The organism is Mesorhizobium sp. WSM4817 (assembly GCF_055811135.1).
Genome location: NZ_JBVVQQ010000016.1, coordinates 6073 through 117199, shown reverse-complemented (window position 1 = coordinate 117199; position 111127 = coordinate 6073). Strand labels below are relative to the sequence as shown.

Here is a 111127-nt window from a genome sequence, read left to right as displayed (position 1 = left end):
ATGAACTCGCGTGCCCGCAACAGCTCGAACGGGCCTTCATCCATTTCTGCCGTCAAAATTTCGGCGCGCGGCGGTTCGGTGACGTAGATGCCCGAGCCGACGCGAATGCGTATCCGCCCCTCGACCTCGAGCGCGATCAGCGCTTCACGGACGGTCGGGCGGGAGATGCCAAGCTGATCAGCCAGCTCGCGCTCGGTCGGCAGCCGATCGCCGACTGCGAACTCACCCGCGTCGATCAGCTGCCTGAGCTGATCGGCGATCTGTCGGTAAAGTCGACGCGGTTCAACGGCCTGGATCGGCATTGTTACCCAGTTCTACTTCAACGGAATCATCTGGCTGATCCCGGATCGGTAAATTGGTCTGACCTATTGATCGAAACCTGCCGCGAAAAAGGCTGAGAGTCAAGTAGCAGAGAACGCCCATGGAACCCATTCTCCGTGTCTTTCTTGGAAACGACGGATGGCCATGGCTAGACGGCAACTCTTGAACTTCCAGCAGCTGGAAGGATCGTCGCGTGGTTTCCGCCGGCGGACAGCCGAATTATTTCACCATCAACGGCCGCGCCTATCCTTCGACGGACACGATCAGGATGAAAGTCGGCGAAACTCTGAAAGTGCGCTTCATCGGCACCAATGTGCCACTTGTGGCAGCGGATCATGCTGCGGCGACTTCCGGCACCGTAGCATATCTCACCTGCGCAATGAGTATAGACTGAGAGGGGGCGCCAGGGCAGCTAGGGGAGCCGTGTCATCGAGCCAGTGGATAGGCCTGCGGCGACCTCCGATATGCCTCTTCACAACGCGGCGAACAAAACCATGGCCCTTCTGGGGCGGCCCGTCGATAGGATGCATACGGAGCATGCATCTTGCACACTGGATCGATCCAGGCCGGGTCAGGCGAGTGGGCAAGTTCGATCTCGTAAAGAGGGATTTCATCAGCTACCGACCGCAGCGCCACCTCTCCAAGATCCCGCACCAAGATGCCTTTGGCGGCAGCGGCGTCGGCAATGGGTTGAGTCGCAAGCAATTGACCGGGGGACGCAAGCGCAGCAATACGTGCCGCTATGTTGACGGTCGATCCAAACAGATCACCTGCCCTGCGGATGACCGGTCCATGGTTCAGCGCCGACCGGGTGAGCGGAAGGCGCGGTTCTTCCCGGCATGCCTGCAACAGCGTTCCAAGCGCCTGGATCGCTAACTCTGGCTCCGGAAACGAGAGCATCGCTCTTCATCTCCGATCCACTTGATCGGAGGCTCGTAGCCAGCAAGCGCCTCGCGGACCATGCTCTCGAAAATCTCGAGCACATCGATTGCCGCTGCATCTCCATAAACGTCCGCGATGGCGCTAAAGCCCGCAAGATCGATGAATGCCACCGTAGCCGAACCGCCGGCGGAACTCTGCGTCTGGCTCATATCCCTGTCCATGCGAAGTTATTTAACGCCTGTAACACGGTTTCGCGAATCTCGGACGCGATCATCAGAGCTCCAGGGCGTCGGTTACGCCACACCGCAGACCTCCCTTCGAGTGAAATTGGAGAAGGCGTTAGCCGCATGTTTCCTCGGGAACACTTTGGTCTCGCAAAGTGTTTTGCCGCGTGGCAAAGGCGAAAGGGAGCGTGAACATGCGCGCAGTCATCATTGGTGCAGGCATCGCCGGACTTGCAGTTGCCAAGGGCCTGCGCCTCCTCGGATGGGAGACCGAGATTTACGAGCAGGCGAGCGAGCTGAAACCACTCGGTGCGGGTCTCAGTCTCAGCGCCAATGCGCTTCGTGCCCTTCGTACGCTCGGCCTATATGAAGCGGTTGTGACCGAGGCGCAGCCAATACACAGACTCGACCTTCTCGACGACAAGGGACAAGTTCTCCAATCCACGGATTTTCAGCGCTTCAGTCAGCAATATGGTCACCTCAGCATGGCCGTGCTGCACCGTGGCGATCTCCACAAGGCCCTTCTTTCGGACTACCGCGTTCTGTCATCCGCACCGACATGGAATGCGTGAATGCACGGCAGGTTGGTAAGAATATTGCCCTGCGCTTCGCAAATGGGGAGATTGTGCAAAGCGAGCTGGTGCTCGCTTGCGATGGCATTCACTCCGCGGTTCGTAGGGCGCTGTTTCCGCAGTCGCGCGAGCATTTCGCCCGCTACACCTGCTGGCGCGCAATCGCGCCCGGTTTCCCGCAAGGAATGGACCCGACGCGTCTTACCGAAAGCTGGGGGGCCGGAAAACGCATCGGCCTGGCCGCGATCCCCGGCGAAAGGGTCTACTGGTTTGCTTGCTGTGGCGCGAATCACCGGGACGACCCCAAGCTGGCTCAGGCCGATCTTGCAGAAGTGCAGGCGATGTTTTCCGGATTTCACGAGCCAGTCCCGGAGGTCCTTGATCGGACACCGGCGGACGCGCTGATCTGGACGGATATACTCGATCTCGATCCAATGCCGTCGTTTACGCACGGAAGGGCGGTTTTGCTTGGCGACGCCGCGCATGCGGTGACGCCCGATCTGGGACAAGGAGCCGGACTTGCGATCGAAGACGCGGCCGTTCTTGCAGCGTTGTTCGGGCGGCTTCCGACCGACCTGGCCATCCGCGAGTATGACAAACGCCGTCTCGACAGGGCACATAGGGTCGCGGCTGAATCACGCCTCTATGCCAAAGTTGCGCAATCGAAGAACGCGCTTGTCGTCCCGCTACGCAACTTGCTGGTAAAGAGCATACCGGAGCGTTTCATGGACCGGCAGCTCGAGGCGGTTCTCGATATAGATTTCGAGCCTGTCAGGGTCGCCGCCTAGCGCCGGCGATTCCAACGCTCAGCGGCGAGCGAAGAGACGTCTATCTCGAAACCTCAGTGTAAGCGAAAGCTGCAGCCCCCTGCGGCAAACCTCGGAGACGCGGGCCGTGGCAGCAGAAGGCGGAATAATTTCGCAGAAAACCACTTGACCTTCCAGTAACTGGAAACCGTAGTAGGTAGCGGAGTTGCCTGTTTAGGAGTGCTCCATGACCAACCATCACCATGATGCCGCCCACGCTGGCGCCTCCCATGGCTCGTGCTGTTCCTCACGCCCGCCGGCTGCTACGTCGGTCGCCGTCACCCGCGACCCTGTGTGCGGCATGACAGTCGATACGGCGGCGGGAAAGCCGTCGGCGACCTTCAACGGCCACAATTATCATTTCTGTTCGGAAGGCTGCCGGACGAAATTCTTGAAGGAGCCGGAAGCCTTTCTGACGGCGACCGATCCGGTTTGCGGCATGAAAGTCGAGCGGGCCACGGCAAAACACTTCGTGCGCCACGAAGCTAAGGGTTTCTACTTCTGCTCGCCTGGTTGCAAGGCCAAGTTCGACGCCGACCCCGGAAAATATCTGAGCGGCCAGCCGGCGCCGGAACCGATGCCGAAGGGCACGCAATATACCTGCCCGATGCATCCCGAGGTCGTCCGCGACAAGCCCGGCGCTTGCCCGATCTGCGGCATGGCGCTGGAGCCGATGGGTGTGCCGACCGGCGACGAAGGTCCCAATCCGGAGCTGGTCGATTTCACCCGCCGCTTTTGGGTAAGTGCCGTCCTGTCGATCCCGCTGCTTCTGATCACCATGGGACCGATGCTGGGCCTGCCGTTCCGCGACTGGCTGGGTGAGCGGCCGGCAGCCTGGATCGAGTTGGCGCTGGCGACGCCGGTGGTGCTCTGGGCGGCCACCCCCTTCTTCCATCGCGGCTGGGAGTCGATCGTCAACCGCAGTCCGAACATGTGGACGCTGATCTCGATCGGCGTCGGCACGGCGTATGTCTACAGCGTCGTGGCGACGTTGTTCCCGGATATCTTCCCGCACCAGTTCCGCGGCCATGGCGGCACGGTCCCGGTCTATTTCGAGGCAGCCGCGGTGATCGTTGCGCTGGTCTTTCTCGGCCAGGTGCTGGAGTTGAAGGCAAGGGAGCGCACTGGCTCCGCCATCCGCGCACTGCTCGACCTGGCGCCGAAGACGGCACGGCGGATCGGGGCGGACGGTTCTGAGACGGATGTGCCGCTCGAGGAAGTGCAGGCCGGCGAGCGGCTCCGCGTGCGGCCCGGCGACAGTGTGCCGGTCGACGGCACGGTGCTCGAAGGCCGCTCCTCGGTCGACGAATCGATGCTGAGCGGCGAACCTGTCCCCGTCGAGAAGACGCAAGGCGACTTTGTGACCGGCGGCACGCTCAACAAGAACGGAACGCTGGTCATGCGCGCCGAAAAGGTCGGCGCCGATACGATGCTGTCGCGCATCGTCGAAATGGTTGCCAAGGCGCAGCGCAGCAGAGCGCCCATCCAGGGACTTGCCGACCGCGTCTCCTATTACTTCGTGCCTACTGTCGTTCTGGTCGCCATCGTCGCCTTCATCGTCTGGGCCATCTATGGGCCTCAGCCGAGCATGGTCTTCGCCATCGTTTCGGCCGTCTCGGTGCTGATCATCGCCTGTCCCTGCGCGCTTGGGTTAGCGACGCCAATGTCGATTATGACCGCCACGGGACGCGGCGCGCAGGCTGGCGTGCTGATCAAGGAGGCCGAAGCGCTGGAGCGCTTCTCCAAGGTCGACACGCTGATCGTCGACAAGACCGGCACGCTGACCGAGGGCAAGCCCAAGTTGACCGACGTTGTCGGGTTCGATGGCTTTGACGAGGCCGAACTTCTCGGCCTTGCCGCCAGCCTAGAGAAGGGTTCGGAGCACCCGCTTGCCGAGGCGATCGTCGATGGCGCGCGGGAGCGCGGCGCGACCGTCGAAGACGCAGCGGATTTCGAGGCCGTCACGGGCAAGGGCGTCACGGGAACGGTCAAGGGCCGCGCCGTTTCGCTCGGCAATCAGGCGCTGATGGACGATCTGGGCATCGGCCTGGAGGTGGCGAAGGAGCGTGCCGACGCGCTGCGTTCCGACGGCAAGACGGTGATGTTCGTCGCGGCCGACGGCAGGCTTGCCGGTTTCGTCGCCGTGGCCGATCCGATCAAGGCGACGACGGTGGAAGCGATCCGCGCCCTGCATGACAGCGGACTCAGGATCATCATGGCGACGGGCGACAACGAGCGCACAGCGAAAGCGGTGGCGGCGAAGCTCGGCATCGACGAGGTGCGCGCCGACATGCTGCCGGAGAGCAAGAAGGCGCTGATCGACGAACTGCATGCGAAGGGCGCGGGCGTCGCGATGGCCGGCGACGGCGTCAACGACGCACCGGCGCTGGCGGCGGCCGATGTCGGCATCGCCATGGGAACCGGCGCCGATGTTGCGGTCGAGAGCGCCGGCATCACGCTGGTCAAGGGCGACCTCAACGGCATCGTCCGGGCGCGGCGGCTGTCGCAGGCGACGATCCGTAACATCAAGCAGAACCTGTTCTTCGCCTTCGTCTACAACGCACTCGGCGTGCCGGTAGCGGCGGGCATCCTCTACCCGATCTTCGGCACGCTGCTGTCACCGATGATCGCGGCAGCGGCAATGAGCCTTTCGTCGGTTTCCGTGATCGGAAACGCGCTGCGACTTCGTTCCTTGAAGCTTTGAGGTCAGACCATGAACATAGGAACTGCCGCAGAAAAGTCCGGCCTGCCGCCAAAGACCATCCGATACTACGAAGACATCGGTCTTCTTAGGCCTGATCGTGCCGAAAAGGGTACAGGGATTATTCGACGGCCGACGTGCATCGCCTGCGCTTCCTGCAGCGGTCCCGAAGCCTTGGCTTCTCTGTGGAGGAATGCCGACAACTCCTTTCGCTCTACCGCGACAAGGAGCGCGAGAGCGCGGATGTGAAGGCCATAGCGGAAGCCAAGCTCGCCGAAATCGACCGGAAACTTGCGGAACTCGCCGGGCTGCGGGACATGCTTCGGCATCTGGCCGACCATTGCAACGGCGATGACCGACCTGATTGCCCGATCATCGACGGGCTTGCTGGACACGGCACGGTTCAGTGAGGCGCGTCCCCATCATTGCAGCAGTCCTTGTCATCGCCGGGATCGCCGCCGGGACGGCGCTCCCGAAGACAGCCGTCGCCCCAGTCGTCGCCGAGCGCCAAGCGTCGATGAAGGCGATGGCGAGCGCCGCCAAGACCATCTCCGAAATTTTTGCCGGCAAGGTGGCCTACGATGCCGCAGCCTTCAAGGCGGCAACCGAAACCATTCGCCGCCGGTCCGGGAGTGCCATGGTGGACGCATTTCCAGCGGGCTCGCTTGGCGAACCCTCGGCCGCTAAGGCGGATATCGGTCAGTCCCAAGAAGAATTCGCCGCGCTCGCTCGCCATCTCGAAAGCCTGGCTGCGGCGCTGTCAGATGCGGCTGACGATGCGCCCGAAGGCATTACGGAAGCCATGAGGATGAAACCCGGAATGGCAATGGGCAGCAGCCTGCTCGGAAAACGGGCTGGCGGCGCGGCCGATTCCGATCCTTCGAAGATCCCAGCCGAACACGTATTCCATCTGATGCTGCAGAACTGCACGAACTGCCACGCCAAGTTCAGGGAGAAACGGCAGTAGGCAAGGCATCGACTTCACCCGATGCCGGACTAGGTGACATTGACGACAATCGACAGGAATCCTGCAATGTTCGTACAGCCCGTCGACTACTTCCTCGCAGTCTGGTTCGTTCTGGCGGGCCTGAGCACGGCCTATGTTGCGTGGGACCAGTTCCGCAACAACCCCGAACCCGTGGTGATGAAATGGGGTTTCATCCTGGTCACGCTTTATATGGGGCCGCTGGGGCTGCTGATCTACGTGCTGGCCGACAAGGAGCCTCGGCCAGGCGAACATGAGGCGTTCACCAAACCGCTCTGGAAGCAAGGCGTCGGCTCGACGATCCACTGCGTCGCCGGAGACGCCACCGGGATCATCCTTGCTGCGGCAATCACCGCCGCTCTCGGGCTGCCGATGTGGATCGATCTTGTTGTCGAGTACGTTGCCGGTTTCGCATTCGGCCTGTTCATCTTCCAGTCGCTGTTCATGAAATCGATGATGGGCGGCACCTACTGGGAGAATGTCCGCAAGAGCTTCATGCCGGAATTCATCAGCATGAATTTCATGATGGCGGGCATGGCGCCGATCATGAGCTTCCTGATGATGGGCAGCGACATGCGGGCCATGGAACCGACCGAGCTCCTGTTCTGGGGCGTGATGTCGTTCGGCGTGATCGTTGGATTCGTCACCGCATATCCCGCCAACATATGGATGGTGGCCCGTGGACTGAAGCACGGGCTGATGACCGAACGCGAACCGGAGCTCGACAAGGCAAGGGAAGGCAGGCGCGAGCACGCACATAGCGGCGCGAAAGCCGGGATGGTGGGGCAACACGCTTACGCGCGCCTCGATGAACATGCCAAGCCCAGACATGCCAACCCAGGCGGCAATCCCGGGCCTGGCCATCATGGATCCGGCCATGGCTCCTCCCACGGCGATGGGGGAGGAGGGTTGCGTGGTTCGCATGGCGGTCACAACGGTATGGAACCGGATGCAACTGTGCCGCAACTCGCGGCCTTCGGCGGCGTGTCCGTACTCGCGCTGGCGCTCGGCATGATCGCTCCGGCCAACTGGGTGAACCTCACCCTCAGCGCGCGAGACGTAGGCGGCGCCATCATGCCGCCCGGCATGATCATGGACCGCGACACGCCGGCTGCAGCGATGCTGGACATGGCCGCCGTGCATCCTCGCCTGATCACGGCCAGCCATGGCTTGGAGGTTCGCGGCGACCGGGAACTGGAAGCCAGGATGGAGAACGGGGTAAAGGTGTTCGACCTGGAAACCTCGGTCATCCGCTGGGCGATCTTGCCGGACGTGAAAGTCGACGCCTATGCGATCAACGGCCAGGTTCCCGGCCCACGGCTGCATATCCGGCAAGGCGACCGGGTGCGCATCAACGTCACGAATCGCCTGCCGGAGAGTACGACCATCCATTGGCACGGGTTGATCCTGCCGAACGAAATGGACGGCCCGGCCGAGATCACGCAGGAGCCGATCCCGCCCGGCGGCAGCTACCGATACGAATTTACGGCAGGCCAATCGGGAACCTACTTCTATCACTCGCATGACCACGTCGATCGCCAGCAGGCGCTCGGACTCTACGGTGCACTCATCATCGATCCCGCCAATCCCCAGGACGAGATTGCGGCAGACCACGACTATGTTATCCAGCTTCAGGAATGGCTGATGCGGGAGGGCCTGACTTTTCCGTCGATGCCGATGGACGGCGGGCAGCCGAATTATTTCACCATCAACGGCCGCGCCTATCCGTCGACGGACACGATCAGGATGAAGGTCGGCGAAACTCTGAAGGTCCGCTTCATCGGCACCAATAATGGGTTTATCCACCCTATGCACATCCACGGCGGTCCCTTCGAAGTTGTCGCCCGCGACGGCGAGACCATCCCGGCGTCGGCACGATTCCTTGCCGACACAGTCAACGTCGGACCAGGGCAACGCTACGATGTCGTCTGGCGGGCACGTCGGCCCGGAAAATGGCTGATCCATTGCCATATCGGGCACCATACGACCAACAACAATGTCGAAGAGAAGGGCGGTGGCGGACTGATGGTCGTAATCGATGTGCAACCCTGAAGCCCGCTCCGCAAGGCGAAACGTAGATGGATATCCTTGCCATCTACGGCGGCCTGTTTGCCCTTGCCTTCGCTGCGGCGACCATCCTCCCGGCGCAGTCGGAGGCCGCCCTTGCAGGGCTCCTCGCCATGGATTCGTTCTCGCCCGCAATGCTGGTTCTTGTCGCCAGCCTGGGCAACGTCCTGGGTTCTGTGGTGAACTGGGGTCTTGGTCGAGGGATCGAACGCTTCCGGGACAGGCCCTGGTTTCCGCTGCGTCCCGCGACGCTCAACCGCGCCACGAACTGGTATCGCCGTTATGGAAGGTGGTCGCTCCTGTTAAGCTGGATGCCGATCGTCGGCGATCCACTGACCATGGTCGCTGGGGTTTTGCGCGAGCCGCTATGGAGCTTTGTCTTAATCGTCGCCCTCGCGAAGGTTTCGCGTTATCTGGTTGTCGCCGGAGCGGTGCTGGGCCTGATGTAAAACCGAAATCGCGGACATCGCAGCAGGCGTTGCGTTCACTTTTTGGTTGCAATGCAACAAAGCGGCCGCGGCGACCTTGACAAATCAGACGAACAATTGTCGGAAGGGTGCGATGAGGACTCTTGGTCGAACTACGATCCTAGGAAGCATACCGCTCCGAGCAATGCTGGCGGTCGTGTTCCTGGTCGTGTCGGCTCTTCAGCCTGGTCTGTTCGCCGCAGCCAATGCCACGGGTTTTCATGCCGGGGCGGATATTCAGGCCGGGGTGGATCTCCAGGCCGAGACACCCGCACACGATATGGGCCATCACGGCGCAACGGCGGACGACGCGGACACGTCGGAGCATCATCACGGCGACAAGCAATCCTCTGACAAAACCTGCGAAGTCCATTGTGCACCGGCACATGCGGTGCCGGTCGAATGCCCTGACTTGGAGCATGTTGTCTCCCGCTGCTTTGCGTCGGTCGTTGCCGTGACTTTGCCGCTTGGCGAATACGCAGCGCTGATAAGGCCCCCCAAACACATCTGAACTGACGCGCCCTCTTCGGGCGTTCGCGCGCAGCGTCGGGAATCCGTTCCCGCGCGGCCAAACGCATACGTCATGCTTCAGGTCTACAATGAAAATCGCAAGCTCCGCGATGCTCGCATCGCTGTTAGTTACCGGATGTGCGGCGACCACGCCGCCGGACATCCTTCCCACCTTCAATCCGGCCGATCCGGCAATGGGCGTCCGTGATGCGCACTACCATCCGGTCGTCGTCTATAGCCACCGGGAGCCAGTCGACCCGCAGAATTGGCGGCGTCTCAATGAAGAACGCTCCTCTGCGAACCCGGGAGCCGGATCATGAAGCGCCGGCCCCTGACCATAGCTGCGATGGTAACCATCCCGCTGATCGCTGCCGGATGCACGACAAGCGGGGCCCTTGATGGCATCTCAGCCCCCATGGCTGGTTTCACGACAGTCGCGGCACGTGCCGAATCCGTGACCGGCAAGAAAACCGTCTGGGTGCAATCCAGCGAGGAAGCGCGGACGGTTTCAGAGCGCGTGAAAAGCCTCGTCCAGAAGAAAACAATCGGTCCGGACACCGCGGTGCAGGTCGCCTTGCTCAACAACAAGGGCCTGCAGGCCGCCTACACCGAGATCGGCCTGTCGGCGGCCGACATGTGGCAGGAATCGATGCTCGTCAATCCGACGATCTCGATCGGCATGATCGGCGTCGATCCTGTGCGGACGATTGAAGGAGCGGTGGTCAGCAACATCCTTGCGCTGGCGACTCACAAGCGGCGCATCGCAGTCGCGGATGCACGTTTTCGTCAGGCCCAGCTCCGCGCCGCCGAAGAAACGTTACGACTGGCCGCGGACACGCGGCGGGCCTGGATCAACGCCGTCTCGGCCTGGGAGAGCGTTTCCTATCTGAGCAAGGCGCAAGCCGCCGCCGATGCTGCCTCCGAACTCGCTCAAAAACTTGGAGAGACGGGCGCCTTCACAAAGACCGGCCAAGCCCGCGAACACGTCTTCTATGCCGAGATCACCGGTCAGGCGGCGGAGGCGCGGCTCGCCGCCCGCACCGCCAAGGAAGAGCTCACCCGGCTGATGGGTCTATGGGGACCGGATGTCGATTACTCAGTCCCCAACATGCTTCCAGCCTTGCCCAAAGGCGCCAAGGCCAAACGCGCAATCGAGGCGGAGGCGCTAAGAAATCGCGTCGACCTTGAGATCGCGAAACTAGAGCTGGACGCGCTGGCGAAATCCTATGGTCTGACCGAGGCGACGCGCTACGTCAGCGATCTGGAACTGCTTTCCGGCGTGGAGGTGGAACGTGAAGAGGCGGAGGAGGGCGGAACGGAGACCAGTGTCTCACCCACTCTCGAGCTTGAGTTCGTCATTCCGATTTTCGATACCGGCAAGGCCCGCATGCGCAAGGCCGAGCTTGCTTACATGCAAGCCGCAAACCGGTTCGCGGAAAAGGCGGTCAACATCCGGTCGGAGGCCAGATCCGCCTATGACGCCTATCGTTCGACCTACGACATTGCTCGGCACTATCGGAACAATGTCGTGCCGCTGCGAACAAAGATCGAGGCGGAGTCGCTCCTCACCTACAACGGCATGATCACCAACACGTTCGAGCTGCTGGCGGACACACGCGCGAAGATCAGCTCGATCATGCTTTCCCTCAACGCGAAGCGCAATTTCTGGCTGGCCGACGTCAATCTCGGAACCGCCATCCACGGTGGCGGCGCAAGCTCGTCCGGAGGTGGCGACGCACCGGCAGCAGCCGAAGCGGGCGCCGAAGGCCACTGAACAAAGGAGAAGAAAATGCTTTCAAGACGTCAGTTGCTAGGCGCGGGAGCCCTGCTCGCCGGCGCCACTGCATGGACCAAAACGTCGGCGATGGGGCTGCCCGACGCCCCAATCATGGAGTCCCCAGACATGCAGCCTCCGATCTTCCCGACGAGCGGACCCGACTACCAGCCGGTCGTGACGCTCAACGGCTGGACCCTTCCGCATCGCATGAATAACGGCGTGAAGGAGTTCCATCTGATCGCCGAGCCGGTCGAGCGCGAGATGTCGCCCGGCATGACTGCCTATCTCTGGGGCTACAACGGTCAATCTCCCGGCCCGACCATAGAGGCGGTCGAGGGCGATCGAGTCCGCATCTTCGTAACAAACAAGCTGCCGGAGCACACGACGATCCATTGGCACGGCATGATCCTGCCCAACGGCATGGACGGAGTGACCGGTCTTACCCAGCCCGGAATCCCGCAAGGCAAGACCTTCGTCTACGAGTTCGACCTCGTGAAGAGCGGCACATTCATGTATCACCCGCACGCCGACGAAATGGTCCAGATGGCCATGGGCATGATGGGCTTCTTCGTCATTCATCCCAAAGATCCGAAATTCATGCGCGTGGACCGCGATTTCGTGTTCCTGCTGAATGCCTTCGACATCGAACCGGGGTCGTACGTCCCGCGCATCATGGAGATGACGGATTTCAATCTCTGGGCATGGAACAGCCGCGTCTTTCCGGGGATCAGCCATCTTCCAGTGGCGAAAAACGACCGGGTCAGGGTCCGCGTGGGCAACCTGACCATGACCAATCATCCGATCCACATGCATGGCTACGACTTCGAGGTGACCTGTACTGATGGCGGCTGGGTCCGGCCGGAGGCGCGGTGGCCGGAGGTGTCGATCGACATCCCCGTCGGCGCCATGCGGGCATATGAGTTCGAAGCCAAATATGAGGGCGACTGGGCAATCCATTGCCATAAGTCGCACCACACAATGAACGCGATGGGCCACGACGTGCCCACGTACATCGGCGTCGACAACTCGAAGGTCACCGACAAGATCCGCCGGGTCCAGCCCGAATACATGGCAATGGGTGACCGCGGCATGGCCGACATGGGCGAGATGGAGATGCCGCTTCCCGACAACACGATCCCGATGATGACCGGCTGGGGCCAATTCGGCGCCATCGAGATGGGCGGCATGTTCTCGGTCGTGAAGGTTCGCGAGGGCCTTGCCTCGAACGATTACGCCGATCCGGGATGGTACCAGCATCCGGAGGGAACCGTGGCTTACGAATGGAAGGGGGATGTCCCCGCTCCGACGAAATCAGGCGACGCAAAAACGATGGCCCCGGCAGCGCACGGCGGTCACGGCAAACAGGGATGAGAACCGAAACCCCTCAACCTCAACCATGAGAGAAAGTGCAGCATGAAACATTTAATCGCAGCGGCCGTTTTGATGGCGGTCAGTTCGGGAACAGCTCTTGCCGGTGGAACGCATGCCGGAGGCCATGGCGACAAGGCCGCCACGATGCCGATCGGCAGCCCTGGCCAGGCTGGCAAGGCAAAGCGGACCATCAACATCTCGATGTCGGAGAAGGACGATGGAAAAATGTTGTTCCAGCCGGCCGTGCTCAAGGTGAAGAAGGGCGAGACCGTTCGCCTGGAGTTCGTCAACAAGGGCCAAGTCGACCACGAATTCGTCATGGACGTCCATGACGGGATCATGGAGCACAAGGCGCTGATGGAGAAATTCCCCGAGATGGAGCACGCCGATCCCAATTCGATCCGGCTGGCGCCCGGCGCCAGAGGCGAGATCATCTGGACGTTCGCCAACGCCGGCGAATTCGGCTTCGCCTGCCTGATCCCGGGTCACTACGATTCCGGCATGAAGGGCGATATCACCGTCGCCCACTAACCCCCAAAATCCCAAAGGAAGCAGTCATGAAGATATTGATAAGAGCATTCTCGACCCTCGCGCTCATGCTCGCCATCGGCGGGAGCGCGCTTGCGCAGGAATACGTGAAGGGCGAAGTCGTCAAGGTCGACGCCAAACAGAAGAAGCTGACGATCAAGCATGAGCCGCTGACCAATCTCGACATGCCCGCGATGACGATGGTGTTCATCGTCGCGGAGGACGGCATGATCGAGAAGGTCAAAGCGGGTCAAGCAATCGAGTTTGCAGCCGACCGCGTCAACGGGCGCATGACTGTGATAGCGATCAAGTAAATGCACGCCATCCGCCGCGGGCTGTGAGCAACGGCCTGCGGCTTGCTTGCCAGCATTCCACAGACTGCTCGAGAATGAACGTGCTGCCTTACATTCACACCGCCAACGTCAGGCAGCTGTTCATTAATTTGAACGAGATCGCCAGAAAGCTTCGCCGCGACCTGCGTATTCGCTTCATATCCCTTCGAATGGTGGCTGTATTTGCAGCAGTCGCAATCACCCTTATCGGTAGCGCTGGCCGCGACTCGATAATCTACGCAGCCATAGCGGCAATCTACTTAATCGTCGTCACGTTCTTGACGGGAATGTTTCTGGCTTCCCGCTTGACGCGGCCGCTCACCTGCTTCGCGGTGCTGGATGCGATCTTCGTAGCTTGTGTGTTGTACGAGCACATACTCGGTACCCCGATCACCAGCGATCATGGCTTGACCACTGCAGGCCTGGTTATCCCGTTTATCCTTCTGAGCCATATCGGGATGAACCTGAGCGGTCGCCTAATCATCATCTTCTCGGCGATAGTCCTGACGGCCTGGGTGACAATGCTTGGCTTGATGGCTTTCCGCCACGAGATTGGCGAGCCTGGGACGTTCCTCGACGCGTTCTTCAACCTTGATCTCGGTCTGGCATTGAGCTTCGGGTTTGCCGCGATCTCGACCTGCCTTCTGGCGGTGGATCACAGCCAAACCCGCAGAAGGGCACTGAAGATAGATCGGTGGCGGCATAATCTGGCGCGTTTTTTCTCTCCTCTCGTGGTCGCGCACCTGCAGGAGGCGGGTAACGCCCTTGATTTGAAGCGGCGTCCCGCCGCGATCATGTTTGTCGACCTGCGGGACTTTACCAGCTACGCCGAGACGACCCCCGCTTCGCAACTGGCTGGTGTGCTGGCGGAGTATCGGCGATTGGTCGCAGGTACAATATTTGCGTTTGGCGGATCGGTCGACAAGTTCATCGGCGATGGCGTCATGGCGGTGTTTGGCCAGCCGACCGCTGCAGAGGACGACGCCGAGCGAGCTCTGGCCTGCGCGGTGGAACTGATTGCGCTCTTGAACGAATGGAAGCCGCTTAGCGACCCCGATGGGGCGGTCTTTCAGGTAGGCATAGGCCTTCACTACGGGACCATCATCGGCGGGGTGCTCGAGAGCGGTTACCATGACGAATTCACTGTCATCGGCGACGCTGTCAACGTCGCGGAGCGACTGGAATCGCTGACCAAGGAGCTCGGCGCTTCGCTCGTCGTCTCTTCGGCGCTGTTGACCCAGACGCAAAAAGGCACCCTGACAGGGCCCTGGATATGGAAGAACGCGGTTGCGCTGAGCGGCCGCCGATTCCCGATAGACCTGGCCTATCTTCCTCGTGAAATGTATCTTGCCTCGACCGATGCTGGCGCCGTCCGGATATCCGGAAATCGGCAATGGCGCGGCGAGAAACCTTCGGGCACGGCAGCATCCGTCCGGCAACCCGAGTCACCAAGTTGACGGCGGGCCTGAACGGAACCGCGCCCCTGGCTGGCGCTGATTCATCGAAGGTTTCACGACGAAGGTACAGCGCAGAACGCTGTCCAGAGATCTTGCTTCCAATCCCTGCGTTGCGGGTCGCGCAGGGCAGCACCTACCGGGTACTTGCGCGTGCCAATGCTGATATAGGCCGGTGCCGCGCACCGTATCCGTGCATGGTGGCTTCCGCGATCCACATATTTGATCGCACCTTTCGCGTCGGTCTCGACCAGACCGATAGCCACCTCAAAGTCATACTCTTTCTCATGAAAGACAGTGTCGTTCACGACGCTAAGCTGGACCGACGTCGCATCAGGAAAATGAGCAGTGTAGAAGATCAGTTGCTCCGCCGCCGTCAAGGGCGTAGCCGCCAACACGCCGGCAACAAATGCAATGGCGCGCATTTCGTCCTCCCGAGGACTGAGGAGAAGACTATCATCTCTTGCATCGATATTCGAATCGAATTTATGTTCCTGGTCGCGGGCCATGCGACGCCGATTGCTTGCGCGTCATATGCTGTCAGGCCGTGCAGGCGACGCGTGTGCATGGTTTCACAAGAAGGTCACAAATCCCGGAAACACTATCGCGCGGTGGCTTCCTGTGCCAAAATGTGATCGATGACGAATTCGTTCGGTTTCGGAAGGGTGCTCTTGCTGCTGGCCGTATTCGGGCTGGCCTTTGCACCTTTGGGAGCTTCGTCTTCGAACGCTGCTGTCGCCGGGCCGACATTGTCCATCATGCAGGACGACATGCCTTGCTGCCCGGACGGCAAGCCAATGGTGCCGGAGTGCGCCAAGGATTGTCCGTTGGCCGTTTTGTGCGTGTCGGGGTTGGTCAGCGCCTCCATTGCCGGAACGCTCTCCTTCCTTCTCCTTGCGCCGGTCGGAGACGACTTCCTGAACCGCCGAGACCTGATCCTACCCTCGCTTATCGGGGAACCGCCCCCGAGACCACCCAAAGCCTGACTGGCAAATAGGCGCGTTTAGCGCCGGGACCCGTGCGAACAATGCCGCACGGACCGTTCGCATGGCGTTTGTCATGCTCACGCCGTGCGCAAGCGCGGGACACTGTCAGTCGGAAACATCGATCATGAAGTCGAAACTCGTATTTCGCACCGCGATGCTTGCGCTTGCATCCGTCATTGTCGCTTCCCAAGCGGCCAAAGCAGCGCAAGAGGACTACGAATTCCAGCTCGTTGAGAACGAGATCAAGGAAGGGGGCGGCGCCATCGTCGCCGTCAGGCTCCTCGACAAGAGGACAGGCGCCCCGGTGGCCAACGCCGTCGTGTTCGCCACCAGAATGGACATGGCTCCGGACGGAATGGAGGCGATGAGCACGCCCGTCGAGGCGCTGCCGCCCGAGGAGCCCGGCATCTATTGCTTCAAGACCAACCTCACGATGGCGGGCGGCTGGCGATTCTCGCTTGCCGCCAAGGTCCAGGGCGAGACCGAGACGGTCGAGCGCCGCCTGGAATTCAAGGCCGTCCAATGAAAAGGTTCGGCTCATTCCTGACCCTCGCCGTATTGACGGCAGGGGCGGGCGCCGGCGGATACTCGGCCGGACAACATGATCTATCCGTCTCGGACATCGTGCAAATGATCGAGACGACCATCGGGCGCCCGCTCAACGCGGAACCGAAGCCGGCGACTGCCGATCCGGCTCCCTCTGGTCACGTCATCTACTACCGCCATCCCGACGGAGATCCCGCCTATTCGTCGACACCAAAGCGCACCGAAGATGGCCGGGATTTCGTGGCGGTTCTGGCAAGCGAGGATGTGAGCTTCGAGTTTCGCCCCGAGATGAAGGTAGGCGGCGAAGCGGTGGCGCCGAGCAACCGGAAGATCCTCTACTACCGCAATCCCATGGGCCTGCCGGACACGTCTCCTGTGCCGAAGAAGGATTCCATGGGGATGTACTACATTCCCGTCTTCGAAGGTGAAGCGGATGACGGCTCCACCGTCAAAGTCTCGCCAGGAAAGCTGCAACGGACAGGCGTGAAGACAGCGCTGGCCACCAGAGGCGCGATCAAACGTCCGGTCCGGGTCCCCGGCACAGTCACGCTGGACGAGCGCCGCGTCAGCGTCGTCTCGACTCGCACCGAGGCTTTCCTTGAGGAAGTGGCTGACGTGACGACTGGAACGGCGATTGAAAAAGGCCAGCCGCTGGTGCGGTTCTACGCCAAGGAGATCGCCGCGGCAGGTGCGCTTTATGCCGCCGACCTGAAGGGCGACGTGCGTGGAGGCGCGGTCGCAGGCAGCCTACAGCGTCTGGAAAATCTCGGCGTCCCTGCGGAAGCGATTGCTGAGATCGAGAAGACGAAGAAGGTGCCGATCTCGGTTACGCTGATGGCGCCCCGCAGCGGCGTTGTCCTGGAGCGCTTGGCCGTCGACGGCATGATGGCGGAGGCAGGCCAGACCCTGTTCCGGATCGCCGATGTTTCGACCCTCTGGGTAATGGCCGATGTGCCGGAATACGAGTTGAGTTCGGTTCGTATCGGGGACAAGGCGACCGTCCGCATCCGCAGCCTTCCGGGCAAGGTGTTCGAAGGCAAGGTCGGTCTGATCTACCCTGAAATCCAGGGGCAGACCCGGACCGCGAGGATTCGCATAGAACTCCCCAATCCCGGGGGGCTGCTGCTTGCCAACATGTATGCCGAGGTGGAGATCGCGACGGGCGGCACTGATCCTGTCGTGGCCGTGCCCGACAGCGCCGTCATCGACACGGGGGACCGCCAGGTTGTGATCGTCGACAAGGGCGAAGGCAGCTTTGAGCCGCGCGACGTGAAGATCGGTATGCGAGGCGACGGTATGGCCGAGATCATGGAGGGCCTTGCCGAAGGCGAAAAGGTCGTTGTCTCGGCTAACTTCCTGATCGATGCCGAAAGCAACCTGAAGGCCGCGCTCAGCGCGCTGACGCCTGCGGAGGCGCAGCCATGACCGCAAAGCTCATTGCCTGGTCGGCCCGAAATCTGATCCTCGTATTCTTCGCGACCGCACTTGCCGCTGCCGCGGGGGTCTATGCGGTCAAGACCTTGCCGCTGGATGCCATACCGGACCTCTCCGACGTCCAGGTCATCGTGTTCACCGATTATCCGGGCCAGGGCCCGCAGGTCGTCGAGGACCAGGTCACCTATCCGCTGACGACCTCTATGCTGACCGTGCCACGGTCGAAGGTGGTGCGCGGTTTCTCCTTCTTCGGCGTATCCTTCGTCTACGTGATCTTCGAGGACGGCACCGATCCCTATTGGGCGCGGAGCCGGGTGCTCGAATATCTGAACGCGGCCGCCAGCCGTCTGCCCGACGGCGTTTCTCCAGCACTCGGACCGGACGCGACAGGCGTCGGCTGGGTTTACCAGTACGCCGTCGTTGCCAAGGAATTGTCCCTCGCGGAACTCCGTTCCCTGCAGGACTGGGTGGTCCGCTTCGCAGTCTCGAAGGCAGAAGGGGTGTCCGAGGTCGCAAGCGTCGGCGGTTTCGTGAAGCAGTACTCGATCGTGATCGATCCCTCGCGGATGCGCGCTCAGGGCGTGACGCTTTCGGAAATCGGCGAAGCGGTTCGTACCAGCAACATGGACACGGGCGGCCGCACGGTCGAGATCTCCGAGTTCGAATTCATGGTGCGTGGACGCGGCTACCTAAAGAGTGCGTCCGACATCGAAAGCATCGCGTTGAAGTCGGTCAGCGGCGTGCCGCTCAGGCTCGGCGACGTCGCCAAGGTCGAGATTGTGCCTGACGAGCGCCGCGGCATCGCCGAACTGAACGGCGAGGGCGAGGTCGCGAGCGGCATCGTGCTGCAGCGGGTCGGCGCGAACGCGCTCACCGTCATCGAGAACGCTAAGGAAAGTCTCGCTGAGATCGAAAGGAGCCTGCCTGAAGGTACCGAGATCGTGCCCGTCTACGATCGTTCAAAGCTCATCGAGGCTGCGATCGAGACTCTGAAGTCGACGCTGGTGGAGGAGAGCATCGTGGTAGCCCTCGTCACCATCGTGTTCCTGCTTCATGTGAGGAGCGCATTGGTCGCCATCATCATGCTGCCCGTCGGCATCCTGATGGCTTTTGCCGCTATGAAGCTGCTTGGCCTCGGCTCCAATATCATGAGCCTCGGTGGCATCGCTATCGCCATCGGGGCGATGATCGACGCGGCGATCGTCATGATCGAGAACGCGCACAAGCACCTGGAACGGGCGCCTCCGGGCAAGCCCCGCATCGAGGTTTTGATCAAGGCTGCAGCCGAGGTCGGGCCAGCGCTGTTCTTCAGCCTGCTCATCATCACCGTCTCGTTCCTGCCGATATTCACGCTTGAAAGCCAGGAAGGCCGTCTGTTCGGTCCGCTCGCCTTCACCAAAACCTTCGCCATGGCGGCCGCAGCGCTGCTCTCGGTGACACTGGTGCCCGCTCTGATGGTGATGCTGGTGCGCGGCCGCATCGTGCCGGAGCACAGAAATCCGCTCAACAGGCTGCTTATCGGGCTCTACCGGCCGATCATTGCCAGTGTGCTGAGGGCAAAGACGCTCACGATCCTGCTCGCCATTGTCGCCCTTGGAGTGACGGTTTGGCCCGCGCGCCAGCTCGGCAGCGAGTTCATGCCGAACCTCGACGAGGGAACGTTGATGTACATGCCGACGACCTTGCCGGGAATTTCGGTCACGAAGGCGGCCGAACTGATGCAGATGCAGGACCGGATTATAAAATCCTTCCCCGAGGTGGAATCCGTCTTCGGCAAGGCGGGCCGGGCGCAGACCGCGACCGACCCTGCGCCGACCGAGATGTTCGAGACCATCATCAATCTCAAGCCGAAATCGGAGTGGCGGCCAGGGGTCACGTCGGAAAGTCTGAAAACCGAGATGGACACCGCGCTGCAGTTTCCGGGTGTGTCGAATGCCTGGACGATGCCGATCCGCGCCCGCATCGACATGCTGTCGACGGGCATACGCACGCCCGTCGGGGTCAAGGTCTACGGCACCGACCTCGGCGAGATGGAAAATGTCGCGCGCCAGATCGAGGCGGTACTCAGGGCGGTGCCGGGCACGTCGAGCGCTTATGCCGAGCGGGTGATCGGCGGTTACTATCTCGACATCGTGCCCGACCGGGCAGCCCTCGGACGCTACGGCCTGTCGATCGGCGACGTGCAGGACGTGATCTCCATGGCGCTCGGCGCAAAGGTGATCACGTCCACGGTCGAAGGCCGCGAACGCTATGGCGTCGCCATGCGCTATCCACGCGCGCTGAGAAGCGATCCCGGTGCGATCGCCCGCGACGTGCAGATCGCACTGCCTGGCGGCGGCTTCGTACCTCTCGGAGAGGTGGCCAAGGTCGAACTCACGCGCGGCGCGACCTCGATCCGCACCGAGAACGGGCAGCTCGCAGTCTACATCTTCGTCGACATCGCTGGCCGTGATCTCGGCGGCTATGTCAACGAGGCGCAACAGGCCGTCGCCGCCGAGGTAAAACTGCCGCCCGGTTATTCGGTCGCCTGGAGCGGGCAGTTCGAATATCTCGAACGTGCCCAGGCGCGGCTTAAGATCGTCGTGCCGCTAACACTCGCGCTCATCTTTCTGCTCCTCTACCTCAACTTCCGGGCGCTAACCGAGACGCTGATCGTCATGCTGTCGCTGCCCTTCGCAATCGTCGGCGGCATCTGGATGATGTGGTGGCTGGGCTTCAACATGTCGGTCGCGGTCGCGGTGGGCTTCATCGCGCTCGCCGGCGTGGCCGCCGAAACTGGGGTCATCATGCTGATCTACCTCGACAACGCGTGGAGCGAAGCGAGGGCCAGATGTGCGGCCGAGAAGCGGAGTTTGACTAGGATCGATCTCAATGAGGCGATCATGGTCGGTGCAGTGGAACGGGTGCGCCCGAAGATGATGACCGTCGTCGCCATCATGGCGGGCCTCCTGCCGATCCTGTGGAGCACGGGAACCGGATCGGAGGTCATGCAGCGCATCGCCGTCCCCATGATCGGCGGCATGATTTCTTCGACGATCCTGACGCTCGTCGTGATTCCCGCCGTCTACGGCATCGTCAAGGGCTGGCGGTTGCAGATCCGGAGTGCGGTCGAGGAGCCAAGAGCAGACTTTCGGGTGAAGTTGGCCGCGGAATAAAGGCGAAAAATGATGGATCAGATGATGTCGGGCGGAATGTGGGGAATGGGCTTGGCAGGCTTCATCCTCCTCGTCCTTGTCGCGCTGGCAATCGCCGTCTTGGTCAAGTTCGTGTTCTTCAGATGACATTCGCAGTAGCGAGGGCGCGCGGTCTGAACCGGGCGCCCTCTGATGAGATCTACGCCGCCATTTTCCGGCAACTCTCTGCACAGCGACGGCAGGTCTCTACGCATTCCTGCATGTCACCGAGACGCTCGCAGTCATCCGCACATTCGTTGCAGATCTCCGCGCATTCGCCGCAGGTATGCTTGTGGTGCTCGGAACCGATGAGCATGAAATGCGCCGACGTCCGGCAGATCTCGGCGCACGCCATCATCAACGTGAAGTGTTGTTTTTCGGTGTGTTGACCGCCCAGTTCCAGGCAGTGGCCCATCGCGGTCGAAAGGCACACGGAATAGCAGCGCAGGCATTCGTCGATGCAGCTTTTCATTTCGGGGCTAAGGTGATGCATGGGGGTGTCCTTTCTTCGATTCGAGGAGCGCGCTACAGGCGCCTCCTAACGATCACTTTGCGTTGGTTCTCAAGCCACTGCTTGAACTCGGCGATTTGGGAAATTGATGGTCGTGGTCCAGCGCGTTGGCGCTCCAGACAGAAGCAAACCGACAGCGAAGCAGATGAAAAAAGCTGCCTTCGCCCGCCGAAGTATCCGCAAGAGTGCAATGCATGACATGCTGCGTAACGGAAGCGCGAAAACTTTGTTCCGATGCGGCGGGCGCGGGTGTCGACGGAGCGGCTGCTTCTAACGCTGCGGAGCCGTCGACCCATCATGCTGCTTCCGCCACCCGTACGGGGTGAGGCCCCGCGGCTTGTATAGCGACAGCGCCGCAGGCACGAGCAACACGAGCAGCCCTCCCGCGGCGTGGATCACAGGTGATATCCTCAGTTCCCGAAGATCAACGCTGGAAAACGTCGTCTCTGCTGCGATGTCTGACAGATAGCCAATCAGATTCAGCTGAAGCAGCAGGACGACGGTGACAAGAATATTCAGCAGAAGCTTCGCCACGACCCAGTAGTGCCGGAACAGGCCCCAATTGGTGCCCAGCGACACGACAAGCCCGGTGACCAATGAGGCGAGAACCAACGGGACGATGACATACCAGGCGGTCAACTCCATCGCGAGATAGGCTGCGCGCACCATCTGCGAATCCTTGGCTGCCAGGCCGGCGACGGCGAGAGCCAGGAAGCCTGCGACTGCGCCGAGCGTGCCGACAGAGGACGTGACATGCGCAGTGAGGGCTAACTTGCGAACGCCGGGTGCCATAATCATCGTTGTTGCACGCCGGTTTCTGTAACGCCGGAGGACGGCATGTGCCGGCCGGGACCGTGGGGCCCGCCGATACCGGTGAAGACCACAGCGACAACCAGCAGGACCAGAATGATCGCGACGATCCCCGACACTTTCACCCAGCGCGGTGCGCCGGGGTAGGGGGGCAGGTCGGCCATGTCCGTTCCTCTATCGTCTGTATCGACATATAATGGCGCTCGATTTTATCGAGACGCAATGTCTATATCAAGCCACGATGTCTCTTATCTCGACAAAGCTGCCACGTCAGGTATGTTGGGGTGATGCCGAAGCTATGGAATGAAACCATCGATGCGCACCGTCGGGCGGTGCGCGATGCGACCCTCGATGCCACCGCGGCGCTGGTGGCCAAGCATGGACTGCTGTCGGTGACGATGTCACAGATCGCCGAGGAGACGGGAATCGGTCGTGCGACGCTGTACAAGTACTACCCCGACGTTGAAGCGATCCTCGTCGCCTGGCATGAACGTCAGGTCGCCGGCCACCTCGAACATCTGATTGCCATCCGGGATGAGGCTGGCACCGCTGGCGAGAAGCTCAAAGCTGTGCTCGAGGCCTACGCGTTCATTTCTCACGAGCACCACAGCACCGAACTCGCGGCGCGCCTGCATCGAGGCGAGCACGTCGCCCAGGCGCAGCAGCAGCTCAGCAATTTCATCCGGGACCTGCTCGCTGAGGGTGCAAAGACCGGCGGCTTCCGGGATGATGTCGCGCCCGGCGAGCTTGCAATCTTTTGCCTCCACGCTCTCGCAGCGGCCAGCAGCCTGCCATCCAAAGCAGCGGTCCGCCGGCTCGTTGCGGTCACTCTGGCCGGGTTGCGGCCTCTATGCGCCAGCCACAGGTGAACGTGGAGCCGTCATCACATTGCCTCACGCCACGCGCTCCATGCTGACCATACGCACGAGGAATTGCGTAGGAGTTAGCTAATGCAGGATCTGGGCCAGAAATAGCTTGCTGCGCTCGTGGTGCGGGCTCGAGAAGAACTCGGCCGGTGTGTTGATCTCGACGATTTCACCCTGGTCCATGAAGACGACACGGTCGGCCACCTGTCGGGCGAAGCCCATCTCGTGGCTAACACACAACATGGTCATGCCCTCTTCGGCCAGCGAAACCATGGTGTCGAGCACTTCCTTGACCATTTCAGGGTCGAGCGCCGAGGTGGGCTCGTCGAACAGCATGATCTTCGGGCTCATGCAAAGCGAGCGCGCGATGGCCACCCGCTGCTGCTGGCCGCCTGAAAGCTGCCCGGGATATTTGTGCGCCTGATCCGGGATTTTTACGCGATCGAGATAGTGCATGGCGACCTGCTCGGCTTCCTTGCGGCGCAAATTGCGCACCCAGATCGGCGCCAGCGTCAGGTTTTCCAAAATGGTCAGGTGCGGGAACAGATTGAAGTGCTGGAACACCATGCCGACATCGCGGCGGATTTCATCGATCTTGTTCAGGTCGCCGGTCAGTTCAATACCGTCCACGACGATGCGGCCCTGCTGGTGCTCTTCCAGTCTGTTGATGCAGCGGATCATGGTGGATTTGCCTGAACCAGACGGTCCGCAGATCACCAGTTTTTCACCGCGCTGGATGGTGAGATTTATATTTTTCAAGACGTGGAAGGCCCCGTACCACTTGTTCACGCCGACCATCTCGACGGCGGTGGGATCGTTTGTCATGGGCAGGGATGGAACGTGCCGGATGGCAGATACGGAAGTCGACATTGCAGCATTCCTAGTGAGCGGCCGGGCCCCGCCGCTCCAGGAAATCGGCGAAGCGGGCGAAGGAGAAGGACAGCGCAAAGAAGATCGCGCCAATGAAGAGAAAGGTCTCGGCGGCCGGCGACGGCCATTCGGGGTCGGCCAGTGCAGCCTTGCCTGAACTGATCAGGTCGAACAGCCCGATGACCAGGACAAGGCTCGTATTCTTGATCATAACGATGATGGTGTTGGCGAGCGCAGGGATCACCACCCGGATGGCTTGGGGCAGGATGACGAGACGTTGTGTGCGCCAAAAGGGCAGGCCGAGCGACGCTGCTGCCTCATACTGCCCGTTCGGGATGGCCTGCAGGCCGCCGCGGATCACTTCGGCGAGATAGGCAGCCGCGAAGATGGTGAGCGCGACAAGCGCGCGCACGAATTTGTCGGGCAGCAGCGCCTCGGGCAGGAACAGCGGCATCATGATCGACGCCACGAACAGGATGGACAGCAATGGCAGTCCACGCACGGATTCGATCAGCACCACCGCGCCGACCCGGACGGCCGGCAGCGTCGAGCGCCTAGCCAGCGCGAGCAGGATGCCGACCGGAAAGGCGATGCCGATGGCGACGACGGTCAAAATCAGCGTCACCGGCAGGCCGCCCCAGGATGAAGTCGGCACTTCGGCCAGTCCGAAGCCTCCCCCCATCAGCCAGAAGATCAAAGCGAACGCCGCCACCCAGAGCGCCAGCAGTCGTGACGTCCAGCTCGCCGGACGCACCGACCAGCCGAGCAGCGCCAGAATGAGCAGGCAAACAATGGCTGGGCGCCAGCGTTCGTCGAACGGATAGATGCCGAACAGAAGTTGACCGGATTTGGCATAAATGAAGCTCCAGCAGGCGCCAGTGGCTGCTCGGCAGGCATTCGGGTCGGGGTCGAAGAGCACCGCATCGATCACCAGCCAGCGCAGCATGGGCGGCATGGTGACGAACAGCAGCGCGCCGAACAGCAGCGTGAGCGCGGCGTTGAGCGGTGTGCCGAACAACAGCTTGGCTAGGCGCCGCAGGCCGGCGAACCGGAAATGGTCCGGCGTTGCCTCGGAGGACATGGGAAGAGACATGGCCATGGTCACCGCTCCACGATGGCGATGCGGCGGTTGTACCAGTTGGCCGCGCTCGACAGGGTAAGATTGAGGGCGAGATAGGCGCCGAGGATGATGAAGACGCCTTCGATCGAGTGGCTGGATTTGCTGATGATGGTATTCATCACCGCGAGGAAGTCCGGGTAGCCGACGGCGATCGCCAGCGTCGAATTCTTGACGACATTGATGTACTGGCTGTTGAGCGGCGGGACGATCACCCGCAGCATCTGCGGGATGACAACCAGCCGCAGGATCTTGCCACGTGACAGGCCGAGAGAATGGCCGGCGTCCCACTGGCCACGACCGACCGACAAAACACCGCCGCGTACGATCTCGGCCACGAAACCGGTGGTGTAGATCGTGAGGCCGATGAGGATGGTGCTGAGCTCGGGCGTCAGTTCACCGCCGCCCTGGAAGTTCGAACCCGTGAAGACCGGGAAATCGACGGCGAAGCGAATATCGGCGAGCCGCAGTCCCACGACGCCGGCAGCCAGGATCGCCGGCACAACCAAGGGCGGCAAGCGACCACTCCGGGCGAGACCGTAGCTGAGCGCGGCGAGCGTCAGGGCGAACAGGATGATCAGCGCGCCTGTCATGCCGATGTCGATGCTGATGGCCGGCACGACGAAGCCGCGCATGGATGCGTAGACACCGGGCAGCGGATTCAGTGCTTCGCCGACCGGCGGCAGCACCTTCCACCACAACGAATAGAGGAAAATCAAAAGGACGATCGGCGGTGAGTTGCGGGCTATTTCAACCCAGACCCGGCAGGTACCCGCTGCCAGGGGATTGCTGCTCAGCCGGGTGATGCCGACGACGAGGCCAAGGGCGGAGGAGAAGAAGATGACAAGAGCGGAAATGAAGACCGTGTTGGCCAGCCCGACAACGATCGCCCAATAGTAGGGATCGCGCGATTTATAGGTGAGGATGGCCTCGGAAATGATGATCCTGGACGGCATCGTCAGGAAATCGAAGCCAATCGGGATACCGCGCGCCCTTAGATTGGCGAAGGTGGTCGAGACCAGCAGCGCAGCGAAAGCGATGACGGTCGTCACCAACACGCCTTGAATGATGATCGATCTGGTCTTGGCTTCGCTTAGCATACCGGCCTCGGTTCATCAGTTGAAGGGAGGGGCGCGCCCTCGGCACGCCCCGACCAAGGCTCAATCCCATGGGAAGGGATAGTTGAGACCGCCGTCTTTCCACAGCGCATTCATGCCGCGTTCGACCTTGAGCGTGCTGTCCTTGCCCAGGTTCCGGTCCCAGATTTCGGCATAATTGCCCATCTGCTTGATGACGTTGTAGGCCCATTTGTCGTCCAGCCCGAGCGGCGCGCCAAAGCCGGGCTCTTCGCCAAGCACCCGTTTGATCTCCGGATTGCCCGCAGCGAGCTTTTCATCGACGTTCTGCGCGGTGATGCCGTTCGCTTCGGCCCAGAACAGGGCGTTCATTGTCCAGCGCACCACGTCGAAGAGCTGGTCGTCGCCGCGCGCGACAGCCACGCCATTGGGTTCAGCGGCGTGGCCGACCTTGAGGATGTCGTAGTCGTCCGGATTCTTGGCCACCGAGGCACGCTGGCCTGCCGCGGCGGTGCCGTCGGTTACGTAGGAGTCGCAACGACCACCGAAGAAAGCGTCGCGCGCCTGAATGGTCGAGTCGTAGTAGACCTTCTTCATGGAAATCCCAAATTCGTCCTCGGTTTCCTCAATGGCCTTTTCGGTCAGGGAGCCGCCGCCCTGCAGGCAGACGGTCTTGCCGTCGAGCAGTTTCGGCTCAGTGATGTTGTCGGCCTTGCGCACCAGCACACCGTCCGTGTCGTAGAGGTTGATCCAGACGAAACGGACAACCGTATCCCGGGTAAATGTGATGGTGGATGTGCGCGACAGGATGTCGATCTCACCCGTCTGCAGTGCCGGGAAACGTTGGCCGGCATTGAGCGGAACGTAGCGGATTTTGTCCTTGTCGCCGAGGATGGCGACCGCGAAAGTGCGGCAGATGTCGGAATCGAAACCGCGATAATAACCTTTCTCATCCGGTCGGGAGAGGCCCGGAACGCCCTGGCTAGCGCCGCAGCTGACATAACCGCGTTCCTTGATCTTGTTGACAACGGCCTGTGCCGCCACGTCACTGATGCCGGAAACCACGCCGGCTAGCCCGATTGCCACACTGGCGAGCCACTTTAAACTTCTGCGTTTCATCTTCATTCCCCTTGTTGTTGAGGTTCTTGTTATTCGGCAGCCTTGGCACCGGCCAAGGCAGCTCCGTTCCGCCGGGCTTCGGCAAAAAGGTCGAAGGCTTGGGAAAGATCGGCCAGCAGGTCGTCCAATGCCTCGAGGCCGATCGACAGGCGCCAGACGGGACCTGGCTTCAGCCAGTCGAGGCTTGCCCGGTTTTTTCGCGGATCGCTAACGGCGATCAAAGAATGCACGCCACCCCAGCTCGCGCCGAGCCTGAACAGGCGCATGCGACCGAGAACCTTTGATTGGAGCGAGGCCAGTTCCGGCCGCAGTACGAAGGAAAACATACCTGCCGAACCGGCAAAGTCGCGTTTCCAGGCGGCGTGGCCGGGATGGTCCGGTAGGCTCGGGTGAAGGAGCTGGGCGATTTCGGTCCGCACCGACAGCCACTCCAAGATGCTGCGGGCTGTGGCGTCGGCGTGTCGCATGCGCACCGGCATGGTCATCAAGCCGCGCTCGCATAGCGCGCAGTCCTCTGGCGAAACGCCATAGCCGAGAAATCGCGCCGTATCCTTGAGGCGCCGGAAAAGAGCCTCATCACGCACGGCGAGCGAACCCATCAGCAGATCGCCATGGCCGCCGGCATGTTTGGAAAGCGCCTGCATAGAGATGTCGACGTTGTGGTCGAGCGGCTTGAACAGCAGGTGCGAGGCCCAGGTATTGTCCGCCGCCACCCATGCGCCTGCCTTGTGAGCTACTGCCACGATGGCCGGCACGTCCTGCACCTCCAAGGTGGACGAGCCCGGCGATTCCACCCACACCAGCCGTGTCGTGTCGTCAAGCAGCGCAGCTATTCCAGCGTCGAGCCGGGAATCGTAGGAAACGGCGTGGATGCCGAGCGGCCCCAGAAAACGGGCCATCATGTCGCGCGCCGGACCGTACAGTGTTTCAGGCATAAGCACCCGGTCGCCGCCACGGCAGGTGGCCATGGTCGCCAGCACGATGGCGGCCATGCCGGACGGGACGACAAGCGCGCGCGTCGCGTGCTCCAGCATGGCGATATGATCTTCCAACTGACGGCTGGTCGGCGTGCCGTAGAGCCCGTAGCTGAAGCCGTCATACAGACGCTCGACGCGACGTTCGAAGGATTCCAGATCGTCGAAGACGACGGTCGACGCACGCTCGACAGGCATCGCGAGCGACTGGAACGGCTCTTGCGAACGCTTGGGAGGATGGACATGGGAGGTGTCGTCGCGCTGGGTCATAGGCAACCATAGCCATCTCGCCCATTGCTATCTATGACCGCAACGATAAAGTTCATCCGTTTTTGATATGGCTTATCCATGAACCTGCACGACGTCGATGTCTTCAACGCAATCATGATCACGCGCGGCGCTGGCGCTGCCGCAACGCTGCTCGACACCTCGCAGCCAGCGATCAGCCGCTCGCTCGCGAAGTTGGAGGCCGAACTCGGCTTCAAGTTGTTCGACCGCATCCGCGGCAGGCTGGTAGCCACGCGCGAGGGCGAACTTTTCCATGCAGAAGTGAAGGCTAATCTGGTCGGTCTCGACCGGCTGAAGCTGCGCGCGGCCCAGATCAAGGAAGTGGGCACGGGCACAATCCGTGTCGCCAGCCTGTCTGCACTGGGGCATGGGCTGGTGCCGCGCGCCATCGTGGCCTTTTCGCGCAAGCATCCACAGGTGCGCATCAGCTATCAGGTGCGCACCTCGAATGTGGTGCGCGATCTGGTGGCATCAGGCAGTTTCGACATCGGGCTCGCCGCTGACGAGGTGGACACGAGCGGTGTACTCCACAGCGTTTTTAACACGCCGCGCGCGGTTTGCGTGATGCCGAAGAACCATCGACTGGCGGAGAAGGCGGTGATCACGCCAACCGATCTCGCCGACGAGGCGTTCCTGGCATTGTCACCGGAGGACACGGTGCGGGTTGCGATGGACCAAGTTTTCGCCGCGCAGGGCGTGCGCCCGCGCATCCTGATCGAGACCCCCTATGGCCTGACGATCGCCATTCTTGCTGCAAAAGGTATGGGAATCGGCCTGGTCAATCCGTCCGTTATCGCCGACCGCATGATCGCTGGCATTATCGCAATACCATTCGAGCCGGCGGTCCATTTCCGAGCGCTGATCCTGCGACCGCCAGACGGCATCAACTCGACTCTGATTGCCGATTTCACGGCGGAACTCTATGCCGCGCGCAATGTGCTGTCGGCCGAAGAGTAGGCAAGGGAGCACGTCCATAGTCGCGGCAGGCCCATACCTGTCCAGCATAAGATAAAACGAGTTCCTCGAGACCGTTAAAGTTGGCGGCTGGCCTGCGCGGTGCGCGACAGGGGGGACTTCCGCGCGGCCTGGAACCCCCGATCGCCGAAGTAGCCAATCATATATGCGTCAGCTGCGCTCCCATCCAATATTTGATCCACCAAGCCTAAGACGCTGAGAGCTTTCGTCGTAGTGCCCTTCTATCGACGGCCTTTGCGGCATTCCAGACAGGATCGACATCACCGCTCAGGGAGCGGGACCGAGGGGAGACTTGTCATCCGCCTTCTGACCTGTGAGAGGCTGTTTCGATCAATTCTTCCGGGCCTCGAACTGGAAGCGTGCGGGGACCGGTCGTTGGCCAAATCTCTAAACGGCTCGTTTCGGCGCAATGGCGCCGGGTGCATGTCTGTTCACGATGTTGCCGCCGACTCTACGATGAGAGCTTTGCAGGCCTAGGCGAGGGGAGGTGCTACGCTAGCTTACCACTGACTTCGATCGGAATCTCTGCTGTTTGCACCAATCCAGCTGAATGAATCGGATCGATGCATGGGGAAAATCGCACGTCGGCGCGCAGTATCGCGCCCTGGCGTAAAAAAGGAAGTGACTCCCGGGCCGGACAAGTTCGACAAATCGAACCGGGTGCAAAAAGGCCAGAAAAGCGATCATTTACAAGCGTTTGATGTGACAACTTCCTCAAAGCGTCGCCCGCCTTAGTGTATCGCAATGGGTAGCAGCGGTGTATCTTCGGTCAAGCGTCATGAACAGCGTTACGACGATGCTATGCCGTCTAGGGGTCTGCCGCGTCGAACTCAATGGCAAATCCCGCGTCAATGGCGCTTCTCGCAATGAGATCGCCGATTTGCCAATCGGTCAGTTCGCAAAGTGGGAACATCTTCCTCACGGCGCTGATCACTTCGAATATCGAAACGCTGGGGTTTCGAACATGATCGATCAGGTACTGGACAATCGCTTTCCGAACATCCACTGAATTTGGCTTCTGCTCCAGCGCGGACATTTCCGGCCTACGCATTGAGCCGCATTTCTGAGCCGTCGACCGCTGTTCCGTCGAAAGCGACGGGAACATCGTGAACGATGCATGTCGCCGCCAGCATCGCCTCCAATTCGGCGTCGGTAGCCTTGCAAGCCGGCATGAGTGTTCGAATGGCGCGGATTGCCTGTGCGATGGAGAGGAACCGGGCCTTGCCTCTGGAGAGGACATAGGCCTCGGCCGCGCTTTCAACCGTGACGGTGTGAAAAGTGTTGGTCATCGACAGTGCCTCCCTGCTCAACTAGTACGACATTCGGGCTATATGCGGCGGCGTTCAAGCATATGTCCGATACCGGACAATTAGGCGGAGGCCAGGCCGAAGTGACGTTGCTCCTCGTCGCCATAGGCGCCATGTGTGAGCTTTATCATTCCGGCACGGTCGACGATCGTGATCTCGCCGCGCCTGGCGTGAACCAGCCCCCGATATTCCAGCATTTGCAGGGCGGTGGTAACCCCGGGGCGCCGAGAGCCGAGCATGGTCGCCAGAAATTCATGTGTCAGGTAGACCTTATTGCCTTCAGCGCGGTCATGGACCATCAGCAACCAGCGCGCCAGCCGTTCCTCGATTTTCGAATGACCGTTGACCAGTGCCGTCCGGGACGACTGGACAAGGAACGCGTGGGCGTAGCGGAGCAGTGACTCGCGAAGGGTGGAGCTTTCTGCAACCGCAGAGCGAAGATTTTCAGCCGGCAGGATCCAGCCATTGCCGGCGATCTGGATATAGGTTTCATTGGAAGACCTGTCCTGGCCGAGAATGACTGCAACCCCGGTCATGCCGTCGTAGCCGATGATGCCGACTTCGCTTTGCCGCCCTCCGGTCATGGTGGCGACCACCGAAGCGATACCCGCCTCTGGAAAATACACTTGCTCAATCGGCTGATATGCAATCTCCAACTGGGCTTTGATACCAAGTTCGACACGATGCATTGACGGCCGTAACAGCGCGAAATCTTCTGGGGAGAGGGCATTCAACACGCGGTTGCGCAGGAGGACTTGGGACATAGCTCTCTCCCAGACGGGCAAGAGCAGGTACCCTCTCACTGTCGGCTGCATCCGAAGCATTGACGGCCGATGTCAGATCATAGGCTCAATTACGCGAATGGCAAATCCGGCGCTCGCCGTTCGCAGAGCTATGATCGGTTCTAACCCGGGCAGGGCACGAACTTGGGGCATAGACTGACCCCGCCCGGGGAAGTTTAGATGCCCAAGTCCAGCTGCATCTTTGCAGCGGCCCGAGCATGGTTGATCAGCGTCAGCCAGTTGCCCTCGACGGCTGCTCGCCTGAAAGCTGGTAGCTCGGCCTCGTCGATCTGTTCCATCCAGCGCTTCCTCTGGGAATTATCAATTGCAGCGCTTTTCCTTTTCGCCACAGACTGTAGCTGTGGTGCATGCTGCTTTCGATCGAAGACCTGCTGAAATCCTATTCCGGCCCGGAAGGCCCGGTGCCGGTCCTGCGGGGCGTGACACTCTCGCTCGACGCCGGCGAGACGCTGGCGCTGACCGGCGAATCCGGTTCGGGCAAGAGCACGCTGCTCCACCTCGTGGCAGGACTGGACGCTGCCGACGGCGGGCGCGTCGGGCTTGATGGGCAGGAGGTCACCGCGCTCGACGACAGTGGTCGCGCCCGGCTCAGGCGAAGCACGGTGGGCATCATCTTCCAGCAGTTCAATCTCATCCCCTCCCTGGACGTCGCCGCCAACATCGCCTTTCAGGCACGTCTGATCGGCACGCCGGAACCGCAGGAGCTTTCACGACTGGCCCACGCACTGGGCCTGGAGCCGCAACTGCGGAAATACCCCGAGCAGTTGTCCGGCGGCCAGCAGCAGCGCGTGGCGATCGCCCGCGCGCTCGCGGCGCGGCCGAAGCTGATCCTCGCGGATGAGCCGACCGGCAACCTCGACGAGGCGACGGCGGACGGGGTGATGGAGCAATTCCTCGCGCTCGTGGCGGAGACCGGCGCAGCGCTCCTGATGGTCACCCACTCCCCGCGTCTTGCAGCACGTCTCGGGCGCCGGGCGCATCTCAGCCAGGGCCGCCTCGCATGACCGGCGCTGTCCTCGAGGCACTGGCTTCGCACTGGCGACGCAACCGGCTTCAATTGCTGACGCTGGTGCTCGGCCTCGCGCTGGCGACGGCCCTCTGGTCAGGCGTGCAGGCGATCAACGCCGAGGCACGCGCGAGCTATGATGCAGCTGCCGCTACGCTGGCCGAAGGCCGGGTCCACCAGCTGATGCCGCGCGAGGGGGATTCCATGCCCCAGGCGCTTTTCGTCGCGTTGCGCCGTGCCGGCTGGCTGGTCAGTCCGGTGGTGGAGGGAAGGCTGCGCGTCGGCGGCACCGCCGTGAGGCTGGTCGGCGTTGATCCGCTGACCGCGCCGCGGAGTTCCGCTGCAAGCGAAGCACTGGCCCGCACCGACCTCAACCGCTTCTTGCGCGCGGAAACGCTGGTCGCCGGCCCGGAAATGGCCGCGCTCCTTGAGGCGAACATGCCCAACCCGGTTCTGGTCGATCAGGCGGTCGCGCCGGGCAGCGTGCTCGCCGATATCGGCGTCGTCCAGAAGTTGCTTGGCCGCGCCGGGCGCATCAGCCGCCTGATCGTCCTGCCGGAGCAGCCCTTGCGGCAACAGCCGCTGGCGGATATCGCACCGGACCTCGTACTGCAGCGTGGGGACGGTGCGACCGATGTCGGCCGGCTCACCGACAGCTTCCATCTCAACCTCACGGCGTTTGGCTTCCTCAGCTTCGCGGTAGGCATCTTCATCGTCCACGGTGCGATCGGCCTTGCTTTCGAGCAGCGGCGTGGCGTGATCCGCACCCTGCGCGCCCTCGGCGTGCCGCTCCGCCGCCTGGTCGTCCTGATGATCGCGGAGCTTGTCGTGCTGGCGACGCTTGCCGGTGCGCTCGGCATCGCGCTCGGCTATCTCATCGCAGCGCTCCTGCTGCCGGACGTGGCCGCGACGATACGGGGTCTCTATGGCGCCGACGTTGCAGGCACGCTGCAGATCCGCCCGGCATGGTGGCTTTCGGGAATCGCCATGGCGCTCGGCGGCGCATTGCTCGCCGCCGCGAGCGCGTTGTGGCGGCTCGCGCGGATGCCAGTCGTTGCGAGCGCCGGCGGCCGCGCTTGGGCGCTGGGCTCGGGACGGACGCGAACGCTCCAGGCTGCAGCCGCGGTCGTGCTGCTCGCGGCGGCGGGCGTGCTGGCCGTCACTGGAGGCGGGCTGGCCGCCGGCTTCGCGCTGCTTGCCTGTCTACTGCTCGGCGCAGCACTTGCACTGCCGCCTTGCCTGGCGGCAATCCTTCGTCTTGGCGAAGCACAAGCCGTTCGCGCCATGGCGCAATGGTTCTGGGCCGATACGCGTCAGCAACTGCCCGGCCTCGGGCTTGCACTGATGGCCCTGCTGCTAGCCATGGCTGCGAATGTCGGCGTTTCCACCATGGTCTCGAGCTTCCGCCTGACCTTTGTCGGCTTCCTCGACCAGCGCCTGTCAGCCGAACTGTACGTCGATGCGGACGCGGTCCCGGACCGGGCGGCTCTGGAGCGTTTTCTCGAAGCGCACGCTGACGCCGTGCTGCCGATCATGTCGGTCGAAGCGACGCTCGCCGGCTTGCCGGCGGAGATTTTCGGGGTGCGTGTCGGCTACACCTACCGCGAAAACTGGCGCTTCCTCGACGCAATCCCCGCCGTCTGGGGCGAGATCGAAGCGGGCAGGGCGGTCGTAATCAACGAGCAGCTCTCGCGCCGCGCCGCGCTGCACGTCGGCCACACGCTGGCGCTCGGCCCTGGGCTGTCGCTGCCGGTCGCGGGCGTCGTCGGCGATTACGGAAATCCCATCGGCCAGGCCATCGTCGGCGAGGCGCTGTTTCGCCAGACGTTCCCAGCCATCGAGCCGAGCCGCTATGGCGTTCGCACCGGCAATCCTCAGGGCCTGCGCCGGGCGCTCACGGAGGCGTTCGACGTTCCACCCGCGCGCATCATCGACCAGGCGGCGATCAAGGCGTTCTCGCTGTCGGTGTTCGAGCGCACCTTCTCCGTGACTGATGCGCTGAACGTGCTGACGCTGGCGGTTGCCGCCTTCGCGATCCTGATGAGCCTGCTCACGCTGGCGGCGATGCGACTGCCGCAGATGGCGCCCGTCTGGGCGATGGGGACAACCCAGCGCCGACTTGCGGGGCTCGAGATCCTGCGCACCGTGCTGCTCGCGGCGATCACTGCGGCGCTAGCCTTGCCGCTGGGTCTGGCGCTCGCCTGGGTGCTCCTCGCCATCGTCAACGTCGAGGCGTTCGGCTGGCGCCTGCCGATGTACCTGTTTCCGGCCGAATACGCGCGCCTGATGCTCTTGGCGCTCGGCGCTGCGCTGCTCGCCGCGCTCTGGCCGGCATGGCGGCTGGCGAGCATGGAACCCGCCGCGCTGCTGAGGATATTCGCCAATGAACGGTAGGGCGCTCATTCTCCTGCTGCTGGGCGTCGGCAATGCCTTTGCCCAGGGTTTTGCCGGGCTCGGCACGGACGCCGAAGGCTTCGCCGTTCCGGAACCGGGCAAGCGGTTCGAGTTCCCGCAGGATCATGGAGCCCATCCGGACTACCGGATCGAGTGGTGGTACGTGACCGCGAACCTCACCGGGCCCGACGGAGCGGACTACGGCCTGCAATGGACACTGTTCCGCTCGGCGCTCGCGCCGGCCGAGGCCGAGGGATGGGAGAGCCCACAGATGTGGTTCGGCCATGCTGCCGTGACACACGCCTCGACGCACCTCGCCACCGAGCGTTTCGCGCGCGGCGGAACAGGCCAGGCGGGCGTGACGGTGGAGCCCTTTGCGGCCTGGATCGACGACTGGCAGATGGCGGGCGACAGCTTCGACAGCCTGCGTCTTACGGCAACCGGCAAGGACTTCGCCTACGACATCGCTATGCGCGCCGAAGGCCCGCTCGTTTTCCACGGCGACCGAGGCTACTCGGTCAAGTCGGCGAAGGGGCAGGCAAGCTACTACTATTCCCAGCCCTTCTTTGCTGTGGAGGGAACGCTCACGCTGCCGGAGGGCGAGGTCCCGGTGCGAGGCACCGCATGGCTGGACCGCGAATGGTCGTCGCAGCCGCTAGCGGAGGACCAGGCCGGATGGGACTGGTTCTCGCTCTCCTTCGACACGGGGCAGAAGCTGATGGGTTTCCGCCTGCGTGACGCCGCGGGCGGCGGCTTCACCTCTGCCACCTGGATCGGGGCGGACGGTGCCGCGACACCCTACGGCGACGACAAGTTTGAGGCGACACCGCTCGAGACCAGCCGGGTGGAGGGGCGCGACGTTCCCACGCGCTGGCACCTCACCTTATCCGACCGCGGCCTAGACATCACCGTCTCCGCGCTCAACACTCATGCGTGGATGGGGCTCAGCATTCCCTACTGGGAAGGTCCGGTGCGGGTGAACGGCACCCATCACGGCAAGGGCTATCTCGAGATGACGGGCTACCAGCGGCGATGACCGTGGACCCCGGCTGTGCCTGCGCGCGTCATGGACAACTCCCGGGATACCAAGTCGCGGCACCGATAGTTAGCGATGCGGTATATCGGATCACCCAGCATTGGCTATTGTTGTCGCTTGGCAGTTAATTGTAACAATGCGGCGATTTGGTTGAGCCTTGGCATTTAATTGTGGGATCCAGGTGATCTGATTCTCAAATTAACTGCATTTGAGACGAGACTCTCGACCTGCGGGCTTGGGCTGTCATGTTCTCGGCAGCGTCGGTCAATTATTCGCGACCGCTTTGGACGTGACGCTATGGTCTACGCCGCCACAGCACTGGACGGTCCGCGCTCGGTCCCCGACGGGTTCCGCGAACTGGCCGAGAAGGAGTTGTAAAGTGCGGCGGCCTACCCATTGGGATAGCGCTCGAGGTAGTCCTGATGCTCCGGCTCGGCCTCCCAGAAATCGCTGACCGGCACCACCTCGGTCACGACCTTACCGGGCCAGAGCCCGGATGCTTCGACATCGGCGATGGCGTCTTCCGCAACGTGCAGCCTAGCCCCAATCCAAGCCGGATGGAATTCGCCCAGGCTCGTATGCGCCTGCAAACGGGTATCGCGTGCCTCAGGACTCTGACGAACTGACACACTCCGCTGGCCTGCCTCGTCGCTCCTCGACGCGATACGGGGGAGGCATTCAGCATCGTGCTCTGCTGGCTACTCTCACCGTCGTTGTCAACAAACCCCAGCGGCGCTAAGCTCCACGCTAGGATCAGGCAATGGAAGTACCGATGTCGGAGCAGATGCACGCCAGGTTTTCCTATCAGCTTGTCGCTCTGTTCTTCATCCTTCTTCTCGCCGCGCATCCCGCCAGCGCCCAGAACCGCCCCGCTCCGACCCCGCTGTTCGACACTCCTGGCCTTGCCGCCGAGGCGTTGAACGCCATCGCCGAGCGCATCGGGCATGAGCTGCGGGTCGCGCTGGTCGACATCCGGGGCTCCGAGATGACCGTGCATGTGCAGGGCGCGCGCCCCCACCATCTCGACCAGTGGACCTGGATACGCGGTCGCGGCTTGATCATGGGCGTGACGACGCAGATCCGCGGCCCAGAGGTCGCCCAGCCCCTCGTCTCCACGCTCGACCCGACGTCCGTCTTCTTTCCACTCGACGGCCTGCCGCTCGACGACCTGCCCGCACTGATCGAGCGGATCTCGCCCCGCGCCATGCTCGAAGAACCAGCACTTCCGCAGTCCATTCGGATCGAGCGGCAACTCCTGCTCGTGGGCGGCACCCGCGTGGGTGACGCGCGGATCATGGTCCTCTGGAACACTGGGCGCGAAAGCTCCTACGTGTACCTGAACATGGACGGCAGCATCCACGCGGCCGATGTCTCGGGCACCTTTCGCGCCCGCGGCCTCGACATAGCGCGGGACGACTGGCATCTGCCGATGGCGGCGCAGGATCTCGCGTTCCTTGGCTCCCTCCGCAGCATCGTTCGAGTCGAGATCGAGCCACGAGACATCGACGTGAGCTACATGGACCCGCAGAGCCCCAGCCGGGCCACGGGCATGCGCTGGACGCTGAACGGCCTAAGCGTCAACGCGCCGCTTATGGAGATGCCCGCCACGATGCGGCCGCCGACCGAGGATGTGTTCGCCTTCACTGATATCGACTTCGCCATGCTGCCCGCGCTCAAGGCGGCGGTGCTGGAGAAGGTGAACGAGCCCGGCACGCAGGTGCTCAAGATCGTGGCAAACCGTCCGATCACCGGCATCGGCGCGCCGCGGCTTGTCTGGACGCTTACCGTCGGCGACCCGGCGAAGCAGGGAAACTGGATCACCCGGACCGAAGGCGAGGCATGGCAGGTCGTAGCAAGTCCTGCCGGCGAGATTCTGCGGGTAATCCTTCCCCCCGGCCGCCGCCCGGCAGTCGACTGGTGGACGCCCGCCAACCTGCGCAACGTGATCGACCGGCTCGTTTCCACCTTTCCGGTCCGCCATCCCTTCCGCGAGATCGTGCTCGATCCCCAAGGCGGTAGGGCCCATGCCGTCGACGGGGGCGACCTGACGCTGTCGCGGGAATTCAGCATCACCGCGCACGAAATCTCCGTGTCCTCCATTGGAGGCGGGCGCCATGGCGGGGTGGACGGGACTTGGTTCACCCTGGATGCGCTCGATGGCTACAGCACGGAAGTGATTTTCGACCTCGTCTCTCGCACGTTTGAGGCGGTGGGCCTGCCCGATGGCTATATATCCAGGTTGACGTTTTCGCGCGGGAACCCGTGGGTTCGGCCGCCGGAGGGGCAGGTGATGCTGGAGATACGGGTGGAGCACGGAATGCGCGGCGGCCGGCTCACCTGGCTCGCCGACGGGACGGAATTGGACCGTGTGATGCCATGAGCTGCGGTCGGTGATCTCTCATCAGGCGATGACAAAAGTCACGCCTACCAAGCCGCGCATAGAGCGTTGAATCTTCAGGCTGAATCGTGCGGGGTTCTGTCATGTCAAAGTTGGGCCGAGCTTCATCGCGGTCGGGCGGGAGTGGAAGGGTAAGAAGGGTGCGTTGTCGATTTGGACGCTACTCCCATTAAGTAGGGAAGGTCATTGTCGCTTCTGACAGTAGAGGCGCTGGCTGATGTCGTGCGATCGCAGTGCGAACGTCTGCCTGAGAAGTGACTCCTTCCAACAACGGGCAGTGCTAAGAAATCGCATGAATCCGGAGTGTCCAACATGATACATAATTGGTTGCCGGGGACATGGCGTCGCCCCGTTGGAGAGCCGATGTACCCCGTTAGTATCCGTGCCGCTATCCTGGCGGTGGCCCTGTCGCTTGGCGCGATGCCAGCCGTCGGCGAGCAGCGCATTGCCGTACGTGAGGTGTTGCCCGCCAACCCGGCCTCCGAACTGGTTGCCAAACAGATTCAGCATCTGGTCGGCTCCGAACTCGTTATGCTGGTCGAGAAAGCGCAGGCCGAAGGAAGCTGCGAGGCCGTCATCGTCGATATCGGCAGCACGATAACCGAGGCTCGCGCCACCGAAAAGAAGCTCATGGATGAAGGTTATGCCCCAAAGAACCTCGTGATCGAGGAGCTGCGCGTCGGTACGTTCATCGACGGGGTGGTCGGCATCGGTGACGGCGACGTGACCTGGATCATGCAGGTCACCGATGGCGACGGGAAATTGATTGCCGACGACAAGGGATTTCTCGGCGAGGACAAGGTGGCGGAGGCGGCCGAGGCAATCGCCAGGAGTCTGTTCGACAAGCTCTGCAAGAAGAAGGCCTATCGAGCGAAGGGCGGATACAATGATCTGACCATCGATCACACAGTGTGCGACCTGACCAAACCATTCGAATTGCCAGGCACCGGGGCATCGGCGGGGATCCTCTTTTCGCTAGCTCCCCAAGGCGACGGCGGCAGTTTCACGGTTGGCGGCATGGCCGCCGGCGTGCCCTGGTCGGGTGCCGGCAACTACACGGTCTCGCTCGATAGTGGCGGAGGCGCGATGGCGCTCACCGGGGCGTGGAAGATCACCACGCCGGTTGGCGCGTTCGGCGATAGCGGCACGATCAAGCTGACGCTGACGAAGGCCGAGGGTTGCGGCACTGAAGAGAAGAAGGCAGCGCCGGCTGCCAAGACACCGCCAGAACAAAAGAAAAGGAAGGGGTGAAGTACCCCCCGGCCAGTGGACGACCTCGCGACCTTCCCACCAGGGCCGCAATATGAAACGGCCGCAGCCACGAGGTCACCGGGCCCCTCTTGGCTAAGCTCCACTGCGAGGCGCTCGCACGGGCAGGCGTCGACCCCAAGGAGTTGGACGAGGTGATCATGGCCAGGTGCTGACGGCGGGGAAGGGGCAGCGTCGATGGGCCAGATCCGCTTAGGGCCCATATGTCGTCGTCGGGCGACTCTAATGCGTGAACGGCAACTATGCTCCACCTCATTCCCGAAAGCCGCCCGCCAGCTGACGGCCCCGTCCGTCTGCTAGCAGCCGCAAGGCCGTCCTCGGAAAGGCGCCCCATTCCGCCAGCAGAGGCCAACATTCCCTTCATCCAAGAGCGGATGTTGGAGCATCCATCTTCCTGGCTCGTCGATCGGCCGCGAAATAGCGGCACCAGCCGCACCAGCCTACCCAGACGTGACCGGCCACGAGGTGGTCGCCGGCGCCTTGACGAAGATTGCAAATAGTTCGCGCTGAGAGGATATGCGCATCTTGGCATAGATATTCTTGCGGTGGATGCGGACCGTCCCGGCTGAGATGCCCAGCAGGTTGGCGATCGACTCGGAGGAGTGACCTTCAAGAACGAGGCCGACGACCTGCAGTTCTCGTGGGGTCAGCGGCGGCATGCCGCGTGCCTCCAATGCATCCTGCACGGTGCGCCGCATCACTGCCTTGTCGTCTTCGACCGGCGTCGCGGTCTTGAGCCTTTCGTCGGTGCGCCAGTGCATCTCAACGATGCGCCGGACCAAGGGCTCGACGATACGCAGCGTGCGCAGGTCGTGCGCGGTGAAATTCTGGCGGCTGGGCGCGCGCATCAGCGACGTCGCTACGATCCACCCGTCCTTGCCGGGGGAGAAAAAGGCGATCTCGTCGACCGGTCCGGTCTGCACATAATAGGACTTGTAGTATTCGCTCTTGTAGAACTGGTCGGGCGCAAGGTCGGACAGCCGGTAAACTCCCGACCGCGTGCCGTTCGCCGTCGCCTTATAGAACGGATCGAGTAGGTAAGGCCCGATCTCGTATTCCCGAACGTGTATGTCGAACTGCTTCGGGGCGAAGGTGTGGTGCACGCACAGCGGCTTGCCCGGGCCGCTATAGGCGAAACTCACCGTGTAGTCGAATGGTGCGAGACGATGGATGGTTTTGGCGAATGCATCGGGGAACTGGTGCGATCCCACCTGCGCGAGAAGTTCGCCAAGGGCGTCAAACCATTCGGGATGCGACAGCAGGCGCCTGCCTGACGCTGCTGCAGAGGCTTCGTCCCTCACCGTCGCTCCTATCCCCAAATGCATATGCGTTTTGGATTACACTGTAAGGGAAATATCCCATGATCGGCATGCTCTTATAGGCTTTGTCTAGTTTGTGGAATATGCCTTCTTCGTACCAAGAGCTACGCAGGCAGGCGTCGATAGCATATACTGACACCGTGAGGCCTTGCGGACCTGAGGCCTCGCGGACAAGTCGGGCGATTCCGCGCGCAGTGGTGGAGGACTTGAATGGCGGATCGCCGCCAACACGCCATAGATCTCACGGGCGGCCCGGGCACGGCCCGATCCCCCGGCGGACCAGCATTCAAGCCCAGCCAAGTTGGACAGCACCGCAACGACAATTAACCAAAGGGGAATCTCGATGTTTGGAGACAGTTCACGCCTACGCATGCTGATAACGGCACCGGCGCTCGCGGCATTCGCGACGCTCGGCATTGCCGGACAGGCCGGTGCCTGGACGCTGGAGGAAGCGGCGGCGCCGTACAAGGGAACCACGATCCGCACTATTGGCGAGGCGCTGCCGCCGCTCGAGGCGATGAAGAAGCTGGCGCCCGAGTTCGAGAAGCGCACCGGCATCACGGTCGAGATCGAGATGTATGAGGCGTCCGAGACCGCCAGCAAGGTGATGCTCGACCTCAACTCAAAGCGCGGCCGCTACGACTTCATCCTCCAGCAGCACCGCAATGTCGGCAAGTTTGTCACCAACGGCCATGTCGAGCCGATCGAGCAGTTTATGACCTCGGCGACCCTGCGCGACCCCGAGTTCAAGCCGGAGGAACAGCTGTACCAGGGTCTCTGGAAGGAAATCTCTTGGTACGGGGGCAAGGCCTATGGCTTCCCGTTCACCGCGCTCACAATGTACGCTTGGTATCGGTCCGATCTCCTGACCGACACCAAGGAGATGGACGGCTTTAAGGCCAAGTACGGCTACGACCTCGGCCCGGCGCAGGACTGGAAGCAGTATCGCGACATCGCCGAATGGTTCAACCGCCCTGACCAGGGTCTCTACGGCACCGCACTGCAGGGCAAGCGCCACGAAGCGCTGTGGTACGAGTGGCTGAACTTCCTCTACTCCTTCGGCGGGGACATGCTGGAGGTGAAGTCGGGCTCCGAATGCGGCCCGGTCATCGTCAACAGCCCCCAGGCCATTGCCGCGACCGAATACTACAAGAGCCTGATGGCCTTCTCGCCACCGGACACGCTCAACTACTTCTGGGACGACGTCATGGCGTTGATGCAGCAGGGCAAGGTCGCCGAGCTCATCATGTGGAACGACGCGACCTACGCCGTCGCCGTCGATGAGAATGTGTCGACGGTCGTCGGCAAGATGGGTTTCGACATCGTGCCGCAGGGTGAAGGCGGCAAGGTCGCTCAGGTGGAGGGCTGGTCATACCTCATTCCAACGGCGTCCAAGAACAAGGAGGCCGCATACCTGTTCATCCAGTGGATGCTGGAGTACGAACAACAGCTCAACCAGCATCTGAATGGCGGCGCTTCCGCAAGGCCAGATGTTTATGCATCCGCCGAGGTGCAGAAGCTGCCGTATGCCAAGGCATCGATGGCGTCCAATGAGGTGGCCAAGCCGAAGCCTACGATCCCGCAGGCGAGCGAGATCACCGACATCCTAGTGCGCGAATTGTCCTCCTATCTCGCCGGCGAGAAGGAAGCAAAGGCGGCGCTCGATGAGTCGGCCAAGGAGATCTCGGCGCTGCTCGGGGCCTGCGCACCGATGAAATATCCGGTGCAGTGAGGGCTGCTATCCTAATCCCGTGGGGACAACCCCCGGGAGAACGCCGGGCATATCATGACCAAAGGCACTCGACCTTCGCGCGGACAGTTCCTGCTCGACCGCGGCGCATCTATGCCCCTGATCCTGCCGGCGGCGCTGCTCGTCCTCGTCTTCCTCGTGGGGCCTTTTTATTACATGGTCTACACGGCGATGACCGACTTGAGTTTCGCCAATCCGGACCAGAAGGGCGTATTCATCGGCTTCGACAATTTTCGCAGGCTGGTGCGTGAGGATGCAATCTTCTGGGGCTCCTTCTGGCGTACTATCCGCTTCGTCCTGGTCGCGGTGTCGATCGAGTTCCTGCTCGGCTTCGCGCTGGCATGGCTGATCTGGCGCTACATCGAGCGGCAGCGCCTGCTGACGACGCTGCTGCTGGTGCCGATGATGCTAGCTCCTGTCGCTGTAGGGCTGATCTGGCGCCTGCTGCTGCAGGGCGACTTCGGCATGGCGACGCACTATCTGCGGGCCGTTGGCCTGCTGTCGCAATCCAGCGCCGTCTTCTCGTCACCCAGCCTCGTCATGCCCACCATCATCGCCATCGACGTCTGGCAGTGGACGCCTTTCGTGACGCTGATCATCCTGGCCGGGCTGATGAGCTTGCCGCGCTCGCCCTTCGAGGCAGCGACAATGGACGGTGCCGGGCCGTGGCGGCAGTTCACCGACATCCTGTTGCCGCTGATGCGCCCGATCATCGCGCTGGTGCTTCTGCTGCGCGGCATCGACGCCTTCAAAGAGTTCGACAAGGTCTTCATCATGACCGGCGGCGGCCCCGGTACCGTCTCGGAACTGCTCTCGATCTACGCCTACCGCGTCAACTTCAAGACCTGGAATCTCGGCTACGGCGCCGCGGTCTCGTTCATGGTCTACCTCGTCGTGCTGATCATGTGCTCGGTCTTTTACAAGGCCGTGTACTGGAAGTCGGCGGACCAAGGGGCTAAGCCATGAGCAAATCCTGGAAGATCCTCGCGATCGGAATCCTCGCCTGCGTCCTGGTGCTTGCGCTCACGCCGTACGTCTGGATCTTGCTGACGTCCTTCAAGGGCCGCCTCGATATCCTCTCGACGCAGCCGACCTGGTTCTTCATGCCGACCTTCGCCAATTATCCGGCGGTTTTCATCGATAAGGAATATCTCCCCCTCGTCTTCAATTCGCTGGTCATCTCGCTGGGATCGACTGCGCTGTCGATCCTGATCGGCGCGCCTGCCGCCTATGTGTTCGCGCGCACGGATTTCGCCGGCAAGGAAGACCTGTTTTTCTTCTTCCTGACGACGCGCATGGCGCCGCCGATCGCGATCGCGGTGCCGCTCTTCCTGTTCTTCACGACAATCGGCCTGACCGACACGATCTACGCCGTGGTGATTGCCCATACGAGCTTCAATCTGTCGCTGGTCGTCTGGATGATGCGCGGCTTCTTCGCCGAGATACCGAAGGAGATCGACGAGGCGGCGATGATGGACGGGCGCTCGAAGCTCGGAGCATTCGTGCGCGTCATCGTGCCGCTGGCCGCGCCCGGACTCGCGGCAACGGCGGTGCTCTGCTTCATCATGTCGTGGAACGAGTTCCTCTACGCCTTCATCCTCGTGGCGTTCGAGGGGCGGCCGCTGACGGTCGGCATTCCCGGCCTGATCACGCCACACGGCACCCTGTGGGGGCAAGTCGCCGCGGTGGCAGTGGTCGCCACCCTGCCGATCATCGTCTTCACATTTCTCGTCCAGAGGCACCTCGTGCGCGGCCTGACCTTCGGCGCGGTGAAGGGCTAAGGACCAGCGGAGCATCCAATGGCAGTCTCGTTCAAGGAAGTGACGAAGCGGTTTGCGGACGGCACCGTCGCGCTCGATCGGCTCGATCTCGACTTCGATCTCGGCGCATTCATCGTGCTGCTTGGGCCCTCGGGCTCTGGCAAAACAACTGCGTGCCGCCTGCTCGCCGGGCTGGAGCAGCCGTCGAGCGGCCGCATCGAGATCGAAGGTAGGGACGTGACCAACGTGCCGCCGCGCTTCCGCGGCATCGGCATGGTGTTCCAGAACTACGCACTCTACAGCCACAAGACCGTCTTCGAGAACATCGCCTATCCCCTGCGTATCCGCAAAGTGGCCGCCGCGGAAATCGAGCGTTCGGTGAAGGACATGGCCGAGCTTCTGCGCATCGCCCACTATCTGCAGCGCAAGCCGGCGCAGCTCTCCGGCGGCCAGGCGCAACGTGTCGCCGTAGCGCGCGCGCTGGTCTGGCAACCGGCGATCTGCCTCATGGACGAACCGCTTTCCAACTTGGACGCGCTGCTGCGCCTGCATATGCGCACCGAGCTCAACCGCCTGCATCGCAAGCTCGACAAAACCTTCGTCTTCGTCACGCACGACCAGGAGGAGGCGATGACACTGGCGACGCGCATCGCCGTGCTGAAGGAGGGCCGGCTGGTGCAGTTCGACGAGCCGAAGACGATCTACCGCCGGCCCGCCAACCGCTTCGTCGCCGAGTTCATGGGCCGCCCGGCGATGAACACGATCGACGGAGTGGTCAAAGGCGGCATATTCAAGGCTGGCGCGGTGGCTTGCTCGGTCGATCGCCCCGACGGGCCGGTCACGCTCGGCATCCGGCCGGAGCAGATCGAATTCATGGCGTCGAATGCACCGGCAGCCATGACGCTCACCGTGGACGTGAAAGAAGCGATCGAACCCGACACGCTGCTGATCTTCCAAAACGCGGGCGGGCAGGCAATCACGCTGCGGACGCAGACGAATTGCGATGCGATCGAGCCGGGACAGCCGGTGAGCGTCTCCTTCCCGAAGCAGGCGCTGCACTATTTCGACGCTGCCACGGGAAAGAGGGTCGAGTGACCGCCGCCAGCTTTGTCCCGCTCATCCTGGCAGCGATCGTCTGGCTCGGCTTCTGGCGCGTCAACCGCATGAAGCGCTGGTTCACGATCGGCGAGGTGATCTTTTGGGACGTGATCGTGCTAATCCTCATCCAGCTTGTGTGGCTGCGATGGTTCTGAGCGCTCGACATATGGGAGGGACGCAATGACTTCGCCCCCGCGCTGGCGCCGCTTCGACGAATGGGACACGCGGCCGCTGCGGCACGACCGCTTTGCCGCGGAGGATCCGGAAGCGGGCTTTGCCACCTTTCACAGCCCGTGGGACCCCGCGCCGTCGGCGCGAGTCGAGAACGGACGCGTGGTCGAGATCGACGGTAAGCCGGAAGCCGACTTCGACATCCTCGATTCCTTCATCGCCGCACATCATCTCGATCTCGACGTGATCGACGAGGCGATGGCGATGGATTCGGGCGAAGTCGCCCGCATGCTGGTCGACATCAACGTGCCGCGCGAAAGGCTCGAGCGGCTGGCTCGCGGCATGACGCCGGCGAAGCTGGCTTCCGTCGTGTCGCACTTGTCGTCACTGGAGATCACCTTCGCCTATTCCAAAATGCGGCAGCGCCGCACGCCGGGAAACCAGGCGCACGTCACCAACGCTAAGGATGATCCTCTGCAGCTTGCAGCAGACGCCGCCGTTGCCGTGGCGCTCGGCTTCGACGAGATCGAGACGACGATGCGCGTTGCGTCGAACTCCTGGGCCAACGCCGTCGCCTGCGCCGTCGGCGCGTCGGTTGGGCGTGGCGGCGTGCTGTTCCAGTGCTCGATCGAGGAAGCGGAAGAGCTGCGCATCGGCATGGCTGGCTTCACGTCCTATGCCGAGACGGTATCGGTTTATGGCACGGAAGCTGCGTTCGTCGATGGCGACGACACACCCTGGTCCAAGGCTTTCCTCACCGCCGCCTACGCCTCGCGCGGCATCAAGGCACGCTGCACGTCTGGCGCATCCTCCGAGCTGCTGATGGGTTTTCACGAACATCAGTCCGTTCTCTACCTGGAAGCCCGTTGCCTCTGCCTGCAGCGCGCCATGGGCGTACAGGGAACGCAGAACGGCGGCATCGACGGCGCGCCGTTGACCGTCTCGATGGCGGGGGGCATGCGCGAGCTCATGGCCGAAAACCTCATCGCCGTCTGGCTCGGCCTTGAATGCGCCTCCGGCAACGACACCCGCGTCAGCGAGTCCGAGATCCGGGTTGGCGCCAAGATCACGCCCTTCCTCATGGCAGGCTCCGACCTGTTGTGTTCCGGCATGGGATCGATCCGCAAATACGACAATTCGTTCAACCCATCCCTGTTCAACGGCGAGGACGTCGAGGACTTCCTCGCTCTGCAGCGTGACCTCGAGGCGGATGGTGGGCTGACGCCCATAGAGGAGAGCAATATCCGCGAGCTCCGCATGCAAGCGATCAAGGCGCTGGCCGCCGTCTTCCAGGAGCTTGGCCTCGCCGAAGTGCCGGAAGCCTGGATGCTCTCCGTCGCCGCCGCCTCGGGCTCGCTCGATACCGAAACCTTCTCGACAGGCGAGGTCACGCGCATCAGCGAAGCCATTCGCGATCGCGGGCTAACGGCGGTGGATGTGGTGCGGGCGTTGCACAAACGGGGCTTCGGGCGCGAGGCCGAGAACCTATTGCTGATGCTTCGCCAGCGCATCTCCGGCGACTATCTGCAGACGTCGGCCATCCTGCGCGACGGCAAGGTCATCAGCGCGCTCAACGATCCCAACGACTACCGGGGGCCGGGCAGCGGATATCGGATGTCCGAAGCTAGATGGGAAGCGGTCCGAGGCGTGCGCGATGTTCAGACACGCGAGAAGGTGCTGGAGAGCGAGCGTCGCGTCGACCCGACCTCGGAGCCATGGCTGATTCCAGGCGGCGAGGCCGGCAAAGGCACGGATCCGCGCGAGGTGGTGATTGGCCTCAGCCCCGCATTCGGCAACGAGCTCACGCAAACGACAGCCGGCCACGACTTGATCGACGTGGTGCTGGCCCTGACCGATGGTGTGAGCGAGGGCGGCGGCGTGCCGCGCCTCGTCCGCATCCGACATACCGCCGACACGTCCTTCCTCGGCCTCACCGCGGCGCGCCTCTCCGGCTCGGGTTATGCCATCGGCATCCAGGCCAAGGGCACCGCAGTCATCCACCGCGCCGACCGGCTGCCGCACATGAACATCGAACTGTTCTCGAATGCACCGATCACGACGCTCGACCACTACCGCGCAATGGGCCGCAACGCCGCGCTCCACGCGCTGGGGCTCGCGCCGGAACCCGTCATCGTGCCGACCGAAGGTCAGGCCCTTGGCGCCCGCTACCATGTGCGCGTCGCCATGCTCTACGCGATAGAGACCGGGCTGGTAGTGCCGGATGGCCGGCCGCTCGATGTCGCGTTTGCAATCGGACAAGGAGGGCTTCGTCCGTGACATCCCCTCTCGACCTCTATCCCATCTCCGAGAACGCGCCCGATCAGGCGGTGTCGGCGTCGGGCATGCCGCTTGCCGATTTGACGCTCGACGCAGTGATTTCGGAACGGATCGGTGCCGAAGACATCCGGATTTCGGCCGACGTGCTCAGACTTCAGGCATCGATCGCCCGCGATGCGGGCCGCGACCGGCTTGCGCTCAATCTCGAACGCGCCGCCGACCTCGTCTCCGTCCCGCAAGACCTCATTCTGGACACCTATGAAATGTTGCGGCCGGGCCGGATTCCCGAAGCCCATCTGCTCAAAGAGCGCGCCGAGCTGCTGCGTCGCGAATACGGCGCGCACACCATCGCGGCGCTGATCGACGAAGCGGTCGCCGTTTACGAGCGCCGCAATCTGTTTCGCCGCCGGTACTAGGGGAAAATCGAATGATACTTCAGGGGCGGATCGCCATCGTCACCGGTGCCGGCTCCGGCATCGGTCAGGCCGGATCGGAAGCCATGGCGCGCGAGGGCGCGACGGTCATCGTCACTGACCGCGATCTCGATGCCGCGCGTGGCACGGTCGACTCCATCGCCGCCGCCGGCGGGCGCGGCGAGGCCATCCGAGTCGACGTCACCGACGATGCAGCCGTCGTCGGCGTCATCCAGGACGTGGCCGATCGACATGGGCGCATCGACATCTTGCACAATCATGCCGGTGTGCAGGTCGCGGGCAGCGTCGAGGAGATCGACGGCGCCGGTTTCGATCACTCTTGGGCGGTTAACGTGCATGCCCAGTTCGTCGCCTGCCAAGCAGTCCTACCGGTCATGAAGAGACAGCGCGGCGGCGTCATCCTCAATACGTCGTCGAACTCCGGCGTCTTCCTCGACAGAGCGATGACCGCCTACATCACCAGCAAGGCCGCATCGATCACCATGACCCGCCAGATCGCACTGGATGTCGCGCGTTACGGCATCCGCATCAATTCGCTCTGCCCCGGCTGGGTCGATACGCCGTTCAACGATCCCTACACGGACCAACTCGGCGGCCGCAAAGCGCTGGAGCACGCGATCGCCAACATCGTCCCGATGGGCCGCTTCGCAACGACCGACGAGATCGCCGAGGTCATTCTGTTCATGGTGTCCGATAAGTCGTCCTACATGACCGGCCATGCACTGGTCGCTGACGGAGGCGAGTCTCTCGCGGGTGGGACGAACCAATCTATCACCCGTTGAGCCTATGCAGCGGGCCTGGCGCGATCGCGGGACGGGTTTCGGTCAAGCCGGCAAGGATCGCAGTCCGGTCGGAGGGCTGGTCTCAGGCACCGGCGCCGGGGCAAGCTGCCTGGCCATGTCGATGAGCGGCAGCCTGATGACCGCGCGAAGGCCGTTGCTCCGGTTTTCCAGCACGATGTCGCCGCCGTGGTGGCGGGCGATGGCGCGGGCAATTGACAGGCCGAGCCCGACGCCGCCGGTCTCCCGGTTGCGTGACTGCTCCAGGCGAAAGAATGGCGCGAACACCTGCTCCATGTCGGCTTGCGGAATGCCGGGCCCGGCGTCCTCGACTACGATGTCCAGGCTGTCGGCACGCCTGACCAGGCTCACCTTGGCCTGCTCGCCGTAGCGGACGGCATTTTCGACGAGGTTGCGGATCGCCCGGCGCAGCGAGTCCGGCCGGCAGCGGTACAGCACCTTTGGCCCGTCACTGACGGTGACGTTTTGGCCCAGCTCCTCGAGGTCGTCGCAGAGGCTGCCGACCAGCGCCGAAAGATCGACGGTTCGCGTCTCCTCCACCGCGGCGTCCTCGCGCGCGAAGGCGAGCGCCGCTTCCGTCATCGTCTGGATTTCCTCGATGGTCTTCAGCATCTTTTCCTGAAGATCGTGATCCTGGACGAACTCGGCGCGCAGCCGGAGCGAGGTCAGCGGCGTGCGCAGGTCGTGGCTGATCGCCGCCAGCATGCGCGTGCGGTCCTCGACGAAGCGCTGCAGGCGCTCCTGCATGCGGTTGAACGCCTCGGCGGTCTGGCGGATGTCGTCCGGCCCTGATTCCGGCAGCCGCGGCACGGCCTCGCCGCGGCCGAACAGTTCTGCGGCATTGGCGAGCCGTCGCAGCGGACGCGCGATTGCCTGCGCCCCGAAAATCGCTATGGCGGACAGAATGAGTGCGGTGAGCGCCAGCGATATCGCCGATTGCGCGGTCCAGAAGGCGCTCGGCATCACCTTGGCGTAGGCGGCATTCAGCCAGGTGCTGTCGTCAAGGCGGACGGAAAGCCCCATGCCGTTTGGGGCGCCGTCCAGATAAAGAAACTTGGCAGGTCGCGTGAACGGGCTGCCACTGCCGGACAGGTCCAGCATGCGCGGCGGCACCGAAGGATCGGCGGCTGCGACCGCATTCGAGGCCTGCCCGTTCATGTAGGCGGCATATTTGGCGGCAATGCCGGGCAGCGGTTTGGCGAGTTGCGTCAGCGCCTCCTGTTGCCAGGCGAGGGGATTGCTCGGCCCGTCATGCGAGGTCCAGAAGCGCGTATAGGCCGTGCCGCTGACGGTGAGGATGTCGGGTCGAAGCGAGGGCGGCGTCGTGTCAAGCAAAATGGCAAGCGAGGACGTGCGGCTGACGAACTCGCCCTTGGCCGCCGCGTGCAGGGCTTGTCCGCGCTCGTCCCACGAGATCAGGAAGGTGATCGCCTGCGACAGGGCGAGCGCAAGCAGCACCAGCATGAGGAAGCGGGCCGCCAGGCTGCGTCTCCATAACAGCATCATGCCTGGGCCACCTCGGCGGTGAAGCAGTAGCCGCCGCCCCAGTGCGTCTTGATCAGCATCGGATTCTTCGGGTCCGCCTCGATCTTCTTGCGCAGCCGGCTCACTTGGTTGTCGACGGCCCGGTCGAAACCGTCGGCCGAGCGCCCGACGGTGAGGTCGAGCAACTGATCCCGGCTGAGCACGATCCCGACATGCTCGATAAAAGCGGTAAGAAGGCGGAATTCGGCCGTGCTGAGCGCGACCGCCACGCCGTCGAGCCCGACCAGCTCGCGGCGGCCGACATTCAGCGTCCAGCGGTCGAAGCGCAGCGCGTTCGACTTGAGCCGACCGCGCTGCGGCGGCAGGCTGTGGACACGCCTGAGCACAGCCTTGATCCGCGCCAGCAATTCCCGCGGATTGAACGGCTTCGTCAGGTAGTCGTCTGCCCCGATCTCGAGGCCAACGATCCGGTCGACCTCCTCGGCCATGGCGGTAAGGAAGATGATCGGAACGTCGACCGTTCCGCGCACGTGCCGACAGGCGGCAATGCCGTCCTCGCCAGGCATCATGACGTCGAGGACGATAAGATCGGGCAGGCTGCGGTCGAGCAGCCGCTTGAGCGCGGCCGTGCTGTCGGCGACGCTGACGCGATAACCCTGCTGCGTGAGGTATTTCCCCACGAGATCGCGGATGTCCCTGTGGTCGTCGACGACCGCGATGTGCTGCGCCACTTCCATGCAATGCTCCAAGGCCGCCGCTGAATAGTCGGTCAGTATCGACGATATCTAGTCTGCGTCTACACGGATGATCACCTTCCGCGCCATGGCGGCAATCTCGCCCGACATCAACAAAGCGTGAGAAGTGTAACGAAATGTATCAGAGCGCGGCGCCCGCGACAACTTGCGATGAACTGCCGGTGTTCGGGACAAGGTTCTGCGACAGCTCCCGCCTAACCTGGCCTCGTCGCTAGCCGGGACATCCGGTCTTTGTCGCCAGGGGCGGCATCCAGACTCGGTCCTCGCCAGCCTTTGATCGAAAGGATTGCACAATGGCCAGATTGATCATCAACGGCATGCCACGTGACATCGAGGTCGATCCGGACACGCCGCTGCTGTGGGTGATCCGCGAGCAGATCGGGCTTACCGGAACGAAGTACGGTTGCGGCGTTGCCGCCTGCGGCGCCTGCACCATCCATATAGACGGGGTCGCCACGCGCTCCTGCGCGCTTCCGGTGAGCGCGGTCGAGCCCGACCAGCAAATCACCACCATCGAGGGGCTTTCGCCGGACAGCTCGCATCCGGTCCAGCAGGCCTGGCTGGCGCTCGACGTGCCGCAATGCGGCTACTGCCAGGCCGGCATGATCATGGCTGCGGCGGGTCTGCTCATGCAGAACCCGAACCCTGCGGACGAGGACATCAACGCCGAGATCACCAACATCTGCCGCTGCGGCACCTACAACCGGGTGCGCGCCGCGATCAAGCTGGCCGCCAAAGCCGGCGAAGCCACGCAACGCGGTTGAGGAGAACAGTCATGAACGCCACAATTTCCCTCTCCCGCCGCAGCTTCATCATCGGCGTGGCCGCCACGGCCGGCGGCTTGTCCCTCGGATTCAACGTGCCGTTCATCAAGCCGGCACGCGCCGAGGGCGGCGAGGCGGCGCCGGAGATCAATGCCTGGGTGGTGATCAGGCCCGACGATACGGTGGTCATCCGCATCGCCCGCTCCGAGATGGGGCAGGGGACACTGACCGGCCTGGCGCAACTCGTCGCCGAGGAGCTGAACTGCGACTGGTCCAAGGTCACGACCGAATATCCGTCGCCGGCCCAGAACCTGGCGCGCGACCGCGTGTGGGGCAATTTCTCGACCGGCGGCAGCCGCGGCATCCGCGAGTCGCACGAGTATGTGCGCATTGGCGGCGCCGTTGCGCGCGAGATGCTGATTGCCGCCGCGGCCGCCGAATGGGGTGTGCCGGCCAGCGAATGCACAGCAAGGATGGGCATGGTCACCCATGCAGCATCGGATCGCGCCACCTTTTATGGACAGTTGGCTGCCGCCGCCGCGCGAATGACGCCGCCCGCCAATGTCACGCTCAAGGACCCGAAGGATTGGACCATAGCCGGCAAGCCGCTGCCGCGGCTCGACACGGCCGACAAGCTTAACGGCAGCCAGGTCTACGGCGCCGATCTCAAGCTGCCGAACATGCTCAACGCGGCGATCCGGGCCTGCCCGTATTTCGGCGGCAAGGTGGAGAGTTTCGACGCGGCGGCGGTGGCGGGCATGCCGGGCGTGCGCACTGTCGTTCAGGTCGACGAGACCGCCGTTGCGGTTGTCGCCGACACCTGGTGGCGGGCGAAGACCGCTCTCGATGCCTTGCCGATCGTCTGGGACGAAGGCCCCAACAGGCAGGTCACCAGCGCCTCGATCGCGGCGATGCTCGAAGAGGGGCTCGCCGCAAATGACGCCTTCATCGGCGCCAGGCAAGGTGACGCCGGTGCTGTCCTGTCCGCCGCCGGCCGGACGGTCACGGCGACCTATGCCTTCCCCTACCAGAACCACGCGACCATGGAGCCGATGAACGCGACGGCGCTCTACACGCCGGAGCGCTGCGAGGTATGGGTGCCGACCCAGAATGGCGAGGCGAGCCTTGCTGCAGCGGCCGAGGCCGCCGGCCTGCCGGTGCAGCAATGCGAGGTGCACAAGATCCATCTCGGCGGCGGCTTCGGCCGGCGCGGCAACTTCCAGGACTATGTGCGCCAGGCGGTCAGCATTGCCAGGCAGGTGCCGGGAACGCCGGTAAAGCTCATGTGGTCGCGCGAAGAGGATATGCTGCACGGCGCCTATCACCCGACCACCCGATGCCGGCTGACGGGCGCGCTCGACGCGGACGGCAATTTGACCGCTCTGCACATGCGCATATCCGGCCAGTCGATCCTTGCCGCGGTGCGGCTGCAGGGCATGCAGAACGGCATGGACCCGGTGGTCTTCCAAGGGCTCGTCCTCAGCGGCACGGAAGGCACACTGGGATATACGGTCGACAATCTGCTTGTCGATCATGCGATGCGCAACCCGCCGATCCCGCCAGGCTTCTGGCGCGGCGTCAACCTCAACCAGAACGCGCTCTACGTCGAGTGTTTCATGGACGAACTCGCCCATGCGGCCGGCGTCGACCCGCTCGCCTTCCGCCGCAAGCTGATGGCCAAACATCCAAAACATCTCGCCGTGCTGGAGGCGGTCGCCGAACGGATCGGCTGGGACACCCCGCCCGCGGCCGGCGTTCACCGCGGCCTGGCGCAGATCATGGGCTTCGGCAGTTATGTGGCGGCGGCAGCGGAGGTTTCGGTCACCGATGGGCAGCTCAGGATCCATCGCATCGTGGCGGCCACCGATCCGGGTCATGTCGTCAACCCGGCACAGGTGGAGCGGCAGGTCGAGGGCTCCTTCGTCTATGGCCTTTCCGCCTGCATCTACGGCGAATGCACCGTCAATGGCGGGCGCATGGAGCAGGAAAACTTCGACAGCTACGAGGTCCTGCGCATGGCCGAAATGCCTGATGTGGAGACGATCATCCTGCCGTCCGGCGGCTTCTGGGGCGGCGTCGGCGAGCCGACCATCGCGGTCGCCGCGCCGGCCGTCCTCAATGCGATCTTCGCCGCCACCGGAAAACGCATCCGCACGCTGCCGCTGAAGAACCATGACCTCGCCTGATATGAGGCGCGCGAAGAACAGGCCTGGCGGACGGGCGCTCGCGCCTGTCCTGCTTGCGGCGCCTGTCCTGCTTGCGGCGCTTGCGGCCAGCGCGCCGGAATGGGCCGACGCGGCGCCTGGTGCTACGGCATGCACCGGCTGTCACGGGCCGGCGGCACTCGGCTCAGCCATCCCTTCGCTCGACGGCCACGCGGCAGACGACATCGTCGCCCAGATGCAAGCCTTCCGTTCCGGTGAGCGCAAGGCAACGGTCATGGACCGCATCGCCAGGGGATTTACCGAGGCGGAGACGCGCGCCATCGCCGAATGGCTCGCCAAGCCGGAGGCCGTACGCCATGCCCAGCCGTAGAGCCCTGATCGGCGGCGTGGCGGCTAGCGTCGCCGCGGCCGTCCTTGCCGCGCCGCAGCTGCGCGCACAGACGCAGCCCGGCGTGGTCATTGTCGGCGGCGGCTTTGCCGGGGCAAGCTGCGCCCGCGCGCTGAAACGGCTGGATCGCGATCTTGCGGTGACGCTGATCGAGCCAGAGCCCGCCTATCTGGCCTGCCCGTTCAGCAATGCCGTGATTGCCGGGCTGCGTGGCATCGAGGCGCAGACTTTCAGCTATGACCAGTTCGGCGACATCGCGCTGATCCGCAAGCGGGCTGTCGCCGTCGATGCCGAGCGCTGGCGTGTTCGCCTGGAGGATGGCACGGACATCGACTACGACAGGCTGGTGCTGGCGCCCGGCATCGACCTGCGCTTCGACGCCTTGCCGGGCTACGACGAGGCGGCGGCGGCGATCATGCCGCATGCGTGGAAGGCTGGCGCGCAGACGCTGCTGCTGCGCGACCAGCTCGCGGCGATGCCGGACGGTGGGGTCGTCATCCTCGCCGCGCCAGCCAATCCGTTTCGCTGCCCGCCCGGTCCCTACGAGCGGGCAAGCCTGATCGCGCATTATCTCAAGACCAGCAAACCCAGATCCAAACTGATCATCCTCGACACCAAGGACGCCTTTTCGAAGCAGCGGCTGTTCGAAGCGGCCTGGAAAGAACTCTATCCCGGCTTGATCGAATGGGTGCCGCTGTCGTCGGGGGGCAGGGTGACGGAAGTCGACCCGGCGACAAGGACGCTGGTGACCGAGTTCGGCAATCACACTGCCGATGTCGCCAACGTGATCCCGCCGCAGCGTGCGGGCGCGATTGCGCAGTCGGCCGGCGTTGCCGACCAGACGGGCTGGTGCCCGATCGACCCGGTCACCTTCGAGTCCCGCCTGCAGCCGGCGATCCACGTCATCGGCGACGCGGCGATCGGCGGGGCGATGCCGAAATCCGCCTTCAGCGCCAACGCCCAGGCAAAAGCTTGCGCCGCGGCGGTCGCCGCCCTGGTCAGGGAGCGGCAGCCGGCGCAGCCGAAGCTCATCAACACCTGCTACAGCCTGGTCGCGCCCGGTTACGGCATTTCGATCGCCGGCGTCTACCAGCCACGTGACGGGCTGCTTGCCGAGGTGGAGGGTGCGGGCGGCACCAGCCCGCTCGAAGCGCCGCTTTCCGTCCGCGAACTGGAAGCGGCCTATGCGCAGGACTGGTTCCGAACGATCACCAGTGAAGTGTTCGCATGATGAGGGTGGCTTTTCTGGCTCTGATGGGATTGCAGCTTGCGGCCTCGCCCGGTGCCGGCGAGGAGACGGGGTCTTATGTCGTGACCGGCGATGCGATCATGCAACCTCTGATTGTCGACAAGGGTGATCCGACGCGCGGCGCCGCGCTGATCGCGGACCGGCAGCGCAGCCTCTGCACGCTCTGCCACAGCGGGCCGTTTCCCGACGCGCATCTGCACGGCACGCTGGCGCCCGACCTGACCGGCGTCGGGGCAAGACTTTCGGAAGGCCAGATCCGGCTGCGCGTCGTCGACATGAAGCGGCTGGTGCCGAACACGATCATGCCTTCCTACTATCGGGTCGCGGATGAGCAAGGCCAGCGTGTTGCCACCGTCTGGCGCAGCAAGCCGATCCTGGGCGGCGCCGATATCGAGGATATCGTCGCTTATCTCAAGACGCTGAAGGGGTGATCATGCACGAAGACCCGCTTCGAGTTTACGCAGGCATGGTCGGACGGCGGCAGTTTCTTCGGGCCGGCATGACCGGCCTGCTGGCGATCAGCCTGCCGCGCTGGGCCGTTGCCCGTCCGAGCCTCGAGGAAGCGATCCGGACCTTCACCGGGGGCGCCAACGTTCTCGATGGCCGCGTCCGGCTCGACCTGCCGCCTCTGGTAGAAAACGGCAACGCGGTCGGGATCACAGTCGTCGCCGAGAGCCCGATGACCGAAGACGACCATGTCCGGCGCATCGCGGTCTTCAACGAGAAAAACCCGGAGGCGAATGTCGCGGTTTTCCACCTCGGGGCGCGCTCCGGCCGCGCCATGGTCTCGACGCGGATCCGGCTCGCGACCTCGCAGGTCGTTGTCGCGGTCGCTGAGATGAGCGACGGCAGCTTCTGGTCGAGCCGGGCGAGCGCCATCGTCACGCTGGCCGCCTGTATCGAGGACCTTTCATAATGGCGCGCGCGCTCGTCAATGTGCCGAAAGTGGCTAGGCAGGGCGAAGTCGTCGAGATCAAGGCGATGATCGCCCATCCCATGGAAACCGGCTATCGTATCGGCCCGAACGGCTCCAATATCCCCCGCGACATTATCCGCCGTTTCACCTGCACCTACAATGGCGAGGAGGTGTTTTCGGCCGATCTCTTTCCAGCGGTATCGGCCAATCCGTTCATTGCCTTCACGCTCGTTGCCACAACGAGCGGCACGATCGACTTCACCTGGACCGACGATGCTGGGAAGACCCAAACGGCGTCGGCGACGATCACGGTGAGCTGATGCGCGCCCTCGGGGGCCTGGTGGGGATTATCGCGGCGGTCGTCTGCGGCATTGCCATCGCCGCCGACATCGAAGACGTCGAGAAGCGCTCCGGCTTCGACTTCATGACGCCGCAGACGCAGGCGCTGCAGGCCGACGACATGAGCAATCCCGGCATGCTGTGGGTGCTGCAGGGCGAACAGCTCTGGCAACAGGCGCAGGGCAGGGCGGATGTCGCCTGCTCCGGCTGCCATGACGATGCCCGCCAGACGATGCGCGGCGCTGCCGCGCGCTACCCGGCCTTTGACGCGGCGACCGGCCGGCCGATCGACCTTGCCGGGCGCATCAACTCCTGTCGAGCGGAGCGGCAGCAGGCCGAGCCGCTGGCGCCGGAGTCCGACGCTTTGCTCGCCCTGACGGCCTATGTGACGCATCAGTCGCGCGGCATGCCAATCACGCCGGCGACCGACGCCCGGCTCGCGCCGTTTCGCGACAACGGCCGGCGTCTGTTCCAGAGCCGCATCGGACAGCTCGAGCTCTCCTGCGCCTCCTGCCACGACGACAATTGGGGCAAACGGCTCGGCGGCAGTGTCATCCCGCAGGCGCATCCGACCGGCTATCCGCTCTACCGACTGGAGTGGCAGACGGTCGGTTCGCTGCAGCGGCGCCTGCGCAACTGCATGATCGGGGTCAGAGCCGAGCCCTTCGCATTCGGCGCACCCGAACTCGTCGACCTGGAGCTCCATCTGACGGAGCGGGCCCGCGGCCTTCTGGTCGAGACGCCGGCCGTGCGGCCGTGATGCCGGGCTGTGGCCGTCGTTTCCTGCCTAGAACAAAGCGGCTATCACCGCGATCAGGGCGACTGCAAGCGCGACAAGGCTTGGAACCATCACCGCAACGCCGGACACAGTCGCCAGCCCCGCTATCCAGTCAAATTTTCTGTCGGCAGTTTCGCCCATTGTCGCTTCCCTTAGAGATCAACGCCTGTTCGGTGATGGCTGTTCCATATCCGGCAGCGGGGTGTCGGCCGCCTCGTTGAGAAGCACCCGCTCCGCTGCTCCGTCCAGGTCCTCGAGCTGGCCGCTTTTCATCGACCAGAGGAAGGCGAGAAGCCCAACCAGGCCCATGCCGAGTGCTATGGGGACCAGCCAGGCGAGCAGGCTCATGCAGCCTCCGCGAGATGAGTGGACGTCACGCCACCTTGTATTCCTTGCGGATCTCGGCTCGGACCCGAAAGACGAAGCGCATTGGCAACCACCAGGATGGATGATGTGGACATCGCCACCGCCGCGACCAGCGGCGTAACGTGGCCTGTAACCGCGAGCGGGAGGGCCAGCGCATTGTAAAGGATGGAGAGCCCAATGTTCTGGGTGACGAGCTGCCTAGCCTTGCGGGCAATGGTGATCGCTTTCGGAACGCTGTCCAGGCTGGAGCCCAGGAACACGAGATCGGCCGCGTTGCGCCCGACGTCCGCGGCCGAGGAGGGCGCCATCGACACGTGAGCCGTTCCCAATGCGGGCGCGTCGTTGAGGCCGTCACCGACCATCAGCACCTTGCGTCCCTGCGCGCGCAGGACTTCCAACCGCGCGACTTTGTCGCGAGGAAGCATCCCGGCAGTGGCTGCTGCTACGCCGAGCATGCCTGCCACCTTCCTTACCTCCGTTTCCACGTCTCCGGACAGGATCTCGACGCCGAGGCCGAGACTGCGCAGGCGCTTTGTAGCGGCGGCGGCTCCGAGACGGAGGCTGTCGGAAATCCGGAACGCGCCGAGGACGCGGCCGTCAGCCGACAACCAGGCTTCGGCCGAGGCGGAACCGGCAGTGGAGCGGGCGTCGACCCAAGATTGGCGGCCGAGCCTGTAAACGCGGCCGCCGACCGTGCCTTCGATGCCGTTTCCGGGCTCCTCCCGAATCTGCTCGACGGCAGCCTGCCCGGCCGGATGCAGCGCCGCCACCGCTCGCGAGGCAGGATGCCGAGAGAACCGGGCAAGCGCGGAGGCCGCTTCGATCTCGTCGTCCGGCACAGTGAAAGACGCCACTTTTGTCAGGCCTGAGGTGAGCGTACCCGTCTTGTCCAGTGCGACGTGATCGACTTCGGCCAGCCGTTCCAAAGCCGCGCCGTCCTTGAGGGTCACACCGAGAGCGAAGAGACGCCGCGCAGCGACGGCCTGGACCATCGGCACGGCCAGGCCCAACGCGCATGGGCAGGTGATGATGAGGACGGCGATCGCCACCGTCAGTGATCGGTGCAGGTCTCCGGTGGTGATCATCCACCCTGCAAAGGTGGCGAAGGCAAGCAGATGGACCACCGGCGAATAAAGCGAGGCGGCCCGATCGGCGATGCGCCGATAACGGGCGCGGCCGCCTTCGGCAGCCTCCATCAACCGCATCATGTCAGCAAGGAAGGACTCTTTCTGAGGTCGGTCGACACGCAACGTCAGCGGCCCGTCGAGGTTGAGCGATCCCGACAGCACGCTGGCCCCCGGTCGGACCGACTCCGGGGCGGACTCGCCCGTCACAACCGACAGGTCGAGCGAGGCGTTTCCGGAAATTACGGTGCCATCGGCCGGCACGCGCTCTCCCGCGAGAACAAGGACAGTCTCGCCGCTGCGGATAGCGGATACGTCGCGATATTCGCGTTCGCCATCAGGCGTGAGCACCGTGGCGCCTCGCGGCATCATCCGCGCGAGCGACCTGACCGCTTCGCGAGCGCGTCCGCGCATCGCCTGGTCCACAGCGCGTCCAGCCAGCAGGAAGAACAGCAAGGATGTCACCGCATCGAAGTAAGCATGGGCTCCGCCCGTCACCGTATCGTATGCGCTGAGGCCGAATGCGAGCAGCACGCCGACGCTGATCGGCACGTCCATGTTCGTCCGGCCGCCGCGCAGGGCGCTCCACGCGGAAGCGAAGAAAATCCGGCCCGAATAGGCCAGCGTCGGCAACGCGAGGGCCGTGGAGATCAGGTGGAATGCGTGCCTCGTGCCGGCGTCCGCTCCCGACCAGACCGAGACGGAAAGAAGCATGATATTCATGGCGGCGAAGCCGGCAACGGCCGTGGCGCGCAGCAAGCGGCCCATCTCCGGATCGCCGCCTCCGTTCTCAGGCTCGGCGAGTGTTGCTTCGTAACCGGCTTTTCGAAGCGTTTCGATCATCGGCGGCACGGCGCCGTCCCGCCGCCACTTCACTACGACACGTTTTGCAGTCAGGTTCACCCGCGCGGAAACGATGCCCTCGACTTGGCTGAGCAAGCCTTCGATCGCGCCGATGCAGCCTGCGCAATGCACCTGAGGGACGGAAAAGTCCGTCTGAATCGTACCATCGCCGAGATCTCGGCTCGCAAAGACCACCTCTTGCGGGACGATCTCGCGCCGCCCGGGCCCAATCATCAGGGCCGCCTCGGATCCCGGCGCGCAGCAACTCATCGATCAGGCCTCCGGCCGGGCCACTGCCCGGTAGGCGTGCCATGTCGCGTGTCCGAGCAGCGGGAAGATGACGATCATGCCGATAAAGCCAGTGGCGACGCAGATGCCGAAAAGCACGAGCACCATGGCACCCCAGGCGATCATCGGCGGCAGGTTGTTCCACACCAGTTTCATGCTCGTGGCCATCGCGGTCAGAGCATCGACGCGCCGGTCAAGCAGCATAGGAACGGCGAACACGCTGATCGAAAACGCGAAGGCTGCGAACAGACCGCCGATCGCCGTTCCTATGATCAACATCGCCCATCCCGATGGCGTGCCAATCAGTATCCCGATCACATTGTCGAGGCCCGGAAATGCCGTCACGCCAAAAAACAGCGCCCACAGGAGAACCGCCGCCCGCATCCAGAGCAGCATCAGGAGACAGAGAAGCAGGCCCGTGAAGAAGATCTGCGCGCCCGCTCTCGGTCGCACATGAAGCATCGAAGCAAGCCCGATTTCGCGGCCTTCGCCGATCGCGCGGCTCTTCTCGTAAAGCCCGATCGCCAGGAACGGAGCGACGATCAGGAAGCCGGCAAGCGATGGAAACAGGATATAGTCGCGACCGAACTCGACGAGGGTCCACACGAACGCCACCGAAAGCACGAAAACGCCGACACCGTAAGCGAGGCTGGAGGCGGGGTGGGTCCAGAAATCGCGCCAGCCCGCAGCGAGCCAACGCAATCCTTCCAGGACGGGAAGGTGGCGTTGAAGCTTGGTATCCCGGGTCTCACCGATGCCGGATGTCTCGCTCAGCAGCCAGTAGGATTCGTCGGCCTCGCCCATGACTTTCTCCTTCAGCAGGCTGGCTTGGCGGCGCGATAGCCGCCGCCGTCGCTGGTATCCTTCACGTGCGCCACGCAGTCCGGCTGCGATTGGAACGCCACGTAGACAAGATGCGCGTTGGCGCCGGCGAAGAGCAGCAGCCCCGCCGGGACGAGCAACCAGAGGATCCATCCGCCGGGAAGGCGAGTGCTTCTGCGGGGGGTCATGGCTGGCGCGTCCCCAGGTCATGGACAAAAAGCGCAAGTGTCCGAATTTCCGCGGTGGTCAGCCGCTCGTCCCAGGTCGGCATGTGGCCTTGCCGGCCTCCGTGGACGGAAGCGATGATGGTGTCCATGCTTCCGCCGTAGATCCAGTACGCGTCGGTCAGGTTCGGCGCTCCGACCTCGCGATTGCCTTGCGCGTTCTCGCCATGACAGGCCGCGCATGTCGTCACGAAGACTTCCTTGCCGGCGTTGATGCGGCCGAGGTTCTGCGGTGTCGAGGTGTCGGGATTTGTCAGCGAGTAGACATAGGCGGCAACGTCGCGCACCTGGTTCCGGTCGAGCATGTCGTCGCGGCCGAAAGCAGGCATCTGCCCGACACGGCTTTCGGGATGGGCGGTGTTGATGCCGACGCGCATCGTCTGCTCGATCAATTGGGGACCGCCGCCCCACAGCCAGTCGTCGTCCGTGAGATCGGGATAGTTCGCGCCGCCCTTGCCGTCGCGTCCATGGCAGGCGGCGCAGTTGTCGCCGAACAGCTGCTGCCCGGTGTGACGGACGGTCTGCATCAGAGCTTCGTCCGCCATGATGGCGTCGTAAGGTTCGGATTCGAGCCGGGCCGTCCAGGCGGCGCGCTCGCGCTGGCCTTCAATCACCCGTGCTTCAACCGTCGTCTGCTGATCAACGCCTAGAAGCCCTTTGGTGTATGTCGTTCCCAACGGCCATGCCGGCACAAGGAACCACCATGCGAGCGCCCAGATATGCGTGACGATCAGGAACATCAGGACCCCGCGCGGGACCGGCGTGTCCAATTCCTTGATGCCGTTCCACTCGTGGCCAGTCGTTTCGCGGCCGGTAGCGGGATCGCGTTCGCTTACTTCCATGGCTTGTCGTCCCGATCGAGGATGCTGGTCTTGGCCCTGTCGAAACGTTTTCGGTTGGACGGCCAGAAGGCGTAGACAACGACACAGAGGAAGAAGCCCATCAGGTAGAAAAGGCCCCAGCTCTTGGACAGGGCAACGAGCGTGTCGTGGTCGAAATCCATCATCGGTCCTCCCGTCAGCTTTCCGGGTCCGGCTTCTTTTCCGGCGCCGCCGTATCCTCGTACGCGGCTCCCGTCAGCCTGCCCAGCACCTGCAGGTAGGCCACCAGCGCGTCCATCTCGGTGACGTGTGTGGTGACGCCGTCGAATGCGCTCACCTGGGTTTTGTCACCATACCGCTCAGTCACCCCGCTTGAGAAATCAGTGTCGGGGGTCGCCTGCCCGTAGGCGTCGCGGGCAGCGTTTTCCACCATCGCCTCGGTATAGGGTACGCCGAGTGCCCGCTGGGCCGCCAGATGCAGCGGCAGGTCGTCCGTCTTCAGCGTCGTACGGGCAAGCCAGGCATAGGCGGGCATGTTCGATTCCGGCACGACGTCGCGTGGATTCGTCAGATGTGCGACATGCCAGAAATCCGAATATTTTCCCCCAACACGCGCAAGGTCGGGTCCGGTCCGCTTCGACCCCCAGAGCATCGGCCGGTCGTATTGGGATTCCACGGCGAGCGAATACGGACCGTAGCGCTCGACCTCGTCGCGCAGGGTGCGGATCATCTGACTGTGACAGGCGTAACAGCCTTCACGGACATAGATGTTGCGGCCCGCGAGCTCCAGCGGGGTGTAAACCCGCATGTCGGGCGCCTGCTCGACGGTTTCGTCGATGGTGAACAGGGGAGCAATCTCGACGATGCCGCCAACGCTGGCCGCAGCTATTATTCCAAGTACGAAGAGGATCGCGGACCGCTCGATCTTGCGGTGGAAAAGTTCAGGCATCCGTCATTCTCCCGGTACTGCGGCGGGGATGACGGGTGCGTCTGTCTCACGGGCTGCCGCGAGCGGCACCATACGGACCGTCATCCAGATGTTGTAGCAGCCGACCAGTGCGCCCAGCAGGAACAGCAGTCCGCCGATGGCGCGGGCGATATAGTATGGATACATTGCCACCAGTGAATCGACGAACGAATAGGCGAGAGCGCCTTCCTCGGTATAGGTTCGCCACATCAGACCCTGGATGATGCCGGAATTCCACATGGCGAAGACGTAGATCAGCGTTCCGGCGATCGCGAGCCAGAAATGGACCTCGACGAGCGCGGCCGAATACATCCGCTCGCGCTTCCAGAGCGCCGGGACGAGCGTGTAGACGGAGCCGAAGGTGATGAGCGCGACCCATCCCAACGCTCCGGCATGGACGTGGCCGACTGTCCAATCCGTGTAGTGCGAGAGAGAGTTCACCGGTCTGATCGCCATGAACGAACCCTCGAAGGTGGAGAGCCCATAGAAGACTGCCGCGGCCATCATGAATCGCAGGGTCGCATCGTCACGGACCCGGTGCCAGGCGCCGTTGAGGGTCAGCAGCGCGTTACCCGCGGATGCCCACGAAGGCACGAGAAGCATCACGGAAAAGGTCATGCCGAGCGTTTGCACCCAGTGGGGGAGCGCGGTGTAGTGCAGGTGGTGGGAACCCGCCCACATGTAGAAGAAGGTGATGCCCCAGAAGCTCAGGATCGAGAGACGGTAGGAGAAGATCGGTCGCTGCGCCCGGACCGGCAGGTAGTAGTAGAGCATGCCGAGAAAACCTGCGGTGAGGAAGAACGCAACCGCGTTGTGGCCGTACCACCACTGGACCATCGCGTCCTGCACGCCCGGCCAGATCGTGTAGCTCTTGGCGTGCCCCCAGGACACCGGCAGCGCGAGGTTGTTGACGATGTGCAGGATGGCCACGACCAGGATAAAGGCCATGAAGTACCAGTTGGCGACGTAGATGTGCGGCTCTTTCCGACGCGCGATCGTGGCGATGTAGAGAATGAAGTAGGTCACCCAGACGATCACCAGCCACAAGTCGGCGTACCACTCGGCTTCCGCGTACTCCTTCGACTGGGTGGTACCGAGCAGATATCCGGAAATGGCCAGAACACAGAACAGGTTGAAGCCGAGAAGCACGAACCAAGGGCTTATCTGGCCGGCTAGCCGCGCGCGAGACGTGCGCTGCACGACGTGGAAGGATGTGGCAATGAGCGCGTTGCCGCCGAACCCGAAGATGACGCCGGACGTATGCGTTGGCCGCAGCCGCCCGAAGCTGGACCAGGCCGCATCGAAGGCGAGGTCTGGCCAGGCGAGCTGCGCGGCCACCCACACGCCCATGAACATGCCGAAGACAGCCCAGGCCATCGACAGCACGATCCCGACCTTGATGGGATCGTCGTAATAGGAGACTGCTCGGTCTTCGGTCGGTTCTGGCCCGTAGAGCGACGACATGATGAGGTAGATAACGACGCCCGCGAAAAGCATGACGATGACGCCGTGCACACCGAGAGTGTCCGAGCGTCCGAGGGCGGCCATGGCGAGTCCCGCGAGCGCTACTGCCACCGCGATGAGCAAGGCGTACTGCCGTTCAGAGGATTTGAGGTTCGATATCATGCATTCCCTCCAGGTACGGCATTCGCTCAGGCAACTTCCCCAGAAACTCTGTGCATTTCAAACAACTCCACCAGTTCGGATCTGTTTGCGGCTATGTCAGCCAGAGTATAGCCATCGAAGACAGCGAGAAACGCCTGCAGCGCCTTGACGACGACGCCCTCGAGCCGGCAGGCAGGGGATATGACGCACAAGCCGCCATCCCTGCGCATACACTCCGTCAGAGCGAAGTCGTCTTCCATGTGCCGCACGACCTCACCCAAGTTGATGTCCTCCGGCCGCCGGGCGAGCGCTATGCCGCCGGTGCGCCCCCGAGCCGTGGTGAGGTAACCCAGTCGCCCGAGCCTGAAAGCCACTTTCAGGAGGTGATTGCGTGATATCCCGTATGCCGCGGCCACGTCGGTTACTCGGCACGGTCTTTCCCGGTGGACCGCCAGGTAGATCAGCATCCTGAGCGCATAGTCCGTCTGAAAGGTGAGACGCATCCCGCGGATTCCTGGTTCTCATCGCAGAAAGAACCCACCCTAGCAGGCTGTCAGCTAGACGAAAATGCGACGTCAGCGCGAGCATGCCCGCCCACGCTACGAAAGCCGTCGTCTCGGCGGGAAAAGCCGGCCCTTCCGCGTTTATCATCCCGCCGCCCCCGCGGTCGGGCGATCAAGCCGGAAAAACATGGCGACCTTCAGGCTCCGCGCGATCCTTTCGGCGCGGTCGACGAACACTTCGGCTACCTCAGGCGGGCATCGCTCTTCGACGGTTTTGCGGAAATGACCGAGCCATATGTCGAAATCCTCCTCGCGCACCTGCTTCAGCTTAAGGTGCGCAGGCACGGGGCGGCCGCTGTACGCGCCATTCTTCAGAATGACCGAACACCAGAAGTCGGTCATCTTCTCCAGATGCGGTTCCCAGTCGCCGTGGATTTCCGCAGCGAAGATGGGTCCGAGGCGAGTATCCGACCTGACGCGGACGTAGAAATCGCGGACAAGCGCGGCAATGAACCCGCGGTCGACCAACGGGTGGGACAGCGGCATTTCCGCCTGCGGGCGGGCGCGATCGTAAACAGCAGAATTCATCGCAGCACACAAAGTGGTATCGTGCCTGCTACTTTTAGGTGCCTGACTTCCGCACGGCAAGCGCGCAATTCGTCCCAGCCCGCTCGTTCCGCCATTTGTTTGCGCCTGCGCAAAGTTCCGGGCGAGGCGGACGGTTTAGATGGCCTTCTTTGGAGACGACTATCGTGAACCAACCTGAAACCATCGATCCCGATATGACGGTCGACGAGATCATGCGGCGATGGCCGGCAACCATAAGGGTGATGATCCGCAACAGAATGCTCTGCATCGGCTGTCCGATCGGAATCTTCCATACGGTCGCCGACGCATGCCACGCCCATCGGGTCGACCTGGAATCCTTCTCCCAGGAACTTCTCGAGGCGATAAGCAGCGATCCGCTTGCGAACGCGCCGTCGGCCTTCCTCGGTGATGGCGTCGCGGCGCTCTGAACCGCATGCGCCGCATGCGGCACGCTCCACCCGGAGAGGCAGTTGGCAAAATAGCGGATCCGTCACCGAGATCATTGGAATTCCAAACGTTTGGCTGATGTCGATTACCGCTCGCGGCTGAATGCGACTTGATCCAGATCAAATTTTGCGCGACGCGACCCGGAATTGGCCAACATTCACCTCGCCCTTTTCGAAGAAGTCGGCTTCCGACGAGAATCGACGGTAGGAACTTATCGGAACCCCCGATTGCTCCCATTCTACAAAGCTCGTATTGAACGCGCCCGTTTATGCCAGCGACGTGACGGCGGCGCTATGCAGCCGGCCCCTTGCGCCTGTTCTCAGACACCAGCATGAGCGCATGCGGGTCAGTCACGGTGACCTTCTGGCGCCCGCTCCTTACAATACCCTGGTCTTCCCAGGCGCTGAGCAGCCTGCTGACCGTATGCAGCGTCGTTCCGGTCATCTCCGCGATGTCCTGACGCGTGATTGGAAAGTCGATCTCGATCCCTTCTGGCGTCTTTCGTCCGGACTGGCTGACGATACGCAGCTGGCGATGCGCTGCTCGACCTGCTGGGTCGACATCTCCATGACCTGCGCCTGGGTTTCCTGGAGGCGGGAACCGATCGTGCGGTAGGCACTGGCCCCGAACGTCGGGAAACGCGATTGCAGTTCTGCCCACGCGGAATTGGGCCAGGCGAGGACGACGCAATCAACCGCCGCGACCGCGGACGCCGGATAGGTCGTCCTGCCCATTGCGATGGCGATGCCGAAGAGTTCACCCTCGGTGATATATCGAGCGATCACTTGATGCCCTTCGGGCGAGGTGCGGACGACGCGGATATGACCCGACAGGAGCAGGAAGAAGGACGTGGCCTCCTCCTCTTGTCCGAAAACCTCCAAATCCTTGGGAAAGCGGGAGGACCGCGCCCGAGAGAGAATAGCATCGAGGTCTTTGCCGTCGAGGCCGGCAAACGCGGGCAATCCCGAAATCAGGGACCTGTCGAGAGGCATTGTCTTCGCTTCCAGTCTGGGGCGCTGTTCCTGTGGGGCGCTGCTCCTGTGGGGCGCCGCTCCTGTTCGATTTCTAGCGGCTATTTGCGCCAGCGCAAACTGCCTGTTGGCGACACGCACTAATAAAGCCTTCAACGGCATTGGAGCCGCATACCAGGAAAGGACCAGGAAAATGAAGAAGCTCATCGCAGCGCTGGCGCTAGGCGCGGCCGTCGCGATCGCAGGCGCGGCTGGCGCGGCCGAAATAGAGGTCACGATGCTGAACAAGGGCGAGAAGGGTGCGATGGTGTTCCAACCCGACTTCGTCAGCGCCGCCCCCGGCGATACCATTCGCTTCGTGCCGACCGACAAGGGCCACAACGTGGAAACGATCAAAGGCATGCTCCCGGAAGGCGCCGAGGCCTTCAAGAGCAAGTTCAACGAGGTCTTCACGGTAACGCTCGATAAGGAAGGCGTCTACGGCGTCAAGTGTGCGCCGCACTACGGAATGGGCATGGTCGCCCTGATCGAGGTGGGCCAGCCGGTCAACCTCGACGCAGCGAAGGCCGTCAAGCAGACCGGCAAGGCCAAAGCCGTGTTCGCCGAACTCTTCGGCCAGGCCGTGGCGGCCAGGTAGCGCGGGCCAACAGACGCGAAATGGCGCGGACGGCGGGGGCCGCGTCAAGGAGGCGGAAGTGATGGACCGAGCGGACAGGCAGGCTTGGCGCCAAGGCGCGCCGAACCAAGATCCCGCGATCAGGAAGGAAACGTCGCGGCGATATGGCCGCTGCCACCCGGGCCACAGCTTCGCCAACCTCGTCCGTCGGTCTTCCTTTTCCAAGGAGGACCGGCGGCTCTTGGAAAACTGACTGGGAGCCGGAGGCCGCGCCAAGCCTCGTTGCTGATCCCTTGCGAAGGTGACCATCCGCGAAGCTTCACATCCAGGACGTTGGGCCACCTTCCCAGCGCAGGTTACAAGCGCCACCACCGCCGCACGTGATCCAGAGAGAACCGTTCACGCGGGGGCCGTGACGGACTGCTATTGAGTTGAACGCTTCCCGTTTTGGTTTCGTGGCAGCTGCCGCGCCGGATGACGCTGCTTGTCTTGATCTGACAGTGCGTCTGGCGCCAAATGCACTGGCGGCCGTCAGGAAAGCGTTCGCCCTGCTGGTCGAGTAGCTGCTTGGACGCTCGACGTCGACGCGCATCCGCCGCTCTGCCTCATTTCTCATGGGCCTCCCGCCCGGACATCCGCTCGACATGGATTCGAAAGAAGACGTGCGAAGCATGGTCGACGAGCGGTGCAACGACGGGCTTCAGCGCGCCGGGTTCCCACCAGTTGGCGTGCTGGCTAAGCAGAGACCAGGCCCGGTCGCGCTCTCGTTTGATGTCAATGCGGTCGGGCAACTCCTCGAAGCGGCCTTCGGCGACGACGCTCTTCCAAGAACGGGCCTCACCTTTTTCTTCGACCAGAAGCGCCACTTGAGGGTTGCCCCGCATGGTGTCCAGCTTTCGGCCCGGCATAGTGAAGGAATAGGTGCATCTATCGTCGTAGGCGTAGTAGATTGGCACAAGGTAGGGCTGGTTACCGGACGAGCAGGCGAGCCGCGCGAGCCGGTTCTCAGAAATCAGGGGCGAGGGATAGTTGTCGAATTATCATGGCGGAACTCCTCATCGAAGTCTCACAATGCGCGCGTCGCACACAATCGTCGTTGTCTCAGATCAATGTCCCTCGTTGACAACTCCCGACCAAACGTCGCTTCGAAGTGTCAATCAGCGTGGCTGCCCGGTAGTGTCTCAGATCGAATTTCTGTTATGGCTGGGAAGCAAATCGCCCGCGACGTCACCAACTCCGAAAGTCTAAGGGGCGCAACGGCCTGATGGCCCTCTCGCCATCGGTCCTCTTGTCTTGAAGGAGGAGCGCCAGGATGAGCACCGACCGGGATACCGTGCGGGCCTATGATACGGTCGCGGCGGAGTACGCTGCCGAGGCCGCGGCGATGCCAGAATGGGTCGCGACAGAGATCGATGCGTTCGTGACCGAGCTGGGTGGCTCTGGCAGGGTGCTGGAGATCGGAAGCGGTGGCGGGCGAGATGCACTTGAGCTTGAGAAGCGGGGGATCAGCGTCCGGCGCACCGACATTTCGAAGGGCTTCGTCGAACTGCTTCGCGAGAGTGGCTTCGAGGCCGACCTGTTGGACCCGCTGACCGAAGACCTGGCCGACCCGCAGCGTCCCGGCACGCCGTATGACGGGATCTGGGCCTGTGCCTGCCTGATTCACGTCGCGCGCGAGGATTTCGGCACGCTGCTTGCACGGCTTGCCGAGGCGACCCGGCCCGGTGGCCAACTGCACGCCTCGGTTAGAGACGGCGATGGCGAGAATGTGTCCACACACGGCAGCGCTGCAGCGCCTCGGCGCTACGTCGAGACGTACTGGCGCGAGTCTGCCCTGCGGTCCGCACTCACAGACGCCGGCTGGATCGTCAGCGAGGTACGTCGGTGCATCGGAAAGCCCAATGATCGGTGGCTGAGCGTTCGGGCGAGGCGCACGTGACACCCACAGAGTTCTAGCCCCGGATGGAGCGGTGTACCGCCACCCGATCATCTGGAAGGCGCGCCGTCGTCCAAGCTCCACATCATTCCGTGCGGGGACCGCGCAGTCCTTTCCAGGCGATCGAATACAGAAGCCGCCGGCAGTTCCTCTCCCTCAAATTCGGGGGGAACTTTCCAGCCGGGATCGACGCCTTCCATGTTCGGCAGCTCGTGGGCTATGCCTTTGTGGCAGTCGATGCAGGTAGCCTCGCCAGACAGGAGGTAGCGTGTGTGGATCGTTGCCGCGCGTTCGGTTTGCTTGGACAAGTCCATCGCCACCGAGGAATGACAGTTGCGGCATTCGAGACTGTCGTTCGCTTTCAGTCGGGCCCATTCGTGCTCAGCCAGTTCACGCCTGTATTCGAGGAACTTCCTGCGGGTGTTGATGGTGCCGAAGATCTTGCCCCAGACCTCTTTGGAAGCCTGCATTTTCCTGGCGATCTTGTCGGTCCATTCGTGCGGGACGTGACAGTCCGGGCACGAGGCCCTCACTCCTGAACGGTTCGAGAAGTGGACGGTGCGCGTGAGCTCCTCGTAAACGTTCGTCTCCATCTCATGGCAGGAGATGCAAAACTTCTCGGTGTTGGTCAGTTCCAGGGCGGTGTTGAACGCACCCCAGAACATCACACCGCCGACAAAGCCGCCGAGCGTCAGGAAGCCCAGGCTGAGCGTCGCGGCGGGCATCGCCAATATGCGCCAGGCCCATAAGGCGGCGGCCTTGAGCCGTGACCACATGCTACTCATCTCCCGCGTGGCCGACGCCCAGCTTGCTCATGTCGGTGAACGTGTTGCCGACGAGCGGTGCGGTGTTGGCCTGCGGCACATGACAGGCGGTGCAGAAATAGCGTCGGGGTGAGACGTCGGCCAACATCTGGCCCTCGCGGGTGATGTAATGCGTGACGCTGATCATCGGTGCGCCCGACCCTTGCGTGAACTCGCGCTTGTGGCACGACAGGCAGCGGTTCGTGTTGACCGAAAGCTGGTAGCCCTCGATCGAGTGCGGGATGACGGGCGGCTGGTCGGGATAGGCGCGCATCTTTCTGATATCGTCGACTGTCCACTTGGGCGCCGGATCAGCCGGAAGTTCGTCCATGGGCTGCGCTGCCCCGGTAAGCGGCGGGACAATCTCGGCCGACATTTGCGCCAACGCCGCAGTGCCGACGGCGAACAGGCCTGCGGCGACAAGTGCGACGCGCGCGCGGCGCGTCAGACGGGCATGACCTTGACCGCGCATTTCTTGAAATCCGTCTGTTTGGAGATGGGATCAGTGGCGTCGAGCGTCACCTTGTTGATGAGCTTGCTGGCGTCGAACCAGGGCACGAACACCACGCCGCGCGGCATGCGGTTACGCCCCCGGGTTTCGACCCTGAGCCTGATCTCGCCACGCCGTGAAACGACCCGGACCTCGGCTCCCTGGTTGATGCCGCGCCGTCGCGCGTCGTCGGCGTTCATGAAGCAGACCGCGCCGGGAAACGCCCTGTAGAGCTCTGGCACCCGCATCGTCATCGATCCCGAATGCCAATGCTCGAGGACGCGTCCAGTTACCAGCCAGACGTCGTATTCCTCGTCAGGGGATTCCGCCGGAGGCTCGTAAGGCACGGCGAGGATCACTGCCTTGCCGTCTGGTCTGCCATAGAATTTTACGCCTTCGCCCGGCTTCACATAGGGGTCGAGGCCTTCGCGATAGCGCCACTTCGTCTCCTTGCCGTCGACGACGGGCCAGCGCAGGCCACGCACCTCGTGATAGACGTCGTAAGGCGCGAGATCGTGGCCATGACCGCGGCCGAATTCGGCATACTCCTCGAACAAGCCCTTCTGCAGGTAGAAGCCGAATTCGCGCGATTCCCTGTTTTCATACTCGGCGTCGAGTTCTCCTAATGGGAAGCGGTCGACCATGCCGTTCCTGAACAGCACGTCGAACAGCGTCTTGCCCTTATAGTCAGGATTGGCATTCAGGAGGTCGGCCGGCCAGACGTCTTCGGTGGTAAAACGTTTCGAGAATTCGACCAACTGCCAAAGATCGGAGCGCGCCTCACCGGGCGCATCCACGAGTTGGTGCCAGACATGAGTGCGGCGCTCGGCATTGCCGTATGCTCCTTCCTTTTCCACCCACATCGCCGCCGGCAGGATCACGTCCGCCGAGAGCGCGGTAACGGTCGGATAGGCATCGGACACGACAATGAAGTTGTCAGGGTTGCGGTAGCCCGGATAGGTCTCGTTCGAATTGTTCGGTGCGGCCTGAACGTTGTTGTTGACCTGGACCCAGTAGAAGTTGAGCTTGCCGTCCTTCAGCATGCGGTCTTGCTGGACGGCATGGAAGCCGGGCTTCTCCGGCAGGAGGCCGTGCGGCAGACGCCATATCTCCTCGGCGTGCTTTCGGTGCTCGGGGTTGGTCACAACCATGTCGGCGGGGAGGCGGTGGGCGAAGGTGCCGACCTCGCGCGCGGTGCCGCAGGCCGACGGTTGGCCGGTGAGCGAAAACGGGCTGTTGCCAGGCTCCGAGATTTTGCCAGTCAACAGGTGGATATTGTAGACCATCTGGTTGGCCCACACGCCGCGGACGTGCTGGTTGAAGCCCATGGTCCACAGCGACATCACCTTCACGTCGGGGTTGGCATAGAGCTCCGCCAGTTCCTCGAGGAACTCGGGCTCGACGCCAGACAGTTCCGAGACCATCTCGAGCGTGTAGTCCGAGATCATCGTCTTGAACGCGTCGAAGTCGATTGGCTCCGTTTTTCCGGGATCCGCCGCACCCTTGGCAGCCATCTCTACGGGATTGTCCGGCCGCAGCCCGTAGCCGATGTCGGTGGCCCCGCTCATGAACACAGTGTGGTCGCGCACGAACGTTTCGTTGACCCGCCCGGACAGGATGATGTGGTTGGCGATGTAATTCAGGATCGCCAGATCCGTGCCCGGCTTGAACACAATCGGGATGTCAGCAAGGTCCATCGACCGGTGCGTGAAGGTCGACAAAACCGCGCAGCGCACATGGGGATGGCCGAGCCGGCGGTCCGCCACCCGTGTCCACAGGATTGGGTGCATCTCGGCCATGTTCGAGCCCCACAGCACGAAGGCGTCGGCGTGCTCGAAATCGTCGTAGCAGCCCATCGGCTCGTCCATGCCGAATGTGCGCATGAAGGCGACGGCGGCCGAGGCCATGCAATGTCGGGCGTTGGGATCGAGATTGTTCGAACGGAAGCCGGCGCGCATCAGCTTGGTTGCGGCGTAACCCTCGAAGACGGTCCATTGGCCGGAGCCGAACATGCCGACCGCTTCGGGACCTTTCTCCCGGAGCACGGCCTTGCACTTCTGCGCCATCAGGTCGAGGGCCTCGTCCCAGGAGACGGGCTCGAACTCGCCGTCCTTGTCGTAGGCGCCGCCGCGCCTGCGCACCAGCGGCCTTGTCAGGCGATCCTCGCCATACATGATCTTGGAAAGAAAATAGCCCTTGACGCAGTTCAGGCCGCGGTTGACCTCGGCCTGCATGTCACCGTGTGTCGCGACAACACGTCCGTCTTTCACGCCGACCATCACGCCGCACCCGGTGCCGCAGAAGCGGCAGGGAGCCTTGGACCACTTGATCTCCAGTGCTTCGACGCCACCGGGAACGGGCTGCGCCGCGGCCGGGAGAACGATCCCGGCCGACGCTGCCGCGAGCGACGCCGCGTGCGCCTTCAGCAGATCACGACGGTTGATGGATGACGTCATTTGCTTTCGTCCTCCCGTCCCTCGATATGCTCGAAGACCATGTTGGCGGCGATCACGCCGTCCATCATCGAGATAGTGGTCAGGGTCTCGCCGAGCATGCCGCTGCCTGGACCCTCGATCGTGACGACGATCCGGCTGCCTTCGCCAGCGTGAATCTCCACGCCAGGCATTTCCGCCAGTCGCCTGCTCAATTCTTCCCTTCGCGCCGGCAGCACGACGACGACGGCGCTCGAAATATGATGCCGAGCCTGAAATCCACCCTTGAGAAGGGATCTGCGGGTGATAGCAGGATTTTCGCGCATTGCTTCACCCTCCCGGAGGGCCGGGCGGCCCGAACACGATCTGATACATCCAGACCAGGAAGCCGTAGCCACCGACGACGCCGACAGCGACGATGGGCCAGATGCCGAAAGCAAGTGCGAGAAAGGCCAGCAACTCTCGTCGCCTCGTCTTCGAACGCGAAGGTCCAGGGTCGGAAAGGGCCTGCGGGCTGTCCTGGGTCATGACCACTCCATGTGCCTTGGACTTGGCCAGATACTGTGAAGCGTCAGACCGCTGAACAGGCTATCGTCTTAAGTGGCTTTTTCAATACCTTTTTTCTGAGGCTCCAACGTCTCGAACTATGCCGGCCGAAGGCTCGGAGTATCCGCCCATCTCAAGCGCTGGCCCTGCGCCCCCACAGGACAGGCGCATAGCGAATGGCGAACAGCAGGAAGGCGGCACTCCACAGCGCACCGCCGCAGATCAGTAAGTGCGCGTGCCAGTCTCCTGCCAACGGCGCCGCGACCCGCAGGACAGCTCCCAATGTAACCGCTATGTAGGCTGCGAGAACGGTCCGGTCCGCGACGATCTCCCGTCCAGTGTGGCCGAGGCTGGCGCGGGTCATGACGGCGAGCGTCATCGTGCCGATCGCGCCGGCTGTCAGCGCGTGCAGAGCGGCGCTTTCCGGTAGCCCTGAAAACAGCACGGAGCCACCGAGCAGCAATAGTGCGAAGCCGAGCCAGGCGTAGCCGATATGGAGGATCAGCACGATTGGCTCGCGCGTGGTGTGCTGGCCTTGCCAACGCGCCAGACGCGCGGCCAGAAGCACACCGGAGAGACCGAGCATGCCTCCTGCGGCAGTTGAATCCGGAACGGCCACCCAGGCGGCCGCGCCAGCGGCGGTCGTCGCCAGCGCCGCCTTGTCCAAGGCGCCGAAGCTTGCCGGAAGGCGCGTCCCGCCATTCTTGACAAGCCAGTTCCGGGTGAAACTTGGAACGATGCGGCCACCGACAAGGGCAAGCAGCATAGCGATCGCGCCCAGTGCCAGCCGCACGCCCAAGCCATGCGGAACGAACCCGAGATTGGCTGCGTGGTCCAGTGCGTTGGCCAGCCCGAACAGCGTGATCATGACAGCCACGGGCGCGTTCTTCCAGTTGCGCCCCGCCACCACCTCGCGCCAGACCGCGAAGCCAAGCATGACCGGGAACGAAATATCAACGACGACGGCAGCGACCGGGCCGGGGGCGGCGGCACAAGCTATGCGTCCGGCCAGCCACAGTGTCACCAGGCCCGCGAGGGGCCAGCCGCTCAGCGGCAACCGGCCCGTCCAGTTCGGGATTGCGGTGAGCACGAAGCCGGCCAGGACGGCCTGCAGATAGCCGAACAGCATTTCGTGGGCGTGCCAGTGCAGGCCGGGGAAGGGGCCGGGCAAAGCATCGCCGGAAAAATAGATCCAAAGCCAGGCCGGGATCGCCGCGCCGGCGTGGAGCGCGGCGAGGAAGAAGAACGGCCTGAATCCATACTGGAGGATCGGCGGCATGGAGGACACCCGCCCCCGGCCGTCACGGGAAACGTAGCCGGACTTGCGCAGCGAGCGCAGCACGGACCTGTCGGTTAGCGTGGTAGCGGCGGACATCAGCTGTTTCCTCCGCCTGCCGCCTGTCTTGCGGCCTCCATCCCGAACGCCGCGAATTCAGAGACGTCTTGAAACAGATCCGCGATCTCGTGGAACGCGGAGCGATCAGGCTCGTCGGGCATGAGTTCGTCCAGTTCCCCGAGAAGCGCGAGGACGAGCACGATGGCGTCTCGCATCCTTCTGGCGTCCGCGAGCCCGCTAGCGCGCTGGACCAGATCGCCTTCCAAGCCGACATAATCTGGCATGCCGTTCGCGGCCTTGGCGCATTGACGTTCGAGCGCTGCGCCGGCTACTCCCTGACGAATGCGTTCGACCAGCGACGGCCGCGTCAGGGATTCGATCGGGAGCGTCGGTCGTCGCGCAGTATCGGTTACCATCGGTGTCGTCTCCTTAAAACGCCGACCGACCTGCGAGCAGTGTCAGGCAGCCTGGATAATCATTGCTTGGCCGCTAAAAATGTCGGGCAGATGGGGCGACGGCGTTTTTTCATTCCTCGATCGCCTTCCTGGCCGCACTCTCTCCAAGCGCCGCGATCTCGGAGATCTCGCGGAATATCTCTGCGATGTCGCTCGCGACGGCCTGCTGGCTCGCGAGGCGCCAACTCGAATATTTCATCGAGGAGCGCCAATGCGACGTCGATCGCGTCGCGCATCCGCTTCGCGTCAGCGAAGTTTTTGGCGGGACTCGACGCATGATCCACCGTTCCCGTTCGATCGGACGCGGTGTCGTCGACTTCAACGGCAATACCTTCACGCCCCACCTCGGCGAGGCGGCGCAGCAACTCCGCGGCGAAGGAATTTTCGCCCCTGTTGGCAAGTTCCAGCAACCGCGACGAGGCTGCCGCAAGCATTCTCGACGCGTCTGATTTCTGTGTCACGATTGGGAACTTTCGCTGGAGAAGAGCGCGCTGATCCAGCATGCAGGCCCGCAAAAGGGCTCATCGCGAACAAGCCGAAATCCCAGATTCTCCGGTGGCGTGCCCACGGCGCATCCGCCACTCCTGCCGTCTCGAACGAAATTGGACATGTAGGCCCGGTGCCGTCCCTCGAGCACGTGTACGCCGCAGTTCTCGACGACGGTCTCGGGCAGGCCGCTCTTGGCCTCGAGCGTGACGCGGCTGTAGCAGCTCGAAGTCCATTCCCAGACGTTGCTGCCGAAATCCTCGACGCCGAGAGTGTTGACGCCGTAGTGGCCGCCGGGCTTCGGCTCTGGATCCGCGGGGCGCCTGGCCGCGGCTTCCTCCTTGTATCGCCGTATCCAGCGCACCGCGGGATTTTGGGGGTCGTCCGCCGTTGCGGAGAAGGATTCGCCACCAAAACGTTCGCCGGCCGCCGCGGCTGCCTCGAGCGCGGTCGGAAGCCGCCAGGATTCGCCAGTGGCCTCAGAATACCAGCGAGCATATGTGTCGGCGTCCGTCCAGTTGACCCCGGTGACCGGAACGTCTGCCTGAGAAGGTCGTGCGTCGGCCGCCCTGCAGGCGCCTGCGGCAACGCAGCGATCGTACTCGGCGAGGCTGACCTGCCGCGTCATCATCCGGAAGCCGGCGACCATGATAGGCTTGGCGGGAGCCGCTGCAGGAACACCGCCTGACAGGAATTCGCCCGGTGCCGGAAAGTCCACGATCCTTTCCCCGATCTCGACGGTTGCCGCGACCGGAACTGACCGTTCGTGTTCCAGCGGCGCATGCAATCCGACGGCGAGCGCCGGCACGACCAGGGCGGCGACGGTGCCGAAAGCTGCTTCCAGCATGGTGACGGGCATCGAAATACTCCATGGGAACGTGGCCCGGATCCCCCTTGGTCCGGGCCGCCAGCCTGATCGGTCAGTGAGTCGGGATCGGTCCGGGAGCCTCGACCTGCTTCATCAGGTCGTCGCTCCATTCGCCCTCGACGACGAAGTGGGCCGTCGCTCCGAGTTCGACCGCTTCGATCAGGTTATGGTTGACGTAGGCGTAGACGCCCGGCTGGAGGAAGGTGTAGAGCGCGGCTCCCGCCGATCCGCCGCGGATGAACCAGGTCTCCAGGTCCTTGGCGGGCGGGTTGGCGAATTTGCCCTCTTCCCAGATGTAGTCGCCATGGCCGCCGATCAGGTGGGGCCGGGTGTCGCGGTTGGCCTGCGAGTGGACGATCAGGACCGTCTCGCCGACCTTTGTCTTCATGGCGTTGTCGCCCGTCAGGGCGCCCTTGGCGCCGTTGAAAACGACATGGGACGGGACGAGACGTTTCATCACCTCCAGCGTGTCGGCGTAGCTGTCGCCGTGGCTCTCGTAGGTCTTGAAGTTGCCGTCCTCGTCGCGCGGAACGTAAAAATCGTTCTCGCCGATGTAGAAGACCTTGTCGTAAGTGAGCGGCTCGCCCTTCTCGTTCTTCAGGCCTTCGCGGGGCAGGATCATGATCGTCCCGCTCATGCCGGACACGACGTGCCAGGGGATCGTCGGGCCTTCGGGCGCGCAGTGGTAGACGAAGGTTCCGCTGCGGGTTGCCTTGAAACGCAGCTTCACCTGTTCCCCGGGATTGATGAGCGTGAGGGCTCCGCCGCCGAGTGCGCCCGTGGCGGCGTGGAAGTCGATGTTGTGGGGCATCGAGTTGCTGCCGAGGTTGACCAGGTTCAACTCGACGTAATCGCCTTCATGGACGACCATCATCGGGCCGGGGATCGAGCCGTTGAAGGTCATGCCCTGCAGCACGGTGCCTTCCTCATCGATAGTGACGGGCTTTTCCTCGATGGTCATCGTGAACTCGACCACCTTCGGACCGCTCTTCGCCACCTGTTCGTGCGCATGCACGAAGGGCGGTGCGACGAGCGTGACCTGCTCGCGCGGCAGCGCGGCGATCTCGGTCTCATTCGCGAAAGCGGTCATCGAAGGCGTCGCGGCCAGCATGGCGGCGGCCGCTGCTCCCATCAGTGCCCGGCGACGCGTGAACATTTCGGTTCTCCTTGTGATCCATCGTTGTCGATGAGCGACTTCTACGCCCGCCATGACAGAGGAGTTTGTCCTGGAACAAACTCCCGATGGATTTTCGGGGGAGCGACCTGAAGGCGTATCTGCGGAGTTTGCTGCAGCGCAAATAGCTGACGGCCAACGCGGCTATGCAGTGGCTCCATAAGCGTGCGGAACAACCCGTCGCGCAACTCGAGTGTCATTCGACCTGGAGAGGTCATTCGACCTGGAGAAGAAAGGAGACAGTCAGATGTACAGGCCTCTTATAGTTGCGGCGGTCGCTGCGATCGTGGCCGGACCGGCCCATGCGCATGTTTCGTTCGAAAACGCCCAGGCTGCCGTCGGCACGACCTACAAGGCGGTTCTAAGGATTCCGCACGGTTGCGACGGCAAGGCCACGGACGAGGTCCGGGTCCGGATCCCGGAAGGCGTTATCGCGGTCAAGCCGATGCCCAAGGCCGGATGGACGATCGAAAAGACGGTGACGGGGTACAAGGCAGAGTACGATCTGCACGGCAAGAAGGTGGCCGAAGGCGTTACCGAGCTATCCTGGAGCGGCGGAAGCGTGGCGGACGACGAGTACGATGATGAGTTCGTCTTCAGGGCGACTCTCGACGCAAGCCTCCCGGCGGGCGAAACGATCTATTTCCCGGTGATCCAGGTCTGCGGCACGGACAGGGCAGAATGGACCCAGGCTGCGGCCGAGGGCCAGACAGCTCATGACCTGGAGCGACCGGCGCCCGGTCTGGAACTGCTTCACGGCGAACACGCGGGGCACTGAAACGCCTGAACGCGGGAAATCTGGGGCCGAGTGGCTCAGGAGTCCGGAACATCACCGGAGGGCACGCAGGGCGTTGAGGATCACCGCTACGTCTATGCCCTCCTGCACGAGTGCGCCAGCCACAGGCGGGAGATAGCCGAGCGCAGCCACAGCCATCCCGACGACGGAGAGGCCGAGGCCGGCGACCACGCTTTGCGTTGCGATTTGGCGGGTCCGATGCGCGACCTCTACCGCGGACGCCAGGCTGTCGATGCGGTCGACGAGAATGACGACTCCGGCGCTTTCCGACGAGGCGGCGGAGCCGCGCGCGCCCAACGCCACGCCCACGTCGGCGCTCGCCAACGCGGGAGCGTCATTCACGCCGTCTCCAGCCATGAGCACGGGAGCGCGCATGCGTTCCCTGGTCACGACTTCGACCTTCTGCGCCGGATCCAGTTCGCCATCCGCCTTGGCTATCCCGAGCCGGGCAGCCACGGCGTCGACCACATCCTGGCGATCGCCGGAGGCGATCACGACGCGGTCGATCCCAGCCTTCTCCAGCGCCCGGAGCATGGCGGGCGCCTCCGGCCTGATCGCGTCAGCCATGGCGATGATCCCGGCCAGGACGCCGTCTACGCCGACGGCCACCACGGCGCTTCCCCAGGGAAGACCTTCCCGCAACCCATGGGGATCGCCCTGCGTGATCGCGTCCCTGACGAAGCGGCTGCCGCCGATAACCAGCCTGCGTCTTTCGACAATCCCTTTGATTCCGGTTCCGGCGACCTCGCTGACGTCCGTCGGCGCAGAGAGCGGGAGCCCCTTCCGGCGTGCGTCCGCCACCAGCGCCGCTGCCGTGACGTGGCCGGACGCCTGGTCGAGCGAGGCGGCGAGCCGCAGGACCTCGTCAGGTAACCAGGTCCCGACGGTGCGTACGTCGACCACCTCGGCTTGGCCGAACGTCAGGGTTCCGGTTTTGTCGAGGATAACCGTCTTGACCTTCGCAAGGGTCTCGAGAGCCCCGCCGTCCTTGACGAGAACGCCGAGCTTGGCGGCGCGCGACATGCCGGAGATGATGGCGACGGGCAGGGCGAGGATGAGCGGGCACGGCGTTGCGACCACCAACACAGCCAGCACTCTGACAGGGTCGCCGGAGATGGCCCAGGCAGTTCCTGCCGCCAAGACCGTCAGCAGCAGGAACCAGACCGCGTAGCGATCCGCCGCACGCACGCTGGGAGGCTTGCCTTCCTGTGCCTTGGTTACAAGCCGGACGATGTTGGCGTAGGTGCTTTCGGCCGCGGGTCTGTCCGCAAGGAGATCGAAGGCATCGCCAGCATTGGTTGCTCCGCTCAGGACTTCGTCACCCAGCAACTTCGTGCGTGGCAGGCTCTCTCCGGTCAAGGCGGACTCGTCCAGGACGGCAGAAGGTGACGCAAGGCTGCCGTCGACGGGGATCACTTCGCCGCGGCGAACGAGGAGCCGGTCGCCTGGAACGATAGCCTGGATGAGGACTTCGTCGAGCCCGTCATTGCCGTACCGCATGGCGCTGTGGGCCACGCGACCGAGTAGGGCGGTCATCTCCCTGCGTGCGCGGCCGGCCGCATAGCCTTCGAGAAACTGGCCACCCGCGTACATCAGCGCGACGACGTTGCCCGCTAGCATCTCGCCGAACGCGAGCGCGGCCGACATCGATAGCGCGGCGACCAGGTCAAGCCCGACTTCGCCGCGCGACAGACTGCGGACGATCTCGACGGCGAGGGCCGCCAGCACCAACGCGGTCGCGACGGCCCACGGCCAGGGATGCCAGCCTACGCCGGACGCCCATCCAGTAATGCCGACCATGAGTCCGCTGAGCGCCACGCCGAGGAGCACTACTCTCAACGAGAGAATCGGCCACCGCGCATCAGGCAAGGTAAGCATCCATCATCAGCAGGGCGGTCAATGCGAAAGCAGCACTGGCATCCTCAGGTCCGCCAAGACGCCTTCGGTCGCGCCGCCGAGAACGAAATCCCTGAGCCGTGAGTGACCGTAGCCTCCCATCACCAGCAGATCCGAACCTAGGCCGGCAGCGTGGCGCTGCAGGGTTTCTGCAATCGGGCAGTCCTCCGCGCGCACTGCCGAGAAGGTGGCTTTCAGCCCGGCTTCGCGCAGACTTCCCGCGAGCCGCTCCCCCGCATCTGCCTCGTCGATTGACTTTTCGTCTGTGACGGTGACAACCTTGATCTCCACGGCGCGCTCCAGAACAAACCTGGCGTCTGACACGGCGCGGGCTGCGACGCGCGTGCCATCCCATGCGATCGACACCCGGCTAAAACTGGCGGGCGGCGCCTGATCGGGCAGAAGGATCGTCGGGCGGCCGGAGCTGAAGACAACGGCCTCCGCCAAAGCGCGGATACCGGGGTTGTCGGAGTTCCACCCGACAAGCGCCATGTCGAAATAGCGGGCATGGCGAGCGGCCGCCTCGCCAAGCAGCGCGACCTGCGTCCTCTCCACGGAAGTCGTCAGATTCAGGCTTCTGGCTTCCGCCTCAACCCTGGCCGCGGCCAGCAGTTCCGCGCCGTTGCTCGCGCTGAGTTTCTCGGCGTTGCGGATCATTTCCGGCAGATTCATGAGCATGCGGGAGAACGCGTTCGAAACCTCTGGAATGTCAGCTTCTAGCACCAGCGCGTGGAGGTCCGCGCCAAGCAGATCCGTCACCGCCGCAGCATTGGCTACGACTGCCGTCGTGTGGGGTTCCGGATAGGTGAGTAGGGGCACAAGAGCGCGAAGCTTCATTCGATGTAGTCCTTCAGGACAGGAATTTCCTCCATCCCGCTCAGCGTACGACGAGCACTGGAACGGGGCTATGGGCCAGCACTTCCGAGGTCTGGCTGCCCAGCAGCAGGCGCCCGAGGCCGCGCCGGCCGTGCGAGGCCATGACGATCAGGCTGCATTCTTGGGCCTTCGCCGCCTCGACGATGGCTTCCGCTGGCCTCGCGTCGGGCACGTGCAGCACGTCCGCGCTGACGCCGATCCTGGCGGCGGATTCCCGCACCGTCGCCAGGAGTTTCTCCGCAGCCTTCTTCTGCCCCTCTTCATACCCCGAGATATCCCCGGGAAGCGGGACCCAGCCGCCGCCGGCCGCGCTCGCATGGAAGGGGAAAGGCTCGGTGACCGTGATGACGGTCACCTTCGCGTCGAGGCTCTTGGCAAGCGAAAGCCCATGGTCGACGCCCCTCTGCGCGACGTCGGAGCCGTCCGTCGAAATCAGGATGTGCTTGTACATTGCCTTCTTGTCCTCTGTTGCTTATCCGCCCAAGGAACGCTCGCGCTTGGCGCGTCCAGTCCACAGACACGCCGGGACGAGGCCTTGGCCTGAACTCTACCTTTGGGCCTTCTTTTCAGCTTGATCGAGATCAAAGCGGCCCAGTCTGCGCAGAAGCGTAGGTGTCGCATATCGGCGCGTATAGCAGACCCGAATAACAATACTCGTGTTCAACGCTGGCCGTGAGCCCCTCAAAATCGGGTTCTCCGGATCGATGGGAAGATCAACGCGTTCATACGATCGTTTCGCGATAGGCGTTGCGACTACCGCCTCCACCACGGCACGCCGGACTGCGGCGATATCGGTGATGCGCTCGAGTAGAACCGGAGGTACTCAAGCGGTTGAGCTTGGCCGCCTGCCAGAGGACAGCCGCTTTCGACGAGCCGTTTTATCGCGTTGCTGCCTTGGCAGGCGAGGGTTCAAGAATTACGCTTCTCGCTATCGAGGCGTCTGACGCCGGCCGGGCTTCGTGCTTTTGTCGATTTCGTGAAGCAACGGCGCAGACATGAACCAGCTTGAGGGCGCGAGGGCGCGCCAGATAGACGTCCGCTGATACTCGAAATCAGATCCCCATGTGGCACACCGTGGACCGCGTCAGGAACCGTCTCTCGCGGCCGTTATCGAGTGAGAACATGCCACCGCGTCCGGGCACAACATCGATGACGAGGTCGGTATGCTTCCACGCGTCGTATTGCGCCGCGCCGATGTAAAACGGCGCGCCGCCGATCTCGCCGAGCAATATGTCGCTGTCCCCCAGAGCGAAATCACCCACGGGGTAGCACATTGGCGAGGAACCGTCGCAGCAGCCGCCCGACTGGTGGAACAGCACCGGCCCATGCTCGGCGATGATCATAGCCAGGAGCTCCAGCGCCGCTGGCGTGGCGCTCACCTTGTCGTGCATTCCATCCTCCCTCCGGAACGCGAAGCGCGGGAACGTCCCGCGCCCCGTGAGGCAGTCCTCAGAAGAAGCCGAGCTTCTTCGGGCTGTAGCTGACCAGCATGTTCTTGGTCTGCTGGTAGTGGTCGAGCATCATCTTGTGGGTCTCGCGGCCGATGCCGGACTGCTTGTAGCCGCCAAACGCCGCGTGCGCCGGGTAGGCGTGGTAGCAGTTGGTCCAGACGCGGCCCGCCTGGATCGCCCGCCCGAAGCGGTAGAGCCGGTTGGCGTCGCGACTCCAGATGCCGGCGCCGAGGCCGTAGAGCGTGTCGTTGGCGATCGACAACGCCTCGTCGTCGTCCTTGAAGGTTGTCACCGAAACCACCGGCCCGAAGATCTCCTCCTGGAAGATGCGCATTTTGTTGTGGCCCTTGAACACTGTCGGCTTGACATAATAGCCGCCGGCGAGATCGCCCGGCAGCTCGTTGCGCGCGCCGCCGGTGAGTACTTCGGCGCCCTCCTGCTTGCCGATGTCGATGTAGGACAGGATCTTCTCGAGCTGCTCGGACGAGGCCTGCGCGCCGATCATCGTCGCCGGATCCAGCGGGTCGCCCTGGACGATCGCCTCGACGCGCTTCAGCGCCCGCTCCATGAAGCGGTCGTAGATCTTTTCGTGGATCAGCGCCCGGCTCGGGCAGGTACAAACCTCGCCCTGGTTGAGTGCGAACATGACGAAACCCTCGATCGCCTTGTCGAAGAAATCGTCGTCCTCGGCGGTGACGTCCTGGAAGAAGATGTTGGGCGACTTGCCGCCGAGTTCGAGCGTTACCGGGATAAGGTTCTGGCTGGCGTACTGCATGATCAGCCGGCCAGTGGTCGTCTCGCCTGTGAAAGCGATCTTGGCGATCCGGTTGGAGGAGGCGAGCGGCTTGCCTGCCTCGAGGCCGAAGCCGTTGACGATGTTGAGCACGCCCGGCGGCAGCAGGTCGCCGATGAGGTCCGCCCAGAGCATGATCGCCGCCGGGGTCTGCTCTGCGGGTTTCAGAACCACGCAGTTGCCGGCCGCGATCGCGGGGGCCAGTTTCCATACCGCCATGAGCAGCGGGAAGTTCCACGGGATGATCTGGCCGACGACGCCCAACGGTTCGTGGAAGTGATAGGCAACGGTGTCGTGGTCGATCTCGGAGAGGCTGCCCTCCTGGGCGCGGATCGCGCCGGCGAAGTAGCGGAAGTGATCGATGGCCAGCGGCAGGTCGGCGGCGGTCGTCTCACGGATCGGCTTGCCGTTGTCCCAGGTCTCGGCGCGCGCGAGGAGATCGAGGTTCTCCTCCATGCGATCAGCAATGCGATTGAGAATCAAGGCGCGCTCGGCCGGGCTGGTGCGGCCCCATGCGTCCTTGGCCGCATGGGCCGCGTCCAGCGCGGCCTCGATGTCCCTGGAGTCGGAACGGGTGACTTCGCAGAGAAGCTGACCGTTTACCGGCGAGAAGTTCTCGAAATACTTGCCGGAAAGCGGCTCGGTCCATTTGCCGCCAATGAAATTGCCATAACGCTTGTCGAAGGGCGCCTTGACGGAGCGTGAGAATTCAACCTTGTTCATGATATACCTCCCGAAACAACGCCGCGGGATGCGGCGCTTCGGTGGAAAGTCTTGCCGCATCTGCCCGCTCGCTGTCACGATGGTGAGAACAGTGGACCCGCAGGAGGTGTCGCAGAACTGCGACAGTCGTGCCGGGATTCGAAAAGATCAGTGCGATCTATGGAGATCGAGGCGGTTGAGCTTCCGGTGGAGCGTCGCACGGCTGATCCCAAGCGCCGCGGCCGCGGCCGAGATATTTCCATCTGTCCGGGCCAGCACCCGTTGCAGAGCCCCGCGCTCCGCCTCGGCGAGGACTTCGGTGACCTTCCTCGCCCCGCCAAGCAGATCGGCCGCGGGGAGCGGCTTCCGAAGGCTCTTTTGCGTGATCCCCAACGCCAATCGCGCTAATCGGGTCGCGCCGACCACAAGGTCATCCGCATCGACCGCGATCAGTCCGCCCGAACCTTTGTCGGTTATTGGCGCGAGCAGAATGCGCGCCTTCGGGAATGCCATCTTGAAGTTCTCCGCCTCAATGCGTCGCGCGGCGTCGACCACGGCCACCGAAATAAGATTGGCGAAGGCTTCGGTTAGATCTGCCCGGCAGGAAGACACGTCGAGGGCGGCGACTAGGTCTCCTTCGTGATCGTAGATGGGCGCGGTGATGCAGCTCAGCGCAGTGTTGCGCGTGTGAAAATGCTGGTCGCGATGGATCGTCAGCACGCGCTGCTCGACAAGACAGGTGCCGATGCCGTTGGTGCCCTCGCTCTCCTCGTTCCAGACCGAGCCTGTCCACAACCCCCAGTTGTGAAACGTCTCGTCATCCGCAGGTGCACCGCGTCGTTCGATCGGCACGCCCTCTTGGTCGGCGAGAAGCACGCAGCATCCAACACCTCCCACCGCCAGGTAGAGTCTGTCGAGGCTTGATTGGGCAGCTCGGATCAGCGGTTCGATCCGTTGCCTGGCGTCGATAAATTCGGCCTGGGTCAGGTATCGCGGCGGTTTGGGATCGGTTGGATCGAGCTTATGCAAATTGGATGAGCGTCGCCATGAAGCGACCAGCGCCGACTTCGCCGCGGCATCTGAAATGATTGCGGCCTGTATCCGATCGGCATGATGACCGGCTAGAGCCTCGCCCATGCTATCCTCCCAAATCCCGACTCTTTCCTTTCAGTTCCTGGATCAGGCCTTTCAGTTCCTGGATCAGGTACGTGTTACGTCGGGGTTGCGTTGGCAGCGCTATCTCCGCTTCGATCGAACCCTCTGTCAATTGCCCAGAAGAACCAGGCGCCTCCCTTGCGCCAGCGTTATCCGGCAACGGCCGGAGCTCTCTTGACATGGATCAAACGTGCGGACGAGTTTCTGGATCGGCTGCGTCTGCGGCAATATGCGAACCTTGTGTACGCCACGCTGGCATTCGGCGCCGGAGTGTCCGATATTCACGACAGCGCCATGGACACGAACCGCAAGGACATACACAACTCCGACATTCCTGTGCTTTGCCGGAGCTGCGAGGCTCGGCACAAGGGAATGTGCGGCGTGCTCGATTCGGCCGAGCTTGTTGCGCTTTCTCGTCACACGCGCCTGGCGCGGCATTCTACCGGAGAGGAACTCGCCGCGGAGGGCATGCCCGTCGAGTCTTATGCGAATGTAATGCGGGGCGTGGTCAAGCTGACCAAGGTGCTGGAAGACGGCCGCCAGCAGATCGTCGGACTGCAGTTCGCCCCGGATTTCCTCGGGCGACTTTTCGCGCCGGACAGTGCCGTAACTGCCGAAGCTGCGTCCGACATCGATCTCTGCCGCGTGTCGAAGAGTGGTCTGGAACGGTTGATTGCGGCGAATCCCAAGCTGGAGCGTCGGCTAATGGAGCAGACGCTCAGGGAACTCGATGAAGCCCGCGAATGGATGGTCACGCTGGGGAGAAAGACAGCTGCCGAGAAGGTCGCCAGCTTCCTTTATCTCATCGCCACGCACCTCGATCCCTCAGCGGACAGCGAACAGAAGGGCCGCAAGTTTCTTCTGCCTCTCACGCGCGGTGACATTGCCGATTTCCTCGGGCTGACGATCGAGACCGTCTCGCGTCAATTGTCCAGGCTCCGTGCGGAGAAAGTCATTGCAATCAGCGCAGTGACCCAGGTCGATGTGCCCGATCTCGAGCGGCTCAGGAAACGTTGTGGCTGAACGGATGGACCAGCGCCAGAAGCGGAACGAGGATTTCCTTTTCGAACGCCACGTGGACGTTCTCGCCTCATGATTAAAAACCAAGGCCTGTTCGGCTCATGAGTTTCGATGACCTCGACCTGAATTTGCTGCGCGTGTTCGACGTGATGATGCGCGAAAGAAGCGTCACGCGTACGGCATGCGAATTGGGAAGAACGCAATCTGCGATCAGCCATTCCTTATCCAGGCTGCGGCACCTTTTCGGCGACAGGCTGTTCACGCGCGATGGAGGCGTTATGAGGCCAACGCCGCGGGCGGTCGAGCTTCTGCCAGACATTTCGGCCGGATTGGCAACGATTCGAGCCTCGATTGATCGCCATCAAACTTTCGATCCCGCAACCACTCGGCGGAACTTTCGTGTCGGGCTCACCGACTACCATGCGATGATAATCATACCCCGTCTTCTGCGGGAGTTTTCCAGGCAGGCGCCCGGTGCCACGTTGAATATTATTCCAGCGAACGGGCTCGATATCCCGTCCTCGGTTCATCTTCGACAGATCGACTGTGCATTGACTGGAGCAGTGATCAAGGATGACCCAAGCCTTTTGAAGATCGAACTGGGCCAGGATCGTCTCTTCTGCGCAGTTTGGAGCGGCAGCCAAATCGCAAGTTCGGCGATGTCATTGGAGACATACCTGTCAGCGTCTCACTTGCAGGTTTCTGCCGATGGTGTTTCCAGCGGACTTGCGGATGCCGCGCTCAAGGAGCTTGGTTTGCGGCGGAACGTGGTCGCGACGATATCGAATTATCTGGCACTTCCGTGGGTCTTGCGAGGCACCGAACTTGTTGCTCATTGTGGTGACGGAATCCTCCAAATCCTTGATAAAGCGAGTGAAGTGACTCTCCTTTCGCCGCCCCTGCCGATCCCAAATGTGAGCGCGTGGTTGCTCCTTCATCCGCAGATGGCCACGGACCCAGGGACGATCTGGCTCAAAGAAGTTCTGTCAAACATCTACTCTGAGTCACAGATTAAAAAGAGAGAAATTGTTTCTGAGAGAGAACAGAATAAATAAACAGGAGACACACGGCTGAAACCATTAAGAGTGCAGCCATTCTATGAGCAGACCTCATAGTCAACATGACGAGAATGAATTTGACCAATAATGAGGCCTGCGCAACCTTGGTGCTCCACCAAAAATAAGGGGAACCAAGATGCAAGCAATTCTCAAGGGTCTGGTCGGAGCAGCGGTAGGGCTCGTTGTATCCAACGCGTCCGCCGCGACTATCGAAAATGTCAAGAAGAACGGAGTTCTGACCTGCGGAACCAACTCAGCGACGGCCGGATTTAGCCTTCCAGACAATGAGGGCAAATGGACCGGGTTCGTGGTCGACTATTGTCGCGCTGTTGCAGCAGCGGTTCTGGGCGATGCGCAGAAGGTAAGGTTCATTCCGCTTACGCCGAAGGACCGGTTCACCGCGCTTCAGTCGGGCGAGATCGATATACTCGCACATAACGCAACCTGGACGTCATCCCGCGACACGTCTCTCGGAATACTTTTTGCGGGCACGTATTTCTACGATGGCCAGGGCTTCATGGTCCGCAAAGCGGAGAATATCGGTTCGGCCAAAGATCTGGATGGCGCGTCCATCTGCGTCACTCAGGGCACGACGACCGAGTTGAATCTCGCCGATTACTTCCGCTCGCATTCGATGACATACTCGACCGTCGGGTTTGCCGACGAAGAAGCCGTGGTAAAGGCCTACGACGAAGGTCGCTGCGACGTCCTCTCGGCCGACACGTCCACCTTGAATGCGTCGCGCCAGCGCATGGCGAAGGCCGACGACAGCGTCGTGCTTCCCGAACTTATCTCCAAGGAGCCACTTGGGCCTGCCGTGCGGCAGGGCGATGATCATTGGCTCAACGTGGCCAAATGGGCGCTCCTTGTCATGGTCGCTGCCGAAGAATTGGGAGTAACCTCTGAGAATGTCGATGAAATGAAGGCGTCGGACAACCCGAACATTCGCCGGCTGCTCGGAGCGGAGGGCAGCCTCGGAAAGGATCTCGGGCTTGGCGATAGCTGGTCCGTGGACGTTATCAAGCAGGTTGGCAACTATGGCGAAGTGTTCGATCGCAATATCGGCAAGGCCTCGCCGCTCAAGATGGAGCGCGGCCTGAACGCTCTTTGGAGTGAGGGCGGTCTCCAGTACGCCCCGCCGATCCGCTAGGCTGGGTTGGTCCACAAGACGCCAGCGATTGCGCCGGCGTCTTAGTCCACATCAACACAGGAACAGGGTCATGTCCGACGTGCTGCTCGCCGCGCCCTCGCGCAGGAGCCTGTCCTTGCACGACGCCAAGGTCCGCGGCATCGTCTATCAGCTTTTGCTGGCGGCCAGCCTGCTGGCTTTGGCCGTGGGCATTGCCGTTCAGACTGCGTCGAACATGAGGGCACGCGGGATTCCGCTGTCCTTCGGCTTCTGGAACGAGACCGCCGGCTTCGACATCAATCAGATACTGATCCCCTACGACACGCTCTCCACCTATGGCCAGGCGTTTTGGGTAGGTGTGGTCAACACCCTATATGTGAGCCTGCTTGGGATCGTCCTGGCCACAGTTTTGGGCTTTGTCGTCGGCATTGCCCGCCTGTCACCGAACTGGATCGTATCAAAGGTCGCGGCCTCCTATGTAGAGATCATACGCAACATCCCGTTATTGCTGCAGCTTTTGTTCTGGTACAATGCAGTCCTGAAAGCGCTGCCTGCGCCGAGGGCGTCGATCGAACTCCCCGGCGGCATCTATCTGAACAATCGCGGTCTCATCATTCCGGAAATCCAGCTCTACGCAGGAGCAGGTACCGTGGGACTTGCATTCCTGGCGGCCAGCTTCTTCTGCGTCGCTTTTTGGTCCTACGCCAGACGCGCACAGAACCGCACCGGAAAGCAGCTGCCCGTGCTTTGGGTCAGCCTCGCTGCCCTGATTGGACTGCCTCTGATCGTCTTCCTCCTGGTCGGTTCGCCGGTGTCGTTCGTGACGCCAGAGTTGAAAGGGTTCAATTACCGGGGTGGACACCAGCTTTATCCGGAGTTCGCGGCTCTTCTGATCGGTCTGTCCGTCTATACCGCTTCCTTTATCGCGGAAATTGTCCGCAGCGGGATCCAGGCTGTGCCGAAAGGCCAGACCGAAGCTGCCCATGCGCTCGGGCTTGCGCCGGGCAAAACGCTTCGCCTGGTCATTGTTCCGCAGGCACTGCGCATCATCATACCGCCCCTGACCAGCCAGTACCTGAATCTCACGAAGAATTCCTCACTCGCCGTGTTTATCGGCTACCCCGACCTCGTTCAGATTTTTGCGGGAACGGTGCTCAACCAGACCGGCGCCGCCGTCCAGGTGATGGCGATCACGCTGTCGGTCTATCTCGCGATCTCCCTCGTCATGTCGATGACCATGAACGCGTTCAATCAACGTTTCGCGATCGTCGAGAGGTGATGCATGAGCGGCCAGTCCCTGCATCCGCACCTCGTTAGTGCTCCGCTTCTGCCGCCTATGGCGCCGCCTTGTGGAATCCGGCCGAGCCCGGCGACCTGGATCAGAAAGAACCTGTTCTCGACGCCGTTCTCCGGCGTTCTGACGATCTGCTTCACAGTTCTCGCCGCATGGCTTTTGTATCAGTTCGCGAGTTTTGCAGTCTTGGATGCAGTCTGGGCCGGCGGACAGGAAGAATGCCGCGCCAACCCTGAGGGCGCGTGTTGGCCGTTCATCGTGGAGAAATTCGACTATCTCCGTTACGGGGCATATCCGGTTTCCGAGCGCTGGCGGGTGGACCTGACGCTGGCGATCGGCGCCGTGCTGATCGCCTGGCTGCTGTGGAAACGGGCGCCGCGGCGCAACGTGGCGGCGTTGCTGTTCTTTGTTGCCTACCCGGTCGTCGCCTTCGCGTTGTTGCGCGGTGTCGCGTCGCTCGATCTGCCGGTCATCGATACCGTCTTGTGGGGTGGGCTGCTCATTACTCTGCTCATGTCGATCGTGGGCATCGTCTTCTCGCTGCCGCTCGGTGTGCTTCTCGCGCTTGGCCGACGATCGGAGCTTCCCTTCGTCAGGGCAGTGTGTGTGATCTTCATCGAGGTCGTCAGGGGCGTGCCGTTCATCACGGTGCTGTTCATGGCGAATTTCATGATGCCGCTCTTCGTCCCCGACTATCTGACGCCCGATCGGCTGCTGCGTCCGCTGATTGCGATAGCGCTGTTCTCGTCCGCCTACATGGCCGAGGTGGTGCGCGCCGGCCTTCAAGCGATCCCCAAGGGGCAATATGAGGCGGCAAAGGCGCTCGGCGTCAGCTACTTCACCATGATCCGTCTGATCATCCTGCCGCAGGCGCTCACTATCGTTATCCCAGGCATCGTCTCTACCTTCATCGGGCTGTTCAAGGACACGACGCTGGTAGCGATCGTCGGCATTGCGGACTTCCTGAGAGCCGTCGAAACGGCGCGAGTCGACCCGAACTGGGCTGGGCCGACGATCTCTTCGACCGGCTATCTCTTCGCCGGGCTGGTCTACTGGATCTTCTGCTTCGGAATGTCCCGGTACTCGCACTCGATGGAGCGCGCGTTGGCGCGCGGCCACAAGAGCTAGGAAGCAGAGTATGCGACAGGCAGTTTCAGCAGCGAGGCACGTGGCGCAAATCCCCAAATAGCCCGCCAAAAGTTCGAGCAGCCGCGAGCGGCAAAAACCACACCCGGAAACCAGGCAATGGCTTGTGCAGAGCATCGCAACCTAAGATTGCGGAAAGAAATGTTGGAATGATCGACTTCGACAGGATCTATGACCGCCACCAGTTTGGGTCAGTCAAATGGGCCAATCAGTGGGACGAATTCTCGCCTCGGGTCGAGGGCGAAGATCTGCTTTCGCTGTGGACCGCGGACATGGATTTTCGCGCGCCTGAAACCGTCATCGCGCGGCTGCGGGAAGCGGCGGACCATGGAATCTATGGCTATACCCGCCGCGACCCCCGTCACTACGAGATTGTGCAATCATGGTTCGCGCGTCGGCACGGCTGGTCGCCGGCACTGGAATCGCTGCTGCCGGCGCCTGCGATCATGCCGTCGGTAGCCGCGATGCTTCGGACCTTCACGAAGCCCGGGGACGGGGTGATCGTGCAGTCTCCCATCTACTCGCCCTATTTCGAAGTGATTCAGGGGAACGGCAGGAAGCTGCTGGTCAACAGGCTAAGGTTGCAGGATAACCGATATGAACTCGACCTGGAGAACTTCGCGAAACTGGCAGCCGGCGCCAAGGCCTTCCTGTTGTGTAATCCGCACAATCCAGCTGGAAAGGTGTGGACGCGGAGGGAATTGACGGCGCTGAACGATGTCTGCGAGCGCTACGGCATCCTTGTCATATCCGATGACATCCATTGCGATATCAGATTGTCGGATCGCCCGCACATCGTCTTCTCGTCGCTCTGCGAGGATGCCGCGGAAAAGTCATTCATCTGCACAGCTCCAACGAAGACCTTCAATCTGGCCGGCGTGCCCTCCGCAACCGTGTCGGTGGCCAACAAGCAGCGGCGCGAGGCGCTTCTGGCCACCATGCAGGCATCGTTCATGGTCAATGCCAACTTCTTTGGACGGCTGGCGCTAGAGGTCGCCTACAGCACCGGCGCGCCGTGGCTGGATCAGCTGACGCGCTACATCGGCGGTAATGTCGATTTCGTCCTCAAGTTCGCCGAGGATCGCCTGCCGGGCATCACACCGATGCGGCCGGACGCTTCCTTCCTGGTGTGGCTGGATGCGCGCGGGCTCGATCGGAAGGTCGGAGGCGTTCAACGGTTTTTCGTCGACCGAGCCGGAGTCAATTTGTACGACGGGCGCGTCTATGGACCCGGCGGTGAAGGCTTCATTCGCCTCAATGTCGGTTGCCCTCGTCCGCTGTTGCGGAGAGGGCTCGAACGCATGTCCAGGGCGCTGGAGTCGTTGTGCGAGCGTTGACGGGACCGGAGCGGCCCTGCGGCATCGGCGACAGCGTGCTTGCATTCAGCTCCAGGCGTGGCTGGCCAATCCATAGACCCAGGGCCCGTTGCTTTCGCGGTTCAGAAAGCGGCGGCCTTTGGACATCGTCGTCACGGTCTCGGCAATGCCGAGGCCGCTCTGCTGCAGAAACTCGGCAAACACGCCATCCTTCTCGCGCGTATCGACGCGGGCGAATCGACCTGCCAGCTTCTTCAGATGGACGGCTGTGAGGTGGACCGCGTCCTGGTCGTTTCGGGCTATTGTGGGACCAATCACATGGCCGCGCCCGAACTCGCGACACATGGAATAGCCAACGACCTCGCCGCCGCGACTCAAAGTGGCGATCGAGGCATCCTCCGAGAGCAACGCAAGCAGCCTTGCACGGTTGGTCCCGAATGCGCGCGCGTCCAGTTCGGTGATCTCGCGAAGTCCGCCGCTGGGCAGATCACTTAATTCACCATCCGGAGCTGGCATTGGCGGGAGTTTTTGTGGGATCTCGCCCTGGCGCATGTAGACGATCGCCTCGTTCGTGAAGCCGAGCGACACATACAGGGGATAGGCGGCATGGGTGGCATTCAGGGCCAGATTGCGATCCCCGCACTGCTCGAGGACCTGGTCCATGAGCCATCGGCCGCCTCCCTGCGCCTGTGCGCGAGGCGTCGTGATCACCAGGCCGATGGTGGCAAAATCGTCCCCTTGGGGAAACCACATCGCGCTTCCGAAGACGCGCCCAATTCCGTCAACGGCGACGATGCCGTGGCCGGCGCGGCGCAACAAATCCCAGTCCTTGGGACGATGCGGCCAGCGGACCGAAATCGATAGTGCATGCAGCAGATCAACATCGACATCATTGATGTCTCGCGCGACCAGTTCAAAGGATTTCAGGCGTACTGATCTCTGCATCTCAGTCGATCCGCTCCTTCAACGAATGTCTTTTAACGAATGCCCAGCGCACGCGGTGTTAAATCCTGGCGCCGATAGCCATGTTTGCGACAGGCCTCATTTGCAGCAGCATTACAGGGGAACGCCAGCAGGTTTCGCTGGTTCGAGGCGTTTTTTCGCAATCTTCAGCCAAAGCACGACGCGATTCGGCAGGGAACACTGCTGCGCAGGGATAGGCTGGTCGCACCCGGTAACAGTGCAAGCAGAGCGGACCGCCATGAACGTGGAAGAAATCCTCGCGACCCTGATTGCATTTCCCTCCGTTGTGGGCACGCCAAACGGTGAGATCGTCGATTGGATCCGCGACTACTGTCAGGCAGCCGGAGCCGAGGTGACAGTTCTGCCCGGTCCCGAGGGCGACCGGTCCAACCTGTTCGTCACGGTCGGCCCGCGTGCCGGTCGGGGCTACGTCATCTCCGGACATATGGATGTCGTGCCGGCCGGCGAGCCGGAATGGAGCTCCGATCCGTTCGTCCTGCGTCGCGAGGGCGGCAGGCTTTACGGCCGCGGCACCACCGACATGAAGGGCTTTCTCGCCTGCGCATTGGCCGCGCTGCCAGGACTTGCGGCAATGAACCTGCGGCAGCCAGTCCATCTCGCATTCTCCTACGACGAAGAGGCGGGGTGCCGTGGTGTGCCGCATCTCCTGGCTGCGTTGCCGAGCCTGTGCGAGAGGCCGCTTGGCGCAATTGTCGGCGAGCCCAGCCGGATGCAACCTGTGCGTGCGCACAAGGGAAAGGCCGCGGCGCGGCTCGAGGTGATCGGGCGATCCGGCCATTCGTCACGCCCCGATCTCGGACTCAATGCCGTGCATGCCATGGCCGGCGTCATCTCGCACGCCGTGGCCTACGGCCAATCGCTCACGGGCGGCCCGCTCGATCAAAATTTCAAGCCCCCATACTCTTCCTTGCAGGTGGGTGTCATCGCCGGTGGACAGGCGGTCAACATCATCGCTGGCCACTGCACAGCCGATATCGAGGTGCGTGCCGTGCCGGGCGTTTCCCCAGCATCCCTGCTTGAGCCGGTCAAAGCCCGGCTTTTCGATCTGCGCGACAGCGGCTTCGAGGTGGCCTGGCACGAATTGAGTTCCTATCCCGCCCTTGCGCCGGCGGATGGGAGCAAGCTAGCGGCAGTCCTGACAGAGCTGACGGGGCAGGAGCCGCTCACGGCGGTCAGTTACGGCACTGAGGCCGGGCTTTATCAGCAGGCCGGTATCGATGCGATCATTTGCGGCCCTGGCGAAATTTCCCGCGCGCATCGTCCCAATGAATACATCGAGATCGGTGAACTTGCTGCCTGCCAGAGCATGATCGACGATCTCGGCGCGCGTCTCGCGGCCTGAGGGAAGGGCGGGTTCCATGGCATTTCTTTTCAACTCCGATGCGGCGCGTGCTGCGGTGTTCCGCGAGATTTTTGCGCGCGAACTCCCGGATCTGGAATTCTTCCATTCCGGCGATGAGTTGGAGCCGGACCAGGTGCGCTATCTCATCACCTGGACGGTGCCGGACGACATCTCCTGCTACCGCAACCTGGAAGTGCTGTTTTCGATCGGAGCCGGCGTCGACCAGTTCAAGCAGGACGTCGTGCCGAGCCATGTGAAGCTGGTGCGCATGGTCGAGGACGGCATCATCCGCATGATGCAGGAATACGTCGCGCTTGGCGTGTTGGCGCTCCACCGGGAGATGCCCGTCTATCTCGAGCAGCAGAAAAGGTGCCTCTGGCAACCGATTGCCGCTCGACGGGCGGCCGAGCGCCGGGTCGGCTTTCTTGGTCTTGGCATGCTGGCGCAGGCGGCTATCGAGCGCCTGATGCCATTCCAGTTTCCGCTTGCCGGGTGGAGCCGCAGCGAAAAGCGGATAGAGGGAGTCACCTGTTTTCACGGCGCCGATCAGTTGCCCCGCTTTCTGAAGCAGACGGATATTCTCGTCTGCCTGCTACCGCTGACGCAGGAAACCAGCGGCATTCTCGATGCAAAACTCTTCTCCTTGCTGCCAGCAGGGGCGCGCCTGCTGCATGTCGGCAGGGGTCCGCAACTCGACCAGGCCGCGCTGATCGACGCGCTCGACAGAGGCCACGTATCCGCGGCGATGCTTGATGTCACTGATCCGGAACCGCTCCCGGAAGACCATCCGCTGTGGTCGCATCCGAAGGTGATGATAACGCCGCACATTGCCTCGGTGACACAACCACATACGGCGGCGCAAGCCGCCGTCGACAACGTCCGGCGCCACCGCGCCGGCGAAGAACTGATCGGCCTCATCGATCGGACACTCGGCTACTAACCAGGAGACCCACATGTCACTGCTGACCACGATTGACACAAATCCCGCCTTCACGCCGAAGGAGGCATTGCCGCTGCCTGAGCGGCTCATTTCCGGCACTCCATCCTTCAAGAGTTGGGCGCAGGATGCCTCGAAAGGTGAGAAGGTTCTGACCGGCGTCTGGGAAGCCACCCCCGGCGAGACGCATTCGATCAAGGGCACCACCTACGAGTTCTGCCATATCCTGTCGGGCCTCATCGAAATCGAGGAGAAGGGCGGCGAGACCAAGACTTACCGCGCCGGCGACAGTTTCGTGATGAAGCCCGGTTTCGTGGGTGTCTGGCGCACGATCGAGACCGTGCGCAAGATCTACGTCTGCGTTTACGACTGAGTTCAGTGCTCAAGGTACGGCCGAGTAGAGCGCGCGGCGGTTCCAGAACAATCGACTATCCAAGTTCGGCCCGACGCGATTCGACGCTGTCGGGCCGCTCATTCTCGACGAAAAATGCGGCACGCGGTCCGCTATGGTTCCGCTAGTGCGAATGAGGACCTCGATCGATGAAGACCTATGACATAGCGCTCATCCCCGGCGACGGCATCGGCAAGGACGTGACCGGGGCGGCATGGCAGGTGATGCAGGCCGCGGCCAAACGGGGCGGTTTCGCCCTTGATGGCACACGCTTCCCATGGTCGTGCGCCTACTACCTGGAAACCGGCGCAATGATGCCGCCAGACGGCATCGAGACACTCCGAAAATTCGATGCGATCTATCTCGGCGCTGTAGGCTGGCCCGCGGAAGTACCCGACTCAGTATCGCTTCACGGACTGCTGCTGCCGATCCGGAAAGGGTTCACGCAGTACGCCAACATACGGCCGCACAGGCTGTTGCCGGGCGTTCAGGGGCCCCTCCGCTCCGATGGTTTCGACATCCTGTGCATTCGCGAGAATACGGAAGGCGAATATTCCGGCGCCGGCGGGCGCGTGCATTCCGGCACGGCCAATGAGGTCGCGATTGAGACGTCAATCTTCACGCGTGCCGGTGTCGAACGGATCATGCGTTTCGGTTTCGAACAGGCGCGGGCGCGCGGCAAGAAGCTCGCATCCGTGACCAAATCCAACGCCCAAAAGCATTCCATGGTTTTCTGGGATGAGGTCACGCGTGAGGTGGCGAAGGACTATGCCAATGTCGAGGTCTCGCACTACCACATCGACGCCATTGCCGCCCGCATGGTGCTGGCGCCGGAAAGCCTCGACGTGATCGTCGCCTCGAACCTGTTTGGCGACATCCTCACCGATATTGGAGCGGCCATTCAGGGCGGGCTGGGTTACGCCGCCTCCGCCAATATCAATCCCGATCGCAGTGCGCCTTCCATGTTCGAACCGGTCCACGGTTCGGCGCCCGACATCGCGCATCTCGGTGTCGCCAATCCGATCGCCGCGATCTGGTCCGGTGCGATGATGCTCGAGCATCTGGGCGAGGGGCATGCTGCGGCAGAAGTGATGTCGGCAATCGAGTCCATAACCGCGCGGGGCATTGGCACGATCGCAGGCAAGGACCGGACTGAAACAATCACGCAAGCCGTGCTTGCGGCGTTGAGCTGAAAGGGCAGAGGAAAGACCATGAATGCGATAACGAAGATTGGCACGTTTGACGATGCGGACCTGTTCCGCCAGCAGGCGTTGATTGACGGTGTGTGGCGGGAAGCGGATACAAAGGCCGCCGTCGAGGTCACCAACCCTGCCACCCTGGCCGTTCTTGGCAGCGTTCCCGATATGGGCGGCGACGACGCCAGGGCCGCTATCGCTGCTGCGGCCGAGGCATTCAAAAGCTGGAAGAAGACGACCCATGCCGAGCGTGCGAGATTGCTGGAGCGATGGCACGACCTCATTCGCCAGCACGAACAGGATTTGGCGCTTCTGCTGACGCTGGAACAGGGTAAGCCGCTTGCCGAGGCGTCGGCGGAAATCCGCTACGGCGCATCTTTCGTGAAATGGTTTGCGGAGGAGGCGCGCCGCATCGGTGGCTCGACCATTCCGTCACCCACCGCTGATCGACGCATTCTGGTTCTCAAGGAAGCAGTCGGCGTCTGTGCCATCATCACGCCGTGGAATTTCCCCAACGCGATGATCACGCGCAAAGTAGCACCGGCGCTGGCCGCCGGCTGCACGGTTGTCATCAAGCCGTCGGAATTTACGCCATTCTCGGCGCTGGCGCTCGGCGTCCTGGCGGAGCGGGCGGGCATCCCGGCAGGCGTTATCAACATCGTGACCGGCATGCCGGGCGAGATCGGCAAAGAACTGATGGCCAACGAGACGGTGCGCAAGATCTCGTTCACCGGTTCGACCCGCGTCGGTGCGCTGCTCATGCGTGGCGCGGCCGATAGCATCAAGCGGCTGAGCCTGGAGCTTGGCGGCAACGCGCCCTTTATCGTCTTTGACGACGCCGATCTGGATAACGCAGTTGAAGGGGTGATCGTATCCAAGTTCCGCAATGGCGGTCAAACCTGCGTTTGCGCGAACCGGATTCTCGTGCAGGAAGGCGTTTACGACGCGTTCGCCGAAAAGCTGAGCCAGCGCGTCACGCGGATGAAGGTTGGCGCGGGGACCGACGAGGGCACTGAGATCGGCCCGATGATCAACACGGCCGCGATCGACAAGATCGAGCGTCACATTGCGGATGCGAAGAAGAAAGGCGCGCAGATCCTCGCCCAAAGCGAGGCAGTGCCCGACGGCAGGCAATATGCGCGGCCCGTCGTCCTGGGGGAGGCTACTACCGAGATGCTCCTGGCATCGGAAGAGACCTTCGGTCCGGTGGCGCCGCTTTTTCGCTTCGAGACGGAGGAAGAGGCCATCACCATCGCGAACGCTACGCCGTTCGGCCTTGCCGCCTACTTCTACACCGACGACCTCAAGCGGTCATGGCGTGTCGCCGAGGCGCTGGAGTTCGGCATGGTCGGGCTCAACACAGGCCTGATCTCGACCGAGGTTGCGCCTTTCGGCGGTGTCAAGCAGTCAGGAGTGGGGCGGGAAGGATCGCAACTCGGGATCGAAGAATATCTCGAGGTCAAGACGCTCCACGTCGGCGGGTTGAACCAGTAGGCTTTGCCGGAGTCGCAACAGCGAACTAAAGCGCGTCGCGTTTTGACCGGCCTCATGCGACGCGCTTTAGGTTGTTGTTTATGCTGTCGCTATCGCAAAACCGCTGCACACCCTCGGTCAGGCCCAGGGTCAGCCCGAGGGCATCCCTTTGCGCGACATGCATTGGAACACAGTCCCCTTTTCAGCGGCCGATCTTCAGTGGCAATCGCAAACCTCCGGGATTAGCCGAAGCATCCCTCCACTTCGGTCGAGTAGAGGCGATGGGCGACCATCGCCTCTACCTCGACCGAAGTCGTGGTGGCTTATGCCAATCGCCAGCGTTGGAGATTTGGCTGCCCGACCGTCAGGCAGCGAAGGTCCAACCGCCGTATGGATGCCAGGGTCTACGCCGCGTCGCTTCGCTCCTTGCTCCGCCCTTGGACGACGAGCGAGGGGTGGTTCGGTCAATCCCAGGGCCGAGGGCATGCTTTGCGCGACATGCATCAGCAATGAGAAAGGGGCGGTCGAAACCGCCCCTTTCTCATTTCGATACTTCGGAGGCCGCGATGGCCGGAGGCCCGCCAGCCTCAAGCAACTTCCCGAACGGGCTCCAGGCCGACCGCGGCGGCCAGCCCGCCGATATCCTTGATCTCGGTATATTCGTAGAAGGGGTTTGCAGGCTCGTGGCCGCGGTTCACCCACACCTTGCTCTTGATGCCGAGATCGTAGGCGGTCATCAGATCGTAGCGGAATGAGGAGGAGACATGAGTGATGTCCTCCGGGCCGCAGCCGAGCTTGTCGAGCATGTATTCAAAGCCCTTCATCAGCGGCTTATAGGCGCCAACCTCTTCGGCGGTGATGACGGTGTGAAAGGGCGCGCCGAGCTTCTCCACATTCGACATGATCAGGCTGTTCATGGAGTTGGACAGGATCACCAGTGGGATTTCCTTGGCGACCTTGGCCAGTCCCGCCGGGACGTCGGGGTGCGGACCCCAGGTCGGCACTTCTTCATAGATGCGTTGGGCATCTTCGGGTTTGAACTGGATACCGATGCGCTTGCAGCTGCGTTCGATGGAATTCTGCACCACCTCGAGGAAGGGTTTCCATGGCCCCAGCACCTCGTCAAGGCGATAGCCTCTAAAAGCCTCCACGAAGCTGGCCATTGCCTCTGGGGAGAGGCGCTCGCCGTAGACGCGCCGCGCGGCACCGGCCATATCGAAATTGGTGAGCGTGCCGTAGCAGTCGAAGGTGATGTATTTCGGTCTGAACGTCGACATGGCGACAATCCTCCTGGTTTTTCTCGGCACAGCGTGCCTGTACCACAATCACCATAGTCGGAGATCTGGAAGACTAACGGCCGCATTCGCGGCGACCTGAAGCAGATCGTTTCGTATTGCATCGTCGGTTTGGCAGAGAGTTGCGCCAGGTGTCCTATCGAGCTTTGGGAGCAGCGCGGCCTGTCGGCCATGCTTCGGCAGAAGATGCGGCGCGAGCGGCGAAGGATAGTGAAAACGCTTGGCGCATGGCTGCCGGTCGGGAGGAACTGCTGTCTTTAGTGGTCTACCGTCAGCACTGAAGACGAAGGCCGGAAATTCTTAATGACCACACAACAGATCATTCTTGAAGAGATGACACCGGGGCACCTGGAAGGTGCTGTCGAGTTGTCTCGCCAGGTTAAATGGCCGCATCGCCGCGAGGATTGGGAGTTGGTCCAGTCGGTCAGCCGGGGGATCGTCGCTCTGGAAGAAGAACGCGTGGCGGCGACCATCATGATGACCCCCTACGGCGACAAAGCCGCCGCCATCAACATGGTGATCGTCGATGCGGCCATGCGCGGCCGCGGACTCGGCCGAAAGATGATGGAAGAGGCGCTTGCCAAGGCGGGTGAGCGCACCTGTTGCCTGACGGCGACACAGGAAGGCCTGCCGCTCTATGAGAAGCTGGGCTTCGTCACGACTGGCGAGATCGTGCAGCATCAGGGCGAGGCGTTGGCAGTTTCGGCGCCGGCCCGTGTATCCTGGGCAGAGAGCGGCGATCTTGCCCGCCTCGAGGTGCTGGATCGCGAGGCATTTGGCCATGACCGTTCGGCGCTGATGAGGCGGCTTTTCGAGCGCGCGAAGTTCGCTGTCATTCGCGATGACGGCGATATCCAGGCCTTTTCCGCCATCCGGCCATTCGGCCGGGGGCTGGTCATCGGCCCGGTGGTGGCGAGAAACGGTACCGAGGCCAAGGCACTGATCGACTTTCTGCTCGCCCATCATCAGGGCAAGTTCGTCCGTGTCGATACCGACGTCTCAACGGATCTTGCTGAATGGCTCACCGGGCGCGGCCTCGCGCACGTCGGCGGTGGGATCACGATGCGACGCTCCATGGCCACGCACAGGGAAAGCAAGCCGGCGCATCATCGCACATATGCGTTGGTCAGTCAGGCACTTGGTTAAATCAGGCACTCGGTTAAATCAGGCACTCGGTTGAATCGGAGGAAGAAATGCTGGCAAATTCACTGATCGAACTCGATCGCGCACATCTGGTTCACCCGTTTTCATGCTATCGGAGCCACGAGGAGACGGGCGTGCGGGTGCTCAAATCCGCCAAGGGCGCAACGGTGACCGATGCAAGCGGGAAAACCCTGCTGGACGGATTCGCCGGTCTATGGTGTGTAAACCTCGGCTACGGCCAGGAAAGTATCGTTGAAGCAGCCGCAAAGCAGCTGAGAGAGCTTCCCTATGCCACGGGATATTTCGGGCTGGGGTCCGAGCCTGCCATTCGCCTTGCTGCCAGGCTTGCCGAACTGGCGCCCGGCGATTTGAACCATGTCTATTTCACGCTTGGCGGCTCCGACGCAATCGACAGCACGATCCGCTTCATTCGCTATTACTACCATGCCAAGGGCACGCCGCAGAAGGACCAGTTCATCTCGGTCGAGCATGGCTACCATGGCTCCTCGACGGCTGGATCAGGCCTGACCGCGATTCCGGCTTTCCATGCGGGTTTCGGCGTGCCTTACGACTGGCAGCACAAGATTCCCTCGCACTACGCCTATCGCAATCCGGTCGGTTCCGACCCGCAGGCGATCATCGATGCATCGGTCGCGGCCCTGCGCGCCAAAATCGCGGAACTCGGCGCGGGCCGCGTTGCGGCCTTCTACGCCGAACCCATCCAGGGTTCGGGCGGTGTCCTCGTTCCACCGACAGGTTGGCTGAAGGCTCTGCACGCCGTGTGCAAGGAACACGATATCCTGTTCGTTGTCGACGAGGTCATCACTGCCTTTGGCCGCACCGGCCCCCTCTTCGCCTGTGAGGAAGACGAGGTCGTGCCGGATCTCATGACCACGGCGAAGGGACTGACCTCGGGCTACGTGCCGATGGGGGCCGTCTTCATCTCGGACCATGTGTACAATACGATCGCAGACGGAGCCGGCAAAGCGCCTGTCGGCCATGGCTATACTTATTCGGCCCATCCCGTGAGCGCGGCAGTCGGGCTCGAATGCCTGCGTCTCTACGAAGACAGCTTGCTCGAGAATGGGCGCAAGGCCGGCAAGCGCTTGATGGCAGGCCTTCGCTCGCTCGCCGACCACCCGCTGGTTGGCGACATTCGCGGCCGTGGCATGCTGGCAGCAATCGAGTTGGTCACCGACAAGGAGCGCAAGACGCCGCTGCCGCCGGCGGCCGATCCGGGGCGCCGCATCTTCGAGCGCGCGTGGGCGAACGGCCTTGTCATCCGCGCCTTCAACAACGGCATTCTCGGCTTTGCGCCGCCGCTCTGCTGCACCGATGACGATATTGATGGAATCCTCGAACGCACCCGGATGACCCTGGATCAAACCCTCGAGGACCAGGACGTGCGGTCGGCGATGAAGGGATGATCGTCCAGGCTGCCGCCGCGTGCGCGCGGCAGCCTCTTTCTCATCTGTCGAATATCGCGTCGAGAGGCAAATGGGATTTGACGATCGGTGACTTCAGCACGACGAAGCTGAAATATTTGTCGATTCCGATATCCAGTTCGATCATGCGCTCCATGATCGTCTGGTACTCGCTGATGCCCGCTGTGACAAACTTCACAAGATAGTCGTAACCGCCTGAAACCAGGTGGCATTCGATAACAGAATCGACCTTCTGGATTGCGGTGAGAAATCTCGCGAAGTCGTTCTGTTGATGGTGCTTGAGCGTGACTTCGGTGAAGATCGTCAGAGTCTGCCCGAGCTTGGACACATCGATCTGGGCGGAATAGCCGGTGATGAAGCCTTCCGTCTGAAGCTTCTTCACCCGCATCAGGCAAGGGCTCGGTGAAAGGTTCACGAGGTCGGCGAGCTCGACATTCGTGACCCGCCCGTTCTTCTGCAGTTGGGATAAGATCTTGATGTCGATCTTGTCGAGCTTCATTGGAAACCTGTCAAACGTTGGAACCGCGGATCGTCCGGCAGACGGCGTCCGTCACCTCCTGCGTGGTCGCTGTCCCTCCGACGTCCGGCGTCAGCACGCCCTCACGCGTCACCGATTCCACAGCGTTCATCAACCGGGCGGCCGCTGCGCTCTCGCCCAGATGTTCGAGCATCTGGGCAGCGGTCCAGAAGGTGGCGACCGGGTTGGCAATACCCTTGCCGGCGATGTCGAATGCCGAGCCGTGAATTGGCTCGAACATCGAGGGATAGCGCCGCTCGGGATCAATGTTGGCGGTCGGTGCAACGCCGAGACTGCCCGCGAGCGCCCCCGCAAGGTCCGACAATATGTCGGCGTGAAGATTGGTGGCGACGATCGTATCAAGGCTCCGAGGTTTCAACGTCATACGCACTGTCATAGCATCGACCAGCATCTTGTCCCAGGCGACGTCCGGGAATTCCGGCGCCACCTCGGCTGCGATTTCGTCCCACATTACCATGCCGTGACGCTGCGCGTTCGACTTTGTGACAACTGTCAGGAGCTTTCGCGGCCGTGACTGCGCCAGCCGGAATGCATAGCGCATGATGCGAGTGACGCCGACGCGCGTGAAGATCGCGACCTCGGTTCCGACCTCCTCGGGGAGGCCGCGATGGGCTCTGCCGCCGTGGCCCGAATACTCGCCCTCGGAATTCTCCCGCACGATCACCCAATCCAGATCGCCAGGGCCAACGCCCGCCAGCGGCGAAACAATACCGGGCAATATCCTGGTCGGCCGCACGTTCGCGTATTGATCAAAGCCCTGGCAAATCGGCAGCCGGAGGCCCCAGAGGGTGATATCGTCGGGCACATCGGGAGCGCCTACCGCGCCAAAGAAGATAGCGTCGAAGCGCTTCAGTTGCGCCACCCCATCTTCGGGCATCATCCGACCATGCGCCTTGTAGTAGTCTGAGCCCCAGTCGAAGTGCTGGACGCGCAGCTTGAAGTCGCCGCAGCGCCGCTGCAGAGCCTCAAGCGCCTGGAGTCCGGCGGCAATGACCTCTGGGCCGATCCCGTCGGCAGGAATGGCGGCAATCTCATATTCGCGCATCGTCACTTTCCCTTCAGTGCTGGCCGCCTCGCGCCCTCGATCTCGTGTGCGACCTGATGTAGCTTGGCAAACGGTCTTCTCAGAATTCAGCGACCTTGCCCCACGCAGCTGTCTTCAGACGCTCCGGCCTATAGGGACGCGGATCGACGATCGGCTCGCTGCCGGTGATGATATCGGCGATCATATGTCCAGCGCCGGGGCCGATCCCGAAGCCGTGGCCGCTAAATCCCGCGGCGAGAAGAAAGCCCGGAATCCCCTCCACTTCACCAATTGCCGGGACGCCATCGGGCGTGCTGTCGACATAGCCCGCCCAAGCATGAGAAATCGCGACGCGCTGGAACTCGGGCAGCAATTCGCAGGCTCTTTGATAGGTCAGGCGAATCTGCCTCATGTCAGGTGTGGGGTCGAGAACCCGATTCCGTTCCATTTGTGTCACGTCGTCAAGTACCCATCTCCTCAGGCTTTCATGTCCTTGACGCCAGCCCTCGAACGCTCCCGGGGCCAGACTGCGCCAGCGGCGGGCGAACATGGGCACGAACTCGCGGCTGAACCTGAGCTGCTGCGGCGTTGGATCGACTCGCGCCCGCCCGCTGATCGCCAGCGCGTATCCGCCGTTGCTGCGCCGCGTCAACGAGACGCGCGCGGTATGCAGGGCATCCGGCAGGCCTTCTGCTCCCGGCGCTACGGCTAGAATGGACTGACGCACGGCAGCTTGCGGGAAACGGATACCAAGCTGGTTGCAGAAGGAAGAAGCCCACGCGCCTCCGGCCATGACCACGGTCGTTGTGCGGATGGTTCCGGCTTCTGTAACGACGCCGCTGACCCGGCCGGCGCTCAGTTCCAGCCCGCGCGCCGCGCAATTTTGATGCACGGTGCCGCCGGCCGCCATGATGCCGCGCGCGGCAACCGGCACCGCCTTCGATGGATCCGCCGTTCCGTCAGTTGGCGAGAACACGCCGCCTTTCCATTTGCGGCCGGTGGCCTTGCCCCGTTCGGTGGCTTCTTCTGCGCTCAGCACATGCGTCGTGACGCCAACCGTCCTTGCGAAATCGCGCCACTTTGCCCAGCCTGCCAACTCGTTTTCGTCCTGCGAGAGATAGAGCAGGCCGCAGCGGCGGAAGCCGGTGTCCTCGCCGGTCTCCTGCGCCACTTTTTCCCAGAGATCGAGGCTCTTGGTTGCCATCGGCAACTCGCGTGCGTCACGGTTCTGCTGACGGCACCAGCCCCAGTTGCGGCTGGACTGTTCGGCGGCAACGCGCCCCTTCTCCAGCAGGGCAACGCTGATGCCGCGGCGTGCGAGATAATAGGCCGTGAATACGCCGACCACGCCGCCGCCGATGACGACGACGTCCGCCTCGCGAGGCAGGGATGGGCTGGACTCGATGTGAATGAGCGGCGCGGGCATGGATGGGACTCCGTAAATTTGAAGCATCCTAACCTGCGGCCCGCAGAGGCAGGCTGCGGAGTCCATGCCTGGACGGAATTTCCTGCGGTTTGCAGCCCTTGGAACAGGCAATTGTTGCCGAAAAAGCGCTCGCTGGCCCCAACCTCGTAGGGGCAAGCAGGAGTACACTTCATCCAGTCGCGCGATCTGCGGCATGGGCTTTTCGGGACGCGGCGCGCAGTGACGCAAGGCCTGTCGCGCACAAATCAGCGGAAGAAGGACCTGGTTGTCTGATCCCGGTTTTCTGCGCCGGAACGGGAGCAGAGTGAAATGCCGAACCTGACGTTCTTTTCAGAAGTTCCTGCCGCCCGAGGGCCAAATTTCGACGACTATGCGGATACAGAACAGTCAAACTGGCTGAAAGAACGGAGCACCCTTCCTTATAACGGGTAAGCTCCAGAGGACTTCCGATAGGCAGGGCTTACGCCTTCGGAGAGTTCTCCAAGAAAAGGGAACAGTGTCCGGTACACGGACCGAATTTCATCAAGGGAGCCGCCAGGATGAGCAGAATCCGTCTCTCGCAGCCTCAGCGCTCGAAGCGCCGAGATGACTAGACGACGGTCGCTATGGTGAGGCGCTTCTGCTCAAAGCGCGATGATGCGGTCCGCAACAGCGTGGACCCGCTCGGTTCAAACGGGAGATGATCGCAATGGTAGCCACGATCCAGCCTGTAGCCCTCCACGATGTGGCGCTTTCGGTGCGCGACCTCACGGTGAATTTGCCGAAAGGCATGGAGCGGACCCATGCCGTCGAGAACATCTCGTTTGATCTGAAACGCGGCCAGATTCTGTGCGTCATTGGCGAGTCCGGATCCGGCAAGTCGGTCACCGCCAACGCCATCATGGGGCTGCTGCCCAAGGTGATCCGTCTCTCCTCGGGCGCCATCCACCTCGATGGGACGAACATCGTGGGCATGCCGCAGGACAAGCTGCGCAGCCTGCGCGGCCGGGTGGTGTCGATGATCTTCCAGGACCCGCTGTCGGCGCTCAATCCGCTGATGACCGTGGGCGCGCAGATCGACGAGGTCATGGCGGCGCACGGCGTCGGCACTCCGAAATCGCGTCGCGGCCGCGCTGTCGAGTTGCTGACCGAGGTGGGACTGCCGGACCCGCAACTCATGTACCACCAGTATCCGTTCCGCCTCTCCGGCGGGCAGCGGCAGCGGGTGATGATCGCCATGGCGCTGGCGCTTGAACCGACGATCCTGATCGCGGATGAACCGACGACGGCGCTCGACGTGACCACACAGGCACAGATTCTGGAGCTGATCCGCGACATTCAGCGCCGCAAGGGAATGAGCGTCATGTTCATCACTCACGACTTCGGCGTGGTGGCCGAGATCGCAGACAGCGTCGTCGTGATGGAGAAGGGCCACATCGTCGAGCAGGGTAGCGCTCAACAGGTCCTGAAGTCGCCTGGCCATCCCTACACAAGGCGCCTTATCGCAGCCGTCCCGCACCTGACCGGCGAGAACCGCGTTCCTCTGGAGACGGCCGACAAAGCGCCGATCCTGAAGGTCGAAGGCCTGATGAAGACCTACCGAAGCGGCAGTTCCCTGTTCAGCGCGCAGCGCGTCGTGCCCGCGGTCAACGAGGTCTCGTTCGATCTGGCGCCCGGGCGCACGCTGGGCGTTGTGGGCGAAAGCGGTTCCGGCAAATCATCGCTTGGTCGGCTATTGATCAAGCTGCTGGACAGCGACGGCGGCGGGATTCTGTTCGAGGGTCGCGACATCGCCAAGCTTTCCGAAGCCGAATTCCGCCCGCTGCGGCCGCGGGTCCAGATGATCTTCCAGGATCCGTTCGCCTCGCTCAACCCGCGCTCGACGATCGGCCACATCCTCACCGTTGGCCCAGTCGCGCACGGCACGCCCTATGCCCAGGCGCGCGAAGAGGCGAGGGCGCTCCTGGCCCATGTCGGCCTCGATGCCGGCGCCTTTGATCGCTTTCCGCATGAATTTTCCGGTGGGCAGCGCCAGCGCATCGGCATCGCTCGGGCACTGATGTTCAAGCCGAAGCTGCTGATCGCCGATGAGGCGGTGTCGGCGCTCGACGTATCGATCCAGGCCCAGATCCTGCAGCTGCTCGACCAGATCCAGCGGGAGACCGGCGTGTCGATGATCTTCATCACCCACGACCTGCGCGTCGCCAGCCAGATCTGCGACGAAATCGCGGTGATGCAGAAGGGGCGGATCGTTGAACGCGGACCGCCATCGCAAATCTTCCTCGACCCGCAATCAGCCTACACACGTGAGCTGGTGGCGGCGATTCCTGGAGAGCAGCCGGGAACGACCCGCCCGGTTGCAGCAAACGGATAATAGCCACGGCGGACACCGCCAAAACAAGGGGAATTCCAATGACTGAACGCTCAAGCACCAAATCAAACTACTCGCGACGCGATGCACTCCGGTTGATGGCGATAGGCGGGGCGGCAGGCCTCATTGCGCCCAATCTGTTGGGCAAGCCTGCCTTCGCCCAGAACCCGCCAGCCAGCCCAACTGGCCGCGTCGTCGTCGGTCTGTCGCAGGAGCCCACCGTATTCAATCCGTTGATGCCGCATATCGAGGTCGACGACGCTGTGCATTTCTCGCTTTTCGATGCGCTCTTCCGCATGGATCCCAAAGGCGTTCTTCAGCCCAATCTTGCGGTCGAAGTGCCAAGCCAGAAAAACGGCGGCATTTCAGAGGACGGTCTCAAGTGGCACATCCGCCTGCGTGACGATGTCCGCTGGCACGACGGCAGGCCCTTCACGGCTGAGGATGTGAAATTCACCCTTGAGCTCATCACCAATCCGAAATTCCGGGCGTGGCGCACGGCCGGCCATTCGCTGGTGCGCGATATCAAGGTGGTCTCGCCGACCGAGCTCACCTGGCGGATGGAGGAGGCTTTCGCCCCCTATTTGTCGTTTCTCGCCGAAACCTTCATGGTTCCCAAGCACATACTCGAAAAGGAGGCCGACCCCAACGCCGCCGCCTTCAATCAGGCGCCTGTCGGCACTGGCGCATTCAAGTGGGCGCAGCGCGTTGCCGGCGATCATATCGAACTCGTCGCGAACGCGGATTATGCCGGGGAGGGCCCCTATTTGGAGCGGCTCGTCTTCAAATACATCCCCGACATGACGGTGCTCTACACCCAGTTCAAGAGCGGCGACATCGATCTTGTCGACCAGGCATTCATAACCGCCGACCACTACGCGGAAGCCAGCACACTATCGGATCGTGTGGTCAAGCTGGAGCCTGGGGCATCGGTCGAGTCGATCTATCTCAATCTTGAGAAGCCGCAATTCAAGGACCCGGCGGTCCGCCAGGCGCTCTACGCGGCAATCGACAGGAAAGCGATCCTCGAAGCACTTTATTACGGGATCCACAAACCCACCGAGACGTTCATGCCGCAGAATTCCTTCTACTACAATCCGAACCTGCCGGCACAGGAGTTCAACCTCGAGCGCGCGGGGCAGATCCTCGACGAGGCCGGCTGGGTACCCGGAGCCGATGGAATACGGGTGAAGGACGGGGTGCGCCTGTCGTTCGCCAACTCCACCACCTCCGGGAACCACTTGCGCGAGCAGACGCAGCAGTTCCTGCAGCAGACATTTGCCGAGATCGGCGTGGAGATGACCATCTCGAACCTTCCGGCCGCCGTCATGTGGGGCGATTTCTGGCTCAAATCGCAATTTGAGTCAGCCATCTCCGGTGTAACCAATCTCATCGCGGGCGACCCCGATGTTTCCAACCGCCTGCACAGCAAGGCGATCGTCGCCAAGGGCGGAAAGGGCTCGAACACCGGCCAATACTCCAACCCGGAGGTCGATGCGCTGCTCGAGAAGGGCGCGCGCACCTTCGATCGGGAACAGCGGCGCGCCATCTATCTGCGCGTGCAGGAAATCGTTCGTCAGGATCTGCCGTTCCTGCCTCTGTTTGCCTCCACCAACGTGTTCGGCCGCAAGGAAGGGCTGGAGGGTTTCCAGGCAAATTCCAACACCCGCGTCGCATCCTGGCATGCCGCCGGATGGCATTGGAAGGCCTGACATCCATACGCCGCGGGCCCCCCCCCGCGGGGGGGGGGGCCCCCCGCGGGGGGGGAATATGGGGGGGGTTAATATCGGGGTGGTGGGGAAACCCCGCGAACCACCCCCCCACCAGAGGCCGGGGG

At 62.7% G+C, this 111127-nt stretch carries 111 protein-coding genes and 3 pseudogenes (1 of these 114 cut by a window edge); 60 read left to right on the top strand and 54 right to left on the bottom strand.

All coding sequences use genetic code 11. The annotated features are described in order from the left end of the window. On the bottom strand, window positions 1–302 hold the start of the coding sequence (locus AC0L2K_RS21740) for a FadR/GntR family transcriptional regulator (protein ID WP_473532285.1). 418 nt of this gene lie to the left of the window's left edge; the window shows 302 of its 720 coding nt (coding positions 1–302); the start codon lies at window positions 300–302; its stop codon lies beyond the left edge, outside the window. Window positions 303–514: 212 nt separating this feature from the next. Here AC0L2K_RS21740 and AC0L2K_RS21735 point away from each other — a divergent pair, with 212 nt between their 5' ends. Further along, window positions 515–715 carry a cupredoxin domain-containing protein gene (locus AC0L2K_RS21735; protein ID WP_236391754.1) on the top strand — a complete coding sequence of 67 codons (201 nt, stop codon included), beginning with the start codon at window positions 515–517 and terminating at the stop codon, window positions 713–715. 143 nt (window positions 716–858) lie between these two features. Next, the gene (locus tag AC0L2K_RS21730; protein ID WP_473532284.1) at window positions 859–1197 is read left to right on the top strand and encodes a hypothetical protein; all 339 of its coding nucleotides are present in this window, start codon (window positions 859–861) and stop codon (window positions 1195–1197) included. Here the strand turns inward: AC0L2K_RS21730 and AC0L2K_RS21725 are convergent. After that, entirely contained in the window at window positions 1194–1412 is a 219-nt protein-coding gene (locus AC0L2K_RS21725) for a hypothetical protein (protein WP_473532210.1), read from the bottom strand. The genes AC0L2K_RS21730 and AC0L2K_RS21725 overlap by 4 nt on opposite strands. Before the next feature lie 209 nt (window positions 1413–1621). On the opposite strand from AC0L2K_RS21725, the gene AC0L2K_RS21720 reads away from it, so the two are divergent. The 13 genes and pseudogenes from AC0L2K_RS21720 to AC0L2K_RS21660 all read left to right on the top strand — a co-directional run bounded on the left by AC0L2K_RS21720 (window position 1622) and on the right by AC0L2K_RS21660 (window position 15000). Beyond that, window positions 1622–1999 carry an FAD-dependent oxidoreductase gene (locus tag AC0L2K_RS21720; protein ID WP_473532283.1) on the top strand — a complete coding sequence of 126 codons (378 nt, stop codon included), beginning with the start codon at window positions 1622–1624 and terminating at the stop codon, window positions 1997–1999. Then, a complete protein-coding gene (locus AC0L2K_RS21715; RefSeq protein ID WP_473532282.1) occupies window positions 1996–2787 on the top strand; it encodes an FAD-dependent monooxygenase in 792 nt (263 codons plus the stop codon). The genes AC0L2K_RS21720 and AC0L2K_RS21715 overlap by 4 nt, the downstream gene beginning before the upstream one ends. A gap of 205 nt (window positions 2788–2992) precedes the next feature. Then, window positions 2993–5509, top strand: a complete 2517-nt coding sequence (locus AC0L2K_RS21710) for a heavy metal translocating P-type ATPase (protein ID WP_473532281.1) — start codon at window positions 2993–2995, stop codon at window positions 5507–5509. Between the two features lie 9 nt (window positions 5510–5518). After that, window positions 5519–5916 (top strand): annotated as a pseudogene (gene cueR / locus AC0L2K_RS21705) (Cu(I)-responsive transcriptional regulator). Further along, window positions 5913–6473 (top strand): cytochrome c, encoded by a 561-nt coding sequence (locus AC0L2K_RS21700; RefSeq protein ID WP_473532280.1) that lies wholly within the window; start codon window positions 5913–5915, stop codon window positions 6471–6473. Before cueR ends, AC0L2K_RS21700 begins: the two are co-directional and overlap by 4 nt. Before the next feature lie 66 nt (window positions 6474–6539). Beyond that, a complete protein-coding gene (locus AC0L2K_RS21695; RefSeq protein WP_287376507.1) occupies window positions 6540–8543 on the top strand; it encodes a multicopper oxidase domain-containing protein in 2004 nt (667 codons plus the stop codon). A 26-nt stretch (window positions 8544–8569) separates the two neighbouring features. After that, window positions 8570–9007, top strand: a complete 438-nt coding sequence (locus AC0L2K_RS21690; RefSeq protein WP_287260320.1) for a YqaA family protein — start codon at window positions 8570–8572, stop codon at window positions 9005–9007. 163 nt (window positions 9008–9170) lie between these two features. Continuing rightward, entirely contained in the window at window positions 9171–9536 is a 366-nt protein-coding gene (locus tag AC0L2K_RS21685; RefSeq protein ID WP_128168191.1) for a hypothetical protein, read from the top strand. A gap of 315 nt (window positions 9537–9851) precedes the next feature. Beyond that, window positions 9852–11309 (top strand): TolC family protein, encoded by a 1458-nt coding sequence (locus tag AC0L2K_RS21680; protein ID WP_473532279.1) that lies wholly within the window; start codon window positions 9852–9854, stop codon window positions 11307–11309. Window positions 11310–11324: 15 nt separating this feature from the next. Continuing rightward, window positions 11325–12683 carry a multicopper oxidase family protein gene (locus tag AC0L2K_RS21675; protein WP_473532278.1) on the top strand — a complete coding sequence of 453 codons (1359 nt, stop codon included), beginning with the start codon at window positions 11325–11327 and terminating at the stop codon, window positions 12681–12683. Between the two features lie 42 nt (window positions 12684–12725). Then, window positions 12726–13214 carry a cupredoxin domain-containing protein gene (locus AC0L2K_RS21670; protein WP_473532277.1) on the top strand — a complete coding sequence of 163 codons (489 nt, stop codon included), beginning with the start codon at window positions 12726–12728 and terminating at the stop codon, window positions 13212–13214. Window positions 13215–13240: 26 nt separating this feature from the next. Further along, window positions 13241–13525, top strand: a complete 285-nt coding sequence (locus tag AC0L2K_RS21665; RefSeq protein WP_473532276.1) for a copper-binding protein — start codon at window positions 13241–13243, stop codon at window positions 13523–13525. A gap of 74 nt (window positions 13526–13599) precedes the next feature. Continuing rightward, window positions 13600–15000, top strand: a complete 1401-nt coding sequence (locus AC0L2K_RS21660; protein WP_473532275.1) for an adenylate/guanylate cyclase domain-containing protein — start codon at window positions 13600–13602, stop codon at window positions 14998–15000. A gap of 53 nt (window positions 15001–15053) precedes the next feature. On the opposite strand, the gene AC0L2K_RS21655 is transcribed toward AC0L2K_RS21660, so the two are convergent. Together AC0L2K_RS21655 and AC0L2K_RS21650 are read right to left on the bottom strand one after the other, a co-directional pair. After that, window positions 15054–15506, bottom strand: a complete 453-nt coding sequence (locus tag AC0L2K_RS21655; protein WP_473532274.1) for a hypothetical protein — start codon at window positions 15504–15506, stop codon at window positions 15054–15056. A 92-nt stretch (window positions 15507–15598) separates the two neighbouring features. After that, window positions 15599–15865: a hypothetical protein gene (locus tag AC0L2K_RS21650; protein WP_128168197.1), complete on the bottom strand. Its 267-nt coding sequence runs from the start codon at window positions 15863–15865 to the stop codon at window positions 15599–15601. Window positions 15866–16107: 242 nt separating this feature from the next. On the opposite strand from AC0L2K_RS21650, the gene AC0L2K_RS21645 reads away from it, so the two are divergent. The 3 genes from AC0L2K_RS21645 to AC0L2K_RS21635 are packed head-to-tail and all read left to right on the top strand — an operon-like array spanning window position 16108 to window position 21118. After that, window positions 16108–16509 carry a FixH family protein gene (locus AC0L2K_RS21645; RefSeq protein ID WP_473532273.1) on the top strand — a complete coding sequence of 134 codons (402 nt, stop codon included), beginning with the start codon at window positions 16108–16110 and terminating at the stop codon, window positions 16507–16509. After that, window positions 16506–17954 carry an efflux RND transporter periplasmic adaptor subunit gene (locus tag AC0L2K_RS21640; RefSeq protein ID WP_473532272.1) on the top strand — a complete coding sequence of 483 codons (1449 nt, stop codon included), beginning with the start codon at window positions 16506–16508 and terminating at the stop codon, window positions 17952–17954. Before AC0L2K_RS21645 ends, AC0L2K_RS21640 begins: the two co-directional genes overlap by 4 nt. Beyond that, entirely contained in the window at window positions 17951–21118 is a 3168-nt protein-coding gene (locus tag AC0L2K_RS21635) for an efflux RND transporter permease subunit (RefSeq protein ID WP_473532271.1), read from the top strand. The genes AC0L2K_RS21640 and AC0L2K_RS21635 overlap by 4 nt, the downstream gene beginning before the upstream one ends. 178 nt (window positions 21119–21296) lie before the next feature. On the opposite strand, the gene AC0L2K_RS21630 is transcribed toward AC0L2K_RS21635, so the two are convergent. From AC0L2K_RS21630 to AC0L2K_RS21620, 3 genes are all read right to left on the bottom strand, one after another. Next, a complete protein-coding gene (locus AC0L2K_RS21630; protein ID WP_128168201.1) occupies window positions 21297–21629 on the bottom strand; it encodes a four-helix bundle copper-binding protein in 333 nt (110 codons plus the stop codon). 288 nt (window positions 21630–21917) lie between these two features. Next, the gene (locus AC0L2K_RS21625; RefSeq protein WP_473532270.1) at window positions 21918–22439 is read right to left on the bottom strand and encodes a hypothetical protein; all 522 of its coding nucleotides are present in this window, start codon (window positions 22437–22439) and stop codon (window positions 21918–21920) included. Between the two features lie 2 nt (window positions 22440–22441). Beyond that, on the bottom strand, window positions 22442–22621 hold the full coding sequence (locus AC0L2K_RS21620; RefSeq protein WP_023798529.1) for a hypothetical protein: 180 nt from the start codon (window positions 22619–22621) through the stop codon (window positions 22442–22444). Window positions 22622–22744: 123 nt separating this feature from the next. Here AC0L2K_RS21620 and AC0L2K_RS21615 point away from each other — a divergent pair, with 123 nt between their 5' ends. Continuing rightward, window positions 22745–23326 (top strand): TetR/AcrR family transcriptional regulator, encoded by a 582-nt coding sequence (locus tag AC0L2K_RS21615; RefSeq protein WP_023798528.1) that lies wholly within the window; start codon window positions 22745–22747, stop codon window positions 23324–23326. Window positions 23327–23404: 78 nt separating this feature from the next. Here AC0L2K_RS21615 and AC0L2K_RS21610 read toward each other — a convergent pair whose 3' ends face one another. Genes AC0L2K_RS21610 through AC0L2K_RS21590 form a run of 5 tightly spaced genes read right to left on the bottom strand, consistent with a single transcriptional unit; the run spans window position 23405 to window position 28749 of the window. Next, entirely contained in the window at window positions 23405–24148 is a 744-nt protein-coding gene (locus AC0L2K_RS21610) for an amino acid ABC transporter ATP-binding protein (RefSeq protein WP_473532304.1), read from the bottom strand. A 55-nt stretch (window positions 24149–24203) separates the two neighbouring features. Continuing rightward, entirely contained in the window at window positions 24204–25292 is a 1089-nt protein-coding gene (locus AC0L2K_RS21605; protein ID WP_287363483.1) for an amino acid ABC transporter permease, read from the bottom strand. A gap of 2 nt (window positions 25293–25294) precedes the next feature. Continuing rightward, complete coding sequence (locus tag AC0L2K_RS21600; RefSeq protein WP_473532269.1) at window positions 25295–26410, bottom strand: amino acid ABC transporter permease; 1116 nt, start codon at window positions 26408–26410, stop codon at window positions 25295–25297. Window positions 26411–26470: 60 nt separating this feature from the next. Continuing rightward, the gene (locus AC0L2K_RS21595; protein WP_128244946.1) at window positions 26471–27505 is read right to left on the bottom strand and encodes a transporter substrate-binding domain-containing protein; all 1035 of its coding nucleotides are present in this window, start codon (window positions 27503–27505) and stop codon (window positions 26471–26473) included. A 29-nt stretch (window positions 27506–27534) separates the two neighbouring features. After that, complete coding sequence (locus AC0L2K_RS21590; protein WP_473532268.1) at window positions 27535–28749, bottom strand: trans-sulfuration enzyme family protein; 1215 nt, start codon at window positions 28747–28749, stop codon at window positions 27535–27537. Window positions 28750–28827: 78 nt separating this feature from the next. Between AC0L2K_RS21590 and AC0L2K_RS21585 the strand changes: the two genes are divergently transcribed. Beyond that, window positions 28828–29724, top strand: coding sequence for a LysR family transcriptional regulator (locus tag AC0L2K_RS21585; protein WP_287363484.1), 897 nt, complete (start codon window positions 28828–28830; stop codon window positions 29722–29724). An 826-nt stretch (window positions 29725–30550) separates the two neighbouring features. On the opposite strand, the gene AC0L2K_RS21580 is transcribed toward AC0L2K_RS21585, so the two are convergent. The 4 genes from AC0L2K_RS21580 to AC0L2K_RS21565 all read right to left on the bottom strand — a co-directional run bounded on the left by AC0L2K_RS21580 (window position 30551) and on the right by AC0L2K_RS21565 (window position 32130). After that, entirely contained in the window at window positions 30551–30778 is a 228-nt protein-coding gene (locus tag AC0L2K_RS21580; RefSeq protein WP_128244948.1) for a hypothetical protein, read from the bottom strand. A 7-nt stretch (window positions 30779–30785) separates the two neighbouring features. Further along, window positions 30786–31031: a hypothetical protein gene (locus AC0L2K_RS21575; RefSeq protein WP_473532267.1), complete on the bottom strand. Its 246-nt coding sequence runs from the start codon at window positions 31029–31031 to the stop codon at window positions 30786–30788. An 80-nt stretch (window positions 31032–31111) separates the two neighbouring features. Next, window positions 31112–31813 (bottom strand): Crp/Fnr family transcriptional regulator, encoded by a 702-nt coding sequence (locus tag AC0L2K_RS21570; protein ID WP_473532266.1) that lies wholly within the window; start codon window positions 31811–31813, stop codon window positions 31112–31114. A 194-nt stretch (window positions 31814–32007) separates the two neighbouring features. Beyond that, entirely contained in the window at window positions 32008–32130 is a 123-nt protein-coding gene (locus tag AC0L2K_RS21565; protein ID WP_287239571.1) for a hypothetical protein, read from the bottom strand. 69 nt (window positions 32131–32199) lie between these two features. Here AC0L2K_RS21565 and AC0L2K_RS21560 point away from each other — a divergent pair, with 69 nt between their 5' ends. The 3 genes from AC0L2K_RS21560 to AC0L2K_RS21550 are packed head-to-tail and all read left to right on the top strand — an operon-like array spanning window position 32200 to window position 36288. After that, window positions 32200–32856, top strand: coding sequence for an ABC transporter ATP-binding protein (locus AC0L2K_RS21560; protein WP_287239568.1), 657 nt, complete (start codon window positions 32200–32202; stop codon window positions 32854–32856). After that, window positions 32853–35252: an FtsX-like permease family protein gene (locus AC0L2K_RS21555; protein ID WP_473532265.1), complete on the top strand. Its 2400-nt coding sequence runs from the start codon at window positions 32853–32855 to the stop codon at window positions 35250–35252. Before AC0L2K_RS21560 ends, AC0L2K_RS21555 begins: the two co-directional genes overlap by 4 nt. Next, window positions 35242–36288 carry a lipocalin-like domain-containing protein gene (locus AC0L2K_RS21550; protein ID WP_473532264.1) on the top strand — a complete coding sequence of 349 codons (1047 nt, stop codon included), beginning with the start codon at window positions 35242–35244 and terminating at the stop codon, window positions 36286–36288. The genes AC0L2K_RS21555 and AC0L2K_RS21550 overlap by 11 nt, the downstream gene beginning before the upstream one ends. A 389-nt stretch (window positions 36289–36677) precedes the next feature. Here AC0L2K_RS21550 and AC0L2K_RS21545 read toward each other — a convergent pair. Further along, window positions 36678–36818: pseudogene (locus tag AC0L2K_RS21545) on the bottom strand (peptide-methionine (S)-S-oxide reductase); the annotation flags it as partial. A gap of 230 nt (window positions 36819–37048) precedes the next feature. Between AC0L2K_RS21545 and AC0L2K_RS21540 the strand changes: the two are divergent. Together AC0L2K_RS21540 and AC0L2K_RS21535 are read left to right on the top strand one after the other, a co-directional pair. Beyond that, complete coding sequence (locus AC0L2K_RS21540; RefSeq protein ID WP_287239562.1) at window positions 37049–38668, top strand: hypothetical protein; 1620 nt, start codon at window positions 37049–37051, stop codon at window positions 38666–38668. A 381-nt stretch (window positions 38669–39049) separates the two neighbouring features. Next, window positions 39050–39937, top strand: a complete 888-nt coding sequence (locus AC0L2K_RS21535) for a hypothetical protein (protein WP_473532263.1) — start codon at window positions 39050–39052, stop codon at window positions 39935–39937. A 458-nt stretch (window positions 39938–40395) separates the two neighbouring features. Here AC0L2K_RS21535 and AC0L2K_RS21530 read toward each other — a convergent pair whose 3' ends face one another. Continuing rightward, window positions 40396–41256: a helix-turn-helix transcriptional regulator gene (locus AC0L2K_RS21530; RefSeq protein ID WP_287064528.1), complete on the bottom strand. Its 861-nt coding sequence runs from the start codon at window positions 41254–41256 to the stop codon at window positions 40396–40398. A gap of 361 nt (window positions 41257–41617) precedes the next feature. On the opposite strand from AC0L2K_RS21530, the gene AC0L2K_RS21525 reads away from it, so the two are divergent. From AC0L2K_RS21525 to AC0L2K_RS21490, 8 genes are read left to right on the top strand one after another with little or no spacing between them, the layout of a single operon-like run. Further along, window positions 41618–43006 (top strand): sugar ABC transporter substrate-binding protein, encoded by a 1389-nt coding sequence (locus tag AC0L2K_RS21525; protein WP_287239559.1) that lies wholly within the window; start codon window positions 41618–41620, stop codon window positions 43004–43006. A 54-nt stretch (window positions 43007–43060) separates the two neighbouring features. After that, window positions 43061–43990 (top strand): carbohydrate ABC transporter permease, encoded by a 930-nt coding sequence (locus AC0L2K_RS21520; RefSeq protein WP_287239557.1) that lies wholly within the window; start codon window positions 43061–43063, stop codon window positions 43988–43990. Further along, window positions 43987–44805, top strand: a complete 819-nt coding sequence (locus AC0L2K_RS21515) for a carbohydrate ABC transporter permease (protein WP_023798513.1) — start codon at window positions 43987–43989, stop codon at window positions 44803–44805. The genes AC0L2K_RS21520 and AC0L2K_RS21515 overlap by 4 nt, the downstream gene beginning before the upstream one ends. 18 nt (window positions 44806–44823) lie before the next feature. Beyond that, complete coding sequence (locus AC0L2K_RS21510) at window positions 44824–45879, top strand: ABC transporter ATP-binding protein (RefSeq protein ID WP_128168211.1); 1056 nt, start codon at window positions 44824–44826, stop codon at window positions 45877–45879. Beyond that, window positions 45876–46037 (top strand): hypothetical protein, encoded by a 162-nt coding sequence (locus AC0L2K_RS21505; protein WP_023798512.1) that lies wholly within the window; start codon window positions 45876–45878, stop codon window positions 46035–46037. The genes AC0L2K_RS21510 and AC0L2K_RS21505 overlap by 4 nt, the downstream gene beginning before the upstream one ends. 25 nt (window positions 46038–46062) lie before the next feature. Continuing rightward, window positions 46063–48330, top strand: coding sequence for a propanediol/glycerol family dehydratase large subunit (locus AC0L2K_RS21500; protein ID WP_287239555.1), 2268 nt, complete (start codon window positions 46063–46065; stop codon window positions 48328–48330). Continuing rightward, complete coding sequence (locus AC0L2K_RS21495; RefSeq protein ID WP_023798510.1) at window positions 48327–48746, top strand: diol dehydratase small subunit; 420 nt, start codon at window positions 48327–48329, stop codon at window positions 48744–48746. The genes AC0L2K_RS21500 and AC0L2K_RS21495 overlap by 4 nt, the downstream gene beginning before the upstream one ends. Before the next feature lie 11 nt (window positions 48747–48757). Beyond that, window positions 48758–49546 (top strand): SDR family NAD(P)-dependent oxidoreductase, encoded by a 789-nt coding sequence (locus AC0L2K_RS21490; RefSeq protein WP_287239553.1) that lies wholly within the window; start codon window positions 48758–48760, stop codon window positions 49544–49546. A 42-nt stretch (window positions 49547–49588) separates the two neighbouring features. On the opposite strand, the gene AC0L2K_RS21485 is transcribed toward AC0L2K_RS21490, so the two are convergent. Both AC0L2K_RS21485 and AC0L2K_RS21480 read right to left on the bottom strand, forming a co-directional pair. After that, window positions 49589–51070: an ATP-binding protein gene (locus AC0L2K_RS21485; protein ID WP_473524914.1), complete on the bottom strand. Its 1482-nt coding sequence runs from the start codon at window positions 51068–51070 to the stop codon at window positions 49589–49591. Continuing rightward, window positions 51067–51786, bottom strand: coding sequence for a response regulator (locus tag AC0L2K_RS21480; protein ID WP_023798507.1), 720 nt, complete (start codon window positions 51784–51786; stop codon window positions 51067–51069). The genes AC0L2K_RS21485 and AC0L2K_RS21480 overlap by 4 nt, the downstream gene beginning before the upstream one ends. A gap of 311 nt (window positions 51787–52097) precedes the next feature. Here AC0L2K_RS21480 and AC0L2K_RS21475 point away from each other — a divergent pair, with 311 nt between their 5' ends. From AC0L2K_RS21475 to soxA, 8 genes are read left to right on the top strand one after another with little or no spacing between them, the layout of a single operon-like run. Beyond that, the gene (locus tag AC0L2K_RS21475; RefSeq protein ID WP_287239550.1) at window positions 52098–52568 is read left to right on the top strand and encodes a (2Fe-2S)-binding protein; all 471 of its coding nucleotides are present in this window, start codon (window positions 52098–52100) and stop codon (window positions 52566–52568) included. 11 nt (window positions 52569–52579) lie between these two features. Then, a complete protein-coding gene (locus tag AC0L2K_RS21470; protein WP_473532262.1) occupies window positions 52580–54754 on the top strand; it encodes a xanthine dehydrogenase family protein molybdopterin-binding subunit in 2175 nt (724 codons plus the stop codon). After that, on the top strand, window positions 54741–55103 hold the full coding sequence (locus AC0L2K_RS21465; protein WP_287239548.1) for a c-type cytochrome: 363 nt from the start codon (window positions 54741–54743) through the stop codon (window positions 55101–55103). The genes AC0L2K_RS21470 and AC0L2K_RS21465 overlap by 14 nt, the downstream gene beginning before the upstream one ends. Then, window positions 55090–56352, top strand: coding sequence for an FAD-dependent oxidoreductase (locus AC0L2K_RS21460; protein ID WP_473532261.1), 1263 nt, complete (start codon window positions 55090–55092; stop codon window positions 56350–56352). The genes AC0L2K_RS21465 and AC0L2K_RS21460 overlap by 14 nt, the downstream gene beginning before the upstream one ends. Next, the gene (gene soxX, locus AC0L2K_RS21455) at window positions 56349–56801 is read left to right on the top strand and encodes a sulfur oxidation c-type cytochrome SoxX (protein ID WP_473532260.1); all 453 of its coding nucleotides are present in this window, start codon (window positions 56349–56351) and stop codon (window positions 56799–56801) included. The genes AC0L2K_RS21460 and soxX overlap by 4 nt, the downstream gene beginning before the upstream one ends. Before the next feature lie 35 nt (window positions 56802–56836). Then, window positions 56837–57286 (top strand): SoxY-related AACIE arm protein, encoded by a 450-nt coding sequence (locus AC0L2K_RS21450; protein WP_287239656.1) that lies wholly within the window; start codon window positions 56837–56839, stop codon window positions 57284–57286. Then, a complete protein-coding gene (gene soxZ / locus AC0L2K_RS21445) occupies window positions 57286–57606 on the top strand; it encodes a thiosulfate oxidation carrier complex protein SoxZ (RefSeq protein ID WP_023798501.1) in 321 nt (106 codons plus the stop codon). The genes AC0L2K_RS21450 and soxZ overlap by 1 nt, the downstream gene beginning before the upstream one ends. Then, window positions 57606–58385, top strand: coding sequence for a sulfur oxidation c-type cytochrome SoxA (gene soxA / locus AC0L2K_RS21440; protein ID WP_287239546.1), 780 nt, complete (start codon window positions 57606–57608; stop codon window positions 58383–58385). The genes soxZ and soxA overlap by 1 nt, the downstream gene beginning before the upstream one ends. 27 nt (window positions 58386–58412) lie before the next feature. Here the strand turns inward: soxA and AC0L2K_RS21435 are convergent, their stop codons facing one another. The 11 genes from AC0L2K_RS21435 to AC0L2K_RS21385 all read right to left on the bottom strand — a co-directional run bounded on the left by AC0L2K_RS21435 (window position 58413) and on the right by AC0L2K_RS21385 (window position 66554). Continuing rightward, entirely contained in the window at window positions 58413–58544 is a 132-nt protein-coding gene (locus AC0L2K_RS21435) for a hypothetical protein (protein WP_023798499.1), read from the bottom strand. 18 nt (window positions 58545–58562) lie between these two features. Continuing rightward, window positions 58563–58751, bottom strand: a complete 189-nt coding sequence (gene ccoS / locus AC0L2K_RS21430; protein ID WP_287239545.1) for a cbb3-type cytochrome oxidase assembly protein CcoS — start codon at window positions 58749–58751, stop codon at window positions 58563–58565. Beyond that, the gene (locus AC0L2K_RS21425) at window positions 58748–61006 is read right to left on the bottom strand and encodes a heavy metal translocating P-type ATPase (RefSeq protein WP_473532259.1); all 2259 of its coding nucleotides are present in this window, start codon (window positions 61004–61006) and stop codon (window positions 58748–58750) included. The genes ccoS and AC0L2K_RS21425 overlap by 4 nt, the downstream gene beginning before the upstream one ends. A 3-nt stretch (window positions 61007–61009) precedes the next feature. Then, the gene (locus AC0L2K_RS21420) at window positions 61010–61828 is read right to left on the bottom strand and encodes a DUF2189 domain-containing protein (protein WP_473532258.1); all 819 of its coding nucleotides are present in this window, start codon (window positions 61826–61828) and stop codon (window positions 61010–61012) included. An 11-nt stretch (window positions 61829–61839) separates the two neighbouring features. After that, window positions 61840–61986, bottom strand: coding sequence for a hypothetical protein (locus AC0L2K_RS21415; RefSeq protein ID WP_306454942.1), 147 nt, complete (start codon window positions 61984–61986; stop codon window positions 61840–61842). A gap of 44 nt (window positions 61987–62030) precedes the next feature. Further along, window positions 62031–62912 carry a cytochrome-c oxidase, cbb3-type subunit III gene (gene ccoP / locus AC0L2K_RS21410; protein ID WP_473532257.1) on the bottom strand — a complete coding sequence of 294 codons (882 nt, stop codon included), beginning with the start codon at window positions 62910–62912 and terminating at the stop codon, window positions 62031–62033. Continuing rightward, the gene (locus AC0L2K_RS21405) at window positions 62903–63073 is read right to left on the bottom strand and encodes a CcoQ/FixQ family Cbb3-type cytochrome c oxidase assembly chaperone (RefSeq protein ID WP_023798493.1); all 171 of its coding nucleotides are present in this window, start codon (window positions 63071–63073) and stop codon (window positions 62903–62905) included. The genes ccoP and AC0L2K_RS21405 overlap by 10 nt, the downstream gene beginning before the upstream one ends. Window positions 63074–63087: 14 nt before the next feature. Then, on the bottom strand, window positions 63088–63840 hold the full coding sequence (gene ccoO, locus AC0L2K_RS21400; RefSeq protein WP_473532256.1) for a cytochrome-c oxidase, cbb3-type subunit II: 753 nt from the start codon (window positions 63838–63840) through the stop codon (window positions 63088–63090). Window positions 63841–63843: 3 nt separating this feature from the next. Next, window positions 63844–65406 carry a cytochrome-c oxidase, cbb3-type subunit I gene (ccoN, locus tag AC0L2K_RS21395; protein ID WP_473532303.1) on the bottom strand — a complete coding sequence of 521 codons (1563 nt, stop codon included), beginning with the start codon at window positions 65404–65406 and terminating at the stop codon, window positions 63844–63846. Between the two features lie 104 nt (window positions 65407–65510). Further along, entirely contained in the window at window positions 65511–65966 is a 456-nt protein-coding gene (locus AC0L2K_RS21390) for an Rrf2 family transcriptional regulator (RefSeq protein WP_023798490.1), read from the bottom strand. A gap of 144 nt (window positions 65967–66110) precedes the next feature. Further along, a complete protein-coding gene (locus AC0L2K_RS21385) occupies window positions 66111–66554 on the bottom strand; it encodes a group III truncated hemoglobin (RefSeq protein WP_128168227.1) in 444 nt (147 codons plus the stop codon). A gap of 164 nt (window positions 66555–66718) precedes the next feature. Here AC0L2K_RS21385 and AC0L2K_RS21380 point away from each other — a divergent pair, with 164 nt between their 5' ends. Then, a complete protein-coding gene (locus AC0L2K_RS21380; RefSeq protein WP_023798488.1) occupies window positions 66719–66982 on the top strand; it encodes a DUF1858 domain-containing protein in 264 nt (87 codons plus the stop codon). Window positions 66983–67292: 310 nt separating this feature from the next. Here the strand turns inward: AC0L2K_RS21380 and AC0L2K_RS21375 are convergent. Continuing rightward, a pseudogene (locus tag AC0L2K_RS21375) lies at window positions 67293–67993 on the bottom strand (Crp/Fnr family transcriptional regulator). A gap of 172 nt (window positions 67994–68165) precedes the next feature. Between AC0L2K_RS21375 and AC0L2K_RS21370 the strand changes: the two are divergent. Next, complete coding sequence (locus tag AC0L2K_RS21370) at window positions 68166–68609, top strand: pseudoazurin (RefSeq protein WP_023798487.1); 444 nt, start codon at window positions 68166–68168, stop codon at window positions 68607–68609. Window positions 68610–69193: 584 nt separating this feature from the next. Here AC0L2K_RS21370 and AC0L2K_RS21365 read toward each other — a convergent pair. Beyond that, entirely contained in the window at window positions 69194–69601 is a 408-nt protein-coding gene (locus AC0L2K_RS21365; RefSeq protein ID WP_473532302.1) for a pyridoxamine 5'-phosphate oxidase family protein, read from the bottom strand. Window positions 69602–69900: 299 nt separating this feature from the next. Here AC0L2K_RS21365 and AC0L2K_RS21360 point away from each other — a divergent pair, with 299 nt between their 5' ends. Further along, window positions 69901–70527 carry a class I SAM-dependent methyltransferase gene (locus tag AC0L2K_RS21360; protein ID WP_473532255.1) on the top strand — a complete coding sequence of 209 codons (627 nt, stop codon included), beginning with the start codon at window positions 69901–69903 and terminating at the stop codon, window positions 70525–70527. 47 nt (window positions 70528–70574) lie between these two features. Here AC0L2K_RS21360 and AC0L2K_RS21355 read toward each other — a convergent pair whose 3' ends face one another. The 10 genes from AC0L2K_RS21355 to nirK form a co-directional block, all read right to left on the bottom strand. After that, window positions 70575–71300, bottom strand: coding sequence for a NapC/NirT family cytochrome c (locus tag AC0L2K_RS21355; protein WP_473532254.1), 726 nt, complete (start codon window positions 71298–71300; stop codon window positions 70575–70577). Between the two features lies 1 nt (window position 71301). Then, complete coding sequence (locus AC0L2K_RS21350) at window positions 71302–71799, bottom strand: nitrate reductase cytochrome c-type subunit (protein WP_128168231.1); 498 nt, start codon at window positions 71797–71799, stop codon at window positions 71302–71304. Beyond that, window positions 71772–74273 carry a periplasmic nitrate reductase subunit alpha gene (napA, locus tag AC0L2K_RS21345; protein WP_287320345.1) on the bottom strand — a complete coding sequence of 834 codons (2502 nt, stop codon included), beginning with the start codon at window positions 74271–74273 and terminating at the stop codon, window positions 71772–71774. Before napA ends, AC0L2K_RS21350 begins: the two co-directional genes overlap by 28 nt. Beyond that, entirely contained in the window at window positions 74270–74575 is a 306-nt protein-coding gene (locus AC0L2K_RS21340) for a chaperone NapD (RefSeq protein WP_287239542.1), read from the bottom strand. The genes napA and AC0L2K_RS21340 overlap by 4 nt, the downstream gene beginning before the upstream one ends. Before the next feature lie 4 nt (window positions 74576–74579). After that, entirely contained in the window at window positions 74580–74777 is a 198-nt protein-coding gene (gene napE, locus AC0L2K_RS21335) for a periplasmic nitrate reductase, NapE protein (protein WP_023798480.1), read from the bottom strand. Between the two features lie 151 nt (window positions 74778–74928). Beyond that, complete coding sequence (locus tag AC0L2K_RS21330; protein ID WP_473532253.1) at window positions 74929–76170, bottom strand: NnrS family protein; 1242 nt, start codon at window positions 76168–76170, stop codon at window positions 74929–74931. After that, window positions 76170–76547, bottom strand: a complete 378-nt coding sequence (locus AC0L2K_RS21325; protein ID WP_473532252.1) for a hypothetical protein — start codon at window positions 76545–76547, stop codon at window positions 76170–76172. Before AC0L2K_RS21325 ends, AC0L2K_RS21330 begins: the two co-directional genes overlap by 1 nt. Window positions 76548–76606: 59 nt before the next feature. Then, window positions 76607–77020 (bottom strand): hypothetical protein, encoded by a 414-nt coding sequence (locus tag AC0L2K_RS21320; RefSeq protein ID WP_473532251.1) that lies wholly within the window; start codon window positions 77018–77020, stop codon window positions 76607–76609. A gap of 23 nt (window positions 77021–77043) precedes the next feature. Continuing rightward, window positions 77044–77931, bottom strand: a complete 888-nt coding sequence (locus tag AC0L2K_RS21315; RefSeq protein WP_473532250.1) for an SUMF1/EgtB/PvdO family nonheme iron enzyme — start codon at window positions 77929–77931, stop codon at window positions 77044–77046. A 61-nt stretch (window positions 77932–77992) separates the two neighbouring features. Continuing rightward, window positions 77993–79096, bottom strand: a complete 1104-nt coding sequence (gene nirK, locus AC0L2K_RS21310) for a copper-containing nitrite reductase (RefSeq protein ID WP_473532249.1) — start codon at window positions 79094–79096, stop codon at window positions 77993–77995. Between the two features lie 265 nt (window positions 79097–79361). On the opposite strand from nirK, the gene AC0L2K_RS21305 reads away from it, so the two are divergent. Continuing rightward, window positions 79362–79892 carry a YcnI family protein gene (locus tag AC0L2K_RS21305; RefSeq protein WP_287239535.1) on the top strand — a complete coding sequence of 177 codons (531 nt, stop codon included), beginning with the start codon at window positions 79362–79364 and terminating at the stop codon, window positions 79890–79892. A gap of 51 nt (window positions 79893–79943) precedes the next feature. Here the strand turns inward: AC0L2K_RS21305 and AC0L2K_RS21300 are convergent, their stop codons facing one another. The 6 genes from AC0L2K_RS21300 to AC0L2K_RS21275 all read right to left on the bottom strand — a co-directional run bounded on the left by AC0L2K_RS21300 (window position 79944) and on the right by AC0L2K_RS21275 (window position 86765). After that, window positions 79944–81788 (bottom strand): heavy metal translocating P-type ATPase, encoded by a 1845-nt coding sequence (locus AC0L2K_RS21300; protein ID WP_473532248.1) that lies wholly within the window; start codon window positions 81786–81788, stop codon window positions 79944–79946. Window positions 81789–81806: 18 nt separating this feature from the next. Further along, window positions 81807–82643: a universal stress protein gene (locus AC0L2K_RS21295; RefSeq protein ID WP_287173601.1), complete on the bottom strand. Its 837-nt coding sequence runs from the start codon at window positions 82641–82643 to the stop codon at window positions 81807–81809. 40 nt (window positions 82644–82683) lie between these two features. Continuing rightward, complete coding sequence (locus AC0L2K_RS21290; protein WP_128168241.1) at window positions 82684–83133, bottom strand: universal stress protein; 450 nt, start codon at window positions 83131–83133, stop codon at window positions 82684–82686. Between the two features lie 601 nt (window positions 83134–83734). Beyond that, window positions 83735–84073 carry a DUF779 domain-containing protein gene (locus AC0L2K_RS21285; RefSeq protein WP_128168242.1) on the bottom strand — a complete coding sequence of 113 codons (339 nt, stop codon included), beginning with the start codon at window positions 84071–84073 and terminating at the stop codon, window positions 83735–83737. A gap of 58 nt (window positions 84074–84131) precedes the next feature. Further along, entirely contained in the window at window positions 84132–85649 is a 1518-nt protein-coding gene (adh, locus tag AC0L2K_RS21280) for an aldehyde dehydrogenase (protein WP_287228091.1), read from the bottom strand. Between the two features lie 147 nt (window positions 85650–85796). Further along, window positions 85797–86765, bottom strand: a complete 969-nt coding sequence (locus tag AC0L2K_RS21275) for a GAF domain-containing protein (RefSeq protein ID WP_128168244.1) — start codon at window positions 86763–86765, stop codon at window positions 85797–85799. Between the two features lie 156 nt (window positions 86766–86921). On the opposite strand from AC0L2K_RS21275, the gene AC0L2K_RS21270 reads away from it, so the two are divergent. The 6 genes from AC0L2K_RS21270 to AC0L2K_RS21245 all read left to right on the top strand — a co-directional run bounded on the left by AC0L2K_RS21270 (window position 86922) and on the right by AC0L2K_RS21245 (window position 93767). Continuing rightward, window positions 86922–87806: a Crp/Fnr family transcriptional regulator gene (locus tag AC0L2K_RS21270; RefSeq protein ID WP_473532247.1), complete on the top strand. Its 885-nt coding sequence runs from the start codon at window positions 86922–86924 to the stop codon at window positions 87804–87806. Window positions 87807–87904: 98 nt separating this feature from the next. Then, window positions 87905–88858 carry a LysR family transcriptional regulator gene (locus tag AC0L2K_RS21265; protein WP_287322784.1) on the top strand — a complete coding sequence of 318 codons (954 nt, stop codon included), beginning with the start codon at window positions 87905–87907 and terminating at the stop codon, window positions 88856–88858. Window positions 88859–88997: 139 nt separating this feature from the next. Next, on the top strand, window positions 88998–90011 hold the full coding sequence (locus tag AC0L2K_RS21260; protein WP_128245108.1) for an amino acid ABC transporter substrate-binding protein: 1014 nt from the start codon (window positions 88998–89000) through the stop codon (window positions 90009–90011). Between the two features lie 70 nt (window positions 90012–90081). Next, the gene (locus AC0L2K_RS21255; protein WP_128244986.1) at window positions 90082–91269 is read left to right on the top strand and encodes an amino acid ABC transporter permease; all 1188 of its coding nucleotides are present in this window, start codon (window positions 90082–90084) and stop codon (window positions 91267–91269) included. 3 nt (window positions 91270–91272) lie between these two features. Then, window positions 91273–92412: an amino acid ABC transporter permease gene (locus AC0L2K_RS21250; protein ID WP_287260364.1), complete on the top strand. Its 1140-nt coding sequence runs from the start codon at window positions 91273–91275 to the stop codon at window positions 92410–92412. Window positions 92413–92579: 167 nt separating this feature from the next. Further along, complete coding sequence (locus AC0L2K_RS21245; protein WP_128244987.1) at window positions 92580–93767, top strand: MalY/PatB family protein; 1188 nt, start codon at window positions 92580–92582, stop codon at window positions 93765–93767. A gap of 45 nt (window positions 93768–93812) precedes the next feature. On the opposite strand, the gene AC0L2K_RS21240 is transcribed toward AC0L2K_RS21245, so the two are convergent. Further along, window positions 93813–94691 carry a GNAT family N-acetyltransferase gene (locus tag AC0L2K_RS21240; RefSeq protein WP_023798462.1) on the bottom strand — a complete coding sequence of 293 codons (879 nt, stop codon included), beginning with the start codon at window positions 94689–94691 and terminating at the stop codon, window positions 93813–93815. A 256-nt stretch (window positions 94692–94947) separates the two neighbouring features. Between AC0L2K_RS21240 and argE the strand changes: the two genes are divergently transcribed. From argE to AC0L2K_RS21215, 5 genes are all read left to right on the top strand, one after another. Next, window positions 94948–96072, top strand: a complete 1125-nt coding sequence (argE, locus tag AC0L2K_RS21235) for an acetylornithine deacetylase (protein ID WP_473532301.1) — start codon at window positions 94948–94950, stop codon at window positions 96070–96072. 16 nt (window positions 96073–96088) lie between these two features. After that, window positions 96089–97012, top strand: coding sequence for a 2-hydroxyacid dehydrogenase (locus tag AC0L2K_RS21230; protein WP_473532246.1), 924 nt, complete (start codon window positions 96089–96091; stop codon window positions 97010–97012). A gap of 13 nt (window positions 97013–97025) precedes the next feature. Further along, window positions 97026–97382 carry a cupin domain-containing protein gene (locus AC0L2K_RS21225; RefSeq protein ID WP_023798459.1) on the top strand — a complete coding sequence of 119 codons (357 nt, stop codon included), beginning with the start codon at window positions 97026–97028 and terminating at the stop codon, window positions 97380–97382. Between the two features lie 167 nt (window positions 97383–97549). Further along, the gene (locus AC0L2K_RS21220) at window positions 97550–98593 is read left to right on the top strand and encodes a tartrate dehydrogenase (protein WP_473532245.1); all 1044 of its coding nucleotides are present in this window, start codon (window positions 97550–97552) and stop codon (window positions 98591–98593) included. A gap of 18 nt (window positions 98594–98611) precedes the next feature. Next, window positions 98612–100090, top strand: coding sequence for an NAD-dependent succinate-semialdehyde dehydrogenase (locus AC0L2K_RS21215; protein ID WP_473532244.1), 1479 nt, complete (start codon window positions 98612–98614; stop codon window positions 100088–100090). Between the two features lie 566 nt (window positions 100091–100656). On the opposite strand, the gene AC0L2K_RS21210 is transcribed toward AC0L2K_RS21215, so the two are convergent. Beyond that, window positions 100657–101346, bottom strand: a complete 690-nt coding sequence (locus tag AC0L2K_RS21210; RefSeq protein WP_473532243.1) for a haloacid dehalogenase type II — start codon at window positions 101344–101346, stop codon at window positions 100657–100659. A 321-nt stretch (window positions 101347–101667) separates the two neighbouring features. Between AC0L2K_RS21210 and AC0L2K_RS21205 the strand changes: the two genes are divergently transcribed. After that, entirely contained in the window at window positions 101668–102510 is an 843-nt protein-coding gene (locus AC0L2K_RS21205) for a GNAT family N-acetyltransferase (RefSeq protein ID WP_473532242.1), read from the top strand. Between the two features lie 47 nt (window positions 102511–102557). Continuing rightward, on the top strand, window positions 102558–103934 hold the full coding sequence (locus AC0L2K_RS21200) for an aminotransferase class III-fold pyridoxal phosphate-dependent enzyme (protein WP_473532241.1): 1377 nt from the start codon (window positions 102558–102560) through the stop codon (window positions 103932–103934). Window positions 103935–103974: 40 nt separating this feature from the next. Here AC0L2K_RS21200 and AC0L2K_RS21195 read toward each other — a convergent pair whose 3' ends face one another. The 3 genes from AC0L2K_RS21195 to AC0L2K_RS21185 form a co-directional block, all read right to left on the bottom strand. Then, complete coding sequence (locus AC0L2K_RS21195; RefSeq protein WP_023798454.1) at window positions 103975–104451, bottom strand: Lrp/AsnC family transcriptional regulator; 477 nt, start codon at window positions 104449–104451, stop codon at window positions 103975–103977. A 10-nt stretch (window positions 104452–104461) separates the two neighbouring features. Next, window positions 104462–105535 (bottom strand): tartrate dehydrogenase, encoded by a 1074-nt coding sequence (locus tag AC0L2K_RS21190; protein WP_473532240.1) that lies wholly within the window; start codon window positions 105533–105535, stop codon window positions 104462–104464. A 79-nt stretch (window positions 105536–105614) separates the two neighbouring features. Beyond that, entirely contained in the window at window positions 105615–106940 is a 1326-nt protein-coding gene (locus AC0L2K_RS21185; RefSeq protein WP_473532300.1) for an NAD(P)/FAD-dependent oxidoreductase, read from the bottom strand. Between the two features lie 688 nt (window positions 106941–107628). Here AC0L2K_RS21185 and AC0L2K_RS21180 point away from each other — a divergent pair. After that, window positions 107629–109293: an ABC transporter ATP-binding protein gene (locus AC0L2K_RS21180; RefSeq protein WP_023798451.1), complete on the top strand. Its 1665-nt coding sequence runs from the start codon at window positions 107629–107631 to the stop codon at window positions 109291–109293. 38 nt (window positions 109294–109331) lie between these two features. Next, window positions 109332–111002, top strand: a complete 1671-nt coding sequence (locus AC0L2K_RS21175) for a peptide ABC transporter substrate-binding protein (RefSeq protein ID WP_473524933.1) — start codon at window positions 109332–109334, stop codon at window positions 111000–111002. Window positions 111003–111127: the final 125 nt, after the last annotated feature.

Excerpts from the sequence above, each read along its gene's own strand:
- AC0L2K_RS21615 (WP_023798528.1), top strand. The coding sequence starts at position 22,745 with ATGCCGAAGCTATGGAATGAAACCATCGATGCGCACCGTCGGGCGGTG.
- AC0L2K_RS21650 (WP_128168197.1), bottom strand. The coding sequence starts at position 15,865 with ATGGAGGCGCTGACCAACCCCGACACGCACAAAACGGCCAACGGACAA.
- AC0L2K_RS21675 (WP_473532278.1), top strand. The coding sequence starts at position 11,325 with ATGCTTTCAAGACGTCAGTTGCTAGGCGCGGGAGCCCTGCTCGCCGGC.
- AC0L2K_RS21660 (WP_473532275.1), top strand. The coding sequence starts at position 13,600 with ATGAACGTGCTGCCTTACATTCACACCGCCAACGTCAGGCAGCTGTTC.
- AC0L2K_RS21225 (WP_023798459.1), top strand. The coding sequence starts at position 97,026 with ATGTCACTGCTGACCACGATTGACACAAATCCCGCCTTCACGCCGAAG.
- ccoN (WP_473532303.1), bottom strand. The coding sequence starts at position 65,406 with ATGGCCGCCCTCGGACGCTCGGACACTCTCGGTGTGCACGGCGTCATC.
- argE (WP_473532301.1), top strand. The coding sequence starts at position 94,948 with ATGAACGTGGAAGAAATCCTCGCGACCCTGATTGCATTTCCCTCCGTT.
- AC0L2K_RS21355 (WP_473532254.1), bottom strand. The coding sequence starts at position 71,300 with ATGTGGTCACGGCTCAAGGCCGCCGCCTTATGGGCCTGGCGCATATTG.
- AC0L2K_RS21600 (WP_473532269.1), bottom strand. The coding sequence starts at position 26,410 with ATGCTAAGCGAAGCCAAGACCAGATCGATCATCATTCAAGGCGTGTTG.
- AC0L2K_RS21190 (WP_473532240.1), bottom strand. The coding sequence starts at position 105,535 with ATGCGCGAATATGAGATTGCCGCCATTCCTGCCGACGGGATCGGCCCA.
- AC0L2K_RS21260 (WP_128245108.1), top strand. The coding sequence starts at position 88,998 with ATGCAAGCAATTCTCAAGGGTCTGGTCGGAGCAGCGGTAGGGCTCGTT.
- AC0L2K_RS21710 (WP_473532281.1), top strand. The coding sequence starts at position 2,993 with ATGACCAACCATCACCATGATGCCGCCCACGCTGGCGCCTCCCATGGC.
- AC0L2K_RS21205 (WP_473532242.1), top strand. The coding sequence starts at position 101,668 with ATGACCACACAACAGATCATTCTTGAAGAGATGACACCGGGGCACCTG.
- AC0L2K_RS21485 (WP_473524914.1), bottom strand. The coding sequence starts at position 51,070 with ATGATGCTGTTATGGAGACGCAGCCTGGCGGCCCGCTTCCTCATGCTG.
- AC0L2K_RS21570 (WP_473532266.1), bottom strand. The coding sequence starts at position 31,813 with ATGTCCCAAGTCCTCCTGCGCAACCGCGTGTTGAATGCCCTCTCCCCA.
- AC0L2K_RS21255 (WP_128244986.1), top strand. The coding sequence starts at position 90,082 with ATGTCCGACGTGCTGCTCGCCGCGCCCTCGCGCAGGAGCCTGTCCTTG.
- AC0L2K_RS21250 (WP_287260364.1), top strand. The coding sequence starts at position 91,273 with ATGAGCGGCCAGTCCCTGCATCCGCACCTCGTTAGTGCTCCGCTTCTG.
- AC0L2K_RS21285 (WP_128168242.1), bottom strand. The coding sequence starts at position 84,073 with ATGCACGACAAGGTGAGCGCCACGCCAGCGGCGCTGGAGCTCCTGGCT.
- AC0L2K_RS21180 (WP_023798451.1), top strand. The coding sequence starts at position 107,629 with ATGGTAGCCACGATCCAGCCTGTAGCCCTCCACGATGTGGCGCTTTCG.
- AC0L2K_RS21370 (WP_023798487.1), top strand. The coding sequence starts at position 68,166 with ATGAAGAAGCTCATCGCAGCGCTGGCGCTAGGCGCGGCCGTCGCGATC.
- AC0L2K_RS21490 (WP_287239553.1), top strand. The coding sequence starts at position 48,758 with ATGATACTTCAGGGGCGGATCGCCATCGTCACCGGTGCCGGCTCCGGC.
- AC0L2K_RS21535 (WP_473532263.1), top strand. The coding sequence starts at position 39,050 with ATGTACCCCGTTAGTATCCGTGCCGCTATCCTGGCGGTGGCCCTGTCG.
- AC0L2K_RS21185 (WP_473532300.1), bottom strand. The coding sequence starts at position 106,940 with ATGCCCGCGCCGCTCATTCACATCGAGTCCAGCCCATCCCTGCCTCGC.
- AC0L2K_RS21240 (WP_023798462.1), bottom strand. The coding sequence starts at position 94,691 with ATGCAGAGATCAGTACGCCTGAAATCCTTTGAACTGGTCGCGCGAGAC.
- AC0L2K_RS21195 (WP_023798454.1), bottom strand. The coding sequence starts at position 104,451 with ATGAAGCTCGACAAGATCGACATCAAGATCTTATCCCAACTGCAGAAG.
- AC0L2K_RS21340 (WP_287239542.1), bottom strand. The coding sequence starts at position 74,575 with ATGCGCGAAAATCCTGCTATCACCCGCAGATCCCTTCTCAAGGGTGGA.
- AC0L2K_RS21625 (WP_473532270.1), bottom strand. The coding sequence starts at position 22,439 with ATGGCACCCGGCGTTCGCAAGTTAGCCCTCACTGCGCATGTCACGTCC.
- AC0L2K_RS21720 (WP_473532283.1), top strand. The coding sequence starts at position 1,622 with ATGCGCGCAGTCATCATTGGTGCAGGCATCGCCGGACTTGCAGTTGCC.
- AC0L2K_RS21695 (WP_287376507.1), top strand. The coding sequence starts at position 6,540 with ATGTTCGTACAGCCCGTCGACTACTTCCTCGCAGTCTGGTTCGTTCTG.
- AC0L2K_RS21230 (WP_473532246.1), top strand. The coding sequence starts at position 96,089 with ATGGCATTTCTTTTCAACTCCGATGCGGCGCGTGCTGCGGTGTTCCGC.
- AC0L2K_RS21690 (WP_287260320.1), top strand. The coding sequence starts at position 8,570 with ATGGATATCCTTGCCATCTACGGCGGCCTGTTTGCCCTTGCCTTCGCT.
- AC0L2K_RS21245 (WP_128244987.1), top strand. The coding sequence starts at position 92,580 with ATGATCGACTTCGACAGGATCTATGACCGCCACCAGTTTGGGTCAGTC.
- AC0L2K_RS21680 (WP_473532279.1), top strand. The coding sequence starts at position 9,852 with ATGAAGCGCCGGCCCCTGACCATAGCTGCGATGGTAACCATCCCGCTG.
- AC0L2K_RS21475 (WP_287239550.1), top strand. The coding sequence starts at position 52,098 with ATGGCCAGATTGATCATCAACGGCATGCCACGTGACATCGAGGTCGAT.
- AC0L2K_RS21350 (WP_128168231.1), bottom strand. The coding sequence starts at position 71,799 with ATGCGCGGTCAAGGTCATGCCCGTCTGACGCGCCGCGCGCGCGTCGCA.
- AC0L2K_RS21275 (WP_128168244.1), bottom strand. The coding sequence starts at position 86,765 with ATGGGCGAGGCTCTAGCCGGTCATCATGCCGATCGGATACAGGCCGCA.
- AC0L2K_RS21425 (WP_473532259.1), bottom strand. The coding sequence starts at position 61,006 with ATGAGTTGCTGCGCGCCGGGATCCGAGGCGGCCCTGATGATTGGGCCC.
- AC0L2K_RS21175 (WP_473524933.1), top strand. The coding sequence starts at position 109,332 with ATGACTGAACGCTCAAGCACCAAATCAAACTACTCGCGACGCGATGCA.
- AC0L2K_RS21520 (WP_287239557.1), top strand. The coding sequence starts at position 43,061 with ATGACCAAAGGCACTCGACCTTCGCGCGGACAGTTCCTGCTCGACCGC.
- AC0L2K_RS21585 (WP_287363484.1), top strand. The coding sequence starts at position 28,828 with ATGAACCTGCACGACGTCGATGTCTTCAACGCAATCATGATCACGCGC.
- AC0L2K_RS21620 (WP_023798529.1), bottom strand. The coding sequence starts at position 22,621 with ATGGCCGACCTGCCCCCCTACCCCGGCGCACCGCGCTGGGTGAAAGTG.
- AC0L2K_RS21405 (WP_023798493.1), bottom strand. The coding sequence starts at position 63,073 with ATGGATTTCGACCACGACACGCTCGTTGCCCTGTCCAAGAGCTGGGGC.
- AC0L2K_RS21385 (WP_128168227.1), bottom strand. The coding sequence starts at position 66,554 with ATGAATTCTGCTGTTTACGATCGCGCCCGCCCGCAGGCGGAAATGCCG.
- AC0L2K_RS21470 (WP_473532262.1), top strand. The coding sequence starts at position 52,580 with ATGAACGCCACAATTTCCCTCTCCCGCCGCAGCTTCATCATCGGCGTG.
- AC0L2K_RS21665 (WP_473532276.1), top strand. The coding sequence starts at position 13,241 with ATGAAGATATTGATAAGAGCATTCTCGACCCTCGCGCTCATGCTCGCC.
- AC0L2K_RS21630 (WP_128168201.1), bottom strand. The coding sequence starts at position 21,629 with ATGCATCACCTTAGCCCCGAAATGAAAAGCTGCATCGACGAATGCCTG.
- AC0L2K_RS21525 (WP_287239559.1), top strand. The coding sequence starts at position 41,618 with ATGTTTGGAGACAGTTCACGCCTACGCATGCTGATAACGGCACCGGCG.
- AC0L2K_RS21565 (WP_287239571.1), bottom strand. The coding sequence starts at position 32,130 with ATGGAACAGATCGACGAGGCCGAGCTACCAGCTTTCAGGCGAGCAGCC.
- AC0L2K_RS21305 (WP_287239535.1), top strand. The coding sequence starts at position 79,362 with ATGTACAGGCCTCTTATAGTTGCGGCGGTCGCTGCGATCGTGGCCGGA.
- AC0L2K_RS21290 (WP_128168241.1), bottom strand. The coding sequence starts at position 83,133 with ATGTACAAGCACATCCTGATTTCGACGGACGGCTCCGACGTCGCGCAG.
- AC0L2K_RS21220 (WP_473532245.1), top strand. The coding sequence starts at position 97,550 with ATGAAGACCTATGACATAGCGCTCATCCCCGGCGACGGCATCGGCAAG.
- AC0L2K_RS21300 (WP_473532248.1), bottom strand. The coding sequence starts at position 81,788 with ATGCTTACCTTGCCTGATGCGCGGTGGCCGATTCTCTCGTTGAGAGTA.
- AC0L2K_RS21605 (WP_287363483.1), bottom strand. The coding sequence starts at position 25,292 with ATGGCCATGTCTCTTCCCATGTCCTCCGAGGCAACGCCGGACCATTTC.
- nirK (WP_473532249.1), bottom strand. The coding sequence starts at position 79,096 with ATGTTCACGCGTCGCCGGGCACTGATGGGAGCAGCGGCCGCCGCCATG.
- ccoP (WP_473532257.1), bottom strand. The coding sequence starts at position 62,912 with ATGGAAGTAAGCGAACGCGATCCCGCTACCGGCCGCGAAACGACTGGC.
- AC0L2K_RS21580 (WP_128244948.1), bottom strand. The coding sequence starts at position 30,778 with ATGTCCGCGCTGGAGCAGAAGCCAAATTCAGTGGATGTTCGGAAAGCG.
- AC0L2K_RS21560 (WP_287239568.1), top strand. The coding sequence starts at position 32,200 with ATGCTGCTTTCGATCGAAGACCTGCTGAAATCCTATTCCGGCCCGGAA.
- AC0L2K_RS21725 (WP_473532210.1), bottom strand. The coding sequence starts at position 1,412 with ATGAGCCAGACGCAGAGTTCCGCCGGCGGTTCGGCTACGGTGGCATTC.
- AC0L2K_RS21390 (WP_023798490.1), bottom strand. The coding sequence starts at position 65,966 with ATGCGTCTCACCTTTCAGACGGACTATGCGCTCAGGATGCTGATCTAC.
- AC0L2K_RS21510 (WP_128168211.1), top strand. The coding sequence starts at position 44,824 with ATGGCAGTCTCGTTCAAGGAAGTGACGAAGCGGTTTGCGGACGGCACC.
- AC0L2K_RS21295 (WP_287173601.1), bottom strand. The coding sequence starts at position 82,643 with ATGAAGCTTCGCGCTCTTGTGCCCCTACTCACCTATCCGGAACCCCAC.
- soxZ (WP_023798501.1), top strand. The coding sequence starts at position 57,286 with ATGGCGCGCGCGCTCGTCAATGTGCCGAAAGTGGCTAGGCAGGGCGAA.
- AC0L2K_RS21360 (WP_473532255.1), top strand. The coding sequence starts at position 69,901 with ATGAGCACCGACCGGGATACCGTGCGGGCCTATGATACGGTCGCGGCG.
- AC0L2K_RS21480 (WP_023798507.1), bottom strand. The coding sequence starts at position 51,786 with ATGGAAGTGGCGCAGCACATCGCGGTCGTCGACGACCACAGGGACATC.
- AC0L2K_RS21635 (WP_473532271.1), top strand. The coding sequence starts at position 17,951 with ATGACCGCAAAGCTCATTGCCTGGTCGGCCCGAAATCTGATCCTCGTA.
- AC0L2K_RS21420 (WP_473532258.1), bottom strand. The coding sequence starts at position 61,828 with ATGGGCGAGGCCGACGAATCCTACTGGCTGCTGAGCGAGACATCCGGC.
- AC0L2K_RS21200 (WP_473532241.1), top strand. The coding sequence starts at position 102,558 with ATGCTGGCAAATTCACTGATCGAACTCGATCGCGCACATCTGGTTCAC.
- AC0L2K_RS21265 (WP_287322784.1), top strand. The coding sequence starts at position 87,905 with ATGAGTTTCGATGACCTCGACCTGAATTTGCTGCGCGTGTTCGACGTG.
- napE (WP_023798480.1), bottom strand. The coding sequence starts at position 74,777 with ATGACCCAGGACAGCCCGCAGGCCCTTTCCGACCCTGGACCTTCGCGT.
- AC0L2K_RS21465 (WP_287239548.1), top strand. The coding sequence starts at position 54,741 with ATGACCTCGCCTGATATGAGGCGCGCGAAGAACAGGCCTGGCGGACGG.
- AC0L2K_RS21640 (WP_473532272.1), top strand. The coding sequence starts at position 16,506 with ATGAAAAGGTTCGGCTCATTCCTGACCCTCGCCGTATTGACGGCAGGG.
- AC0L2K_RS21215 (WP_473532244.1), top strand. The coding sequence starts at position 98,612 with ATGAATGCGATAACGAAGATTGGCACGTTTGACGATGCGGACCTGTTC.
- AC0L2K_RS21645 (WP_473532273.1), top strand. The coding sequence starts at position 16,108 with ATGAAGTCGAAACTCGTATTTCGCACCGCGATGCTTGCGCTTGCATCC.
- soxA (WP_287239546.1), top strand. The coding sequence starts at position 57,606 with ATGCGCGCCCTCGGGGGCCTGGTGGGGATTATCGCGGCGGTCGTCTGC.
- AC0L2K_RS21540 (WP_287239562.1), top strand. The coding sequence starts at position 37,049 with ATGGAAGTACCGATGTCGGAGCAGATGCACGCCAGGTTTTCCTATCAG.
- AC0L2K_RS21610 (WP_473532304.1), bottom strand. The coding sequence starts at position 24,148 with ATGACAAACGATCCCACCGCCGTCGAGATGGTCGGCGTGAACAAGTGG.
- AC0L2K_RS21550 (WP_473532264.1), top strand. The coding sequence starts at position 35,242 with ATGAACGGTAGGGCGCTCATTCTCCTGCTGCTGGGCGTCGGCAATGCC.
- adh (WP_287228091.1), bottom strand. The coding sequence starts at position 85,649 with ATGAACAAGGTTGAATTCTCACGCTCCGTCAAGGCGCCCTTCGACAAG.
- AC0L2K_RS21325 (WP_473532252.1), bottom strand. The coding sequence starts at position 76,547 with ATGGTAACCGATACTGCGCGACGACCGACGCTCCCGATCGAATCCCTG.
- AC0L2K_RS21515 (WP_023798513.1), top strand. The coding sequence starts at position 43,987 with ATGAGCAAATCCTGGAAGATCCTCGCGATCGGAATCCTCGCCTGCGTC.
- AC0L2K_RS21595 (WP_128244946.1), bottom strand. The coding sequence starts at position 27,505 with ATGAAACGCAGAAGTTTAAAGTGGCTCGCCAGTGTGGCAATCGGGCTA.
- AC0L2K_RS21315 (WP_473532250.1), bottom strand. The coding sequence starts at position 77,931 with ATGCCCGTCACCATGCTGGAAGCAGCTTTCGGCACCGTCGCCGCCCTG.
- soxX (WP_473532260.1), top strand. The coding sequence starts at position 56,349 with ATGATGAGGGTGGCTTTTCTGGCTCTGATGGGATTGCAGCTTGCGGCC.
- AC0L2K_RS21330 (WP_473532253.1), bottom strand. The coding sequence starts at position 76,170 with ATGTCCGCCGCTACCACGCTAACCGACAGGTCCGTGCTGCGCTCGCTG.
- AC0L2K_RS21575 (WP_473532267.1), bottom strand. The coding sequence starts at position 31,031 with ATGACCAACACTTTTCACACCGTCACGGTTGAAAGCGCGGCCGAGGCC.
- AC0L2K_RS21435 (WP_023798499.1), bottom strand. The coding sequence starts at position 58,544 with ATGGGCGAAACTGCCGACAGAAAATTTGACTGGATAGCGGGGCTGGCG.
- AC0L2K_RS21460 (WP_473532261.1), top strand. The coding sequence starts at position 55,090 with ATGCCCAGCCGTAGAGCCCTGATCGGCGGCGTGGCGGCTAGCGTCGCC.
- napA (WP_287320345.1), bottom strand. The coding sequence starts at position 74,273 with ATGACGTCATCCATCAACCGTCGTGATCTGCTGAAGGCGCACGCGGCG.
- AC0L2K_RS21210 (WP_473532243.1), bottom strand. The coding sequence starts at position 101,346 with ATGTCGACGTTCAGACCGAAATACATCACCTTCGACTGCTACGGCACG.
- ccoO (WP_473532256.1), bottom strand. The coding sequence starts at position 63,840 with ATGCCTGAACTTTTCCACCGCAAGATCGAGCGGTCCGCGATCCTCTTC.
- ccoS (WP_287239545.1), bottom strand. The coding sequence starts at position 58,751 with ATGAGCCTGCTCGCCTGGCTGGTCCCCATAGCACTCGGCATGGGCCTG.
- AC0L2K_RS21450 (WP_287239656.1), top strand. The coding sequence starts at position 56,837 with ATGGTCGGACGGCGGCAGTTTCTTCGGGCCGGCATGACCGGCCTGCTG.
- AC0L2K_RS21730 (WP_473532284.1), top strand. The coding sequence starts at position 859 with ATGCATCTTGCACACTGGATCGATCCAGGCCGGGTCAGGCGAGTGGGC.
- AC0L2K_RS21555 (WP_473532265.1), top strand. The coding sequence starts at position 32,853 with ATGACCGGCGCTGTCCTCGAGGCACTGGCTTCGCACTGGCGACGCAAC.
- AC0L2K_RS21590 (WP_473532268.1), bottom strand. The coding sequence starts at position 28,749 with ATGACCCAGCGCGACGACACCTCCCATGTCCATCCTCCCAAGCGTTCG.
- AC0L2K_RS21670 (WP_473532277.1), top strand. The coding sequence starts at position 12,726 with ATGAAACATTTAATCGCAGCGGCCGTTTTGATGGCGGTCAGTTCGGGA.
- AC0L2K_RS21655 (WP_473532274.1), bottom strand. The coding sequence starts at position 15,506 with ATGGCCCGCGACCAGGAACATAAATTCGATTCGAATATCGATGCAAGA.
- AC0L2K_RS21500 (WP_287239555.1), top strand. The coding sequence starts at position 46,063 with ATGACTTCGCCCCCGCGCTGGCGCCGCTTCGACGAATGGGACACGCGG.
- AC0L2K_RS21685 (WP_128168191.1), top strand. The coding sequence starts at position 9,171 with ATGCTGGCGGTCGTGTTCCTGGTCGTGTCGGCTCTTCAGCCTGGTCTG.
- AC0L2K_RS21320 (WP_473532251.1), bottom strand. The coding sequence starts at position 77,020 with ATGCTTGCGGCAGCCTCGTCGCGGTTGCTGGAACTTGCCAACAGGGGC.